Below are 112,913 nucleotides of genomic sequence, written 5' to 3' on the forward strand. Positions count from 1 at the left end.
CGGCGGACTCCTCGGACTCAACGCCGCCGGGGCGGACGGTGATGACCGGGGTGCCGGTGCCGACCTTCGCCTTGACGACGAACGCGCCACCGAAGATGGACTGCACGCCGGTGCCGTCCTCCTCGATGTCCACGACGTCGACCAGCAGACCGCCGCCGATGCGGACGGCGAGCCGGCCGGCGACCTCCTTGCCCTCGACGGTCGCGGAGACGAGCACCGCGGACGCGTTCGGGGCGAGGGCGGCCAGGGCGTCGACCTTCGGGGTCACGAGGAAGTTCACGGCGTCGTCGGACTCGACGGCGTAGACCTTCGCCGCGCCGAAGCGGCCCAGCGACTCGCGGATCTTCGCCGCGGTGCCGGGTGCGCCGACGACCACGGCGGCCGGGGTGCCCAGCCGGCGCGCGGCCGTGAGCAGCTCGTAGCTGACCTTCTTGACCTCGCCGTCGACGTGGTCGACCAGGACCAGGACTTCAGACATTTTCTCTTCCCTCCCAATCCTTCTCAGATGAGCTTCTGGCCGACGAGGAACTCGGCGATCTTCGCGCCGCCGTCGCCACCGTCCTCGACGCGCTGACCGGCGCTGCGCGGCGGCTTCGGGGAAGCCTCCAGCACCTGGGTCCACGCACCGGACAGGCCGACCTCGGACGCGTCGATGCCCAGGTCCGCCACGGAGAGCGTGGAGACCGGCTTCTTCTTCGCGGCCATGATGCCCTTGAAGGACGGGTAACGCGGCTCGTTGATCTTCTCGGTCACGGAGACCACGGCGGGCAGCGTCGCCTCGAGGAACGCAACGCCCTCGTCGGTCTCGCGCTCGCCCTTGATCGTCGTGCCCTCGACGGTGACCTTGCGCAGCTGGGTGACCTGCGGCAGGCCGAGCAGCTCGGCGACGATGGCCGGGACAGCGCCCGCGCGGCCGTCGGTCGCCTCGTTGCCGGCGATGACCAGGTCGACGTTCTCGACCGTGCCGATCGCCTTCGCGAGGACCTTCGCCGTGGCCAGCACGTCCGAACCGTGCAGCGACTCGTCGCTGACGTGGATCGCCTTGTCGGCGCCCATGGACAGAGCCTTGCGGATCGCGTCGGTGGCGCGGCCGGGACCCATCGCGATCACGGTCACCTCACCGCCGTGGGCCTCCTGCAACAGCAGGGCCTCTTCGACGGCGCGCTCGTTGATCTCGTCGAGCACGGCATCCGCGGATTCGCGGTCAAGGGTGTGGTCGGCGTCGGTGAGCTTGCGCTCGGACCAGGTGTCAGGCACCTGCTTGACCAGGACAACAATGTTCATAGGTCCTCTTCGACCTCCTGCGGACGGGCGGCGACGCTGACGCGGAGGACTACAGAGCTGCGCCGCCGGGTGTTCACGACCCTGCCATCACCCGGATGTTACCCGCCAGTAGCACCCCTGCAAACGGCAGCAAGCACCCCGCTAGCGTGATGGTTCTCACCCGCCTCCGCCACCTTTTGAGACTTAACCCATTCGGGGGTCTAGGGTGCAACGGCATGTACCGGCGAGTAGCTGTAGTGACCGACTCCACTGCCTGTCTCCCGGCGCAGCTGACTGATCAACTCGGCATCGAAGTGGTGCAGATCCAGGTGCGCATCGGCGACCACACCGACGACGAGTCCCGCATCCCGGTCCCCGAACTGGTTTCGGCCATGCGTTCGAACGTGCCCGTCGCGACGATCCCGCCGGAGCCCGGCGCGTTCTTCTGGACCTACAACGAGCTGGCCGCCCAGGGCGTCCGCTCGATCGTGTCCGTGCACGTGTCAGGCCGCCAGTCCACGACCGTCGAGGCGGCCCGCACCGCGGCCGCCCAGGTCCGCGTGCCGGTGCACGTCGTCGACACCCACACCTGCGGGATGAGCATCGGCTACGCCGTCCAGGCCGCCGCCAAGATCGCCGAAGCCGGCGGCAACGTCGAGCGGGTGCTCGCGACCGCCCAGAACCGCTTCGGCAGATCCACCGAGCTCATCTACGTGGACACCCTCGAATACCTGCGCCGCGGCGGCCGCATCGGCGCCGCGGCCGCGCTCGTCGGGTCCGCGCTGTCGATGAAGCCGCTGCTGACCATGGCCGACGGCCAGATCACCCCGCTCGACCGGGTGATCGGCGCCGACCGCGCGCTCAACCGGATGCTGGACATCGCGATCAAGCGCGCGGGCACCGACACCGTCGACGTCGCCGTCGAGCACTTCGACGCCGAGGAGAAGGCCTCCCGGCTGCTGCGCAAGCTCCGGCGGAGCGTGCCCAACGTCCGCCAGTTCATGTTGACGCAGGTCAGCTCGGCCATCGGAGCCCACGTGGGCCCCGGTGCGCTGGGCATCACCGTTTCGCCGGTCTGACCTTCGGGAACTCGGAGTGCTCCCGGTTGCGTTGAAGTGGACGTAACGGACACCTGGAGGAACCGATGGCCTCGTTCATGGACAAGATCACCAGGTTCCTGCGCAGCCCGCAGGGGCACCGGCTCCAAGCCAAGGCACGCCAGCTGGCGAAGGATCCGCGCAAGCGTGCGCAGGCCGAACAGTTGCTGCGCAAGTTCCGCGGCAAGCGGCACTGACTGGGCTGCTGGTTCGGGCTACTGGTTCGGGCTACTGGTTCGGGCTACTGGTTGAACAACGCGTTGAGCTCGCCGTAGGAAAGCCCTTCCTCGGCACTGCCGTAAGTGCCCTTGCTCAGCAATTCCACCGCCACCTTCTGAGCCACCGCGTAAGCCGCTGACGGCAGCGCGGTGCCGACGCTGATCCGGGCCGCGCCCGCACTCGCCAGTTCGCCGACGGCGGGCGCACCCGGCCCAGCGAGCACGTTGAGCGGTGCGTCGATGCCGTTCGCCAGCTCGCGCACGGTGGCGAGATCAGTCACGCCGGGCACGAAGATCCCGCTCGCACCGGCCTCGAGATAGGTCTTGGCGCGGTCCAGCGCGAGCTGAAGGCGATCAGCCGGGTCGCCGACGCCGCGCAGGTACACGTCGATCCTCGCGTTGATGAAGAGGTCGGGTGCGGCTTCACGAGCCGCCGCAAGCCGCTCCTTCTGCTCCTGGGCATCGCGCACGGAGCTCCCGTGGCCGTCCTCGATGTTCACCCCGGACGCGCCGGCGGCGACGATGGCCCGGACGGTCTCGGCGACCTCGCCCGCGTTCTCCCCGAAACCGGACTCGATGTCCGCCGTCACGGGGACCTTCACCGCCTTCGCGATCCTCGCGACCAGCTCGACCGCCAGATCGCGCTCGAGCCGATCACCGTCCGGTGCGCCGAGACTCCACGCCACGCCCGCGCTGGTGGTGGCGACCGCCGTGGCGCCCGCTGCCTCGACGATCAGGGCGGAGGCGACGTCCCAGGCGTTGGGGAGGGTGAGCGGACCGGGCTGGTGCAGGGCGTGGAAGAGCTTCGTTCGTTCCGTGTTGGACGTCATGTTCTGAGTGATATCAGGCGGCACCGACAAGGATCCGGCGAGAATCGGACAGGAACCGATGAGTTTCGGACCTTGTTCACTGTCGGCCGAAAATGTCCGCCTCGCCGTTAGTTGCTTCCGGCTTTGCGGCGTACCTCTTCGAACGTGCGGAGGTAGCGCTGGCGGAAGTCTTCTCGCTCCACCCAGGTGGTTTGCTCCGCCGGCTGGGGTGAGGCCGGTGGGGGTAGCTCGGTGGTGGCTATGGCCTCTGGGGCCTTTTCCTGGGCGGGTTCGACTTCGGGCTCGGGTTGGGGTTGGGGTGCGGGTTCTTCGACCGGCTCGTCGACGGCCTCGGGGCTGTCGGTGCTCGGCGCTACGGTTGATTCGGGGGCTTCAAGATCCCCCACGGGGGGATCGAAGTCCCCATCCTGATCGTATCGCGCAGCACCGACAGAGTCGGGTTCGTCGACCGGCGCGCGTTCGTCGACCGGCTCGGCGATCTCGGCAACCGGCTCCGACTCAGCCAACGCGTCCACATCGGCCACCGGCTCGACCTCGACCTCAGCCTCACCAACCGGCTCCGCCAGCGAAGCCAACGCGGGCTCCAACTGCGGCAACCCCACCACGGGGTTGCGATGAATCGGCCGAGACCCGTAGTCGTCAGCCACCGCCTCCACAGCAGACTTCGCCACCCAATCACGCGAGGCCGGAGCAGCAGACTCCTCCGGCACAGCAGCGTCCTCCCGGCGGCGCAGCACCACGTACATGAGTGCCGCCCCTAACGTGAAGGACAGCACGCACAACCCGAAGACGATCCCGACGGCCCCTGCCATGCGAAGGCTCCTAGCTAAGCGACGAGGACGTCGACCTGTGGTCCGCCGTCCGAGGGTGGGCCCCACACGGGGTCCACGATCACCCGAGTGGTGATGACGCTCTCCACCCCTTGCGCGGCCAGGTAGTCCCGCACCAGCACGGCTCGTTGCATCGCGAGCACGTCACACCGGTGCGAGGCCGTCTCGCCGTTCCACGCGTGCGCGACCAGCGTCACCACGCCGCCCGCCACGTTCTTCAGCGCGGCCGCCAGGCCTCGCTGCACGTCCGCGCCTCTGCCCACCAGGTCCGACGTGCCCGGCGCGAAGGTCACGCCTTTCACGGCGTGCGTGGCGAACAGGTCCCGCACCGACTGCTGCGCCTCCCACGGCGACACCAGCACCGGCACCGGCACGACTGGCTCCACCCGCGGCGGCGGCACCGGCAGCTCGTCCACCTGAGGCGCCGGCATCGCGGGCACGGCGGGCACCGCGGGTGACGACGACAGTGCCGTCGTCAGTTCCTCGCCGTACACGGAGAACCCGACCGCCGTCACCGACGCGGGCACCATCAGCGCCCCGATGACCAGCGGCACCCAGCGCTTCACGACGCCGCCACCTGTTCCGGGATCATGGGCGGCGACACGCGGTCGGCGGCCACGGTCAGCGCGGCACGTGCGGCCGAGAGCTGGGAGTGCACGATTCGGCGCAGCTCGCGCAGTTCGTCCATCTCGTGCGCCACCTCGTTCAGCCGGCGGTTCGCCTCGCGGCACGCCACCTTCACCACGAACTCGGAGCGGGCCCGCGCCAGCGCTTCCTGCTCCTGCAGGTGCTGGGCGGCCTCGTTGCGGCGCCTGGTCATGGTCAGTTCGAAGAACTGCTGGGCCTTCTCGCGCTTGCGTTCCGAGTCGGCCTCCAGGGAGTTGCACTGGAGAGCGGTCTCACGCAGCAGCCGGTCGGCGTCGGTCTGCGCCTGGGCGACGGCCTCGGTGCACTCGCGCTCCACCTCGTCGGCGCGCTGGCGGTGCTGGGCTTCGAGGTCGGCGCAACGGCGCTCCATCTCGACCTCGCGCCGCTCCATCGCCGCGGCGCTCGTGGCGCACTGCTGGCGGGTCGCGTAGAGCTCGGCCTCCGCCTCGGAGCGCATGGCGGCCGACTCGCGTTCGGCGTCGGCGCGCAGCGCGGCGAGTTCCACGTCGGTGCGCGCTCGGAGGTCGGCGCACTCGCGTTCGGCCTGCGCGTGCATCTCCGCAGCCTCGTCTTCGGCGAGGCGGAGCATCCGGTGCATCCGTTCGGTGGCGCCCGCGTGCGAGCCGGAGGTGGATTCGAGGCGTTCGATCCTGGTGCGCGCCTCCTTCAGATCCTGGCGCGTCATTTCCAGGAGCTTGCGCAAATCCGCCGCCTGCGCCAGAGCCTCGGCCCGGTCGAGGCTCGTGAAGCGGAGCTGCTCCTCGAGATTCTCGATGTGCTCGATGACCTGACGTCGATGAAAACCTCGGTACACAACGTCGAAACCGGCGTGCAGCGGAACTAGTTCCTGCTCTTTTGCACCCATGGTCACCTACTCACTCAACCGGGCTGAAGATTGTGCGAGCTTACCCACGGCCGGACGCCCCAACCAGCGTCGACAGTGGACAGACCGGGCCCCTGTAACACGTGGAATATCGTCCATTTCCTGCGCAAACGACGACTAGCTAGATCAACACCCAAGAACACGCAGTCACCCGATTGTGTCAAGTAGGACGCCTTTCCGAGGGGATCACTCCGCGCGTTCGCCGTGTACGGAATGCAACCACCCAGGCTTAGATCACACGAATTGCCATCGATCGGTCGTGGCTACTTCGATCACCCTTGGTTAACCTTCTCGTTCGTGTCCTCACGAGTAGCCGTCGTCACCGACTCGACCGCGTCACTTCCCGCCCGTCTGGCGGAACGGTTCAACATCATCACGGTCCCGATGCAGTTGAAGATCGGGTCGGAACTGATCGACGAGGCCTACGTGCCGACGGATCGGCTGCTCCAGGCCATGGAGGCGGAGATCCCGATCACGACCCAGCCGCCGGCGCCGGACGCGTTCTTCTGGGCCTACCAGGACGCGTGGGCCAAGGGCGCGGAGACGATCGTGTCCGTGCACGTGTCGCCGAAGCTCTCGCCGGCCACGGACGCGGCGAAAGCGGCCGCGGCCAAGTCGCGCGTGCCGGTGTTCATCGTCGACTCGCACTCGTCGGGCATGACGCTCGGGTTCGCGGCACTCGCGGCCGCGCGGATCGTGCAGACCGGCGGCAACGTCCAGCACGCCCGCAACATCGCCGAGGAACGCGGCCGCAACGCCCAGGTGCTGATCTACGTCGACACCCTGCACTACCTGCGCCGCGCGGGCAGAGTCAGCGCGACGGCGAAGCTGTTCGGCGACGCGCTCTCGGTCAAGCCGCTGCTCACCGTGGTCAACGGCGAGGTCGAGCCGTTCGACAAGGTCCTGGGCCGCGACCGGGCGCTGTCGAAGCTCGCGGACAAGGCCGTGGCCATCGCCTACGGACGCAACGTGGACCTCGCGGTCGAGCACTTCGCCGCCGAGAAGGAAGGCCACGAGCTGCTCCAGATGCTGCAGAAGCGGATCCCACACGCGCGCGACGTGGTGCTGACGCAGGTCAGTGCGGCGATCGGCGCGAACGTGGGTCCCGGTGCGCTGGCCGTGACGATCTCGCCGTTCTGATCAGAGCTGTCCGACCTCTTCCGCGAGGAGCAGGCCGGGATCGAACCCCAGGGACGCGAAGTGGCCGGCCAGCTCCAGTGAGAGCACGCCCTGCAGCCGCGTCCAGAACGCCAGGGCGCGGTGCACGGTGACCGGTGACGCGAGCCGAGCGCTCGCCCACTGGCGGTTCGAGACCAGCATGGCGCCGAACGGGGTCTTCGGCTTGCTCGCCGTGCGGTCGGCGCAGACCTCCAGCAGCACCGTGAAGATCTCGTTCGAGATCGCGGTGATCTCGTCCGGCGCGTGGTAGCCGGGCACCGGGGTGCCGTAGATGAGCAGAAACCGGTGCGGATCGCTCAAGGCCCACGTTCTGATGACCCCGGCGAGCGCCACCACGGTGGTGCCGGCCTCGTGCGCGGCCCGCACGGTGTCGGCGAGGCTGCGGTAGGCGTCCCGGATCAGCGCGGTGATCAGCTCGTCGCGGCCGGCGAAGTACCGGTACAGGGCCGGCCCGCTCATGCCCATCTCCTTGGCGATGGCGTTGAGCGACAACGCAGTCACACCGGCCGCGGCGATCTGCTCCCAGGCGTGCCGTTTGACCTCCGCGCGCACCTGCGCCCGGTAGCGCTCCCGCGGGCTCTCGACTCTCTCCACCGTTAGACCCTCTCACGTTCGTTATTGACACGCAGTCGCGTCGCACCTTAGCTTCTACCTGCCACCAGAGTTAGAGCCTCTAACCATCGCGATAAATGCTAACGAATGGGAGAACGCCATGACCGCCGCGCGCACCTCGGCCCGCACCTCGGCCCGCACCGCCGCCCGCACCTCGGCCCGCACCTCGGCCCGCACCGCCGCCCGCACCTCCGCCCACCCGAGGACGGCCACACTGGTCGCGGCCTGGGCGGCGCCCGTCATGGTCGCCGGTCAGTTCGGCCTGCTCTCCGGAATCCCGATCGCCGTCGTGCTCGTCGCGAGCCTGCGCGACAGCCGTTCCCGGGCGCTGCGCTGGTGGACAGGAGCCCTCGCGCTGGCCTACGCCACCCCGCTGACGCTCTGGCTCACCGGGCCGAGCGAGGCACCCAGCCTGTCCAAGTACATGAGCCCCGCGGTGACCGCGCTACTCGCGGCGACCGGTGTCGCAGTCGCCATCGCGCACCAGGTAGTTCGCAGGCGCACTACTGACAAGTAACCTGGCGCCCGTGACCCTCCCCCTGACCGGCGAACGCACGGTGCCCGGCATCGCCGAGGAGAACTACTGGTTCCGCCGGCACGAGGCGGCGTATCTGCATCTCATCGGCCACTGTTCGGACGCCGTCGTGCTGGAGGCGGGCTGCGGCGAGGGCTACGGCGCCCAGCTGATCCGCACGGTCGCGCGGCGGGTGGTCGCGCTGGACTACGACGAGCTGACCTCTCAGCACGTCGCCCGCGCCTATCCGCAGCTGAACGTGCTGCGCGGGAACCTCGCGACGCTGCCGTTGCGCGACGGCGCCGTCGACGTCGTGGCGAACCTGCAGGTCATCGAGCATCTGTGGGACCAGGAGGGTTTCCTCGCGGAGTGCCTGCGGGTGCTGCGGCCCGGCGGGAGGCTCATCGTCACGACGCCGAACAGGCTGACCTTCTCGCCCGGCCAGGACACGCCGCTGAACCCGTTCCACACCAGGGAACTCGCGCCGTCCGAACTGGACGAGATGCTGCGCGAGGCCGGTTTCCGGGTTGACGAACTGACGGGGCTCCGGCACGGCAAGAGGCTTGACACCCTCCTCGATGGACAGATCATCAACGCACAGGTCGAGGTCGCGCTGTCCGGCGCACCGTGGCCGGCGGAGCTGAAGGAGGCGGTCGAGTCGGTGACGGTGGAGGACTTCGACATCACCTCCGAGGACATGGACACGTGCCTCGATCTCGTGGCCGTGGCGGTGCGCGCGTGACCCAGCGATCCACCACAAGAGCTTCCGAGGGCACGTTCTGCCTGGTCCTGCACAGCCACCTGCCCTGGCTCGCGCACCACGGCACGTGGCCGGTCGGCGAGGAGTGGCTCTACCAGGCGTGGGCGCACTCGTACCTGCCCATCGTGGACATGCTGCAGCGCTTCGCCGACGAGGGGCGTTCCGACGTCCTCACGCTGGGCATCACGCCGATCCTGGCCGCGCAGCTCGACGACCCGTACTGCTTACGCGGCGCGCACGACTGGCTCGGCAACTGGCACCTGCGGTCGCACTACGCCGGCGAGCGGCTGCGTGAGCTGTCCGCCTACGAGCACCGCGCCTCGGCACGGGCGCTGGATCAGTTCGAAACCCATTGGCGGCACGGGTTCTCGCCGCTGCTGAGGTCCCTTGTGGACGCCCGGACGATCGAGCTGCTCGGCGGGCCGGCGACGCATCCCTTTCAGCCGTTGCTGGATCCACGTGTGCGCGCCTTCGCGTTGCGGACCGGTTTGGACGACACCGCGCTGCGGATCGGCCGGGCCCCGGAAGGGATCTGGGCGCCGGAATGCGGTTACTCGCCCGGCATGGAGGCGGGTTACGCGGCGGCGGGCGTGCGGCGGTTCATGGTCGACGGGCCCGCGCTGCACGGCGACACGTCCGCGGCGCACCCCGTCGGTTCCTCGGACGTGCTGGCGTTCGGCCGCGATCTCGAGGTCTCGTACCGCGTGTGGTCACCCAAGGTCGGCTATCCGGGCGATGCGGCGTACCGGGATTTTCACACCTACGATCACCCGACGGGCCTGAAGCCGTCGCGGGTGACCGGCAAGAACGTTGCGCCGGAGGACAAACGGCCGTACGACCCGCTGCTCGCGCACGAGGCCATCGACAGGCACGTGGCCGACTTCGTCGAGACCGTCGTGCGCCGGTTGCGCGCGATCGACGGCGGGCTGGTTGTCGCGGCCTACGACACCGAGCTGTACGGGCACTGGTGGCACGAAGGTCCGTTGTGGCTGGAGAAGGTGTTGCGCGCGCTGCCGGAGGCGGGCGTGCGGGTGACGACGTTGCAGGGCGCGGTCGAGGCGGGTCACGTCGGTGCGCCGGTCGAGCTGCCGGCGTCGTCGTGGGGCAGCGGCAAGGACTGGCGGGTCTGGGACGGCGCGCAGGTGTCCGACATCGTCTCGTTGAACGGGTCGGTGCAGAAGGAACTCCTGGAGCTGGATTTCTCTTCCGACGTGCGGAATCCGGTGCTGGATCAGGCGGTGCGCGAGGCGTTGCTGGCGTTGTCGAGCGACTGGGCCTTCATGGTCACCAAGGACTCGGCCGCCGACTACGCGCGCTACCGCGCGAAGATTCACAGCGATCGTTTCAGCGAGCTCGCGGCGTTGGTGCGCGGCGGGCGCGGGCAGGCTCGGGCGGCGGAACTCCGTGCGGCGGACGGCCCCTTCGGGCATCTGGACGCGCGAGGAATGAGGTAACGGGATGCGCGTGCTGATGTTGTCGTGGGAGTACCCGCCGGTGGTCGTCGGCGGGCTGGGCAGGCACGTCCACGCGCTCGCGACACAGCTGGCCGCGCAGGGGCACGACGTCGTCGTGCTGTGCCGTCAGCCGTCTGGCACCGACGCGATCACGCACCCGACGGTCGATGTGGTGAGCGAGGGCGTGCGGCTGATCCGGGTGGCCGAGGATCCCGCGCACCTGGTGTTCGAGAAGGACCTCGTGGCGTGGACGCTGGCGATGGGCCACGCGATGACGCGCGCGGGTCTGGCGTTGGGCTCGTGGAGGCCCGACGTCGTGCACGCGCACGACTGGCTGGTCACGCATCCGGCCGTGGCTCTTGCCGAGGCTTTCGGTGTGCCGCTGGTGGCGACGATCCACGCGACCGAGGCCGGGCGGCACTCCGGCTGGCTGTCGCACCCGCTGAACCAGCAGGTCCACTCGGTGGAGTGGTGGCTCGCGAACAAGGCCGACTCCCTGATCACCTGCTCGTCGGCGATGCGGCGCGAGGTGGCCCACCTGTTCGAGGTGGACACCGCCGATGTCTCCGTGCTGCACAACGGCATCGAGCCGGGCGGCTGGAAGGTGCGCGCGGCGGACGTCGGCGCTGCTCGTCGTGCCTATTCACCGCTCGGCGATCCGCTGCTGCTCTTCTTCGGCCGCATCGAGTGGGAGAAGGGCATCCAGGACCTGATCGCCGCACTCCCCCGCATCCGCCGCTTCCACCGGGGCACGCGGGTCGTCGTGGCCGGCGGCGGCTCGCAGACCGAGTGGCTGCGTGAGCAGGCGCGCAAGCACCGCGTGCTGCGCGCCGTGGAGTTCGTCGGCCACCTCTCCGACAGGTCGCTGGCGGCGTTGCTCACCGCGGCCAACGCCGTCGTGCTGCCCTCCCGCTACGAACCGTTCGGCATCGTGGCGCTGGAAGCCGCGGCCGCCGGCACGCCACTGGTGGCCTCGACCGCCGGCGGGCTGGGCGAGGTAGTGCTGGACGGCGTGACGGGCCTGTCGTTCGCCCCCGGCGATGTGGACGGACTCACACGCGCCGTGCGTGCCGTGCTGTCCGATCCCACCGCCGCCGCCACCCGTGCGCGCGCAGCCAAGGAACGGCTGGTCACCGACTTCAACTGGGCCACGATCGCCGCCGACACGGCCTCGGTCTACGCCTCAGCCGTGGTGCGCGAACCGCGCGTGCTGGGCCGTCCCAAGATCGCTACGGGCAATCTGTTCACCTGAGTCCGCTACATTCGCCGGCCAGGTGAACTTCAGATGGCCGGGGACTGAATGAAATACCAACGCTTCGTGGCGCTCGGGGACAGCTGCGCCGAGGGTCTGGACGACCTGCTGCCCGACGGCAGGTACCGGGGCTGGGCGGACCGCGTCGCGTCCGTGCTGGACGCGCCGGGCTTCCGCTACGCCAACCTGGCCGTGCGCGGTCGTCGCCTGGACCAGATGCTGGTGGAGCAGGTGCCGTCCGCCTCGGCCCTGGAACCCGACCTCGTCGCCGTGTTCTGCGGCAGCAACGACGTCATGTCCGGCGCTTCCGGCACGGAGATCGCCCGTCGCGTGGACGCTGCTGTGCGCGCCGTGACGTCCTTCGCCCCTGTGGTCGCCGTCTTCACGTTGAGCGACATCTCGCACCGCATGCCGTTCGGCTGGCGGCTGAGTCCACGGATCGAAGCCCTCAACTCCGCCGTGCGCACCGCGGCTTCTCGTTACGGCGCGGTACTGGTCGACGTGGCGGCCGACGAGGCCGTGCACGACTCGCGGTACTTCGGGCCGGACCGCCTGCACCTGTCCTCGCTGGGGCATCGGCGGCTGGCCGGCCACCTGCTGTCGGCGCTGGACCTGGACCACGACCCGGCGTGGCTCGCACCGCTGCCCGGTGTGGCGGCCCCGGCCTCGGTTCTGGACCACTGGCGGTGGCTGCGGGAGCAGGTGCTGCCCGTCGCCTACACGCGTACGCGGAACAAGTTGATCGGCCGGCAGCCGGGGGACGGGTTCACGCCTAAGCGTCCGCAGCTCGCGCCGCTGACCTGGCAGCAGCACGCCGCTCGCTGACGGTCTTCGCGTACGGGTGCGGGTTGTCCTTGATGTTCAACGGGAACCGGCCCGATCCGAACAGCTCCAGTTCGAGCGGCTCGGGTTCGCTCAGCGGCACGCACGCGACCCGGCCGTGGTTCGCGAGCCAGGCGCTCACCACAGCTTCGTCGTCGCCGAACGTGAGGCGCGAGCCCTTCAGCCGCAGCTGGAGGCCGAGGTGGCAGCCGAGGGTGAGCCGGGCTCCCGCGGCACCTCGGCCAGGTCGGCCGAGGTGTACAGCCGGTCGTACGCGATCACCCGTGGTTCTCCATCGACCTCTCCAGGGCCTCCTTGGCCTTGCGCGCCATGTCCGCGATGTCCGCCCGCCGCTGCGCATCAGCCTCGTAATCGGCCCGCCGATCCCGCACCACCCGAGCCGGCGCCCCGACCGCGATCCCGTAGTCCGGCACGTCCCCCCGCACCACGGCATGCGCACCCAGCACGCACCCGCGCCCGACGCGAGTGCCGCGCAGCACCGTCACCTTGGCGCCGAGCCAGCAGTCCGGCCCGATCCGCACCGGCGACTTCACGATCCCCTGGTCCTTGATCGGCAGGGTGATGTCCTCGGTCTTGTGGTCGAAGTCGCAGATGTACACCCAGTCCGCGACGAGCGAGGAGGCGCCGATCTCGATGTCGAGGTAGCAGTTGACCGTGTTGTCCTTGCCGAACACGACCTTGTCGCCGATGCGCAGCGACCCCTCGTGGCACCGCAGGGCGTTGCCGTCGCCGATGTGCACCCAGCGCCCGATCTCCATGCGGCCGTAGCCGGGGCGGGCCATGACGTCGACTCGCTTGCCCAAGAACACCATGCCGCGCAGCACCACGTGCGGGTTGAGCAGGCGGAACTTCAGCAGCCGCCAGTACCGGACGAGGTACCAGGGGGTGTACGCGCGGTGGCGCAGGACCCAGCGCAGCGAGGCGAGCGTGAGGAAGCGCGCCTGCTGCGGGTCCCGGCGCGACCTGGCCCAGCGAGTCCACACCGGAGCGCCCCACATCGAAGTCATGGACGGAGACTCTAACTTCGCGGCTCCGAGGGCCGGAAAACGGTTCTAAGGTGTCATGACCACGGCGAACGGAGGCGCGGCATGTGGGCTGTCGTAGGCGTCTGGGAGCTCAGCGCGGAAATGCACGACGAGTGGCGCGCGCAGGTGCCGTTGATGGCATCGAGCAAGGTCGGGACGCCGGGGTTCGTGCACGGCACGTGGACGCAGGACGGTCACGCGACCCAGGTGTTCGACAACGAGGACGACGCGCGTCGCTATCACGCGAAGATGCGCGACGAGGGCTGGCTCGAACGGCCGGGCCTGCGCAACGTCGTGTGGGACGTGGCCGAGGTGGGCGCCGAGTCTCAGGCAGGCTAGGGGCATGGCGATTCCTCTCATCATCGACACCGACCCCGGCGTCGACGACGCGTTCGCGATCGCGCTCGCGGCGCGCAGCCCCGAGGTCAAGCTGGTCGGCCTCACCACGGTCTTCGGCAACGTCGGACTCGAGCACACCACCCGCAACGCACAGCGCCTGCTCGCGCATCTCGGGCGGACCGATGTGCCCGTGGTGAAGGGTGCGGAGGGACCGGGCGGGGCGTCGGACGTGCACGGCGAAGACGGGCTCGGCGGGCAGGCGCACACGTTGCCGGAGAGCGACAAGGGCCTGCACGGGGAGGACGTCACGAAGTTCTTCGCCGACAACCTCACGCCGGACACCGTGGTCGCGGCCATCGGCCCGCTGACCAACATCGCGGCGGCACTCGACGGAGGCATCACGTTCCCGCGGCTGATCGTCATGGGCGGCGGTCTCGGTATCGGCAACATGACGCTGCGCGCCGAGTTCAACTTCTGGGCCGACCCGGAGGCGGCGCAGGTGGTGATCCGCAAGGGCAACCCGATCATCGTGCCGCTCAACCTCACCCAGCGGTGCATCGCCGACACCGAGTTCCTGGCCAACGTCGACCCGGTGCTGAGCAACCTCACCGGCACCTACCGGGAGTACCTCGCCAGGCACTCCGAGCAGAACTTCTCCGAACGTGAAGAAGGCATCCTCGTCCACGACGCGGTGGCCGTCGCCGAGGCGATCGTCCCCGGCACGCTCAAGACCAGGACCCACCTGCTCGACATCGACGACGAGGGTGCGCTCGTCGAGGGGAAGTACCAGGTAGAGGTCGCGGAGGACACCGATTGGCCCGCACTTATGTCCTTCATGGCGCAGCGTTTGTCCGGTTGACGACAATTTCGCTTCACCCTATGGGGTTGGGCGGGCACGGTAAGTAGGGTCCGCGACCATGCAGCGAAGAGTCCTGACAACAGCTGCGGTGGCGGTGGCCATGACATTCGGAGTGGTCCCTGCCTCCGCTCAGCCCCAGATCCAAGTCGTGCCGGACCCCGCGGCACACGTGAATCCCTTCATCGGCACGACCAATCTCGGGAACACCTTCCCCGGAGCGGTCGTGCCGTTCGGCATGTTCTCCTTCAGCCCGGAAGCCAGTCGCGGCAACACCCTGCGCGCCGCGGCTCCCGGTGGGTACCGCTACGACGCGACGAAAATCCGGGGCTTCAGCCTCACCCACATGTCCGGGACAGGATGTGCGGGCGGCTCCGGTGACATCCCGATCTTCCCGCACGTCGGCACCGTCACCACGTCACCGACCACGGACGCCACCGACGCGCTCTACGCGAGCGAGTTCGCGCACGCCGACGAGGTGGCCAAGCCCGGCCGCTACGACGTGACGCTCAAGTCGGGCGCCAAGGCCGAGCTGTCCGCGACCGAACGCACCGGCGCGGCCCGCTTCAGCTTCCCCGCCGACAAGCCGGCCACGGTGCTGATCAACACCTCCAAGTCGCAGGTCGGCTCCAGCGACGCGCAGACCGTGGTCGACAAGGACAAGCGGACGATCACCGGCAGCGTCACGTCCGGCAACTTCTGCGGCTACATCAACCAGGTCGGCCGCCGCAGCTACTACACGCTGCACTTCGTGGCGGAGTTCGACCAGGATTTCACAGAAGTTGGCACGTACCAGGACAACGTTGTCACCCCCGGTAGCACGCAATCCAAGGGCGGCACGACGTACGGCACGAACGGCTGGCCGGTCCTCGGCAAGGGGTCCGGTGCCTACCTCGGGTTCGCGCCCGGCTCGCAGGTCGGTGTCAAGGTCGGCATCTCCTACGTCAGCCTGGACAACGCCAAGCAGAACCTGAAGGCCGAGAACAAGGGCCAGTCCATCGAAGACATGCGGGACAACGCGTACATCGCGTGGCAGAAGCAGCTCAAGCGCATCGAGGTCGGCGGCGGCTCCGATGACGAGCGCACCAAGTTCTACACCGCGCTGTACCACTCCCTGTTGCACCCCAACCTGTTCAGCGACGTCAACGGCGAGTACGCCGGGTTCGACGGCAAGGTCAAGAAGATCAACAAGAGCAGGCAGAAGGCCCAGTACGGCACGTTCTCCGGCTGGGACATCTACCGCTCGCAGCTGCAGCTGCTCACCATGCTGGAACCGCAGGTCGGCTCGGACATCGCGCAGTCGCTGCTCAACCAGGCCGAGCAGAACAACGGCGTGTGGGACCGCTGGACGCACAACAACGGCGGCACGCACGTCATGAACGGCGACCCGGCGCCCATTTCGCTCGCGGCGATCTCGGCATTCGGCGGCGACAAGTACGACATCAAGGCGTCGCTGAAGTCGTTGGTGAAGGCCGCGACCGTGCCGACCAAGCTCGACCTGAGCAAGGACGGCTGGGCCGTGATGTCGGTCGGGCAGCGGCCGTCGCTCGACAAGTACCTGCAGAGCAAGTACATGCCTGCCGTGTCGAACGCATGGGGTGGCGCGGCGGAGACCCTGGAGATCTCCGCGGCGGACTTCGCGATCAGCCAGCTCGCCGAGCGCACCGGTGACAAAAAGACCGCCAAGACGTTCGCCGAGCGCGCGCAGTGGTGGCAGAACAACTTCGACCCGGTGGCGCACAGCTCGGGTGGCTACATCCGCAACCGCAACGCGGACGGCACGTGGGTCAAGGACTTCACGCCGGACACCGGCAACGGGTTCGTCGAGGGCAGCAGCGCCCAGTACACGTGGATGGTCACGCACAACGTCGGCGGGCTCGTGGAGTCCTTGGGCGGCAATGAACGCGCGAACAAGCGGCTCGACGACTTCTTCCACAACGCCGACGGCAGCTGGGCTCTCACCGGTCAGGGCGGCGCCAAGTCCGAACTGGACAACGAGCCGTCGGTGAACGTGCCGTGGCTCTACAACTACACCGGCCAGCCCGCCAAGGCGCAGGAGACGCTGCGGGAGACGATCAACACGCTGTGGAAGAACGCCCCCGGCGGCATCCCCGGCAACGACGACCTCGGCGCGATGTCGTCGTGGTTCGTGTTCACCTCCATGGGCATCTACCCGCAGGTGCCGTCGCGCGCCGAGCTGGTGGTGAGCAGCCCGCTGTTCACGTCGGTGAAGATCAACCGCGGCGGCGGCAAGGACATCACGATCAACGCCCCGGCCGCGAACACGGCGACGAAGTACGTGCAGTCGCTGAAGGTCAACGGTCGCAGCACCTCGAAGACCTGGCTGCCGGAGTCGTTCGTCGAGCGCGGCGGCAGGCTGGACTTCGTGCTCGGCAAGGCGCCTTCCTCGTGGGGCACCGGCGCGGCGGACGCCCCGCCGTCGTTCCGCGACGGAGAACAGCCGATCAAGCACGACCAGCCGTACTACCTCACCGTCGAGCCACGCCAGCTCGTGGTCGAGCCGGGCAAGTCGGTCACGGCGAAGGTCAACGCGGTCAAGCTCTACGACGGTGACCCGAAGGCGACGTACACGATCACCGGACCGGAGGCGCTGAAGTTCACGCCCACCACCGGTGCCGTGCCGGCGGAGTTCACGGTGTCCGCGGAAGCCGGTACCGCCCAGGGCTTCTACGACTTCACCGTCACGGTGACCGTCGAGGGCGCTCCGAAGCCGGTCGTGCTGCCGCAGACGGTGAAGGTCGCTCCGGCGGGCAGCATGCTCGCCGCTGTCAACAACGTCGGTGCCTCCGCCGACGCCGACGGCGAGGGCGACTTCGACGGCGGCGGCTACAGCTACTCGCGGGAGGCGCTGGCCACGGCCGGTCTGCCGCCGGGCGGCACGGCCACCGTCGACGGCCTGACCTACACCTGGCCCAACTCGCCGGCCGGTAGGCCGGACAACGCAACGGCGGCGAAGCAAACGCTTTCCATCACAGGTACCAGGCTCGCGTTCGTCGGTTCCGCGGCCAACGGCGCCCGGACCCGCACCGCCACGGTGACCTTCACGGACGGCACCACCGCCGCTGTGGACATCGGCTTCAGCGACTGGACGCTCGGCGGTGGCGGGCAGACACCGAGCTACGGCAACGTGATCGTCGCAGCCACGCCGTACCGCAACCAGTCGGGCGGCGGCAACGAAAAGGTCGCCACGCACATCTTCGCCACGAAGACGTACGTGGCTCCGGAGGGCAAAACGCTCGCGAGCGTGGTGCTGCCAGAGGATGTCAACATGCACGTTTTTGCTGTGGCACTGGGCTAGTTCGTCGAACGTGGGTGGTTTCTGTGGCGCTAGCTACGGAAACCACCCACGACCTATGGTGTGACGTAAGCCCAAGTGCCGCCGCCTCGCATTGAGCGTGAGGCGCCATGCCCAACTGCGTGCGATCAACGAGGATCGCAGTGCATTCGTGGGACCGGCTGACGAGCGATGCCGTCGCGAGCTGGCTCGACGCACTGCCAGGCTGGCTCGTCGTGGGCACCGCCTGCTCGCCGGAAGACCTGCGATTCCTCTGCCGGCTGAGACCACCCGACATCGTTGTAGGCCAGCTGGAGCAGGTCCTCGTCCCGGACTTTCCACTCGTTACCCTCTGCCCCACCTGCGGACTCGCGTCCCTGCGGGCCTCTTTGGAGCGCGTCGCGCTGGTCCCGATCCGGCGCTGCACGTCCGGCGCGCTGACCGACCGCGAGCTGGAGGTGCTGGCCTTCGTCTGTTCCGGCCAGACCGCCGCGCAGCTCGCCCTGGCCCTGCGGCTCTCCCCGCACACCATCGTCAACTACAAGCGCCGAATCTTCGCCAAGCTCGGCGTGCAAAGTCGCGTGCAGGCGGCCGCGGTGGTCTCGCGGCTCGGTCTCATCCGGACGCAACGCTCGGTGCCGGCCGACCATGAGAACGTTCCCACGCTCACTCATCGCGAGCACGACATCCTGGAGTCGATCGCCCGGGGCGAGTCGGTGCGGCAGACCGCGCACGCGCTGGGGATCGCGGTGAAGACCGTCGAGTCCGAACAGCGGCAGTTGTTCTTCAAGCTCCGGGTGCACAACCGGGCTCAGGCACTTTCGGAGGCGCAGCGGCTCGGATTGCTAACGTAACCGCCCCACCAGCGGATTTCCCAGTGTGACCGAGTTCGAGAAGCGGCTCGTCAGGGCGGCCGAGCGCGGCGAGCCGCTGGTGTGCCCGCCCTCGGCTCCTGCGGTGCGGGCCGAGCTGATCCGGGAGCTGCTGCTCGGCCGGCACGGTGAGCTGGACCCGAGGGGCGTGCAGATCGAGGGCGCTCACATCACAGGCGCGCTCGACCTCGACCGGATAGCCGCGTCCGTAGGGCTCTACCTGTACGACTGCGTCATCGACGAACCGATCGAAGCCCGATACGCCCAGCTGCCGGCCTTGACGCTCCGCGGTGGACAGTGCGCAGGTCTGCAGGCCGACGGCATCCGCATCGACAGCGACCTCTACCTGGAGGGCGGCCTTCGGGCCCAAGGCAACGACAAGCACGGCCTGATCAGGCTGGTCGGCGGCCACATCGGCGGAGACCTGAGCCTGGAGGAGGTGGACCTCACCAACAAGACCGGCCCCGCGGTCGCCGCCGAGCGGGTCCACGTCGACGGCTCCGTGTTCATCCGCCAGAAGATCCGCATCACGGGAGCCCGGGAGAAGGGTGCGATCCATCTGGCCAGCGCCCGCATCTCCGGAGACCTCGAGATGAACGACGCCCGCATCACGAATCTCACCGGTCCCGCGGTGAACGCCGACGACATCCGCATCGAGGGCTCCGCATTCCTGACGCACGGTTTCCGAGCCGTTGGGCACTGCGGGGACTCCGCGGTCTCCTTCGACAACGCCAGCGTGACCCAGAACATCAAGCTCAGCAACGCCGAGATCACCAACAAGAGCGGCTGCGGCTTCGATCTGAACAGCGCCCGCATCGGCGGTGGGGTGTTCTTCGGCAGGCTGGTCAAGATCAGCGGTCACGGCCTGGACGGCGCTGTCGACGTGGCCGGCGCCCGCATCGGCGCGAACCTCGAGCTGGAGGCTGAGGTCATCAACGATCTGGGTCCCGCGGTGAACGCGAACAGCGTCGACGTGGGCGAAGGCCTCTTCCTGCACAACGGGACCCAGCTCACCGCAAGCGACGGCAGGACCGGCGCAATCGAGCTGACCAACGGCCACATCGCCGGAGATCTGGACTTCATCCACGCGGTGGTCACCAACTCGATCGGCTCCGCCGTCGCCGCCGACCAGGTGCACGTCGGCGGACAGCTGGTCCTGAGAGACAAGATCCGGCTGACCGGGAGCGGCGCGAACGGTGCCGTGGTTCTGCGAGGGGCACGCATCAGCCGGTTCGACGGGTGGAGCAAAGCCGAGCTGGAGGTTCGACTGGGGCGCGGCCCGCTGTTGGACCTGCGGGAAATGGTGATCGGAACCTCCGTGACGCTGCCGCCCGCCCTGATGTGCCCCGCCTACGCGTGCGCACACAGGCGCTGGGTGCGGCTGGACGAGTTCTCCTACGCGTCCCTCGGACCGGAGTGGAACTGGCAGCAGTGGCTGCACCTCATCCGCCGCCACACCCCGGCCTACCACGCTTCCGCCTACCAGCGCCTCGCCGCGGTCGAGCGGGCCGCCGGGCACGACGGCACGGTGCGCCGGATCCTCATGGCGCAGCAGACCGATCTCCGCCGCCGCAGCCCGAAGGCGCTGGGTGGCGCGCTGACCCGGTGGTTCCACTGGTTGTGGGGCGTGCTGGCCGGCTACGGCTACCGTTCCCGCCGCACCGCCGCCGCCCTGCTGCTGGTCCTCACGGTCGCCGGGGCGCTCGGCTGGCTGGCGGGTCAGGTGCCGACCCGGCCCGGCCATCTGGCCGCGGAACGCGTCGCCAGTGCCACCACGACCGCTGGAGTGCCCTGTTCCACTGTGGAACTGATCGGCCTCGGGCTGGATCGCGGGCTGCCGCTGGGCACGACCGGGATGCGGGCGAGGTGCGACCTGGACACCGCCGCACGGGCCGGACAGGCTTTCACCGCAGCAATCTGGCTGGTGCAACTCGCCGTGTGGGGGCTGGCGACGCTGGCGCTGGCCGGGTACACGAACCTCGTGCGCAAACCCGGCTGACCTGGAACGGGGGCGTAAGAGTTTTGCGTCCCCTGCATGGTTCTTCGTCCGTGCGGCGGCGAGTGATCTTGCAGAACACTGCGCTGACATGGGCAATCTCACCAGACGAGGATTTCTGGGAGGCGTCGCGGGTGCCAGCGCGGTGACGCTGGCTCCCTCCCCTGCCGCCGCGCAGGTGGCTGCGGAAGCCGCCGCAGCCACCTCGCCCCGGTTCTTCGGACGGATTTTCGGGTTGCCGCCCTTTGCCGAGAACACGCCGCGCGTGCAAGACGCGCTGCGCGCTATGGGCGCACCGGGCGGTCCGCTCGACGCCAGGGATCCGTTGCACGAAGGACCGATTCGACTGATCACCAACCCGGAGCTGAGTCCGGGCAACCTCGACAACCCCTTCAACACCGCGGGAACGACGTTCCTCGGGCAGTTCATCGATCACGACTTCACGTTCGACCTCAACTCACGGCTCGCGGTGCCCGCGGTGCCCGAGCAGAGTCCGAACACGCGGAATCCCACCCTGTCACTGGATTCCGTGTACGGCGGCGGGCCGACGGCCTCGCCGCAGCTGTACGACTCCAACGACAGAGCCAAGTTCCGCGTGGAACACGGCGGGCTGTTCGAGGACCTGCCGCGCAGAAGCGACGGCGTGGCGATCATCGGCGACCCGCGCAACGACGAGAACCTGATCATCTCCGGGTTGCACGTGGCGATGTTGTTGTTCCACAACCGGATCGTGGATCGACTAAGAGAGCAGAACACTCCTGCGGACCGGGTCTTCGCGGACGCGCAACGCACCGTTGTGTGGCACTACCAGTGGATCGTCGTGCACGAGTTCCTGCCGCAGATCATCGGCTTCGGGCTGACCCAGGACATCCTGGCGCACGGCCGGCGTTACTACCGGCCGGCGCAGGGACAGCACTTCATGCCGGTGGAGTTCCAGGGCGCGTGCTACCGGTTCGGGCACAGCCAGGTGCGGCCGTCCTACCGGGCGAACCTGAAGGGAGACGCCAACAACCAACCGTTCTTCGGCTTCATCTTCGACCCCGCGGGCGAAGGGCAGAGCGACCCGGTGGATCTGCGCGGCGGGCGGCGGGCGCGCCGGAGGTTCATCGGGTGGCAGACGTTCTTCGACTTCGGTGACGGCCAGGTGCGACCGAACAAGCGGATCGACACGAACATCTCGACGCCGCTGTTCCGGTTGCCACTGGGCGCCATCGCGGACGGTGCACCACCGATCTCGCTGCCGCAGCGCAACCTGCTGCGGCACCTCACGTGGTCGCTGCCGTCCGGGCAGGAGGTCGCCAAGGCGATGGGCATCCCGGTGCTCGACTCGCTGCCGGAGCTGCGGGAGTTCGGCTTCGACCGCTCGACCCCGCTCTGGTACTACACGCTGCGCGAGGCCGAGACGCTCGGCGACGGAATCTCGCTCGCGGGCGCGACCGCCAGGCTGGTCGGCGAGGTGTTCATCGGGCTGCTTCAACTCGACACCGAGTCGTACCTGAGGCAGCAGCCCAACTGGAAGCCCACGCTGCCGTCGCGCGCCGCCGGTCAGTTCACGATGGTCGACCTGCTCAAGTTCGCCCGCGTCGATCCCTCAAGTCGCGGCCAATAAAGTTGGGTGGTGTTCACCGTTTCCGAGCGCGACCAGCTGCGCACCGACCTGGTCAACGCAGCCGACACCGACCCGCGCGTGGTCGGGGCGGCGTTGACCGGGTCAGTGGCGGTAGGCAGGGAAGACCGCTGGTCCGACATCGACTTCGCGTTGTCGGTCGATCGCGAGATCGACGGCGTCGTCTCCGACTGGACCGCGCTGCTGTACGCGTGCGGCGCGGTCAGCCACCTCGACGTGCGCCGCGGCGCGGTCCTCTTCCGGGTCTTCCTGATGCGCTCGACGCTGCAGGTGGACATCGCGTTCTGGCCGTCGACCGAGTTCGGCGCGACCGGGCCCACGTTCCGGCTGCTCTTCGGCGAGACGAACGAGCTGCCGCAGAACAGCAAGCCCGACCGCGCCGAGCTCGTGGGCCTCGCCTGGCTGCACGGTCTGCACGCTCGCTCGTCCATCGCGCGCGGCCGGGTCTGGCAGGCGCTGTACATGATCAACAACATGCGCGACCACGTGATGTCGTTGCACTGCCTCAACGAAGGGGTCAACGCCGTGCAGGGCCGTGGGCTGGACGATCTGCCGGACACTGGCGTGTTTGCTGGCACGCTTGCGCTCTCGACGCATCCCGACGAGTTGCGCCGGGTGTTCGAGGTGCTCACCGGGCTGCTGGAGGCGGAGATTCACGACTCGGTGCTGGCACAGACGGTGCGGGAGTTGTCTCAGGGTGCAGCAGCGCAGCGGTGACGAGCACTGGCACGGCCGCGGAGCCGCGTACCGCACGACTGGGCGCACGAAGTACTCACCAGGCTGCCGGAAGCCGAGATCAGCGACTCGGCACCGGCACAGCCCGCACCGGAGCTGTCTCACGGAACAGCAGCCCAGCGGTGAGCAGCACCAGCACCGCCGCAGTGCCGTGCACCATGAGCGCGTAACCCACCGTGCCACCGTGCGTCATCACGGCGATGGCATCGCCGATCGGGATGATCGAGTCCGCCAGGACGACCCAGGCCAGCGCTCGCCGGTGCCCCATCACCAGCAGGATCAGGGCCGTCAACCCGTACGCGAGGTCGCGCACGCCCTTCACCACGTAGTAGCCGGCGGGGTCGGCGATGCCGAATCCCGCTGCCGCGCCATCGCCGTTGAGCAGGTAGCCCAGGCCGAACCAGAACCCCGCCAGCACGACGAGCCAGGCCATGATCGTGGTCAAACGCATTGCATCCTCCGAAGGAATCTAGCGCTGCTAGCGACACGAGCGACGCTAACACTAGGAGCGCTCGGATGTCTAGCGGTGCTAGATTCTGCTCGTGACCATCCAGAACCGGCGCGAACGCGAACGCGCCGAGCGCCATCAGCTGATCATCGACGCGGCGAGGGACCTGGCCGAGGCGGAAGGCTGGGACGCGGTCACCACGCGCAGGCTCGCCGAGAAGGTCGAGTACAGCCAGCCAGTGCTCTACAGCCACTTCAAGGGCAAGGACGCGATCGTGCGCGCGGTCGCGATCGAGGGGTGCGGCGAGCTGGCCAGGCAGTTGCGCAAAGCCCGGACCACGCCCGGGAAGTCACGGCTGCAGGTCGCCGCCGAGGCGTACCTGGAGTTCGCCAGGACCAGGCCTGCCCTCTACGACGCGATGTTCGTCCAGGAGGTCGACATCCCGTTCGGCACCGATGAATCACCACAGGAGCTGCGCGACGCGTTCGGTGAGCTCGTCGCGGCCGTCGAACCCGTTGCGGGGGACCGAGATCTGGAAACCCTCACCGAGGTCTTCTGGAGCACGTTGCACGGCATCGCCACGCTCACGCACGGGAAGCGGCTGCGGCCCGATCACCACCAGGCGCGGATCGACCTGGTCGTCAGGTCCTTTCAGCCCGGCACAGCACCATGACCGGCTTGGCGCCGATCCTGGTCAGCACCACCGTCGCCTCGTCCGGCCCGGCGAGTTTCAACCGCCTGCGCAGCGTGTTGGGGTCGATGTCCAGGCCGCGCACCAGGATCTCCAACCGGCCGATCCCGCGCGTCTTCAGCAGGGACTTGATCGCCTTCTCCGTGTAGTGCGCGTGTTCGAGCACGCGGAACGCCCGGATGCCGGCCGGCGGCTTGTCTCCGCTCAGGTACGCGATGCGTTCGTCGAGCTGCCACAGGCCATGCAGTGCCGCGTAGTGCCGCACCAGCCCCGCGCGCACGACCGCACCGTCCGGGTCGATGATCCACTCACCGGGTGGCGCGACCGGGCAGTCGTCCGGCGAGGCATCGGTGATCGTCCACGAAGAGGTGCCGTGGATGACCGTCGCCCGGCGGGAAACCCCTTGCGTGGCAAGGCCGCGCGTCCACAGGCAGGCTTCGCGGACAGCGCCGTCGAGCGACACCAGTTCGACCTCGTCCGCCCAGGGTGCGACCGCGAAGTCGATGCCGGGCGCGCACTTCACGGCGAGATCGGTACCCGCGTAGACCTCCGCCAGCTCGTCCAGCGGCGGCACGAAGTCCTGCGGGTGCCACTTGCGCCGGCCGGAGGAGTCGCGACGGGCCGGGTCCGCGGTGACGGCGGTGGCCTTCGACACGGGGCGCAGGGCATCCGCGCGGACCACGAGCGTGTCCGGAACGTTGTTGCGCGCCATGGCAAGGCGGACCGGGTCGAGGTCGGAACCCAGGCACCGGGCGGCAACCTCGTTCAGCGCCTGGAGATCCGCGCCGATCGAGCAGGTGACGTCGTGGACGTCACGGCCCTTGAACCGCTGCGCGCGATGACGGGCCACGGTCGAGGCGGTGGCCTGCTGGAGGGCGTCGTCGGTGAAGAGCCAGCCGTCCGCTTGGTCCAGTTTGGACAGTGCGCGACGGCGCAGGAGCACGGTTTCCACGACCGGCGCGAAGTTCTCGCCGAGGAGCCTGCGGGCGACGCCGACGTCGCGCAGGCGGGTCGCGTCGGTGAGCGGCAAGGCGTTCACCTCGGTCAAGGCGGCGATTCCGGCGTCGGAGCGCAGGAACGCCACGTCGTCCGAGGTGAACGCGTAACCCACTGCTACTCGGGCTTCCTACCGGTGATCGACACGTTGTAGAACACCTCGCGCGGCAGCACCTTCGCGAAGACGTTCTGGTCCACCCACGAGAGGTTCTGCCAGGTGCGGTAGGCGAACATCGCCCAGCCGAAGCCCAGCTTCTCGCGCGGCACCGCGGCCTCGAACGTGCGCACCGGCCAGCCGAACAGCGCGGCGGACAGCTCGTCGGTGACCGCGCGCACGGAAACGGCACCGGCGCGGCGGGCCGTCGCCTCCAGCTGGTCCGGGTCGAACGTGTGCAGGTCCACGACGGCTTCGAGCGCGGCCGCGCGGGAGGACTCGTCGAGCTCCTCCTGCGGGCGCCGCCAGTCGTTCAGCGCCGGCACCGCCTTGGTGAGGTTGGTGGTCAGCCACCACGTCGCCTGGCCGAGCTTGCGGGCGTAGAAGTTGCCGATGTTCGTCGGGTCGCCCGCGAACACGAACTTGCCGCCCGGCTTGAGCACCCGCTGCACCTCGCGCATGGCCGCCTCCACATCCGGGATGTGGTGCAGCACCGCGTGGCCGACGACGAGGTCGAACGTGTTGTCGTCGTACGGGATCCGCTCCGCGTCCGCGACCCGGCCGTCGACGTCGAGCTCGAGGTGCTTCGCGTTGCGCAGCGCGACCTCGACCATGCCGGGCGAGAGGTCGGTGACCGAGCCCTTCTTGATCACGTCGCCCTGCATGAGGTTCAGCAGGAAGAAGCCCGTGCCGCAGCCCAGTTCGAGCGCGTGCTCGTACGGGCCGACGTCACCGGCGACCGCCTTGAAGCGGTCGACGGCGTAGGTGATGCAGCGGTCGTCGTAGGAGATCGACCACTTCTCGTCGTACGTGCCCGCTTCCCAGTCGTGGTAGAGCACGTTGGCGAGCTTCGCGTCCTGCCACGCCGCCTCGATCTCCTCGGCGGAGGCGTGCGGGTTGGGTGCTGGGTCAGTTGCCACTGAACTTCGCCTTTCCGGGGCCGTTCTCGATGAACGACTCGACGCCCGCCTTCTTGTCCTCCGTCGCGAACAGGGCCGCGAAGAGGTGGCTTTCGAGCTTCAGGCCCGACTCGAGGTCGGTGTCGAGGCCACCGTCGACGGCGGCCTTGGTCGCGGCGAGCGCGAGCACCGGGCCGTTGACGAACTGCTTGGCCCAGCGCACGGCGGCGGCGTACACGTCGTCCGGTGCGACGACCTGGTCGACCATGCCGATCTCCAGCGCCTCCTGGGCGCCGACGAACCGGCCGGTGTAAAGCAGGTCCTTGGTCTTGGCGGGGCCGATCAACCTGGCGAGGCGCTGCGTGCCGCCACCGCCGGGGATCAGGCCGAGCAGGATCTCGGGCTGGCCGAGCTTCGCGTTGTCACCGGCGATGCGGCGGTCGGCGCCCAGCGCGACCTCGAAGCCACCGCCGAGCGCGTACCCGGTGATCGCGGCGACCGTGGGCTTCGGGATGGTGGACAGCGCGCCGAGCGCGTCGGACAGGCCCTTCGCCCGCAGCGTCATCTCGGCGTGGGAGATCTGCGCGAACTCCTTGACATCCGCACCGGCCGCGAAGACCTTCTCGCCGCCGTAGACGATGACCGCGTAGACGTCGGACCGCTCCGAAGCCTCCTTGGCGGCCGCCTGGAGCTCGGTCTGCACCTGCCGGTTCAGGGCGTTCATCGGCGGCCGATCCAGCCGGATCGTCCCGATCCCGTCCTCGACTTCCAGCTTCACGAACTCAGCCACGCAGTCCTCCTCGTTCTCGCGACGGCGGTGTCACGTTACCCGTCGGTAGCTTGTCAGACCTTCCGGCGGGCGAAGTAGCGCTCCCCCGACTTTTGCAGTTCGAGGTCCTGGGCGAAGGTCTTCGAGAGGTTCTCCTCGGTGAGCACGTCGTCCAGCAGGCCCTGAGCGACGATCGAGCCCTCGCGGAGCAGGAGCGCGTGCGTGAAGCCCGGCGGGATCTCCTCGACGTGGTGCGTGACGAGGATGGTGGCCGGTGCGTCCGGGTCCATGGCCAGCTCCGACAGCTTGGCCACGAGGTCCTCGCGGCCGCCGAGGTCGAGGCCCGCGGCGGGCTCGTCGAGCAGGAGCATCTCGGGGTCGGTCATCAGCGCACGGGCGATCAGCGTGCGCTTGCGCTCGCCCTCGCTCAACGTGCCGTAGAGGCGGTCGGCCAGGTGCTCGATGCCGAGGGTGTCGAGCAGCTCGCGGGCGCGGTCGGTGTCCAGCTTGCCGTAGGCCTCGCGCCAGCGGCCCAGCACCGCGTAGCCCGCGGACACGACCAGGTCGACGACCGTCTCGTCGGCCGGGACGCGGCCGTTCAGGGCGGCGCTGCACAGGCCGATGCGGGGCTTGAGCTCCTGGACGTCGGTCTTGCCCAGGCGTTCGCCCAGGAGGTGGACCTTGCCCCGGGTCGGGTGCAGCTCGGCGCTCGCCAGCCGCAGGAGGGTGGTCTTGCCCGCGCCGTTGGGGCCGAGGACCACCCAGCGCTCGTCCAGCTCCACGCTCCAGTCGATGTTGCCGACCAGCGTGTTTTTGCCCCGGCGGACCGACACGCCCGCCATGTGCACGACCAGATCTGTCACGTCGACGTCCGCCACGGCTCCATTCTTCCCAACGCCCTCCCCCCGCCCACCCATCGGGGGTGTCCAGGACGTCACGCGGGGGCCCCGCGTTCCCCTGGAGGTAACGCGGGGCCCCCGCGTTACTTTCGAAAGGTGGGCTCGCTGCGCCGGCTGGCTGAACTCTCAAGTTTTTTGTCGGTGGCGGATGCCAAGATCGGAGGTATGGCTACGCGACCCGAGTCCGAGGTGCTGGCAGGCCGTCCGTTCCCACTGGGGGCACACGCCGAGGCAGGCGGTGTCCGGTTCGCGGTGACGTCCCACGTCGCTGATGCGGTCGAGGTGTGCCTGATCGGGGACGACGGGACCGAGAAGCGGGTCGAGCTGACCGAACGAACGTTCGGCGTGTGGCACGGACTGGTGCCCGGGGTGACGCCGGGGCAGCGGTACGGGTTCCGGGTCCACGGGCCCTACGACGCGGGCCGCGGGCTGCGGTGCAACCCGGCAAAACTGCTGGTAGACCCGTACGCGCGGCAGATCAGCGGGCGGATCACGGACGTCGAGGCCGCGCTCGGGTACGTCGGCGACCCGATGCACGGGCCGCCCTCGGCGGTCGACTCGCTGGGCTCGGTCCCGCTCAGCGTGGTCAGCTCGCCGGGCGGAGCGGACACTGGCGTGAAGCCAGAAGTGCCGTTCGAAGAGGCCGTCATCTACGAGATGCACGTCAAGGGCTTCACGAAGAAGCATCCGGACATCCCGGAGAAGCTGCGCGGCACGTACCTGGGGCTGGCACATCCGGCCGCGATCGAGCACCTGACCCGGCTCGGGGTCACTTCGGTCGAGTTGCTGCCGGTGCAGGCTTTTCAGGACGAGCCGTCGCTGCTCCAGCGGAACGCGACCAACTACTGGGGGTATTCGCCGCTCGGGTACTGCGCGCCGCACGCGGCGTATGCGAGCGAGCCCGGCCGGGAGGTCCAGGAGTTCCGGACGATGGTGGCGGCGATGCACGGCGCCGGCATCGAGGTGCTGATCGACGTCGTCTACAACCACACGTGCGAGGGCGGGCCGGACGGGCCGACGATCTGCTTCCGCGGGTACGACGCTCCCGGCTACTACCTGCACGCGGGCGGCGGCAGCACGGTGGACATCACGGGGTGCGGCAACACGCTGGACGCCGGATCACCGCAGGTCGTGCGCCTGATCACGGACTCGCTGCGGTACTGGGCGGACGAGATGGGCGTGGACGGGTTCCGGTTCGACCTCGCGTCCACGATGGGACGGCCGGGTGGCGGTTTCTTCGACCGCGACTCGGCTCTGCTCACGGCCATCACCACCGATCCGGTGCTGTGCCGGTCCAAGCTGATCGCGGAGCCGTGGGACGCGACGGGCGACGGGTACCGGGTCGGCGACTTCGGGGTGCAGTGGGCCGAGTGGAACGGGCGCTACCGCGACACGGTCCGCGACTTCTGGCGCGGGCACACGTCGGTGCGCGATCTCGCGTACCGGCTCTCGGGTTCTTCCGACCTCTACGCGGACGACCTGCGCCGGCCGTGGCAGTCGATCAACTTCATCACCGCGCACGACGGGTTCACGTTGCGGGATCTGGTGTCCTACAACGACAAGCACAACGAGGAGAACGGCGAGCAGGGCCGCGACGGCACGAACGACAACCGGTCGTGGAACTGCGGGGCCGAGGGCGAGACCACCGAGCAGGACATCCTCACGCTGCGGGCCAAGCAGGCGCGCAACCTGCTCGCGACGCTGGTGCTGTCCACCGGCACGCCGATGATGGTCGCGGGCGACGAGATGTGGCGCACCCAGGGCGGCAACAACAACCCCTACTGCCTCGACAACGCCGTGTCGTGGGTCGACTGGACGGAGACGGACGCGGGCACGGCGCTGCTCGGGTTCACCCAGCGGCTCATCGATCTCCGGTCGTCCTCCCCCGCCCTGCGCCAGCCCGAGTTCTTCGAGGGCCGCACGACGCCCAGCGGCAACCCGGACCTGGTGTGGTTCCGGCCGGACGGGCTGGAGATGGCGGAGACCGACTGGTTCGACGAGGGGCGCCGCACGCTGGGGATGTTCATCGACGGCTCGAACTGCCTCTCGCGCACACGGGACGGCGAGCTCGTGTCGGACGACTCGTGGCTGTTGCTGATGCACGCCGGTGCGGACGCGATCACGGTGACGCTGCCGCACGAGCGGTACGGCCCGTCGTACGAGCCGTACCTGGACACCACGACGCTCGACGGCTCGCCCGCCGATCCCACGTCCGCTCTGCCCCGGACGAAACTGCAGGTGGAGGCACGCTCGTTGCTGCTGCTCCGCGTGCCGCGCTGAGAGGTCAGCCGGGCAGGTCGATGTACTCGTGCGGGTCGGCCGCCGCCGGGTCGATCATGAGCTTGCCGACGCTGTGGTAGCCGAGCGCGTACCGGCCGTGCCTCGGGTCCCAGCGGCTGTACTCGGCCAGCGCCTGCTGTTTGCGCGCGAACTGCCGCGGGCTGAGCGGCAGCACGAAGTCGGCGGTGCGCTCGTCCTGCGGGTAGGTGTAGCCGTAGACCCAGTAGTAGCGGAAGTCGCTGAGGCGGCCTTCCAGCCCGGCGGCGGCTTCGCGGCACGCCTTGTGCGTCAGGTTCGGCTCGTCCGGGGGCGATCCGTGGATCACGTCGCGGTACCCGTTGACCAGCTTGTGGGACGCACCGGGATACCGGGCCTCGAACTCGAGGATCGTGTCGCGGACCTCCCGCACGAACCCGGCGTAGTCGGTCCACGCGGAGTCCGGGCGGTCGCGGACGACGATCTGGTCGACGCCGAGCCCGCGTCCGGCCGCGATGAACTCGGCCGTGCGCCCGTGGACGATGTCGTCCTGCACCAGGTTGAAGTCGTGGTTCCCGCCGCCTGGGCAGTCTGTCCCCAGAGGACAGTCGGACGCGCCGTTCATGATGTCGAGCAGGCCGCCGTTCTCGCCGCGGGTGAGCAGCACGAGGATGACCCGCCGCCCGGCCTCCTTGTGCTCGCGGATCGACCCGGCCATGGCGAGCGACTCGTCGTCCTGATGCGGCGAGTAGAAGATCGCGGGCGGCGCGGCGGCTTCGGCCGTGCCCGTGGGCAGCAGGGCTGCGGCGGCACCGAGTGCGAGCGCCTTGCGGCGGCTGAGCTCCATGACGAGGTGCCTACGCAATGTGGTCGTTCGACTGCAACCTCTGGTGTAGACCACAGACCAGCCAGTGGACGCTCTAGCCACTCTCCGTGCGCGTCTGGCACCATCGGTGACGTGCCGGTCCACTTCTTCTGGTCTGACCGCACGATCGACCTCCTCCTCGTGGCGTCGTGCGGGTGTAGCTCGACGCGACGCATGCGCTGAGCCGCTGCGTCGCGTCTTGATCGCTACCCCGTACCGACGTGGCAATCAGGAGCGAGCCGGTGACTTCGACGATCTCCGAGTACGACCTGCACCCAGCGCTGGACAGTCAGCTGCTGCGTGACGTGATCCACCCGTCCCGATCTCTGTGGACGCCGCGCGAACTGCGCGACCTGACCTCTTTCGTGTCGAGCGAGCTGACCACGGGCCTGCTCTCGATCCTCGACTACTCGACCGAGCGCCGATGGTGGGCGCGGCTCGGCCTCACCGAGGGCGTGGAGCTGTGGCTCCTGTCGTGGCTGCCCGGCCAGGGCACCCAGCCGCACGACCACGGCGGCTCGGCGGGCTCGTTCACCGTCCTGACCGGCGCTCTGCAGGAGGACTACCGCTACCCCGCCGGTCCGATCCGGTCCGCGGTCCGCAACACCGGCGACGTGCTCGGCTTCGGCTCCGGGCGCGCGCACCAGGTGACGAACCCGTTCGCAACGCCGGCCGCGACCGTCCACGCCTACTCGCCACCGCTCGTGCCGACCCGCGAGTACGCGTCGCTGCTGGACATCCCGGACTCGATCCCACCGCTGCCCGCGCAGCGCCTTCCCCTGTCCGAACTGCGTCAGCTGGCCGACCAGGAGGGCCCGTGAGCAACGTCGACACCTATCTCGCCGAGGCGAGGTCCGAGCTGAAGCGGCTGACGCCGCTCGAGGTGCTCGGACTGCCGGAAGTGCTGGTCGTGGACATCCGGCCGCACCACAACCGGCTCGCCGAGGGCGAGATCGAGAACTCCGTCGTGGTCGAGCGGATCGTGCTGGAGTGGCGGCTCGACCCGACCGGCGAGTGGCGGTTGCCGGGGTTCACCGCCGAGACGCCCGTGGTCGTGGTGTGCAACGAGGGGTACTCGTCTTCTCTTGCCGCACGGGATCTCAAGCGGTTGGGGCTGGAGAACGCCACCGACCTCGTTGGGGGGTATCGGGCTTGGCGGGCTGAGGGGCTGCCGATTCGGGAGGGTGGCTCGCAGGCGGTGGTGTGATGGGCGTCGGCTCGCCCGGCGGCCCGCAGGCAGTCGTGTGACGCGGCGCCTGGGTCGCGCCAACCCGGAACCGCCGCCACGCCGGTAGCGTCTGGAGATCGTGACAGTTGTGCGCTGGGTCGTGACGGCCCTGGTGGTGGCAGGCACGATCGCCTGGACCCTCACCGACTGGTACCTCGGCCTGGCCGGTGCGCTCGCCGGGCTCCTGCTGGAGCTCACCGCCGCCCAGGCGGGTCTCGCGCTCGGCGCCGTCCTGTTCGGACTCCGGATCACGCACGTGATCATCGGGATCGGCAGCGAGCTCAAGTCGTGGACCTGGACGCACCGGCGGATCGTGCTGCGCAACGTGCCGGTGCTCGCCACCATCGGCATCACCGGGCTGAAGCCGGGGGTGCGCAGGCGGACCGTCCTCGCCGGGGCCACCGCGATCGTCTTCTGCGCGGCGATCGCGGGGGGCACGTGGCTGCTCACCGGGGCGGCGTTCGGCAAGGGCATGGCGCTGGCCGCCACGGCGTGCTTCCTGCTGCAGCTCAGGCCGGTCGAACAGCCCGGTCACACCAGCCTCGGCTGGTTCATCTTCACGCTGCCGAAGCTCACCGGCCGGCCGCTCGGCGAGCTGGAGGCGCGGCCTCGGGTACTGGCCGGCATGGACGCCTACCACCGCGGCGACATCGAGGAGGCCGAGCGGATCCACGCCGAACTGCTGCGGGACCACCCCGACCTGCTCACGGTCGTCGGGCTCAAGGTCGTGACGGCCTGTGCGCGCGAGCGGTATCTCGAAGCGCTGCAGACGGTGATCGGGTTGAACGGGCGGCAGGACCTGGGGCAGCGCGAGCTCGCGTTCATCATGGCCACCACGGCCGGGGTCGCGGTGCAGGCGGTGGAGGCCGGGCAGTTCCCCGAGGACGTCGGGCTGGAGACGGCGCGGAGCATGCTCGACAACGCCTACCTGGCCGGCTATCCGAAGCACCGGGCCAACGGGACGCTCGCCGTGATGGCGTTGATCGAGGGCGACACCGCGAAGGCTCGTCAGCTCGCGGGGTGGGCCGCGGAGAGCAGCGAGAACGCCCTGGGCCGTGCCGAGGACCTGATCACGATCGCACGGGCGTGGATGGCGGACGGGAACAACGCGAAGGCCCGCGAACTCGCGGCCGAGGCGCACGCGCTCGCGGGCTGGAATCCGCGGGTGGCGGCGACCCGCGCCCGTCTGGAGATCAGCTGAGGCCTGCCGGTAGCCCGGCCGCACCGACGTTGTGCCGCCGCCACCAGCAATCGCAGGCTAGCCAAACGATCTCGCGGAAAACGCATCTGTCGCACCATTGTGTGCATTCCCGAAAAGGCCTTGAACCCGGACCAACGGGTGACCGCGCAGCTCGCAACAGCTATTCCGCGCTGACCGGAATACTACGGACCGCACACAGGGAAAGGGCCCGTCACCGAGACCGGTGACGGGCCCTTTCCCACCCCGCGCGTGAGATCAGCTGTTTTCGACGGGCAGACTCGGCAGGCCCGGCAGTGCCGGCAGGCCACCGGGAGGTGCCGGTAGACCACACTTGCTCAGTAGCTCGGTGACGGTCTTCAGCAACGTCGTCAGAATCCCGGTGATCTTGCCGACGTCCGGCAGGCCACCGCCCGCGGCGCCCAGGATGGTGCCGCCGAGGCCCGCGATGGTCGAGATCAGGTTCAGCACGACCGGCAGGCACTGGTCGACCGGACCGGTGTACTCGGCGGCCTTCACCGGCAACGGCACCGGCGCACTCACCGGCAGCGCGGGCAGGCAGCCGGAGCTCTGCAACGCGGACACCAGGCCGAGCAGATCACCGATCAACGGTGTCACGGCGCCCACGTTCGGCAGGGGCAACAAGCTGCTGACGGCCTTGGTGAGCTTTCCGGCGAGGTCCTGGACGAGGCCGGCGCAGGCGGCTGGGAGTTCTGGCGCGGCGGGCGACGCACTGGCAGCCGGGATTGATGAGGCGGTGAACAGAGCTGCGGCGAGCGAGAGTGCGGTAATCGTTTTCTTCACGGCTACCTTCTTCCTCAATGCGCAATTCACTGGAGCCGCGCCGGAAATGCCGATTAGGAATTCTGGTGCGGTTCATTCCATGCGATGAAGCGTAAGCCCGTGCACGCACCCCTACCAGCGGAGATCGCGAATTCACCCACTCGAAAAAGCCCTCATTCGATTGAGGGAAGGCCCTGAATCGTGCACACGCCTGAACCAGGTCACGAGCAGTTATCAGGGAACAAAGAAGACGGACACATCAGGGCATCCAGCCCGCCGTTTGAAGGCGAACTGGATGCCCTGTGTTGATCTAACTGGCGAGAACGACCCTGCCAAGTTCCGCAGACGTCGCCAACAGGCCGTGCCGCGGCAGCACGCGCACGGTGTAGCCGAGCGCACCGGCGTGCGGCAGCGGCACCTCGGCCTCGTAGTTGCCGTTGCCCGCGTAGTTCATCGGCGCGGTGACGATCTCCTTCAACTCGTCGGAGTCGTTGGACACCTTGCCGAGCACGACCTGAACGTCCACTTCGGACGGCTCCAGCCCGGCCAGCTCGACCCGCGCCCGCACGATGACGGGCGAGCCCAGCACCGGCACGGATGAGCCGCCGAGCACCAGGTCGCTGTCGAGCACGCGCACCCGCGTCCACGACGCGCGCAGCCGGTGCCGGTACGCGGACAGCTCCTTCGCGCCGCGGTAGCCCTCACCGACGACGTTCTGGGCGGACGCGGCGGCCGGCGCGTAGTAGGTCTCCACGTACTCGCGGACCATGCGCGACGCCTGCACGACCGGGCCGAGCGAGGCCAGCGTGTGCCGGACCATCGACATCCAGCGGGTCGGCACGCCGTCCTCGCCGCGGTCGTAGAACAGCGGCGCGACCTGCGAGCCGAGCAGGTCGTACAGCGCGTTGGCCTCCAGGTCGTCGCGGCGGACCGGGTCGTTCACGCCGTCCGCGGTCGGGATGGCCCAGCCGTTCGAGCCGTCGTACAGCTCGTCCCACCAACCGTCGCGGATGGACAGGTTGAGGCCGCCGTTCAGCGCCGCCTTCATGCCGGACGTGCCGCACGCCTCGAGCGGGCGCATCGGGTTGTTCAGCCACACGTCGCAGCCCCAGTACAGGTACCGGGCCATGGACATGTCGTAGTCGGGCAGGAACACGATCCGGTGCCGCACGCCCGCCTCGTCGGCGTAGCGCACGATCTGCTGGATCAGCGCCTTGCCGCCGTCGTCGGCAGGGTGCGACTTGCCGGCCACCACGAGCTGCACGGGCCGTTCGGGGTGCAGCAGCAGCCCACGCAGGCGCTCCGGGTCGCGCAGCATCAGCGTGAGGCGCTTGTACGTCGGCACACGGCGGGCGAACCCGACGGTCAGCACGCCCGGATCGAACACCGAGTCGGTCCAGCCGAGCTCCAGCGCCGACGCGCCGCGCTGCAGCCACGATTCGCGCAACCGCCGGCGCACCTCGTCCACCAGGCGGCCGCGCAACGTCGACCGCAGCTCCCACAGGCCCGCGTCGGTGACCGGCTGGAACGCGCCGATGCCGAGTCCGGAGCTGGTCTGGGTGTCCGCTTCGGACGCACCGAGCAGCTTGCTCATCTCGGTCGCCGCCCAGGTCGGCCCGTGCACGCCGTTGGTGACCGAGCCGATCGGCACCTCGGTGGCGTCGAAGCCAGGCCAGAGGCCGCGGAACATGTCCCGGCTGACCTCACCGTGCAGTTTGGACACACCATTCGCGCGCTGTGCCAGCCGCAGGCCCATGTGGGCCATGTTGAACATGCCGGGGTTGTCCTCGGCGCCCAGCGCGAGGATGCGCTGCGTGTTCACGCCGGGCACGAGCTGCTCGGCGCCGAAGTAGTGCTGCACCAGGTCGACCGGGAACCTGTCGATGCCTGCGGGCACCGGCGTGTGCGTGGTGAACACGGCACCGGCGCGCGCGGCCGTGAGCGCCTGGTCGAAGTCGAGGCCGTCGTTGGTGATGTACTCGCGGATCCGCTCCAGGCCGAGGAAACCCGCGTGGCCCTCGTTGGTGTGGAACACCTCGGGCTGCGCGTGGCCGGTCAGTTCGCAGAACGTGCGAACCGCCCGGACACCACCGATTCCGGCGAGGATCTCCTGGCGGATGCGGTGGTTCTGGTCGCCGCCGTAGAGCCGGTCGGTGACGCCGCGCAGGTCCTCGTCGTTCTGCTCCACGTCCGAGTCGAGCAGCAGCAGCGGCACCCGGCCGACCTGCGCCCGCCAGATCTTCGCGCGCAGCATCCGGTCGCCCGGCATCGCGACGTGCACGAGCAACGGCAGCCCGGACGGCTCGGTCAGCAGCTCGAGCGGCAGGCCACGCGGGTCGAGCGCCGGGTAGTGCTCCTGCTGCCAGCCGTCGAGCGACAGCGACTGCCGGAAGTACCCCGAGCGGTAGAGCAGGCCGACCGCGATCAGCGGCACGCCCAGGTCGGACGCGGCCTTGAGGTGGTCACCGGCGAGGATGCCGAGACCGCCCGAATAGTTCGGCAGCGCCTCGTGCACGCCGAACTCCATCGAGAAGTACGCGACCGACGTCGGCAACGGCGTGTCGTTCGTGGCCCCGTGCTCGCGGCGCTGGGCGATCTCGTCCTGACGGCGCTGGTACCAGCGCGGCCCGTCGACGTACCGCTCCAGATCGGAGGCGAGCGCGTTCAGCCTCAGCAGGAACTGCTCGTCTCTCGCGAGCGCCTCCAGTTTTCCGGCGTCGACGACGGAGAGCAGGCGCAACGCGTCGCCACCCACCTCTGACCAGACACGTGCGTCGATCGAGGCGAAGAGATCCTGCGTGGGCGGATGCCACGTCCAGCGCAGATTGGTGGCGAGCGTGGTCAGCGCGGACAGGGGCTCCGGCAGGCTGGCGCGGACGGTGAACCGGCGAAGTGCTCGCATGCCGAGGCAACTTACCTGCCACCTGTGAAGGCCTGACAACGTTCCCGGTCACACCTGCGGCAACTTGCCGGACCGGTCAAGACGAACGGCGCCGCGACCTGCGCAAACGCGCCGACCTCAGGTGTGGGTCCGCTGCATGCTGGTGATGGCCAGCTTGCCGTCCTTCACCATGATGTCCAGCGAGAGCAAATCGCTGATCGCCAGCTTTTCCGACGGTTTGCGGAGCGCCAGGTGGAGGTCCGTGGAGAACCGCTGGTTATCCGTGCTGCTGGTGGTGATGTGGGGATCGCCGTAGATGTCCACGATGTCGTACTCACCCCAGTACCGATCGTGCTCCGCGGCGGCGGGCCGGAACTCGGGGGCCCAGTCCTGTCGTGCGCCCGCGGTGTCCTGCGGCAGCTTTTCGAAATGCTGCTTGACGAAGTCGGCCACCTGCTGGGTGGTGAAGGTCGTGGGTCGCGGGGACGACGACTGGGAGCTCGACGCAGAGGTCGGCTGGGAGGTCGGCTGGGAGGTCGGCTGGGAGGTCGGCTGGGAGGTCGGCTGGGAGGTCGGCTGGGAGATCGGCGGAACGGGGTCCGATCCGGCTGTTCGGCCGCGGTCGAGCACGTACATCGCCACCACCGTCGCCATTGCCACGACCACCGCCGCGGCAGCGACCAGGGCGGCGGTCCGGCGCCGGTTCCTGCCGGGCTCGGCCGGCACCGCGGTCGTGGGCGCGGTGAGGGCCGCCAGCTCCTCGGCCGCCTGCGCGGCGGTGGGCCGCTCAGCCGGCTCGATCGCGAGCAGCCGGGTGATCAGGGACGTCAGCGGGCCTGACCTCGTCGGTGGCACGATCTGCCCGGTCGAGATCTTGTACAGCAGGCCGAACTCGTTCTCGGAACGCCCGAACGGCGGCTCCCCCTCCGTCATCGCGTAGAGGGTGGCGCCGAGCGAGAACATGTCCGCCGCCGCGTTGGGTTCCGCGCCGCGCGCCAGCTCGGGCGCGAGGTAGGCGAGCGTGCCCGTCAGCTTCCCGGTCTTGGTGACCGAGACGTCGTCGGCCGCCCGGGAGATCCCGAAGTCGCTGATCTTGGCGCGGCCGTCGTGTCCGATGAGGACGTTCCCGGGCTTCACGTCCCGGTGCACGATCCCCGCCTCGTGCGCCGCGGCGAGCGCCGACGCGACCTGCGCGCCGATTCCCGCCGCCTCAGCGGGGGGCAGCTTGCCGCGCTCGGTGAGCACCGCCGAGAGGCTCTGCGACGGCAGGTACTCGATGACCAGGCACGGCTTGCCCTCGACGATCACGACGTCGAAGACACCGATCGCGTTCGGGTGGTGCAGCCGGGCCGCGATCCTGCCCTCCCGCAGTGCTCTCTCGCAGGCCTTCTCGACCTCCGCGGGCCGCAGGTCGGGCAGCAGCAGCTGCTTGATCGCCACCTCGCGGTGCAGCACCTCGTCGCGAGCGCGCCACACGACGCCCATGGCTCCGCTGCCAAGGCGCTCGATCAGGGCGTACCGGTCGGCGATTCGGTTCACGGAGACCGAGGCTACTTGCTGGCGGCCCTCAGCGCCCCTAGGACCAGCCGAGCCTGGACAAGTCCGCGCCGGTCAGGGGCGCTCCTCACCGGTGATCAGGAGCTTGTCGCCCTTGCCGGAGATCTCCAGCTTGTGCTCCTCGGTCGTCGTCTTGTTCGTCTCCGCCTTGGTCAGCTCCAGCGTCACCGTGACGGTGAAGTTGCCATCGCCAGAGGGCTGCACGAGCGGGCGGCCCTTGATCGCCACCTTGGTGAAGTCGCCCCAGTACGTCTTCGTCGTGTACGAGGTCGGCGCGTCGTCCGGGTTCCAGTCCTCGAGCGAGCCGTCCGGGTCGCTCGGCAACTTCGCGTAGTGCTGCGTCACGAACTGGGTGACCTGGGCCGGCGTGAACTTGCTGCCGCCACCGGCGGGCGCCGACGAGGGCGGCTGGCTCGGCTTGGTCTGCGCCGTCGGCTTCGGGCTCGGGGTGTTCTGGCTGGTCTCACCGGCGCTGGCGGGCGGCACCTGGGTCTGCTGGGTGTTCTTGGCCGAGCTGCTGGGTCCCGCGGCCTGACCGCCGCTGTCCTTCTGGCTGTTCACGATCGCGTACGCCACGCCGGCGATCAGCAGGACCGCGAGGATCGAGGCGACGACGGCCAGGGTCCGGTTCTTCTTCTGCTCGGGTTCGGGCTCCGGCAGGGGCGCAGGCGGCCTGGTGCGCGGGGCCTGCGGCGGCATCGAGGGCGGCCCGGACTGCTGCATCGTGCGCGGTCCGGCCGGCGGGTACGTGCCCGGCCCCGACCCCATGACCGCAGTGCCGTGCGGCGGCGTGCCCGAGGGTGGCAGGACCGTGGTGGGCGGCACCGGCCGGCCGCTGGCGATGGCCTTGAGCTCCTCCGCCGCCTGAGCAGCGGTGGGGCGGTGCGCCGGCTCGTTCGCGAGCAGCCTCGTCAGCAGCGGGGTGAGCGGGCCGGACCGCATCGGCGGACGGGTCTCACCGCGCGCGACCTTGTACAGCAGGCCGAGGTCGTTCGTGCTGCGCCCGAACGGCGGCTCGCCCTCGGTCATCGCGTAGATCGTCGCGCCGAGCGAGAACACGTCGGCGGCCGGGCCGGGCTCGGAGCCGCGGGCGAGCTCCGGCGCGAGGTAGGCGGGCGTACCGGCGAGCATGCCGGTCTTGGTCACCGCCACGTCGCCCAGCGCGCGGGAGATGCCGAAGTCGGTGATCTTGACGGCGCCGTCACGTCCAATGAGGACGTTTCCGGGCTTGATGTCGCGGTGGACGATCCCCGCCTCGTGCGCGGCGGCGAGCGCGTTGGCGGCGAGCGACCCGACGCGCGCGGCCTCGACCGGCGGCATCGGCCCGCGCTCGTCCAGGATCGCGGACAGGTTCTTGGACGGCAGGTACTCCATGACCAGGCACGGCTTGCCGTTGTCGACCACGACGTCGTACACGGCGATCGCGTTCGCGTGCTGCAACCGCGCGGCGATGCGGCCTTCCCGCATCGCGCGCTGGACGGCCTCGTGGGCCTCGTGCGGCTGCACGTCGTTCAGCAGCATCTGCTTGACCGCCACGTCACGGTGCAGCAGCTCGTCACGCGCGCGCCACACGATGCCCATCGCACCCGCGCCGATCTGGTCCAGCAGGACGTAACGGTCGCCAAGCTTGTTCACGCGCGGGACGGTACCCAACCCGTCCTCGAGAAGTCCCGGCTATGCCTCTAACGGTCCGCTCGCGAGGACGTGAAGTGGTCACATCGTGGCCAGAGACCCTGGACACACACAGTGCTCAAGGTGTGCGATCGACATCGGCGGGGTACGGATCTACAAGGGGTATCCCGCCGACGAGCGGCTTGATCGAGCAAGGCAGGATTGCGGGCAACACGGCGAACCACGGCGGAAGGGGCGCTGCCGATGAGTGGACGACTCGGTATCGACGACGTATCCCCGGTGGTGTCAGCTGGTAGATATCCAGCGAAAGCCGTTGCGGGAGAACACATTCCGGTTGCGGCCACGGTCTGGCGCGAGGGACACGACAAGCTCGCGGCGACGGTCTCGTGGCGCGGCCCGAACGACCGAGTCGCTCGCCAGACGCGCATGCACGAGGTCGGCATCGGCCTCGACAGGTGGGGCGCGACGATCGTTCCCGACCACGAGGGCGCGTGGACGTTCCGCATCGATGCGTGGAGTGACCCCTGGGGCACCTGGAACCACGCTGTCGAGGTGAAGATCGCGGCCGGGCAAGGCCCCGGTGATCTCGCTAACGATCTGGAGATCGGCGCGCTACTACTCGATCGGGTGGCACGCCGCCCCGATCGAAGGCAAGAGCGAGCACTTCTCACTTATGCCGCCCAGGCACTGCGGGACGAAGATCGCCCCCTCGGCGAACGCGTCGCCCCGGCCTTCGCCGACGACGTGCAGAAGATCATGTTCGAGTACCCGGTGCGCGAGCTGATCACCAAGGGCAAGACCCACAAGATCTGGTGCGACCGGAAGAAGGCCGCGTTCGGATCCTGGTACGAGTTCTTCCCGCGCAGCACCGGCGGGATCGACGAGACCGGGCAGGCGGTGCACGGCACGTTCGCCACGGCGGCCAAGGAGCTCGACCGGGTCGCGGCGATGGGCTTCGACGTCGTCTACTTCCCGCCGATCCACCCGGTCGGCCGGGTCAACCGCAAGGGCCCGAACAACACGCTCGTCGCCGGGCCGGAGGACTGCGGCTCGCCGTGGGCCATCGGCGCGGACGAGGGCGGGCACGACGCCATCGCGCCGGAGCTCGGCACGCTCGAGGACTTCGACGCGCTCGTCGCACGGGCGCACGAGCTCGGGCTCGAGGTGGCGCTGGACTTCGCGCTGCAGTGCGCGCCGGACCACCCGTGGGTGCTCAAGCACCCGGAGTGGTTCACCACGCGGCCGGACGGCACGATCGCGTACGCGGAGAACCCGCCGAAGAAGTACCAGGACATCTACCCGATCAACTTCGACCTCGACCCGCAGGGCCTCTACCACGAGGTGCTCCGGGTGATGCTGCACTGGGCGGAGCACGGGGTGCGGATCTTCCGGGTCGACAACCCGCACACCAAGCCGCCGGACTTCTGGCAGTGGCTGATCTGGAAGGTCAAGGAGGTCTACCCGGACACGCTGTTCCTGTCCGAGGCCTTCACCCGGCCGGCCCGCCTGTACGGCCTGGCCAAGCTCGGCTTCACCCAGTCCTACACGTACTTCACGTGGCGGACCGGCAAGCAGGAGCTGATCGAGTTCGGCGAGGACCTGCGCGACCACTGGGACGAGGCGCGCCCGAACCTGTTCGTGAACACGCCGGACATCCTGCACGAGTCGCTGCAGCACGGCGGGCCCGGCATGTTCGGGCTGCGGGCCGCGCTGGCCGCCACGCTCGCACCGTCGTGGGGCGTGTACGCGGGCTACGAGCTGTTCGAGCACGAAGCGGTGAAGCCTGGCAGCGAGGAGTACCTGAACTCCGAGAAGTACCAGCTGCGGCCGCGGGACTTCGCCCGCGCGCTGGCGGACGGGCGCTCGCTCGAACCGTGGCTGCGCAAGCTCAACCACATCCGCAAAGCGCACCCGGCCCTCCAGCAGATGCGCACCTTGAAGTTCCAGCACATCGACAACGACGCGTTGCTCGCGTACTCCAAGCGCGACCCGGAGACCGGGGACACCGTCGTCGTGGTCGTCAGCCTCGACCCGAACGGCGCGCAGGACGGGACGCTCTACCTCGACCTGCCGGGGCTCGGGTTCGACTGGCACGAGCGGCTGATCGCGCACGACGAGGTCACCGGCGAGACCTGGGACTGGGGTCAGGCGAACTACGTCCGCCTCGAGCCGTGGCGTGCCACCGCGCACGTCGTGAGTCTGCAGCGCCGCTTCAGCTAGGTCGTGTGTGGTTGTGGTCGAGGCCATCACCACGCACGACCCCAACACCCTCGACGAGGTGGGAAATCATGATCGAAGAGACCCGTCCCGACGCGGCGCTGGGGTTGGACGGCATCCCGCACACCGGCGAAGCCATGACCGACGACGGCATGCTGGTCGAACCTCAGGCCGAGGACTTCAAGTCCGCGAAGCAGGCGAAGCCCAACCCCAACTGGTACAAGGGCGCCGTCTTCTACGAAGTCCTGGTCCGCGCGTTCAGCGACTCGAACGGCGACGGCACGGGTGATCTTCGCGGGCTCGCGTCCAGGTTGGACTACCTGGAGTGGCTCGGCGTCGACTGCCTCTGGCTGCCGCCGTTCTACGCCTCACCCCTGCGCGACGGCGGGTACGACATCAGCGACTTCCGCGCCGTGCTGCCGGAGTTCGGCACCGTCGAGGACTTCGTGTACCTGCTGGAGGAGGCGCACCGGCGCGGGATCAGGGTGATCACCGACCTGGTGCTCAACCACACCAGCGACGCGCACCCGTGGTTCCAGCAGTCCCGACAGGACCCGACCGGCCCCTACGGCGACTACTACGTGTGGAGCGACGACGACTCGCGCTACAGCGACGCGCGGATCATCTTCGTCGACACCGAGTCGTCGAACTGGACGTACGACCCGGTGCGCGGGCAGTTCTACTGGCACCGCTTCTTCAGCCACCAGCCGGACCTCAACTTCGAGAACACCGAAGTGCAGGAAGCGATGCTCGACATCCTGCGGTTCTGGCTCGATCTCGGCATCGACGGGTTCCGCCTCGACGCCGTGCCGTACCTCTTCGAAGAGGAGGGCACGAACTGCGAGAACCTGCCGCGCACGCACGAGTTCCTGAAGAAGTGCCGCAAGGTCGTCGACGACGAGTTCCCCGGCCGGGTGCTGCTCGCGGAGGCGAACCAGTGGCCGTCGGACGTCGTCGAGTACTTCGGTGACCCGGCGGTCGGCGGCGACGAGTGCCACATGGCGTTCCACTTCCCGCTGATGCCGCGCATCTTCATGGCGGTGCGGCGCGAGTCGCGGTTCCCGATCTCGGAGATCCTGGCGCAGACGCCCGCGATCCCGGAGAACACCCAGTGGGGCATCTTCCTGCGCAACCACGACGAGCTGACGCTCGAGATGGTGACGGACGAAGAGCGCGACTACATGTACTCGGAGTACGCCAAAGACCCGCGGATGAAGGCGAACATCGGCATCCGCAGAAGGCTCGCGCCGCTGCTGGAGAACGACCGCAACCAGCACGAGCTGTTCACCGCGATGCTGCTGTCGCTGCCGGGCTCGCCAGTTCTCTACTACGGCGACGAGATCGGCATGGGCGACAACATCTGGCTGCAGGACCGCGACGCGGTGCGCACGCCGATGCAGTGGACGCCGGACCGCAACGCGGGTTTCTCGGGCTGCGACCCCGGCCGCATCTACCTGCCGGTGATCATGGACCCGGTCTACGGCTACCAGGGCCTGAACGTAGAAGCACAGCTCAACAACACGTCGTCGCTGCTCAACTGGACCCGGCACATGATCGAGGTGCGCAAGCAGCACCACGCGTTCGCCGAGGGCGACTTCTCCGAGCTGGGCGGCTCGAACCCGAGCGTGCTGGCCTTCAAGCGGCAGTGGAAACGTCCCGACGGCCGTGAGGACATCGTGCTCTGCGTGAACAACCTGTCACGCTTCCCGCAACCCGTCGAGCTGGACCTCTCCGAACACCGCGACTACACGCCGCGGGAACTGACCGGAGGTGTCAACTTCCCGGCGATCGGGGAACTCCCGTACCTGCTGACCCTTCCCGGTCACGGTTTCTACTGGTTCCAGCTGGTAGAGGCGGGCGACGACAGCGAGATGAGGTGAACAGGTTGATTGATCCGGACGAGCTCGCCGACAAGCTGGTCACCACGCTGCCCGACGTTCTTCCCACCCTGCGCTGGTTCGGCGGCAAGGACCGCCCGATCACCGCCGTTCGTCCACTGCGGACCACGCTGCTGGACGACGACGTGGTGCACGTGATCGCCGAGGTGGAACAGCCCGGCCGCACCGAGAACTACCAGCTGATCATGAGCGAGCACTCGGACGGCTACGACGCCACGGCCGACCCCGAGCGCAACGGCTTACTGCTCGAGAAGATCGCGGCCGGCGAGCGGGTCGACGGCATCACGTTCGCACACGAGCACGGCGTCGAGCTGCGCACGGCGTTGCGCGGGCGGCCGATCGGCGTCGAGCAGTCCAACACCTCGCTGATCTACGGCCAGCAGTACATCCTGAAGATCTTCCGCAAGCTCGCCCGCGGCGAGAACCGCGACCTGGTGATGCACCGGGGGCTGCGCACGGTCGGCTGCGAGCACATCGCGCTGCCGCTGGGCTCGATCTCGACCGAGCTCAACGGCGAACCGGTCACGCTCGCGATGCTGCAGGAGTTCCTGCCGGACGCGGTCGAGGGCTGGGACATGGCCAAGACCTCGGTGCGCGACCTGATGGCGGAAGCCGACCTGCACGCGTTCGAGGTGGGCGGCGACTTCGCCGGCGAGGCGCAGCGACTCGGTCACGCCGTGGCGAAGGTGCACGCCGACCTCGCCGAGGCGTTCGGGGCGCGGCTCGCGGACGACGACGCGATCACGCACGCCATCGCGGGCATGCAGCAGCGCCTGGACACCGTGCTGCAGGCGGTGCCGGAGCTGGGCCGCTACGAGGAGCCGTTGCGCGCCACGTTCGAGGAAGCGCGCAAGCACATCGGGCAGATCGCCATCCAGCACATCCACGGCGACCTGCACCTCGGTCAGGTGCTGCGGACCGTGCACGGCTGGCTGCTGATCGACTTCGAGGGCGAGCCGGCGGCGGGCGTCGAGGAGCGCAACACGCTGCGGTCGCCGTTGCGCGACGTGGCGGGGATGCTGAGGTCGTTCGACTACGCGGCACGGCAGCTGCTCATCGGCCAGCCCGACGACGACCAGCTCGCCTACCGCGCGATGGAGTGGACGAAGCGCAACCGCGCGGCGTTCTGCGACGGGTACGCCGAGGTGGCCGGCGATCCGCGGGACAACGCGCACCTGCTGCGCGCGTTCGAGCTGGACAAGGCGGTCTACGAGGTCGCTTACGAGCACGCCAACAGGCCGGAGTGGTTGACGGTTCCGCTTTCGTCGATCGCCCGGATGACTAGCGGAGGAGATTGACTTTCTCCCCGCCCACAGGACGGGGATTCCAACCGCTCTGTAGCGGACAGCCGTCACCGGCTGCGCCTCACGGCGTGGGTTTCCTGTTTCATTGCCGATCGCGGAAGGGAGGACCCTTGCCGTCTGACATCAGCTCTGCAGGCATCACCCGAGTCGCCTCGGGCTGCGGCTCGACCAGCCGCAAGGATGTTCTTCGCCGCGTTGAGATCCCGGTCATGCCGGGTGCGGCAGCTCGGACACGTCCAGTGCCGGGCGGAGAGCTTCAGCTCAGCGAACAGGTGTCCACAGGACGAGCAGGCTTTGCTGGAGGGATACCAGCGGTCGATCACGACCAGCGTGCGGCCCGCACGGGCGCACTTGTACTCCAGCTGTCGCCGGAACTCGCCCCAGCCGGCGTCCGAGATAGAGCGGGCGAGCGGGCGGTTGTGGACCATGCCCGCGACGTTGAGGTCTTCGATCGCAATCGTGTCGGCCGACCGGACCAATGCGGTGGTCGAGCGATGCAGGAAGTCCTGTCGCGCATTGCGAATCTTGCGGTGAGCACGGGCGACCTTGGCCTTCGCCTTGCGACGGTTGCTACTGCCCCGCTGGCAGCGAGCAAGCCGGCGTTGGTAGCGGGCAAGGTTGCGAGCCTTGCGGGCCAGATGCTGCGGATTGGCGACCCGGTCACCGTCGCTGGTTACCAGGAAGTCCGTCAAACCGAGGTCAACGCCGACCGCGTGCCCAGCCGGCTCGGCAGGCGTGGGCGCCTCGGTGTCCACCGCAAAGGTCACGTACCAGCGGCCGTCGGGATCTCGGGACACAACGACCATGGTCGGATCCAGCTCGGTGACATCCACGCCGAACGACCAGACGAACTGCAGTGGAGTACTGGTTTTGGCCAGCGTGAGCGTGCCATTGCGCAGGCGAAACGCCGTGCGGGTGTAGTGCGCACTCTGCCGACCAGCGCAAGACTTGAACCTCGGACGGCGAGCTCGTCCAGCGAAGAGGTTCTGGAACGCGGTGTGCTGGTGACGCAGGGTCTGCTGCAACGGCACTGCCGAGACCTCCGAGAGAAACGCGAGGTCGGCCGTGCGTTTCCACTCGGTCAGGGTGGCATCGGTCTGCCGGTACGACGTGCGTGCGCCACTGGTGAAGTAGCGGTGGTTCCGCTCGCTCAAAGTCTTGTTCCACACCAGACGCACACACCCGAACGTGCGATTCAACAAGGCAGCCTGTTCCGGGGTCGGGTAAGCCCGACATCTGCAGGCCGTTCGCACGACACACAACGTACCGGGAGAGCCACGATGGGTAACAACCCGGACCGGAGGACGCGATGAAGGCCGACCTGGACCGGATCTTGTCCGGTGCCCACCACGATCCGCACTCGGTGCTGGGGGTGCACGCGGTCGGCGACCAGGTGATCGCGCGGGCACTGCGGCCCGGCGCGTCCTCGGTGGCCGTGGTGTGGGGCGACAAGCAGGTCGAGCTGCCACGCATCGCCGACGCGTTGTTCGAGGGCGAGCTGCCAGAGGCGCCCGGTGACTACCGGCTCCTGGTGACCTACAACGGCGGCCCCGCGGTCGAGGTCGACGACCCGTACCGGTGGCTGCCGACGGTCGGCGAGCTGGACCTGCACCTGATCGGTGAGGGCAGGCACGAGCGGCTCTGGGACGTGCTGGGCGCGCGTTTCCGTTCGTACGACACGGCTTCCGGCCCGATCACCGGTGTCTCGTTCGCGGTGTGGGCGCCGAACGCCCGCGGTGTGCGGGTCACGGGTGACTTCGACGGCTGGGACGGGCGCGCGAACCCGTTGCGCTCCATGGGTTCCAGTGGCGTGTGGGAGGTCTTCCTGCCGAACGTGCCGGTCGGGTCGCGGTACAAGTTCCGCATCCTCGGCGCGGACGGCGTGTGGCACGAGAAGGCCGACCCGATGGCGTTCGCGACGGAGGTCCCGCCCCAGACGGCCTCGGTGGTGACCGAGTCGGCCTACGTGTGGCAGGACGCGGAGTGGGAGGCCCGGCGCGAGGCCACGCAGTGGGCGAACGCGCCGATGTCGATCTACGAGGTGCACCTCGGCTCGTGGAAGCCCGGTCTCAGCTACCGGGAACTGGCGGTGGAACTCGCGGACTACTGCGAGGACATGGGCTTCACGCACCTCGAACTGCTGCCCGTCGCCGAGCACCCGTTCGGTGGCTCGTGGGGCTACCAGGTCACCTCCTACTACGCGCCGACCTCGCGGTTCGGCATTCCCGACGACTTCCGGTTCTTCGTCGACACGCTGCACCAGCGCGGCATCGGCGTGCTGGTCGACTGGGTGCCCGCGCACTTCCCGAAGGACAGCTGGGCACTGGCGAAGTTCGACGGCACCGCGCTGTACGAGCACGCCGACCCGCGGCGCGGTGAGCAGCTCGACTGGGGCACGTACGTCTTCGACTTCGGCCGCAACGAGGTCCGCAACTTCCTCGTCGCGAACGCGCTGTACTGGATCGAGGAGTTCCACCTCGACGGCCTGCGCGTGGACGCCGTCGCGTCGATGCTCTACCTCGACTACTCGCGGCCGGCGGACCAGTGGCTGCCCAACGAGTTCGGCGGCAGGGAGAACCTCGACGCGGTGCGGTTCCTGCAGGAGCTGAACGCGACCGTGTACCGGCGGCACCCCGGCGTGGTGATGATCGCCGAGGAGTCGACGGCGTGGCCGGGCGTGACGCGGCCGACGCACCTGGGCGGGCTCGGGTTCGGGTTCAAGTGGAACATGGGCTGGATGCACGACACGCTGCACTACCTGTCGCGTGAGCCGGTGCACCGCGCGTTCCACCACAACGAGATGACGTTCTCGCTGGTCTACGCGTGGAGTGAGAACTTCGTGCTGCCGCTCTCGCACGACGAGGTGGTGCACGGCAAGGGCTCGCTGTGGGGCCGGATGCCGGGCGACGACTGGAACAAGGCCGCGGGTGTCCGCTCGTTGCTGGCCTTCATGTGGGCACATCCCGGCAAGCAGCTGATGTTCATGGGCGGCGAGTTCGGGCAGCGGGGCGAGTGGTCGGAGTCCCGTTCGCTCGACTGGCACCTGGTCGAGCAGGAGCCGTTGCACCAGGGCATCCAGTCGCTGACGCGCGACCTGAACTCGGTGTACCGGACGGCGGCGGCGTTGTTCTCTCACGACGTGACGCCGGAAGGGTTCCAGTGGATCGACGCGAACGACTCCGGCGGCAACGTGCTGTCGTTCCTGCGGATCGGTGAGGACGGCTCGACGCTGGCCTGCATCGCCAACTTCTCGGGCAACCCGCACCACGACTACCGCATCGGCCTGCCCTCGGCCGGGCGGTGGCGCGAGCTCGTGAACACCGATGCCGCGCACTACGGCGGGTCCGGGGTGGGCAACCTCGGCGGCGTCGCCACCGAGGAAAAGCCGTGGCACGGGCGGCCGTACTCCGCATTGCTGCAGCTACCGCCGAGTGGCGTGCTGTGGCTGGTCCCCGAGGAGCAGCCCCTGCGGTGACGTGCCCCGGTGAACCTCGCGGGTGATCCGCACGTTGCCCTTTGTATGCCCCTCAAGCCGACCGGAAGGCACAATGGGTCCATGCCGCTCCGGAGCATCGCGCTGATCGTCGCCACCGCTCTGCTCGCGGCGGGCTGCACCGCCGAGATCCCGGGGCGCCCGCGCGCGGCCAAGGTGGTGAAGAAGGAGGCGTCGAGCCCCACGATCCAGGTGCGCGGCAGCGACAACGGCCCGATCGACAAGCTGGCCGCGACCGCTCTCACCGACATCGAGGAGTTCTGGACCGACTCGTTCCCCTCGACGTTCAACAAGCCGTGGAAGCCGCTGACCGGCGGTTACTTCTCGGTGGACACGGCCGACGCCACCGCGAAGCCGCCGCCGTGCACCCAGAAGGCCGCGGACGTGGAGGGCAACGCGTTCTACTGCCCGGCCGCGGACGCCGTCGCCTGGGACCGCGCGTCCCTGCTCCCGGTGCTGCAGGACCGCTTCGGCGAGGCCGCGGTCGTCGTCGTGCTGGCGCACGAGATCGGCCACGCGGTGCAGAACCGCATGGGCATCACCCCCGAGGCCGAACGCCGTGAGCCGGACAAGTACCCGACGATCCTCACCGAGGCCCAGGCCGACTGCTTCGCCGGCGCGTTCGTGCGCAACGTGACCGACGGCAAGTCCTCCCGCCTCGACGTCGGCGCGGACGCCCTGGACAAGGCCCTGGGCGCACTGATCACGTTCCGCGACCCGGTGGGCACCTCCCCCGAGGACGAGCAGGCGCACGGCAGCGCCTTCGACCGCGTCGCCGCGTTCCAGGACGGCTTCCAGCAGGGCACGAAGTTCTGCGCCGCGATGAGCGTGCAGAACCGCACCTTCACCCAGCGCGCGTTCACCTCCGCCCGCGACCGCCAGAACGGCGGCAACCTGCCGTTCTCCGAGATGCTCGAGAACGTCACGCCCGACATCGACGGCTACTTCAAGAACCTGAGCACCACGCTCGGCAAGACCTGGCCGTCTCCGAAGGCCGAGTCCTCGCCCGCCGAGCCCACCTGCTCCGGCGACCAGGGCCCGGTGGCGTACTGCCCGTCGGACAAGTCCATCAAGATCGACACGCAGGACGAGCTACCGCTGCTGCACAAGGAACTGGGCGACTACGCGACCGGCACGTTGATCGCGAGCAGGTACGCGCTGGCCCAGCTCGCCACGGCGGGCAAGCCGATCGAGGGCGGTGACGCCTCGAAGGCGGCGCTGTGCCTGGCCGGCGCGTACACGGGCGCGGTGTTCCAACGGCCGCAGAACACGTTCGGGCTGTCGCCCGGTGACCTCGACGAGGCCGTGACCGTGTTGCTGCAGTTCGACTACGCGGCCCGTGACGCTACCGGTGGTGACGCGGTGGATCCGGGGTTCGAGCGGGTGGCGCGGTTCCGCGAGGGTGTGCTCGAGGGGCCGAAGAAGTGCGGGCTCTGACCCGCCGGGTCAGAGCCGCCGGGGATCAGCGCCGTTCGACCGGCGCCTGATCGGTCACCACCGAGATCCGCGCACCGGGGATCTTCAACGTGCCACCGATCAGATCCGTGTTCCGGACCGTGACCTCGGTGAACGTCACGAACGGCACGTTCAGCGGAGGCGGGTGCGCCGCCGTGTAGTCCACCGGGATCTTGATCCCGAGGATGTCCAGATTCCCCTTGAGCTGCACCGTGTACAGCTCGATCCGCCCTGGCGACACCGTGGAGGTGCTGCCGGGGCGAGCCGCGGTGACCAGCCGGACCCCCGGCGCCGCCTCGGCTGACTGCACGAGGTCCTTGATCTTCATCTCGTTGGCGGTGAACTTCAGGACCTTGACGACCTGCCCGCCCAGCAGGGCGTCGACGACCCCGACGAAGTTGAGGCCACCGAGGTCGAGCCGGGACGCCGTCAGCGTCCACTCCCGCCCTCCACCCGCCACCGGGGCAGGGGCCGGTGGCGGGGGCGCCGACGTCACTGGCGGCTCCGTGCTGGGCGGAAGAGTCGGCACGGACGAGGACGACGGCGGTGGAGTGGCACTCGTGGAACTGCTCGGTGGTGCTGAACTGCTCGTCGGAACCGGCTCCGAACTCGTGCTGGTCGGCGGCGGTTCAGAGCTCGACGGCGGCTGCAGGGAGAACACCGCGACCATCGCGACCGCGGCAAGTGGCTGTGCTCGATTCATGTGGGTTGGACCCTCTGGGTCTGCTCAGCCTCGAACTCGGCCTCGGGCTCGGGCTCGGGCTCCGAGCCGCGCTTGCGCTTCGGCTTCTTGGGCTCATCCGTCCACGCCACGGCGAGCGCGCCGCCGAGCAGGCTGAGGATGGTGCCCAGCAGGAAGCCGCCGAGGTTGGTCACGACGAGCGCGACCAGGGACAGCAGCACCGTGACGATGCCCGCCGCGAGCCGGAACTTCGGCTGCAACCACAGCGACACCGCGCAGATCGCCAGCAACGTGCCGATCAGCAGCGCGGACACGCCGCCGATCGTCTTGATCGAGATGACCATGTCGCCGAGCTTCACGCCGACGAACGGCGGGAACAGGATGATGAAGGCTCCTGCCGCTACGAACAGGCCGGCCCAGAAGGGCCGGCCACGTCGCCACGCGGTGAAGCCGCGCCAGATCCTCAGAAGCACTCTTGCTTCCCCTGGCGAATGGTCAGGTTCATGCCCTTGAACCTGATGGTCTGAGCCGTCGTGGCCCACGCGGTCTGCTTGAGCGAAGCGATGTTCGCCGTGTCAGCCTGCAGACCGAACGAACCGGGCAGACCCTTGAGGTTGTCGGGCCCCTTGGTCACCTTGCTCGCGTCGATGCCGATCTGGGGGTTGCCCAGGACCAGGTCACCGGAGAGGTCGGTGAGGTTGACGACCAGGTTGTCGGCCGACATGCCACCCACGCCATCAGCGGTGATGCGCATCGTCACGTCACCGACGACCGGCATGTTGGCGACGAAGACCGACTGGCAGAACTTGTCGAGCGTCGCCGTCCTGAAGCCGCTGACCGCGACGACGTGCACCTGCCCCGCACCGGAGTCCACGCCACCGAACTGGACGAATCCCTGGCCCGTCAAGCTCTCCGCGGACACCTTGAAATTCGTGCCGGACACCGCGAACGAGGCGGCCAACGCTCCCTGCGACATGCCGACGAGGAGGGCACCGGCGCCCACAGCGCCGATTCCGAGCACCCCGACGAACCGTGCCCAGCGCGTTCTTCCCATACCGCCAAACTCCTTCCACGCCGAAGGCTTGCGGGGGGACTGTGCGCTCAGATCCATAGCTGGGACAACGAAAACGAGTCCGCGCAGTCTTGAAATCACCCCAGAGGGTGAGGACTTTTCACGTTTGGCCGCAGGTCCTTGCCGCACGGCCCTGAACCACTGTTAGTAGTGTTCCGGCCCATGGGGATCGGACGAATCGCCGTCGCGGTGGCCGCGACCGTGGCCCTGACCGCGTGCGGAACGGTGATCGAGGGCTCACCGAAGGGCGAGCGGCCCGACCCCAGAAAGGTCGCCGGCCTCGACATCTCGAACGGACCGTCCGGGCCCAAGCAGGGCGTGCCGGACGCGGACCTGAACGTGGAGAACGGCGACGGCGGCGAGATGGACCGCCTGGCCATCAACACGCTGGCCGACGTCCAGGAGTTCTGGAAGGCCGAGCTGCCGCGCTCGTTCCCCGGCAAGTCCTTCGAACCGGTCAAGCGCCTCGTCTCCTACGACTCCGGGGGCAAGGGCGTCGAGGTCTGCCGCATCAACACCACCGGCGTCGCGAACGCGTTCTACTGCGCGCTCGACGACAGCATCACGTGGGACCGCGGTGAGCTGCTCCCGATGCTGCGGGACTCGTTCGGCTCGATGGCAGTCGTCACCGTCCTCGCCCACGAGATGGGCCACGCCGTCCAGTACAAGCTGGGCGCGGCCTCCAACATCGGCGCGAACACCCCGTCGATCGTGAAGGAGCAGCAGGCCGACTGCTACACCGGCGTCTTCATGCGCTGGGTCGCCGAGAACAAGTCGAAGCACTTCGAGCTCTCCACCGGCGAGGGCCTGAATCAGGTGCTCCAGACGATGTTCTTCATCCGCGACTCCGCCGGCACGTCGTTCGAGAAGCAGGGCGCCCACGGCAGCGCGTTCGACCGCGTCTCGGCCTTCCAGTTCGGCTTCACCCGCGGCGCCGCCCGCTGCGCCGAGATCAACGAGGCCGAGATCGACAAGCGCATCACCGAGCGCCCGTTCTCGGTCGACGACAAGGACCTCGGCCAGGGCCGCGGCAACGCTCCCGTGGACCAGGACAAGTACCTCAAGGCTCTGGAGGAGTCGCTGCGCGACGCTTATAAGTCGAGCGGCGCGGCCTTCCCCACGTTCGACAAGGGCGGCATCAAGTCCTGCAACGACGCCCAGACCACCTCACCGGCGTCCTACTGCCCGGCCACCAACCAGATCCAGCTGGACCTGCCGTCACTGGTCAAGATCGGCACACCGCCCAAGAAGGGCAACAAGGGCGGCATCGGAGACTTCGCGGCCTTCGCCGTCATCGCCTCCCGCTTCTCCCTCTCCATCCAGCACGCCACGGGCTTCAAGCTCGACGACGACGCCACCGGCCAGCGCACCGCCTGCCTGACCGGCGCGTGGGCGGGCCTGGCCAACCGCCCGGAACCGGCGGCGGGCCTGCGCCTGTCCCCCGGCGACCTGGACGAAGCGGTGGCAGAGCTACTGGTCGACGACAGCCTGATCGCCGCCGATGTGAACGGCACCGCCGTCCCCTCCGGCTTCGCCCGCGTGGAAGCGTTCGGCGACGGCTTCTTCCGCGGCAGCTCGTTCTGCGTGAAGAAGTATTCGATTTGATCCTCCATCGATCAGCATCGATACTTGCCGCGTGCTAACCGATGAAGCCGCGACCTACGCCACGTGGTTCTCGACGCTGTCCGACCCGACCCGCGTGCGCCTGCTGCACCACGTGGCCAGCGCGCCGGGCGAGGTGACCGTCGGCGAGCTGACCTCTCTGCTGGGCGTGAGCCAGTCCACCTGCTCGCACCACGTCCGCAAGCTGGCCGAGGTGGGCTTCGTGCTCGTGCGCCGCGAGGGCACCACCACGCTGGTCTCGGTGAACCCGGCCTGCTGCACGGGCCTCCCCCACGCGGCCGACGCCGTGATGGGCGCGCTGACCTCCGGCTCGGTCAACCCGATGCCCGGCGTCACGATGCGCCCGATGACCGCCGCCGACTGGCCGGACGTGCGCCGGATCTACGGCGAGGGCATCGCCTCGGGCAACGCGACCTTCGAGACCGAGGTGCCGTCGCGGCGCACCCTCGAGTCGAAGTGGCTGCCGGACCACCGCTGGATCGCCCTGATGGACGGCGAGATCGCCGGCTGGGCGGCCGCGACCCCGGTGTCCGCGCGCGAGTGCTACTCCGGGGTCGTCGAGACGTCGATCTACGTGGCCGCGGCCAGCCAGGGACGCGGCGTGGGCAAGACGCTGCTGCACCACCAGGTCACCGCGGCCGACGAGGACGGCCTGTGGACCCTGCAGGCCGTGATCTTCCCGGAGAACCGGGCCAGCATCGCCCTGCACCACCGGGCAGGCTTCCGCACCGTGGGCGTGCGCGAACGAATCGCGCAGCACCACGGCGCATGGCGGGACACGGTGTTGTTGGAACGCCGCCGCTCCTGATTCCGCATGCCGAAAGTCACGCGGGGGCCCCGCGTTTCCCTGAAGGAAACGAAGGGCCCCCGCGTGCGGTCAGTAGAGCGCGCTCGCCAGGTTGCGGCGGGCTGCGGCGACGCGGGGGTCGTCCGCCGGGAACAGCTCGAACAGGCCGATCAGGTGCTGGCGCACCCGATCGCGGTCGTCCCCGTAAACCCGCCGCACCGTGTCGACAAGTCGCTTGAACGCTTCCTCGACCTGCTGGAACGCCACCTGGGCATCCGCCGCGGCGAGCTGCGCGTCGATGTCGTCCAGGGCCCCGTCGGCCTTGGCGATCACCGCAGGATCGACAGCCTCGGCCCGCTCGGCGAACTTGGCCTGCGCCAGGCCTTCCTTGGCCAGCTCGTTGGCAGGCTCAACGGCGAGAATCTGCTCGTAGTACCCCTGAGCGGCCGTGTAGTCCCCACGCTCGAAGGCTTCTTCAGCGGCCACGATCAGCGGGTCCTCGATGATCTCCTGCTCGATCGGAGCGGTGGCCCGAGCCTCACCGGCCCGAATCCCCGGCAACCGCTCGCGCAGCGCGTCCAGCAACCGCGCGATCCACGCCGACAACTCCTCGTCGGCCAGCGGCCCCGCGAACGCGTCAATGGGCTGACCAGCGGCAACGGCCACGGTGGTCGGCACGGACTGCACCCCGAACGCCTGCCCGATCCGCGGCGACTGCTCCAGGTCGACCCTGGCCAGGATCCACGACCCGCCGGACGACTGGGCGAACCGGGTCAGCGAGGCCGCGAGCTGCTGCGACTCCGGGCTGTACGAGGCCCCGAGCAGCACCACGACGGGCACCTGCAGGGACTGCTCGACCACAGCCTGGAACGACGCCTCGCTGACGTCCACGATCCACGGCGCGGAGCCGTTCTCAGCGGCGGCAGCAGCGGCAGGCGCGGGGGCATTGGTCGCTTGACGGGCGGCGTCGGCTCGAGCCTTCAGGGCACCGAGGTCGACGGCGCCGGAGAGTGCGGCGGACAGTGCGGCGGTCTTGCGCGGATCAGGCCTTGTCACGTGTTCCATCCTGGCACGGCTAGTTCCCGGACCGGGTCCAGGGCCATCGGGTTGACGCGCATCGCCTCGTTGGCCGAAGCGATGCGTAGAGCGAGCGGTGTCATCAGCTCGATGAACCGCGAAGTTCCTGCGGCACCCAGCGCCTCCCACGGGGCGAGCGCGGCGAGATCGGTCGCACGCTCCACCGCCGCAAGATCACCGGGCAGGTCGGAGGCTTCCCACTCCTCCAGGGTCCAACCGCGCGCGGCCCGCATGTATGCCGGATCGAGCGAATGCTCCCGCGCGTAGACCGCAAGCGCTTGGCACGGCCCCACGCCGTGCGCGACCAACGCCGCCACGTGCCCGTCGCCGCGAGCCTCGCGCAAGATCGTGCACGCGTGCCACAGCTCGAGGTGCGGCTCGGAGGGCCACGGCAACGCGCGGTTCGCGGCCGCCAGCGGACGCCCCGCGATGGGGGCCGCCATGGCCGCGGTCCTGGCCAGCGTGGCGGCCTCCTCGATGGCAGGAGTGGCCACCTCACCCAGCATGCGGCGCAGCGCCCCGTCGGCACCTTCGAGGCGCACGCGCAAATAGGAGTCGGGTGAGGCGACCGCCCACGCGTCCGGCAGCGCGCGGTGGACCATGCGCGGGGCGAAGTTGTAGAAGACAGCCGTCACCAGCTCCGGGGACGCGGCACCCAGCGGTGCGGCGCGCATGCCGAAGTAGCCCATCCAGCCGCCCTTACAACCCAGCGCATCGGTCGCCGCGCGGGATTCGGGCGTGAAATACGTGACGTCGTGGTACGGCTCGTACCGCAACCACAGCTGTCTCGCGTCCACGCCCGACACGCTAACCCAGCGAACGCCTGTGCACGGATCCACTCACCGTGCCGGCGTAGAGCGTTCGGCCATCCGAGGAGACCAGCAGCGCCTCCACGCCGCGCTCCACCTCCGGCCCGCCGAGCACCGACCACGAACGTCCGCCGTTCACCGACCGCAGCACGCCCTTGCTCTGCCCCTGGAACGAGATCGAGCCCAGGTACAGCACGCCGTCCGGGCCGGACGTGAGCGTGGACAGCTGCTCGGCCGACACGTTCGGCACCTCCGTGAACGACGCCCCGTCGAACGACACGAACACCGAGTTCTGGCCGACGGCCACCACGTGCTTCGGATCGCGCGGGTCCACCAGCACGGAGTTCATCCGTCCCGCCACGACCTGCTTGATCGTCACCCCGGCGTCCGTCGACCGGTAGAGACCGCCGGCGTCCGCGAGCCAGATGCCGGTGGGATCGGCGGCGATGGTCTTGATGCCGCGCAGCCCGGCGTGCACCCGCGCGGTGAACGTCAGCCCGCCGTCGAGCGACACGTAGAACGCGTTGATCAGGTACGCACCCAGGTAGACGCGCGAGGGCAGCGCCGGGTCGAACACCAGAGAACGCGTGTTGCCGGGCACCACGTCGGTGGTCACCCAGGTCCGGCCGCCGTCGAGCGACCGCTCCACGTAGATCATGTCCTGCGAGCCGCGGTAGGCGTTGCGGCCGCGCAGCACCACGCCGTCACGCGCGGCGAGCGCGCCGACCCGGTTGCCGATCGCGGGCGGCGCGGTGCCGTCGAAGTCCCACTCCTGCGAGGCCACCGGCAGGTCGGTGCGGAACGACCCCTGCATGGTTCCCGCGATGATCGACCGCCCGGAAACCGCCAGCGACAGCACGTGCGCACCGGGCACACCGACCCGCTTGTAGTGCTCGTGATCGGCCGTCGCGTAGACGCCGCCGGACGCGTAGACCCACTGCCAGTCCGGCAGGTCGGCGAAGCTGCCGATCTCCGTGTAGACGTCGACCTTCTTCACGGCGTCGGTCCGCGTCCAGGAGGCACCCAGGTCCTGGCTGATGAAATGCCCGTCCAGCGTCTGCACCTGGACCCAGCCGTTGGCCGTGATGCCGCCGTACAAGATCCACGACGAGGTCCACGGCCCCGTCACCGCGCGCCACGACGCACCGCGGTCGGACGACAGGTGCACCCCGCCGCTGAACTTGCGCGCCACCACGACGTCACCCCGTGAGGTGATCTTGTCCGCCGGGACGTCGTACGCCGACCACTTCCCGGCCCGCAGCACGTGCGCCTTGCCGCCCGCGGCGACGACCACGTCCGAACCCACGACGTGGACGTCCTCGGCGGACGCGGGCGATCCGGGCAGCAGCGACCACCCGAGACCGCCGACGCCCCGGTAGACGCCCTCAGCCGTTGCCGCGTAAGACACCCCCGCCGCGCCGAACGCGACGTCCTCCACTCCGGACGGCGTCCGCAGCGCGACCGAGAAGGAATTGCCGCCATCAGCGGAGCGCAACACCGTTCCGGCATCGCCACCGGGTTCGTACCCGGCCACCAGCACGGTGTCCGGCCGCGCGGGATCGGCGGCGAGGCCGTTGCCGCGCATCTCGGGCAAGAGCTTGCCCTGCCGCCAGCTGCGGCCCCGGTCGTCGGACCGGAACACCTGCTGGCCCGCACCCGGCAGCACGTAGACGAGGTTCTGGGCGAACGCCAGATACCCGCCCGCGCCGTTCGGGCCGATGTTCGCCCAGCCGGTGGACGGCCCGGCCTGCGCCACGGGTGGTGTCACGACCACCAGCAGCGCGGCCAGCAAGCTGATCACGAATCTCACGAGATACGCCTCCGCTCAACGAGTTCAGCGGCGGCGGACCAGATCATGGCGTGTCGGCGAGGTGCTCCTCAACCCGTTGCACCTTCGTGCGCAGCTGTTCGGTGTGACCGGGACGGATGTCCGCCTTGAGCACGAGCGAGACCCGCGGAGCGCTGGCCTGCACCGCTTCCGTCGCGCGCTTGACCACGTCCATCACCTCGTCCCACTCGCCCTCGATCATGGTGAACATCGCGTTCGTCTCATTGGGCAGGCCCGACTCCCGCACGATCCGCACGGCCTCGGCCACCGCCTTGGCGACACTTCCCGACGAGTCCGATGCGGACGGAGCAACGCTGAACGCGACAAGCACACGTGCCTCCTGATGATCCGTGCGTTGTACTGACTGGTAGCTTCGGTGCCCATGACACCGCTGCCGTTCGATCCGATCGCCCGCGCGGCCGAGCTGTGGGGTGACCGGGTGGGTCAGCCCACGTCGATGGCCGCCGTCACGAGCGTCATGCGTGTCCAGCAAATCATCCAGTCCGCCGTGGACGCAGCCCTCAAGCCGCACGGACTCACGTTCGCGCGCTACGAGGCGTTGGTGCTGCTGTTCTTCTCCCGCAAAGGCGCGCTGCCGATGCGCGTGATGGGCGAACGCCTGCAGCTGCACCCCACGAGCGTGACCAACATCGTCGACCGGCTGGAGAGCGACGGCCTGGTCCGCCGCACCCCGCACCCGACCGACCGCCGCACCACGCTGGTGGAGATCACCGACGCGGGTCTGCAGCGCCGCGAGGCCGCGACCGCCGCCGTCGTCGAGGTCAACCTCGGGCTCAAGGGCCTCACCGACCGGCAGACCGAGCAGCTCACCGACCTGCTCGCCAAGGTGCGCCGGGCGAGCGGCGACTTCGAGGACTGAAATCCGGTTGAGCGCGCCGCGATGATGGTCGCGTGGCGGAACGGTCGATCATCGCGCTGGTCAGCGCACCCAGCGGGTTCTTGGGCCGCACCAAAAAGGTCCTGCCGGTCGAGGGCATGTGGTGGTACGAAGCCGAACCGGTGAACGAGGCGCTCGAATCTCTGCTGCACGTGCCGACGACCGTGCTCAGGATGGTCTCCGCGACGAGTGCCGAACCGGGGCGGGGAGGCGAGGTCACCTACCACGTCGAGGCGCTCCTCGAGCCCCACCGCAAGCACCTCCGCCACCTCCGGCCCGCGGAAGAACCTGAGGCCGACGCCCCGCGCAGACTGCCGTGGGCGCGGCTGGGCGGGCCCTCGGAGCTCGTCGCGTGGGCCGACACCAAGATCGAACGGACCAGGCGCGCGGTCCAGGTGAAGACCTGGAACCAGTCGAGCGTGCACCGGCTCCACACCACCAGCGGCACCCTGTGGCTCAAGGCCGTCGCGCCGCACCTCCAGGACGAGGCAACGGTGATCAAGATGGTGGCCGCGCACGACCCCTCACTCGTGCCGGAGGTGATCGCCTCGGCGCCGCACCGCGTGTTGCTCGGCGATGCACCCGGCAGCGACTGCTCGATGGTCAAGCCGGAGCACATCGACCTGATCGTGCCGCGCTGGGTCGCGGTGCAGCACGCACTGGCCGGTTCCGGTGCGCCCGGGATGCGGCCGTCCGCAGTGCCGATGCCGTCGTTCGGGTTGCCGGACACGGTGGTGCACGGCGAATTCAGCCCCCACAACTGGATGGCGAACGGCATGATCCTCGACTGGTCCGACGCGATGTGGGGGAACCCCGCACTGGACGTGGGCCGGCTGCTGGACTACTGCCGGCACACGATGTACGACCACGTCGCGAAGGTGTGGAGCGACGCGTGGCTCAGGCACCGCCCGGACAGCCGCCCGCTCGACGCCCTCGACGCCGCCCGCCGCGCTTCGCGTCTGCAGAGCGCGGTGAAGTCCCAGGAGGCCTTCGACGAGGCCGAGGACTACCAGCGGATCTACCAGCAGGACGGGCCGCCGAGCGCGCTCCGTTCCGTGCGCAGGCTGGTGACCACCCCGTGACGCCGCGGTCGATCATCGCCCTGGTCAGCGCCCCCAGCGGGTTCGCGGGCCGCACCGACGCGCTCCCGATGCCCTCCGGGGAGTGGAACCACGTCGAACCCGTCAACGAGGCGCTCGAAGCGCTCCTGGGCGTCCGGACGAGCGTGCTCAGGCTGATCTCCGTCGAGAACGGCGGGATGATGAGCGGCGGTCTGGTCACCTACCACGTCGAGGCGCACGGCGAACCCGACCGCACGAAGCTCCAGCCCTCGTGGGAACCCAGCGTGAACGCCAGGAACAGGCTGCCGTACGCGCGACCCGGTGGACCCGCGGAGCTGATCGCGTGGGCCGACGACCACATCGAGCGCACCGGACCGGCCGTCCAGGTCCGCACGTGGAACCTCTCGGCCATCCACCGGCTGCCCACCGCGGACGGCCCGGTGTGGCTGAAGGCCATCCCGTCGTTCTTCGCCGACGAGGGCGCGGTGATGAAGATGGTCGCCGCCCACGACCCGGCACTGGTACCCGAGATCATCGCGTCCGCACCTCAGAGGGTGCTGATGGGCGACGCACCAGGCGACAAGTGCTGGCCGACCAAGCCCGAGCACGTCGAGGAGATCGTGCCGCGCTGGGTGGCCGTGCAGCACGCGCTGGCGGGCGCGCCGCGGATCCGGCCGACCGCGGTGCCGATGCCGTCGTTCGGCCTGCCGGACACGCTCACGCACGGCGACTTCCACCCCGGCAACTGGCGCGCGGGCGGTCAGCTCATCGACTGGTCCGACGCCGTGTGGGGACACCCGGTGCTCGACGCGTGCCGGGTGCTCGAGTACAGCCCGCCCGAGATCCGCGACCACATCCGCGAGGTGTGGAGCGAAGCGTGGCTCGCACACCGCCCGGACAGCGAGCCGCTCAAAGCGCTCGAGGTCGGCCGCCGCGCGTCACACCTGCACAACGCGGTGAAGTACCAGGAGTTCCTGGACAACATCGAGAAGTCCGAACGGATCTACCACGAGGGCGACCCGCAGGACGAGCTCAGAGCTGTTCTGGAGCTGCTTCGCTGAGGCGACCGGTCCGGTTCGCCCAGCGCTCGAAGATCACCGTGCCGAACGGCGGGATGCTCGACAGCAGGCCGAGCACCAGCGTGCGGGCGTCCCACTTGAGCGGCTCCTTCGCCATCAGCGTGACGAGCACGAAGCCGACGAAGATGACGCCGTGGACCGGGCCGAAGATCTTGACGCCGATCTCGTTCTGCACCACGACGTACTTGAAGAACATCCCGAGCAGCAGGCCCGCCCAGGAGATCGCCTCGGCGAGCGCGAAGATGCGGAACCGCCCGGCCACGCTGGAGAACGTCATGGCTCCCCATCATGAACCGTGACGGGGAGCACAACGCATCGGGGTCTGTCCTATTCCTCCCATTTGAAGACGCGGCTCGCCAGGAACCCGACGACCAGTGTGAAACCGATCAGGATGGCCGCGGGCATCGCGAGCGCCTCGATCCCCTTGCCGCGCACCAGCACGTCGAGCATGCCGTCGTTCATGTGCCGCAACGGGAAGATCTTCGACACGGTCTGCAGCCACGCGGGTGCCTGGTCCACCGGGAAGAACGTGCCGGACAGGAACGCCATCGGCAGCACCACGATGTTCGCCGCGGCCGAGGCGGCTTCTTCTGTCTTGGCGAACGCGCCGACCAGCATGCCGAGCGCGAAGAACGCGATCGTTCCCAGCAGCAGCAACGGAATCGCGAGCCACCACTGCCCGGACAGTCGCAACCCGAACAGCGGCAGCGACGCGATGCCGATGAAGGTCGCCCCCTGCACCAGCGCGACCCCGGCGCTGACCAGCACCCTCGACGACAGCACGGCGGTCGCCGGGACCGGTGCGAGCCGGATGCGCCGCAGCACCTGCTTGCGCCGCCACGAAACCAGCGTCAGCGCCGACCCGAACACCGCCGAAACCGCCACACCCCAGGAAAGGATGCCGGGCGTCAGGTACTGAATCGGCTTGAGCGAGGCGTCCTCGACCTTCTCCGCGGCGAACGTGAAGGTCGGCGGCTGCCCGGTCGCGGCGAGGTTCGCCTTGTCCACGAACCCGTTGATGATGCCGAGCACGGTCGCCGACTTGACCTGGTCGCTCTGCGCGAACCGCACGTCGAGCCGCTGCCCGTTGATGATCAGCGCCGCCGGCAGGTCGCCGTCCTTGACCTTCTGGATGGCGGCGTCCGCGTCGTTGTAGGACTCCAGCTCCAGCGCACCGCTCTCGCGCAACGCGGACGCGATCGGCCCGTCGCCCACCACCGCGATCCTGGTCTTGTCGGCGCCGACGTCGCGCAGGATCAGGCCGAAGATCACCAGGAACATCAGCGGGAACAGGAAGGTGAAGAACAGCGTCACCTTGTCCCGGATGAACCCCTTGAACATCGCCAGCGAGAGCGTCTTGAACGCGGTCATGCGCGGTACTCCCGCCCGGTCAGGTTGAGGAACACGTCTTCGAGGGTGGCCGTGCGGACCTGCAGGCCGTCCAGCGCGCCGAGTTCGGCCAGCGCGGACAGCACCGGGGCCGGGCGGCGAGTGGAGATCGTCAGCGACACCTCGTCCTCGTGCGCCTCCTCGACACCTTCCATCGCGGAGGCGTCCACGACGGATAGCGCGCCCCTCTGCAAGGTGACGTGCGTTGGCGCATCCAGGCCGCGCACCAGCACCGCCGGTGGGTCCAGGGCGAGGATCTTGCCGTTGTCCATGATGGCCACGCGGTCGCAGAGGATCTCGGCCTCGTCGAGGTAGTGCGTGGTGTAGACGATGGTCTTGCCGCGCTCCTTGATCGCGCGCAGCACGTCCCAGAGGTTGCGGCGCGCCTGCGGGTCCAGCGCCGCGGTGGGTTCGTCGAGGAACACGATGTCCGGGTCGTGCACCAGCGCGCAGGCGATCGAGAGCCGTTGCCGTTGGCCGCCGGAGAGCTTGTTCTCCTGCTCGTTCGCCTTGTCCGCGAGGCCGACCAGCTCCAGCATGTCCGCGGCCGTGCCGGCGCTGACTCCGTAGAGCGCACCGAACGTCTGCAGTTGCTCCTTCGCCGTCAGCTTGTCGAAGAACGACGTCGCCTGCAGCTGGACACCGATGCGCGGCAACAGCTTCACGTTGCGCGGCCAGGGACTCTCGCCGAGCAGCGTCACCTCGCCGCTGTCGGGCTTGCGCAGCCCCTCGACGATCTCCAGCGTGGTCGTCTTGCCGGCGCCGTTGGGCCCCAGGATGCCGAAGAACTCACCTTCGGCCACGGTGAACGAGACCCCGTCCACCGCGCGCAGGTCGCCGTAGCTCTTGCGGATGTCCCGCACCACGACCGCCGACCGTTCCTCTGTCATGAGCGAACGTTAGGTCAGCGCGTCTCATCTGGCGGGCCGAAACGACGAAAGTCGGCGCGAAGTCGAGACGAACGAAAGCCGGTGATCAGCCGCCTGCCACGAGCAGCGGGCTCGCGGTGTAGACGTCGTTGAGCCCCCGCAGCGCCGAGGCGAACTGCTCGAACCTGGCACGCGGAACGGCCGCGCGCACCTCGCTGATCACCTGCCAGAGGTAGCGGTGCTCGGAGGTGTCCGTGATCGCCAGCGGCGGAGCCTCGTGCCGACCGGGGCGGACGTCGCAGGCGAACGCGAGCGCCACCGTCGCGGCCCGCAGGCACGCGGTCGCGAGCGTCACGCAGTCCTCGACGAGCGGGCGGTCGTCCTCGGCCCTGGTCACGCCACTGACCGCGAACCGCACGGCCTGCATCAGCGCGAGGTAGAGCCGGTGACCGGCCTGCGAGCGTTCGCGGGGCAGGTGGTCGGTGCCACCGCCGGGGGTCACCACGGTCATGCCGACCTGCGGGCGGCGCAGCACGTGGTCGAAGAGCGCGGTCGGCGCCCAGAGCAGCGTGCGCCAGGAGTCCTCGGTGATCGAGGTGTCCATCCTGGTCGCGTTCTCCAGCACGTCGAGGTAGGCGATCAGGATGCTGGACAGGAAGACGCCACCGCGGTCGCCGCCCACCCGCACGATGTCGAAGCGCTCGTCGTGCCCCGCCGGTTCCTCGAAGCAGAAGCCGGGTTTCCACTCGATGACGTCGCTGCTCGCGAGCACCACGCGGGCCAGCCGCTGGTGCACGAGCGACGCCGAGAGCACCGTGTCGTCCAGCCCCATCTGGACGAGCATGGACGCAGCGTGCTGCAGCGACTCACGTCGTTGCGGCACGAGGTCGGGGTGCAGCAGGCGGAACGGTTCCACGTCGCCACCTCCCCTCCGTTGTTGTACTCACAATGAACGGCAGGAAGCGGGAAGTCATCCGGATGAACCGCAGCGTTACGTCTCAGTTGGACTGGGCCCAGTCCACGAGCTGCGCCCTGGTCGAGAGGTTCAGCGCGGCCTTGACGTTGTGCACATGGGACTCCACGGTTCGGTGGGAGATCCCGAGTTTGGCCGCTACCTGGACATTCGTCATGCCCTGCGCCACCAGTTCCAGCACCATTAGCTGCCGGTCGCTGAGCATCTCGTGCCGCACGATCTCCTTGTCCAGGGCGGTTTCCACGGCGTATGTGACGTCCATCGCCCTGCCGGCGTTCAAGGCGCGGGCGAAAGCCGCGCGGGGCAAAGCTTCCCGCGCCCGGTCCAGCACGCCGTCGATCTTCCGCTGCCAGAACGGTTCCGCCGGAACGCCCCACACAGCCCGCATCTGCTCACATGCGGCCAGCAACCGCACGCCGAGCTCGTGCCGCCCGGTCAGGATCGCGACGACACCGCGGCCCTCCACCGACTCCAGCACCCCGCGGGGCACGTTCGCCGACATCCGCACGCTTTCGGCGAACCTGCTGCCCGCGGCGGTCAAATCCCCCTGCTCCAAGGCGATGCAGGCCCACGTGTGCACGGCGATGGCCACGACGTCCGTCCGCGCGTGCGCCCTCAGCACGGGAAGCGCCTCCCCGATCAGCGCAGCCGCCTCGTCGGCCGAATCGGTGGTGAGCAGCGACCAACTGAGATTCTGCTGCGACACAGCGACACTCACGTAGTTGCCGTTACGTACGCCGTGCTCGATCGATTGGCGCAACGCCCATACGGTGTTCGGCACATCGCCCGCGCAGTCGTAAGCGCTCGCTAACGTGCGGTAGAGCCGGTCCATGATCTTCTGCTGCCCGCCGGCCTCGGCGGTCTCGATCGCCTCGGTCGCGTGCTTCACCGCCTCGCAGTGCCGTTCCTCCTGCACCGCCAGCAGCGTCGCGTACTCCAGCGCGAGGACGCGGTAGCGGGCATCGGCGGACGACTGGTCCAGCACCTGCATCAGCACCGCGCCCGCCTCGGCGTAGTAGCCGCGGTCGAAGCACACTCTCAGCAGCATCGTCGCGAGCATCAACCGGCGTTCGTCGCGCGCTACCGCCAGATGGGCGAACGCGTACGCCACGTTGTCGTACTCCTGGTGCATCGCCTTGAGCTGCTCGGGCGCGAGGATCGACGACGAGACACCGGGTTCGCCCATCTCGCAGAGCCACGCGATGATCCGTTCGGCCGTCACCGCGTACTCGTCCTGCTCGCGCAGGCGTTCCTCCGCGTAGAGGCGGACCGATTCGAGCATCCGGAAGCGATCGTCGTTCTCCCGCACCACCAACGACTTCGCCTGCAACGCCGTGAGCAGGCCGATCACCGAACCGCCGTGCACGACCTGGGCGATGTCGAGCCCGAACCCTCCCGGCAGCAGCGCGAGCCGGCGGAACAGTTCCTTCTCGCCCGCGGTCAGCAGGTCGTGGCTCCACGCGATGGCGGCACGCAGGCTCTGGTGCCGCGCCTGCTCCTCGGCGTCGCTGAGCAGGTCGAGCCGGTGGTCGAGGTGGTTCACGAGCTCGCGCAGCGGCACGGTCCGCGACAGCCTCGCGGCCAGTTCCACCGCCAGAGGCACGCCGTCGAGCCGGGCGCAGATCGCGGCGATCACCTCGTGGTTCGCTTCGGCGGGATCGACCTCAGCTCGTTCGGTGAAGAGCCGGACCGCGTCGTCCTCCAAGCCGTGCAACGAATAGACGGCCTCACCAACTGCTCGCAGGGCCTCCCTGCTGGTGGCCAGGACCTGCACCCCCGGGCAGCGCGCCAGGAGCGAGTCCACGATCTCGCAGCACTTCTCGACGAGGTGCTCACAGTTGTCGACCAGCAACAGAATCCGACGACCACTCAGCTCCGCGAGCAACGTCGTCCGCAGTGCGACACCCGCATGCTGGTACACCCCAACGGCTTCGGCGACCGCCTGCACCACCTGGTCCGGCCGGCTCAGCCTGCCCAGCTCGACCGTGCGCACCTCGACCCGTCTGGCGCGTCGAGCCAGTTCGACGGCGAGCCGCGTCTTCCCGACCCCGGCCGAGCCGACGAGCGTGAGCATCCTGTGCTTGCGCAGCAAGGAAAGCAGCTCAGCCAGCTCGGTCTCCCTGCCGACGAACGCGTCGTCGTAGCCGGGCAGTTCGGCGACCACAGTGGACGTATCGGCGGTGCGCCGGCGGTAGGCACGCTGACGGCACGCGTTCGAGCAGTATCGCGCCCGCGACGGCCGGGGCGCGAACTCACGACCACAGCTCGCGCAGGTGCCCATTGCAGGAGCCTACGGCCGATTCCGCGTCTCAATTGGAAAGTGTGTGGAGGTCGACCTCGAGCGTGGTCCCCGAACGCAGTTCCGCGAGCTCGATCCGTTCCTTCGACCGCGCGAGCCAGCCGCTCCGGATCCGCTCCACCACCTGCGTCTTCCCGGTGTCCGCCGCGTCCGCCTTGATCACGATGTCCTTGCCGTTCTCCAGGTGGATCACCGCACGGCGGAACTTGGGCGCGTGGGGCACGAACTCGCCGGTTCCCGGCACCGCCGGGTACATCCCGAGCGCGCTGAACACGTACCAGGCCGACATCGTGCCGAGGTCGTCGTTGCCCGTGACGCCGGCCGGTCCGTTGACGAACAGCGTCTGCGCCGCCCGCACGACGACCGACGTCTTCTCCGGCTTGCCGATGAGGGCGTACATCCACGGCGCGTGCAGGTCCGGCTCGTTGTTCGGGTTGTACCGGAACTGGTTGTAGTAGTCGTAGGGCCCCACGACCCACTTCTCGCGCACAGTGCGCTTCGGGTCGGTGAGGAGATCCGGGTAGGCGAAGAAGTCGTCCAGCCGCGCCTCGGCCGCCGCCTTGCCGCCGAGCGCCGTGATCAGGCCGGGCACGTCGTGCTGGGCGAGCCACTGGTACTGCCAGGCAGTGCCCTCGTGGAAGCCGTCCGGTCCCTGCGGGGTGAACGGGTCGAGCCACGCGCCGTTCTGCAGCTTGGGCCGGGGGAAGCCGGTGAAGCCGCGGTCGGTGACGCTGTGGTCCCAGAGGGTGCGGTGGTTGAGGCCGCGCTTGCGCAACCGCTCGGCGTCCTGGGAGTGGCCGAGTTCCTGAGCCATGATCGCGAGCGTGGCATCGGAGAGCGCGTACTCGAGGGTCGCAGACGCGCCGTGGTGCGGGTCGGTGTCCTGGCCCTTCTTCGGGAAGCGCTTGTCGTACTGCACGAAGCCGTGCGCGAGGTAGTTCGGGTTGCCGGACCGGCCCTGGAACCGGGAGCTCTGCGGCGGCACGCCGTCGGCGTTCTGGATCAGCGCGCGGTAGGCCTGGTCCTCGAAGCCCTTGAGGTGCCCGAACCGCCACAGGTCGACGAGGAACGGCGTGACCGGGTCGCCGGTCATGCAGTTCGTCTCCTGGTTGGCGTACGCCCAGCGCGGCAGCCAGCCGCCCTGCTCGTGGATCGCGAGGATGCTCCGCGCGATGTCCTTGGAGCGCTGGGTCCGGATCAGCGCGAGCAGCTGGTTGTGCGCGCGGTAGGTGTCCCAGAGCGAGTAGTACTCGTAATAGGTCCAGTCCTGCGCGTGGTGGATCTGGTTGTCGAAGCCCCGGTAGCGGCCGTCGGCGTCGCTGCCGGTGAGCGGCTGGAGCAGCACGTGGTAGAGCGCGGTGTAGAAGACCGCGCGCTCGTCCCAGTCGTCCGTCTCGATCTCGACGCAGCCCAGCTCCGCGCGCCAGGCGTCCTGCGCCTCGTTGCGGATGTCGTCGAACGTCTTGTCGCCGGCTTCCGCCAGCAGGTTGCCGGTGGCGCCCTGCTGGTCCACTTGGGACAGTGCGGTCACCGCCGTGACGGGCCCCGGCTCGAACGTCACCCAGGCGCCGCGCAGCCCGGCACCGCCGGCGGATTCCCGTTGCCCCGCCTTGGATCCGGTCGGCGACCACGTGCCGAACTCGCGGAACGGCCGGTCGAACCTGGTGGTGAAGTGGCTGAGGTACGGGCGGCCGCCGCAGAACGCCTGCGTCTCCACGGTTCCGGTGATCGTGCGGTCGTCGATCACCCTGATGGAACTGGCCGACACCGGCTCCTTGTCGTTGGCCTGCCCGACGTTGACCAGCAGCGTGCCGCCGACCCCGCCCGGGAAGGTGTACCGCTCGACTCCCGCCCGTGTGGTCGCGGTGCACTCGACGGTGATGTCGCGGTCCAGCTTCACCTTGTAGTAGCCGGGCTTGCCGATCTCGCCGTCGTGCGTGTACTTGGAGCCGTACCGCTTGTGGTCGAAGCTGGCCGGGAGCCCGATCACCGGGAGGATCGGCACGAGACCGCCCTGCTCCCAGCACCCCGCGCCGGACAGGAAGAAGTGGCCGAAGCCGCGGATCACCGGATCGTCGTAGCGGTAGCCCGCGTAGTGCGAGCCGACCGGGCTGGAATGCGCCTTGCCGAACGGCATGGACGCTCCGGGAAACGTGTTGCCCTCGTCCTTTGTGCCGATGAACGTGTTGACCGACTCAATGGGATCCAGTGCGTCCACCTTCGTCAGCCTAGTGGCATTTGCTGTGAAAGACCGGGCCTGAGCGCCGCCGCCGCCAAGTTACGACGCTCAGACCCGGAGCTTGCGGGGACTACCTCCGTGCGCCGAGGAAGATGTTGCCCTCGGTCGAGAGGTAGTGCCGGGTGTAGTCGAACCGCCGGGCGGCACCGAAGATCAGCCAGTAGTACTTGAGCTGCTCCGACCACCAGTAGCCAGGACAGAAGTCGCCCTTCGCGCCCGTCGTCACGTCCGTGAGGATCGTGTAGCCGTGGTTCGTGCGGGAGGTCCGCTTCATCTCCTGGTAGTGCCGGTACGCGCGCTCGCGGTAGATCTCGTCGCGCGTGGCGAGCCACAGGAAGAACGCCCCGTCGGCGTACTCCGGGCGCAGCTGGTTGCCGACCGAGGTGGGCCGCAGCGAGGTGTAGTCGATGCCCTCCGGCAGCACGCCGTAGCGGTCCTGCACGGCCGTCCACGAGTCGTGGTAGGCCCGGCCACGCGCGATGTCGCCGCTCTCGGCCAGGAGCCCGCCGAGGAACGCCGCCAGCTCGCTCTGCGTCCGCGAGGCCCGCCGGCCGGTGAAGGCGTCGACCTGGGCGAACCACAGGCGCCCGCCGACGACGTCGGTCTGGTTGCGCAGGATGCCGCCCAGCAGCACGTCCCACCACCGTTTGAGGTCGCGGTCGCCGAAGAGGTGCCAGCCGTCCCACAGGTACTCGTAGTACGAGTCGGCGGGCGGGCCGACCGTGGCGATGCGGTTGCGCCAGGCGCCGGTCTCCGCGTGCACGTCCCACGGCAGCAGGTCGTAGGCCGTCCGCTTGTCGAACGTGACCTGGAGAGCCTTCTTGGCCGCGTTGTAGTACCTGCGGTCGCCGGTCCAGTTCGACAGCGAGCCGAACTCGGTGATGTACGTGCCGGTCTCGGCGAGGTTCGTCTCCGGCTGCGAGACCGCGCCCGTGCGCAGGTTGACGTAGCGGTACGGGATTCCGGTCGGCGACTTGGTGAAGGCCGGCAGCAGGCGGTTGCCGAGATCGCGGGCGAGGTCGAGCAGCGCGCGGTCGTTGCTCACGTGGTAGGCGGAGAGCAGGCCGCCGAGCATGCGGATGTTGGTCTCGAAGACCTGGAACGAGGCGTTGACGTCGAAGTTCAGGTTCGCCTTGACCCAGCGGACGCCCTCGGCGAACTCAGCGTCGAGTTCCATGAGCCACAACGTGTCCAGCGCCTCGACGACGGTGAGGCCCATCGGGTGGCCGGGTACGAAGAACTCCTCGAAGCCACCGGAGACCGGCTTGATCTGGTCGTGGCCGAACGCTTTGTCCACATAGGAGCGCCAGGCCCAGCGGGTCTCGGCGCGGACGTCCTCGGCGACGCGGCGCCAGCCACCGGGAGGCGGCGCCAGCGCGGTCGCACCGGCGGAAGGAACCTCCGCGGCCGCGGTACCCGGTGGCGGAGCGGACGGTGAAGGTTGAGCGGCAGCAACACCGGGCACGCCGGCAAGTCCGGCGGCGCCGAGGAGGCTGAGAACGCTTCGGCGTGGCAGGTCACGCATGAGCTGTACTCCCCTCTGTGCCTGGTTGCCGCGCCTTCGGCGCGGCGGCGATTTCGTCGAGGAGTCGGTCATCCAGCGGGTGACCGGGTGACCGACACGAAATCGCGCTGACAACGCTGTCTGTGACCAGATCCTTGCGGAACGCACACGGTCAGGGTCAAGGCCACCACGACCACCTGTCCTGTTCAGGACACCAAGTGAGGAAAAGAAGAGCCGCTTGACCGGTTCCGAGAGTGTTGACAAGGCGGTAAACGCGAGGTGAGATACGCCCACTATGACAACGTTGTCCCCCAGCGGCCCGGCCACCGGTCAGCGCAAGGTCCGTCGCGCGACGATGAACGACGTCGCGCGGCTGGCGGGCGTGAGCATCAAGACCGTCTCGCGCGTGGTCAACGACGAGCCCGGCGTGCACCCGTCGACCGCCGAACGCGTGCTGGCCGCCATCGACCAGCTCGGGTTCCGGCGCAACCTCTCCGCCCGCAACCTCCGCCGAGGCTCGTCCACCGGCACCATCGGGCTCGTGCTGGAGGACGTCGGCAACCCGTTCTACTCCGGCGTGACCCGCGCTGTCGAGGAGATCGCCCGGTTGCGCGGCAGACAGGTGATCTCGGGGTCGTCGGACGAGGACCCCGGCCGCGAGCGCGAGCTTGCGCTGGAGTTCTGCTCCCGCCGCGTCGACGGGCTGCTGATCGTGCCCGCCGGCCTGCAGCACAGCTACCTGGTGCCGGAGATGCGCGCGGGCACGCCCGTGGTGTTCCTGGACCGGCCCGCGGGCGACGTCGTGGCGGACACCGTGCTGGTCGACAACATCGGCGGCACCATCGAGGCCGTCACGCACCTGGCCGCGCACGGGCACCGCCGCATCGCGTTCCTCGGGGACGCGCCGGACATCTTCACCGCGAACGAGCGCCTGCGCGGCTACCGCGAGGGCTGCGTGCGGGCGGGCATCGGCTACCACGAGGACCTCGTGGCGATGGGGCCGCACGACGAGAGCAGCGTGGCCACCACGCTGCAACGGCTGCGGACCGCGCGTGAGCCCGCGACGGCGATCGTGGCCGGCAACAACCGCATCACCGTGCACATCCTGCGATCGCTCGCGGGCAGCTCGGACCGCCCCGCCCTGGTCGGTTTCGACGACTTCGAGCTCGCCGACCTGCTGTCGCCGCCGGTGACCGTGATCGCGCACGACGCGAGCGCGCTCGGCAAGGCGGCCACAGATTTGTTGTTCGCCCGACTTGACGGCGACAACTCACCACCGCGCCGCGTCGTGCTGCCGGTGCGCTTGGTGCCACGAGGATCCGGGGAGGTCCACGCGTGAGTTCTGGTGTTCTCCACCAGCCTGTCAACTTGCCCGCCAACCAGCCGAAGCAGTTCTACCGGGGTGGCGAGGCGATCGCCGCGCTGCGCGGTAGCACCTCCGGGGACTTCGGCCCGGAGGACTGGGTCGCTTCGACGACCACGCTGTACGGGCGCGACGACGCCGGGTTGACAACGTTGCCAAGCGGCGTGCTGCTGCGCGACGCCGTCGCGGCGGACCCGACCGGCTGGCTCGGTGCCGACCACGTGGCCAAGTTCGGCGGGGACACGGCGTTGCTGGTGAAGCTGCTCGACGCGGGCCAGCGCCTGCCGGTGCACTGCCACCCGTCCAACGCCTTCGCGTCCGCGCACCTGAACTGCCGCCACGGCAAGACGGAGGCGTGGATCGTGGTCGGCACGACCGGCACGGACCCGACCGTCTACATCGGATTCCGCGAGGACGTCCCCGCCGAGGTCGTCGCCGACTGGGTCGCCACGCAGAACACCGCGGCGATGCTGGACGCGCTGAACCCGGTCGGCGTCCGGCCCGGCGACACGGTCTTCGTGCCCGCCGGCGTGCCGCACGCGATCGGTGAGGGCGTCTTCATCGTCGAGTTGCAGCAGCCGACCGACTTCTCGGTGACGCTGGAGTGGCAGGGATTCCTCGCCAACGGCGACATCGGCCACCTCGGCCTCGGCTACGACGTCGCGCTGGACTGCGTCGACCGGCACGGCTGGGGTACGCAGCTCGACCGGCTGGTGCGCCAGACGTCCGAGAAGTGGGCGCCGTCGGTCGACCTGCTCGGCCGTGACGCCGACCCGTTCTTCCAGGCCGACCGCCTGCACGTGGAGGGCTCCTTCGCACTGGAGCCGTCGTTCGCCGTGGTGGTCGTGCTGGAGGGTGCCGGCCAGCTCGGCGAGATCGAGGTCCACCAGGGCAGCACCGTCGTCGTGCCGCACGCGGCCGGCGAGCTCGGGCTGACCGGTGACCTGGTGGCGATTCGCTGCCGACCGCCTGTTTTGTCCACAGTGGAGGATGTGTCGCCATGAGCGAGCCGCTCTTCGAGGCTCGTGACCTCGTCAAGCACTACGGCACCGTGGAAGCGCTCCGCGGTGCGGCGTTCAGCGCCTACGCCGGCGAAGTCGTGTCGCTGATCGGCGACAACGGCGCGGGCAAGTCCACCCTGGTGAAGTGCCTGTCCGGGGTGGAGCAGCCGACCAGCGGCACGATGCTGTTCGACGGCAAGCCGATCTCGCTCGGCTCGCCCAACGACGCCCGCGGCCTGGGCATCGAGACGGTGTTCCAGGACCTCGCGGTCGCGCCGGACCTCGACCCGGCCGCGAACATGTACCTGGGCCGGGAGATCCTCAAGCCCGGCGTGCTCGGCTGGCTGGGCGTGCTGGACAAGAAGGCGATGCGCCGCAACGCGGCCGAGCACTTCACCCGGTTCGGCGCGACGCTGCAGAGCATCGACGTGCCGATCTCGGCGCTGTCCGGTGGTCAGCGCCAGTCCGTGGCCGTCGCGCGTTCCGTGGCGTGGGCGTCGAAGCTCGTCTTCATGGACGAGCCGACGGCCGCACTCGGTGTGGTGCAACGGGAACGCGTGCTGGACGTGATCAAGCGCGTGCGCGACGAGGGCATCGCCGTGGTGCTGATCTCGCACAACATGCCGGAGGTGCTGTCCGTCTCCGACCGCGTCGAGGTGCTGCGCCTCGGTCGCCGGGTAGCCCGTTTCAAGGCCGCGGACACCACCGTGGAAGAGCTCGTCGGTGCGATGACCGGCGCACTGTCGCATGAGGACGCCGCGTGATGACCGATACCAAGACAACGTTGTCAAACGATCTCTCCACTGAGCAGCGCACCCCGTTGCTCAAGCGGCTGACCGGCGCGAACACGCTCTGGATCGGCCTGGTGCTGCTGGTACTGGTCGCCACGTTCGGCGCGATCCGCCCGGACGCGATCTTCCAGGTGACCACGCTGCAGTTCCTGCTCGCGGAAACCGCCGTGCTGCTGGTCCTCTCGGTCGGCATGACGTTCGTGATCATCACGTCCGGCATCGACCTGTCCGTCGGCTCGGTGCTGGTGTTCGCGTCGGTGACGTCCGCGATGGCCATGAACGGCGTGTCCGGCGGTGACGCGACGAACGCGGGCTGGGGCGTGATCGCCTACGGCCTGCTGGTCGCCCTGGTGAGCGGCGCGGCGTGGGGACTGTTGAACGGCCTGCTGATCTCGCGTGCGAAGATCCCGCCGCTGATCGTGACCCTCGGTTCGTTCGGCGCGGCGCAGGGCGCGGCCCTGTTGCTGAACAACGGTTCCAACGTGTCCGGCATCCCGGACAAGCTGAACACCACCTTCGGCTCCGGCACGTGGTTCGGCATCCCGAACATCGTGATCGTGGCCGCGATCGTCACCGCCCTCGGCGCGTTGCTCCTCACGACCACGCGCTTCGGCCGCTACACCTACGCGGTCGGTTCCAACGAGGAGGCGGCCCGGCGTGTCGGCATCTCGGTGCGCGGCCACCTGACGAAGGTGTACCTGCTCGCCGGGACCCTCGCGGGTCTCGCGGGTTTCATGGGCAACGCGTTCTTCCGGGTCGCGGTCGTCACCGGCCACGAGACGGACAACCTGAACGCGATCGCCGCGGTCGTGCTCGGTGGTACGAGCATCTTCGGCGGCATGGGTTCGGTGCTGGGCACGGTCTTCGGCGTGTTCATCCCGGCGGTGTTGGAGAAGGGCCTCGTGATCATCGGGGTCAAGGAGTTCTGGCAGCCGATCGCCGTCGCGATCGTGCTGGTGGCTGCCGTGTGGCTGGACCAGACACGGCGGCGGGCGCGCAACCAACGTTAGGAAGGTGCTGGACCAATGAAGATCCGCTCCGCAGTGGCTCTCTCGGCCGTGTTCCTGCTTGCCGCATGCGGCGGGGGCGGTCAGATCGGCGATTCGGGTTCTGGCAACTCCGCCACGAACAAGAAGCTGGTGCTGATCCCCGGCATCTCGGCGGAACCGTTCTACATCTCGATGCAGTGCGGCTTCCAGGATGCGGCCAAGGCCGCGGGCTACGAGTTCGACACCCAGGCCCCCGCCAAGTTCGACGCCGCCCAGCAAACGCCGATCGTCACCGGCATCCTGGCCTCCAAGCCCGCGGCGGTGCTCATCGCGCCGACCGACGACAAGGCCATGGCGGGCCCGATGAAGCAGCTCAAGGACGCCGGCATCAAGGTCGTCGAGGTCGACACCAAGCTCCAGGACACCTCGATCGCCTCGTCCTCCATCTCGTCGAACAACGAGCAGGGCGGCAAGCTCGCCGCTGAGACGATCAACAAGCTCACGGCCGGCAAGACCGGCTCGGTGCTGGTGCTGAACACCAAGGCCGGCACGTCCACGACGGACGCCCGCGCCAAGGGGTTCGAGGACGAGATCAAGAAGTACTCGAACCTCAAGTACATCGGCCAGCAGTACACCGACAACGAGCCCGCCACCGCGGCCTCGAAGGTGACGGCGACCCTGGCCGCCAACCCGGACCTGATCGGCGTGTTCGCCACCAACCTCAACACCGGTGAGGGCGCGGCGACCGGCCTGCGCAACGCCGGCAAGACCGGTGCGGTGAACCTGGTCGGCTTCGACGCCTCGCCCAAGCAGGTCACGGACCTGCAGGCGGGCACCGTGCAGGCGCTGATCGCGCAGGACCCGGCCACGATCGGCAAGCAGGGCGTCGAGCAGGCCCTCGCGGCGATCGACGGCAAGGAGAACAAGCGCAACATCGAGACCGACCTCGTCGCCATCACCAAGGACGACGCGTCGGCCAACTCGAAGTACTTCTACAAGGAGAAGTGCTGATCTCCGGGTGAACCACGTCAGGGCCGTCCTCCGGGGCGGCCCTGATCGTTTTCCAGGGTCCTTCCACGAACGCGCCGGGTCTCGTCGCGCTTCCTTCGAAGACTCTCGAACCTGCTGAGGATCGCCGTGCCCTGCGCCTGCACAGTGACCGCGTCCGCGGCATCGGTGGGAGCGAAGATGTCGACCTCGTCGTCCCTCGTGACCGGCCCGCCCTGGTTGCGGTGGCGGTAAGCCCTCCTGCCGTCCGTGAACTGCCGCAGCTGCCCGGAGGCCCACACGTCCGGTCGCGCTCCCATGCAACACAACAGGATCCCGTGCGCCTCCAGCTGCTTGCGCAACTCCGTGAAGCAGTCCAGCACGTCCTCATCCGCGGACTCGAGCGATGCGAACTCTCCCGGTTCCAGCACCTCGATCGAGAACGGGTGCGAGACCACCTTGAGACTGAACTCCAGGCGTTCCTCTCCCGCTGCACCGATCATGCGAACCAGCTCTTCGCACTTCACCGCCACCCTCCCCGCCTAGCGACACCAGCGAGAATGACACACGTCATAGCTGATTGGCCGGGTTGGCTTAAGACCAGAGTCGTACGTGGCCATCACCCTTCAGCCGTTGTCCCGCCGCACCGAAAGCGATGAGCTGGCAGGACAACCGAAGGGGGAACCACCGATGCGCCGAAAGCAGTTAGCGGCCGCACTGGCCGTCGCCACGGCAACATCACTGCTCATCGCTCCGCACGCCCAAGCGCAAGGCAGCTTCGCCACCCAGGAGATCAAGTGGCAGAGATGCTTCGACCCGGTACCGCCGGGCTTCCCGCCCGGCGCGGAACGCCTGGAGTGCGGCCAGTTCACCGCACCGATGGACTGGAACAACCCGAACAACGGCAAGACCATCACCATCGCGGTCAGCCGCACCACGCCGAAGTCCGGCACGGCGAAGACCACCGTCTTCACCAACCCAGGCGGACCGGGTGGTGAGGGTCGCACCATGCCGCTGATCTTCCTGGACCGGCCGAAGCTCAGCGAGAACGCCGAGATCATCGGCATCGACGTGCGTGGCACGGGGGCCAGCAGCAACGTCACGTGCGGTCTGTTCGACACGCTCGGCTCCACGGACCCGCGCGACCGCTCCAAGGCCAACCTCGACCTGCTCTACAGCGGCATGGAGCTGCAGGCCAAGTTCTGCCAGAACAAGTCCGGCGAGCTCGGCCGCTACATCACCACCGACCAGACCGTGAAGGACCTCGACCTGCTGCGCCAGGTCCTCAAGCGCAAGAAGGTCGACTGGGTCGGCTACTCCGGCGGCAGCTGGATGGGCGCCTACTACGCCACGTACTTCCCGAAGACGCTCGACAAGATCGTGCTCGACTCGAACACCCAGTTCACCGCGCCTTGGCAGGCCGTCTTCGGCGACTTCGGACTCGGCTTCGAGCGGCGATTTCGCGTCGACTTCGCACCGTGGGTCGCCAAGTACGACCACCTCTACCACCTCGGCAAGACCGGGGAGGAAGTGCGGCAGACCTACGAACGGACGCGCGCGAAGCTCGCGGAGCAACCCGTCACCCTGCCTGAAGGCACCTACTACCCGGTCACGCTGGACCTCGTGCTCATCCGGGCGCAGTACAGCAAATACGCCTTCGAGCCGGCTGCACAGAAGCTCGCCCAGCTGGCGGGGGCGGTGCCCGCGCAGATGACGGTGCAGGCGAGCTACCCGGACGCGAGCAACGCCACGCTGTACTCGATCGTCTGCAACGACACGCAGTTCCAGGGTGGGCGCAGGTTCCTGGAGCGCGACGCGGTGCAGGACGGCGCCAAGTGGCCGCTGATGGGCTACTACCAGATCATGGGTCCCTGCGCGTACTGGGACCGGCCCGCCGTGAACCTCAAGCATCCCAACGGAATCGGCGTCGCGCCGACGTTGATGGTGCAGTCCGAGCGCGATGCGCCGACGCCGATCGAGGGCGCGCGGAAGGCGCACGCCGGGTTCGCCGGCTCGAAGATGCTGACCGTGAAGGACGAGGGTGACCACGGCATCTACGGGTTCGACAACGGTTGCGTCAACGACATCGTCGAGCGCTACCTCGTCGACCGCGTCACGCCGGCCAAGGACCTGACTTGTCCCGGTGCGCCGCTGCCGGAACCCGGTCAGCAGAAGGCCGGACCACTCGAGCAGGCGAGGAAGCTCGCGGTCCAGCTCGGCTGGTAACAGTCCACACAGGACGTGCGGTGACACCTGCCGGGTGTCACCGCACCTCCAGCACCGCCTGGGACAACGTGGTGTACCAGGGGCTTTCGGTGAACCGCGGCCCGGTCTCCTCGCCCACGTAGAGGTCGATGTGCCGGTCCCCGCCCAGACCCGGCGTGAACTCGTCGGTGATCTCCCACAAGGAGGACATCAGCTTCTGACAGACAGCAGCGTCGACGAGCGTCTGCCCACACGAGATGAGCTTGACCTGCGCACCCTGCTGGAGCCCGTCGGCGGCCGCCGACACGAACGGCCTCAGCGGCTTGCCGGACGAGTCACGCGGCGCGGAGTCGAGCCAGTAACCCTTGTCGTGCGACCAGTTGAGGTACCGGCCGGCGGAAGTGCGGCCGGTGCCCTCGTCCCGCACGGCGGTGGCGAACGACCGCGGGAACGTGCCGAGCAGGTCGTCGCCGTTCTCGCAGTCGATGACCTGGCAGCCCCGCACCGGCACGGACTGTCCACTGTGGAACTGCTCGACCGCGGTGTAGTAGACGGTGACCTGCCAGCCGTCGTCCACCGGGGCGGCACCGGAACCGGCCGAGCATCCGGCCAGCACCAGCACCGCCCACCACCACCGCACGTGACCTCCTGTCAGCCCGCCATCATGGTGCCGACGGACACGAACGTGAAGCCCGCGTTCTTCAGCCCCGAGACGGTCTGCTGCAGGTACTCGGTTCCGAGGTACGGGTGGTAGAAGAAGCTCGCGACGCCGTCGTCGACCACCTTGAGCTGGTTCGCCGTCTTGACCAGGTCGGCCGGCAGGCGTGCGGGGTGGTTGTTGAACGGCTCCGGCTCGATGTTGCCGACCGCTTCCGGCGCCACGACGGAGCCGTAGATGTCGCGGACCAGGTACGGGAAGTACTGGCCGTAGATCTTGTCGTACTGCGGCGCACCCGTACCGCAGGCGCCGCCGGGGCAGTACCCGCCGAAGTACAGGCCGCGGTCGTAGCGCTTGCCGAAGTTCTGCTGGATCACCTGGTAGTCCACGGCCGACGCGGCGTAGTGCGGCGGCTCGAAGATGGTCGGCCTGGTGAAGCCGGCCAGCGCGAACTGCGTGCTCGCCGAGTTGATCCGGCCCTGCGCCCACGACGCCGAGTCGCCGGGCACCGGACCGTCGTAGATCACGCTGTCGTTCGCGTCCACGTGGGCCGTGTAGAACTCGAAGTCGTTGCCGCTGCGGCCGTCGTACGGGTTGACCGCCGTCCCGAACTGGTGCGTGTAGCCGTGCATCAGGATCGTGCCGCCGCGTTGTGTCATGTACCGCAACGCGTTGAGGACCAACGGCCGCTGCGCGAGGTTCGCCGCCTCCGGTACGCCGTTGTTGTCGGCGCCGAGCGGGTTCTCGTAGCGCGGGTAGACCGCGATGCTGAACGGCACGCGCTGGGCGTACAGGTAGTCGGCGATCGCGCGCAGCTCCGCCGGGTCGGCGTCGGGGCCGACGTCCTCGATGCGCACCAGCGCGCGCTTGCGATCGAGCGCCGCCGGGTTGGAGATGCGCGTGATCAGGTCCGCGGCGGCCAGGTAGCGGTCACCGTGGCCGACGTAGCTGAACGGGATCTCGCCGATGTAGGTGAGGTTCCTGGCCTTGGTGGCCCAGTTGATCGGGCCGGCCGCGGAGCCTGTCGCGATGGCCGGCGCCGACGCGATGGCCGGGTTGCTGATCGAGGTGATCATCAGACCGGACGGCGTGGCGAGCGGGTCGCGGCCGAGGTCGGTGTTCTCGTACCGGACCGTGGTCGCGGCGCCGAAGTCGTACTGGACCCAGTTCCAGCCGTAGGTCGTGGCGAAGCTGGGTGCGCGTGCGCTGAGCTGCCAGATGTTGTGCGCCATCCACAGCACCGGCCTGCTGCCCGCGAGCACGTCGTCCAGGAACGCCACCGGGATCGGTTCGTCGTAGGTCGAGCCGATGTAGATCACGCCGGTGTAGCCCGACATCTCACCGGCCACATAGGACCCGACCGGGTGCATGACGTACGGACTGCCGTGCGAGGTCAGATTGCCGGCCTGCACCGCGTACGCCTCGCCGAGCCACGCCCACGGACCGGTGTTGTCGTAGAGGATCAACGTCTTCTGCGACGCCTTCGAACCCGGTGCGCCGCCGCCGTTCGTGCCAGCCGCCTGGACCGCCTGGGCCGAACCCAGGCCGAGCAAGCCGAGCACCGTCGAGATCACGCCGGGCTGCGACGTGCGCTTGGGGATGCGCGGGCTCGTCGCGGCGGGCTGGGTCTGCGGCGTCGGCGGTGCGGGCAGCAGGTTGCCGACGATCTCGCCGACGTTCAGGTCGAGCGTGATCGGCGCGGCCGGAGCCGGCGCGGGAACCATCGAGACCGCGAGGGCGAGCCCCACCGCCACCTGGAGAAGTCGGCCTTTCATGCCACATCCGCCTCTCCGGGCACGCGCACGGTCGCGCTGCCCGAGTAGGGAGCAAACTCAACGGGTCGCTGCTGCTGAAGGCCGAGCAGCCAGGCCAACGCCTGTTCGGTGCGCACGGAGGCAAGACCGTCGCCGAACGGGTTGCCGTCGGCGGTCATCGCCTCGCGCGCGGCGGGGTGGTCTAGCAACCGGAGGGTCAGCGACGTGATGCGCTCGCGGTCGGTGCCGACGAGCACGGCACAGCCCGCCTTCACGGCCTCCATCCGCTCGGTCACGTCCCGCAGCACCAGTGCCGGCACGCCGAACGACGGCGCCTCCTCCTGGATGCCGCCGGAGTCGGACAGCACCAGCGTGCACTGCGCGAGCAACCGCGCGAGCTGCGCGTACGGCAGCGGGTCGGTGATCGTCACGCGGCCGGCGCCACCCAGCACGGCCAGCACCTGGTGCCGCACCGCCGGGTTGGGGTGTGCCGGGAGCACCACCTCGACGTCAGGCCTGGCCGCGACGATGTCGGCCACCGCGTGCAGCACGCGGTCGAGCGGCTCGCCCCACGACTCGCGGCGGTGCGTGGTGACCAGCAGGAGCCGGGACTGTCCATCGTGGACCCGCTTCTCGATCTCCTGCAGCCGGGCGTCGCCGTAGGGCGCACGCCGGGCCGCCACGTCGAGCACGGCGTCCACGACGGTGTTGCCGATGGTCAGCACGTTGTTGCCCCGCAACGATTCCGCGGCGAGGTGCGCGGTGGAGTCCGCGGTCGGCGCGAGGTGCAGCGAGGCGAGCTGGCCGACCATCTTGCGGTTCCCCTCCTCGGGGAACGGCGAGGTCAGGTCGTACGAGCGCAGGCCGGCCTCCAGGTGCACGACCGGGATCTGCCGCCAGAACGCCGCGAGCGCGCCGGCGAGGGTCGTCGTCGTGTCGCCCTGGACGAGCACCGCGCCGGGAGTCCGTTCGGCGAGGAGCCGGTCGAGCTTCTCGATCAGCTGACTGGTGAGCTCCGCCTGCCCGCCCGTGACGCGGTTCAGCTCGAGCCGGACGTCCGCCGCGAAGCCGAACGAGCCGAGGGCCTGGTCGACCATCTCCGGGTGCTGCCCGGAGTTCACCAGCACGGGCCGGATGCGCCCACCCGCGAACATCGCGGCGGCGACCGGGGCCATCTTCACCGCTTCCGGGCGAGTTCCCGCGACGAGAAATACCTCGGGGATCTCTCCCCGGCCGAACTGCCGTGGTCCGGGTACCAGAGCACTTGGTCCCATCTTTTTACCTCTTGGGCTCTTCCAGGCACGTGCGGCGAACGTGCGCGTCACTCGGCTCGATCAATGCTGACAATCAATTGGTAACCGCCGCCCGCGGGTACCGCCATATCGGTGATCAGCTTCACGAACTGCGTGTAACGGGGGTCCATTCGTCCCCGATATGGCCGGTTGACGTTGTACTCCGCCAGCCCCTACTCTCGCCTCGCACAGCAGCTCCTGGGCCTGCCGTCTGGTATCTCGCACCAGCCCGGCGCTTCGTTACCAGGAGCGGCAATGACCGAACAGAAGATGCGGACCGCTCGGCTTGTGCGGGCGGCTGCTTATGCAGACAGGTTTGTGTCATGAGTGACACGACGCAATTCGCTACGTTCTCGCTCGTCTTGCTCGTGTTTTGGCCCAGCTACAACCTGGTGCTCACACTGTTCGTCTGGTGGCGTCCGAAACCAGGCGGGCCGGAAGTGTCTTCGCGGCATCCGCTGCACTACTGGATCATCATTCCCGCGTTGAACGAAGAACGCGTTGTGGCGAACACCGTTCGTGCCGCGCTCGCGCTGGACGGCGCGCGCACACCGGTCCAGGTCGTCGTCGTGGACGACGGATCTGACGACCGTACCCCGCACGTGCTCGCCGAAATTGATGACCATCGTCTACATGTGCTGCGCCGGAACCCGCCCGAAGCACGCCAGGGCAAGGGCGCGGCGCTCAACCACGCGTACCGGTACGTCCGCGATCTCGCCGAGGAGGCCGGCACCGTGCACCGCACGGTCATCGGGGTGATCGACGGCGACGGCCGCGGCGAGCCCGGCATGCTGAGCGAGATCACGGCGTACTTCGCGCACCGCGACGTCGGTGCCGTGCAGTGCCGGGTCCGCGTCCACAACCGGACCACCCTGCTGGCGTTCCTGCAGGACCTGGAGTTCAGCTGCGTCGTGGACGCCTCGCAGAGCCTGCGCGACGTCGTCGGCACGGTGGGGCTCGGCGGCAACGGCCAGTTCGTCCGGCTCTCCACGCTCGTCGGGCTCGGTGCGGCGCCGTGGTCGGAGTGCCTGGTCGAGGACCTGGAACTGGGCCTGCGCGTGCACCTCTCGGGTCAGCGCGTCCGGTACGCCACGCACGCGACGATCACCCAGCAGGGCCTGATCGACGTGTACCGCCTGATGCGCCAGCGCACCCGGTGGGGCCAGGGCAACCTGCAGTGCCTCGGGTACGTGCCGAAGCTGGTCCGGGCCAATCACGTGGGTTCCGTGGCACTGCTGGAGTTCCTGCAGTACCTGCTGACGCCGTGGCTGGTCGCGCCGATGACGTTGCTCATCACCGCGTTGGTGTGCATCAACTTCTACGCACAGCTCAGCGGCAACGCCGTCAGCGGCATCACCGCCAACGGCCCCAACGCCTTGCCGGCGTTGACGATCTGGTCGGTGGCGCTGGTTCTGCCCGGGCTGCTCTGGGGCTTCGTGCACCGGCTCAAACACGACGACGAGCCGCTGTGGCGATGCCTCGCGGTCGGCCTCGCGTATCCGGGGTTCCTGATCCTGGGCTCGATCTCCACCTTGCGCGCGCTGTACCGGCACTTCGCCGGGCGCAACCAGTGGGCGAAGACGGAACGCTTGGCGGAGAAGGAACCTGCCTCGAAACGGATGCCGAAGATGGCCTAGAAGGTGCCGGGGTGGGTGCGTCTGCGCCGGGCCGCGTAGACGCCGGCCTCGGTGCGGCGGTCGAAGCCGAGCTTGTGCAGCAACGACGACACGTAGTTCTTCACGGTCTTCTCGGCCAGGAACAACCGGTTCGCGATCTGCCGGTTCGTCATACCTTCGGCGATCAGCTCGAGGATGCGGCGTTCCTGCGGGCTCAGCGCGGCATAACGGGGATCTTCCTCCGGCCCGCCGCGCAGCCGTTGCAACACGGTCGCGGTGACGCCGGCGTGCAGCAACGAGCCACCGGAGGCGAGCGTGCGGACCGCGGCCACGAGATCGTTGCCAGAGACCTCTTTCAGCATGTACCCGGACGCGCCGGCCATGATCGCGCCGAACAGCGCCTCATCGTCCGAATAGGACGTGAGCATCAGGCACGCGGGCGGCGGCTGCACCAGCGAGCGGATCTCCCGGCACACCGTGACGCCGTCGCCGTCGGGCAACCGGACGTCGATGATCGCCACGTCCGGTCTGAGTCGCGGCGCCTGGGAGATCGCGGCCGACGCGCTGTCGGCCTGCCCCACGACGTTGATGTCGTCGGCCTGCGCCAGCACCTGGGCCAGCCCGCGCCGCACGATCTCGTGGTCGTCCACCAACAGCACCGCTATCGCCATGTCGCCTCCTGCAGCACCAACGGGACGAACCAGGTGATGCCCACACCCGCACCGGGAATCGAGTCCACCGCACAGTCGCCGTGGTGGCGCCGCGCTCGCGCCGCCATGTTCGCGAGTCCACCGGCGTGGTGGGGTGCTCCGCCTGAATCGTCAGCCAACGGCAAGCCTCGGCCGTCGTCCTTCACCACGAGTTCCAGACGCGTCATCGTGCGGTTCACGCTCACGGCAACGGATACGTGCTGCGCTCTCGCGTGGCGCACTATGTTTGTCAGCGCTTCTCTGAGCGTGGCGAGCAGATCTGGGCGTAGTTGTTCCGGCACCACCGTGTCCAGCGGCCCCTCTAACGACACGTCGGGCTCGAAGCCCAGCAGGCGCGCCGACTCGTGCACCGCGTTGAGCAGCTGACCGCGCAGGCTCGTGCCCCCGGACGGTGGTTCCTGCAGGGAGAAGATGGTTCTGCGGATCTCGCGGATCGTGTGGTCGACCTCCTCGACGAACTCACTGATCCGTTCGGAGAGCTGGGGCCTGGTGCTCATCCCGGTCAGCCCCTGCAGCCCGAGCCCGAGTCCGAAGAGCCGCTGGATGACCAGGTCGTGCAGGTCGCGCGCGATGCGGTCGCGGTCCTCCAGCACGGCCAGGCGTTCGGTGTCGCCCTGGGCGCGGGTGAACTCGAGCACGAGCGCGGCCTGCGCGGCGAAGGCCTCGATCAGCTCCGGGCCGTCGAACGAGGGCTCGCCCTCCGGCCTGGCCAAGATCAGGACGCCGATCGTGCGGTCCCCCACGGTCAGCGGCACCACCGCGCACGGTCCCGGCACCGTGGGCACGCTGCCCGCGTCGTGGCACTCGGCCTGCCCGGACTCGTAGACCCGGTAGCTCACGGTGCCTTCCCTCGGCACCCGCATGCCTTCGGCGTCGTAGGTGCCGCCGTCGGTCACCTCGATCACCAGGTCACCGTTGTGGTCGGGCAGCACGACGGCGGAGAAGTTCGCATTCGCCGTTCGTCGGACCGTTCGCGCGACCAGGTAAAGCGCGTCACGGCCGTTCGTGCCGGTCAACAGGTCGGTGGTCACCTCGGCGGCGGCGCGCAGCCACGCTTCACGCTTGCGCGTCTGCTCGTAGCGGTCGAGGTGCCCGATGGCCGATCCCGCGGCCGTGGCCAGCGCGGTGAGGACGTCGCGGTCCTGGTCGGTGAACTCGGCTTTGCCCGTGAGGTAGAGGTTGCCGTACGTCTTGTCGTCGACGATGACGGGCGCGCCCAGGAAGTCGGCTACGCCGATCGAGCGCGGGTCACCAGATGTGATGTGGACCTGACCGTCGTCCTCGGCGGTGAACTCCAGCAGCTCGCGGTGCCCGTTGATCACGGCCAGGGCGCCGTAGGGGGCGTCGACCAGCTCGCACGCGGACTCGACCACGTGGTGCAGCAGTTCGGGAAGGGTGTCGTATTCGGCCAACGACAGCACTACGTCCAGCACGCGCTGCTCGGTGCTCACAGTGCCGCCCACGGCTTCACCCCTTAGAGGGACCGTTCGAACGACTGAGCGTAACTCCCCTGAGTAGTCAAGGGGGAGACCATCACCGCAAACGGTGAGAACCGGAACTACTCTAAGTAGGTGTCGGCCATCAGTGGAGACCGACGCTGAACCCCTCGTCGATCACCCCGCGGTAGATCTGCGGCGCGAACATCCGCAGCCCGTGGTCGATCGGCCCGATGAACGACGCCGAGTCGCCGAGCGGCAGCCGGTAGCCGTTCTGCACGCGGTGGAACTCCCACAGCGGCTCCATCGTGGGGTGCGCCGACCGGCACCGCGCCGGGTCGAGCGGGTGCAGGTCCACCCGCACGAGCGTGCGCTTCACGAGCGCGTCGGCAAGCTGAACTGCGCGTTCCTGGGTGCGGGAGATCGAGATCGCGCCGAGCTCCTGCCAGCCGACGGCCCACGGCGCGCCCTGCGGGTCGTCCAGGCGGATGCCGTGCTGCTCGATGACGAGCTTGCGCGGGCGGGAGACGGTCTTGAACTTCACCAGGGCCATCACGCCGATGAAGGTGAAGGCGATGCCGATGATGCCCGCGATGCTCCCGCCGACCGGCTCGCCGTCGATGAACGCCGTGACGGCGCCGATCAGGGCGAGGATGCCGAGAGCGCCGGCGACGGAGCCGCCGATCAGGACTTTGCGGGTGTCGCTCTTGCCGAGGTCGATGACAACAGGTGGAGGCGGTCCCCAAGCGGTCATGGCCGCAGGTTACCGCTGATCAACTGCTCGGCCGCGGCGAACGGGTCCAGCTCACCCGCCACCACCCGCTTGGCGAGCTGGTCCACCGGGCCGAATCGCGTTCGCACACGTTCGACCGCGATCGCCTCGATCTCGGCGCCCGCCCTGCGCAGGCGGCGTTCGGTCAGCTCGCCGTGCTCGGCCATCCAGGACTGGTGGGAGGCGATGGCCTCGACCACGAGATCGAGGCCTTCCATCCGGGCGGCGACGGTCTTCACGACCGGCACGCGCCACTGCGGGCCCTCGCGGTCGCGCCGCCCCAGCGAGATCATGTACTTGAGGTCGCGCGCGGTCTGGTCCGCGCCGTCGCGGTCGGCCTTGTTGACCACGAACACGTCCGCGATCTCCAGGATGCCCGCCTTCGCGGCCTGGATGCCGTCGCCCATGCCCGGCGCGAGCAGCACGATCGTCGTGTCGGCGAGCGCCACGATCTCGATCTCCGACTGACCGACGCCGACCGTCTCCACCAGGATCACGTCGAACCCGGCGGCGTCGAGCACGCGCAACGCCTGCGGGGTGGCCCAGGACAGCCCGCCGAGGTGGCCGCGGGTGGCCATGGAGCGGATGAAGACGCCGGGGTCGGTCGCGTGGTCGCCCATCCGCACCCGGTCGCCGAGCAGTGCACCGCCGGAGAACGGGCTGGACGGGTCGACGGCGATCACCGCGACCCGCTTGCCCTGCTCGCGGTAGGCGCGGACCAGGGCGTTCGTCGAGGTCGACTTGCCGACACCGGGAGCGCCGGTCAAGCCCACGACCTGGGCGTTCCCCGTGAACGGCGCGAGCGCCGCGGCGACCTCGGGCAACGCCGAGCTGCCCTGCTCGACCAGGGAGATCAGCCTGGCGACCGCGCGCGGTTCGCCGTCACGCGCGCGGTCGACCAGTCCTGCTACATCAACGGCCTTCGCCACAAACGCAGACCCTAGGCCTTCTTGGGCACGCGAATGATCAGAGCATCGCCCTGGCCACCGCCACCGCACAGCGCCGCCGCGCCCACGCCGCCACCGCGGCGCTGGAGCTCGAGGGCCAGGTGCAGCGCGATGCGTGCGCCGGACATGCCGATCGGGTGACCCAGAGCGATCGCCCCGCCGTTGACGTTGACCTTGTCCTCGGAGATTCCGAGCTGCTTGGTCGACACGATGCCGACCGCCGCGAACGCCTCGTTGATCTCGACCAGGTCGAGGTCGGCGGGCTCGATGCCCTCCTTGGCGCACGCGGCCTTGATGGCGTTGGACGGCTGCTCGTGCAGCGAGGCGTCGGGGCCGGCGACCACGCCGTGCGCGCCGATCTCCGCGATCCACTCGAGGCCGAGCTCCTCGGCCTTGGCCTTGCTCATCACCACGACGGCGGCCGCGCCGTCGGAGATCTGCGACGCCGAGCCCGCGGTGATGGTGCCGTCCGAGGCGAACGCCGGGCGCAGCTTGCCGAGCGAGTCGGCGGTGGTGTCGGCACGCACGCCCTCGTCCGTGCTGAACAGGATCGGGTCGCCCTTGCGCTGCGGGATCGCGACCGGCGCGATCTCGGCCTCGAAGACACCGTTCTCGGCGGCCTTGGCGGCGAGCTGGTGCGAACGCGCGGAGAACGCGTCCTGCTCCTCGCGCGTGACGCCGTAGCGGCCGTTGTACTTCTCGGTCGAGGTGCCCATCGCGACCTGGTCGAACGCGCAGAACAGGCCGTCGTGCGCCATGTGGTCCTGCATCTGGACATCGCCGTACTTGAACCCGCTGCGCGACTTGGGCATCAGGTGCGGCGCCTGGGTCATCGACTCCTGGCCACCGGCCACGACGATGTCGAACTCGCCGGCGCGGATGAGCTGGTCGGCGAGCGCGATGGCGTCGACGCCGGACAGGCAGACCTTGTTGATGGTCAGCGCGGGCACGCTCATCGGGATGCCGGCGGCGACCGCGGCCTGGCGCGCCGGGATCTGGCCGGCGCCCGCGGTGAGCACCTGACCCATGATCACGTACTGCACCTGCTCCGGAGCCACGCCCGCGCGTTCCAGTGCCGCCTTGATCGCGACGCCACCGAGCTGCGCGCCCGAGAAGTCCTTGAGCGATCCCAGCAGTCGGCCCATCGGGGTACGAGCCCCGGCGACGATCACGGAACCGGACACAACTGCCTCCATTGGAAGAGCGAACGGTCGTTAACTAGGCACCATACCTGGGGCTACTGGGCGGTAATCGTGTGAGACCCCGCACAGAGGCACCTGCACCGATCAGGTAGTTACCCTTCCCCGCTATGAACGCAGAACTCGCTCGATTCGTGACCGCGATCGACCATGTGGGCATCGCGGTGCCCGACCTCGACGTGGCGATCGCGTTCTACCGCGACAACTTCGGGCTCGAGGTCGCCCACGAGGAGGTCAACGAGGAGCAGGGCGTGCGCGAGGCGATGCTGCACGCGCCCGGCGACCACGACGGCACCGCGATCCAGCTCCTGGCGCCGCTGTCCGAGGACTCGACGATCGCCAAGTTCATCGGCCGCTCCGGCCCCGGCCTGCAGCAGCTCGCCTACCGGGTGTCCGATGTGGACCACGCGGCCGGCGTGCTGCGCGAGAAGGGCCTGCGGCTGCTCTACGCCGAGGCGCGGCGCGGCACGTCGAACAGCCGGGTCAACTTCGTGCACCCCAAGGACGCCGGTGGCGTCCTCATCGAGCTGGTCGAGCCTGCTGCGTCAGCGCACTAGCGACGAAGCTCAGTTCTCGATCGATCGGATCCTCCTCGTCGCTGTGCCGTGCCACCGAATGCCGGTAGCTCACGGCCAGCGCGAGGAGCGCCGCGGCGGCCTCGACGTCCTTGATCGCCACCGCCGCGCCGCCCGCGGCGATGATGACCTGCTTGATCTGCGTCGCAACGTTGTCGTAGCGCGCCTGCATGGCATCGCGGACAGCCGAATGCGTATCCGCTTCACGCCACAACAGGTGCGACAGCAGCGGTGAGGCGTTCAAGCGCGCGTCTAGTGCCGCGACGAGTCTCCTCAGCGACTCGGCGATGTCCCCCACCACGACGATCCTGCGGTGGTCGACCGTGCTGTCCGGCAACCGCGCGACGAGCGCGGCCAGCAGGTCTCTCTTGCGGTTGAAGTAGTAGTGCACCAGGCCTTTCGGCACGCCTGCGCGTTCGGCGATGCGCGAGGTCGGGGTGGCGTCGAAGCCGGAGTCGGCGAACAGCTCCTCGGCCGCGGCCAGGATGCGCTCCTTGGCCGAATCCTCCACGCGTTCCTCCATGAGTCCCAGACACGGGGATGTGGGCCCAAGAACAACTCCTGGGCCCACGGGCTGTCGATCGATCAGTGCGGCTGGGCCGCAGCGGAGTGCGCGGCGTTCGCGGCGGGCATTGCCAGCGCCCCCGCGGCCACGGTGAGCACGCCACCGACCCAGGAGACCCACGAGGCCGCCATCATGTCGGTGTAGCTCATCGCCCACGGCGAGATGAACAGCAGTGCTCCGAGCACCATCTGCACGTACTCCCCGTAGATCATCGCGGGCATGGCGAGGTCGACGAGTCCGTCGATCGCGATGAGCGCGCCGAGCACGATCATCGTCCACATGGCCGCGTTCGAGGTGTCCACGACGAGCGGAGACAGCAACACCAGAACGCCGATCGCAACCTCGGCCCAGTCCTGCCACCTGCTCCACGCCTTGGTCATTACCTCCACCTCCTCCTTCTCGGACACCTCCCATGCTCCGCTTGGTTGGCCGCCCGGTCAAGAAATCTGAGTGGAATCCCTCACAGGCGTGATTCTGGATCGTTTACTCATGAGTAACCTCCGGCAACCTGCGACTATCCCTCACTGGGAAGGAATGCCGCCGTGCAGAAGATCCTTGATGCGATCCTGGCCGACGAGCTGGACGCCATCGGCTCGTTGGACGTGCCCGAGAGCTATCGAGGCGTGACCGTGCACGCGGACGAGGCCGACATGTTCTCGGGCCTCGAGACGAGGGACAAAGACCCTCGCAAGTCGCTGCACGTCGACGAGGTCGCCACGCCTGAGCTCGGTCCTGGCGAGGCGCTGGTCGCCGTCATGGCCTCGGCCATCAACTACAACACCGTCTGGACCTCGATCTTCGAGCCGGTGTCGACGTTCGGCTTCCTGAAGAAGCTGGGCGGCCGCCACAACCTGCCGTACCACGTGGTGGGTTCGGACCTGGCCGGCGTCGTGGTGCGCACCGGTCCCGGCGTCACCGCGTGGAAGCCGGGCGACCGGGTCGTGGCGCACTGTCTGGACGTGCCACTGGAGGCGCCGGACGGGCACAACGACACGATGCTCGACCCGCAGCAGCGGATCTGGGGCTTCGAGACGAACTTCGGTGGTCTCGCGGACCTCGCGCTGGTGAAGTCGAACCAGCTGATGCCGATGCCCAAGCACCTCACGTGGGAGGAAGCGGCGTCGCCCGGCCTCGTGAACTCCACCGCGTACCGGCAGCTGGTGTCGACCAACGGCGCCAACATGAAGCAGGGCGACACGGTCCTGATCTGGGGCGCGTCCGGCGGTCTCGGTTCCTACGCCACGCAGTTCGCGCTCAACGGTGGCGCGACGCCGATCTGCGTCGTCTCCTCGCCGGAGAAGGCGGAGATCGTCCGGTCGATGGGCGCCGAGCTGATCATCGACAGGTCCGCCGAGGGCTACAAGTTCTGGAAGGACGAGCACGAGCAGGACCCGCGCGAGTGGAAGCGGTTCGGCGCTCGCATCCGTGAGCTGACGGGCGGCGAGGACCCGGACATCGTCTTCGAGCACCCCGGCCGTGAGACGTTCGGCGCCTCGGTGTTCGTGGCGCGCAAGGGCGGCAAGATCGTGACGTGCGCCTCGACCTCCGGGTACATGCACCAGTACGACAACCGCTACCTGTGGATGAACCTGAAGAGCATCATCTCCTCGCACTTCGCGAACTACCGCGAGGCGTGGGAGGCGAACCGCTTGGTGGCCAAGGGGAAGATCCACCCGACAGTGTCCAAGGTGTACTCAATGGACGAAACGGGCCAGGCAGCGCACGACGTGCACCGCAACGCGCACCAGGGCAAGGTCGGCGTGCTGTGCCTTGCCCCTTCGGAAGGTCTTGGTGTGCTGGATCACGAACTGCGCGCACAACACCTCACGGCAATCAACCGATTCCGGGGTGTGTGACCTTCCGGGGTTACTCGAACGGGTAGCGTGAAGGGCATGGGCCCCCTCGCCGACGACCGTGACCTCGTCCCTCTGGGATCCGGCTTCGACATCGTCAAGCGCGGTTACGACCGCGCTCAGGTCGAGGACCATCTCGAACGCCTCGATTCGGACCTGCGGCTGCTCGCCGCGGACCGCGATGCCGCCGTGTCCCAGACGTCCGATCTGGCCCGCCAGCTGGAGGCCGCGCGCTCGGACATGACCGAGCTGCGCAGCCAGGTCGAACGCCTGTCACTGCCGCCGACGACGCTGGAGGGGCTCTCCGAGCGCCTCCAGCGCATGCTGCGCCTGGCGCAGGACGAGGCGAACGAGATCAAGGCCCGTGCCGAAGCAGAGGGCGGGCACATCCGCACGAAGGCGGAAGCCGACGCGGGTGTGCTCCGCCAGCGCTACGAGAAGCTGATCGTCGAACTGGACGAGCGCCGCGCAGCCATGGAGGCCGAGCACAAGGGCGTCCTGGCAACCGCACGCGCGGAGGCCGAGAAGATCGTCTCCGAGGCGGAGTCCGCCGCCCGCAAGATCGCCGACGACTCCGAGGCCCGCCGCGTGACGGTCGAGGAGGACTTCGAGATCGCGATGGCCGCCCGCCGCAGCGAGGCGATGGCCACCCTGGCCACCCAGGAGGCCACCTCGAAGTCCGAGGCCGACCGCCGCCTGCGCGAAGCGGCCGAGGAAGCAGCCCGAGTCCGCGCCGCCATCGCCACCGAACAGACGACGTCCAAAGCCGAAGCCGAGCGCCGAGTGCGCGAAGCCACCGAAGAGGCCAACCGCCGCCGCCACGACTCGGTGACCGAAGCCACCGCCCGCATCCAGGAAGCCACCGACGAGTCGAACCGCCGAGTCCGCGAGGCCACCGAGGAAGCGAACCGCCGCACCACCGCCGCCACCCAGCGCGTCGACCAGCTGCGCAACCTCCGCAACCGCCTCTCGCACCAGCTGCACGGGGTGCGCACGGCTCTGCAGGACGTGGTGCCGCTGCTCGACCCGGTGGAGGAGGAGGCGGCTTCCGCCGCTGTGGGGTCGGTGGACGGTGTTGCGCCTGGTGGGCAGCAGGTTCCGGCTCAGCCTGCTCCGGCTCCGGGTGGCGCGGGTGCTCCGGGTGCTGCGGCTCAGGCTCAGGCCGCTCCGGCTCAGCCCACGCAGGCTGCGGCTCCTCAGGCCGTTCCGACCCCGCCGCCGACTGCTCAGCCCACGCCTAGCAAGCCGGCCAACGCGCCGCAGGTGGACGGGCCGACGGCCAAGATCGCCCGTCCGCAGCCGGCCAAGAAGTCCTGACGGCGCAAGCCCCTCACCGCGCACGACACCCTTCGCACGCGCCGCCTGCAAGCGCGCCGCCGCAAAGGGGCCGCCCTCGTGGTGCACGCCGCCCGCACGGCATGCGCCGCCCCCGCTGCGCTCGTGGTGTGCGCCGCCCTCACGGCACGCGCCGCCCCCGCTGCGCTCGTGGTGCGCGCCGCCCCCACGGCACGCGCCGCCCCACCGCGCCCCCGCCGGCCTCGTGTGGTGCGCGCCGCCCCACCGCACCCCCACCCTCGCGGTGCGCGCCAAGCTGACGCAGAGGTCCCCCGCCCAGGGGGACCCCTGATTTCAATTATCCCAGCCGACACCGACAATTCTGCGTTGTCGCTGATCAGCGCCGGATCTCGTAGACAGCCGGCATCGGCATCGTCCGGTGGACTTCCCAATCCACCTGCCGCCCAGCCGAGATCAGCGCCCGCGACAGGAACGTTCCGTGCGACCCCACCACCACAGTCGCGTCCAGGTACAGCGCCGCCACGCGCGCCAACGCCTCCCCCGCCCGCACGGTCAGCTCGTCGAGACTCTCCCCATCCCCGTGCGAAGCCGCCGGGTTGGCCCAGCTGTAGGAGCACGGCGTCTCCCAATCCGCGCTGGGCACCAGACCCGAATCCCACTCCCGCAGCTCATGCCACGTCGCCACCTCCAGCCCGAGAGCCGAAGCGGTAGGCCTCACGGTCTGCACCGCACGCAACTGCGGGCTCGACAACACGGCCGCCGGAGCGAGAGCGGTCAGGCGCGCGACCAACGACTCCGCTTCCGCCAGGCCGTCCTCGCTCAACGGACGCTCGTCGTAGTCCGGCTCTCCGAAGCGTGGCCAGACGGACTGCGCGTGGCGCACCAATACGATTCGAGTCACATACTCATCATGGGGGAAATGATGTTCGTGAGGTCGTTGGGTGACGGGGCGGAGCTACGGCCGTTGGAGCCCTTCCAAGCGCCGGAGTTCTTTGCCCACATCGAGCGCGGCCGGGAGTTCATCGGCCGGCACATCGCGTTCGCCGACGCTGCGAAAGATCTCGAGCACGCGCGGAAGTTGTTGCAGAGCTACGCCGACAAGGCCGCCAGCGACACCGGGCGGATCTACGGGATCTGGCTCGACGACAAGCTGGTCGGCGGGGTGCTGTTCCGGGTGATGGACATCCCGCAGGGGCGCGCCGAGGTCGGGTGCTGGCTCGAGCCGGCCGCGGTCGGCAAGGGGCTGGTGACGCGGGCGGCGACGGTGCTGATCGACTGGGCGATTCGCGACCGCGGCGTGCATCGGGTTGAGTGGCTGGTGTCGACGGAGAACGCGACCAGCATCGCGGTGGCGCGGCGGCTCGGGATGACGAAGGACGGCGTGCTGCGCTCGCACTACCCGCACCGCGGGGTCAGGCAGAACCTCGAGGTGTGGTCGGTGCTGGCGCCGGAATGGGAGGCCTGATGGACGACCTCGTGCTGTTGCACGCGTTTCCGCTCGACGCGCGGATGTGGGACGTTCCGGGCGCGATCACGCCGGACCTCCGCGGCCACGGCGAGCCGGACCTCGACGTGCTCGCGCTCCAGGTCGTGGAGGAGCTCGACGCGCGCGGTCTCGACAGCGTGCTGCTCGGTGGTTGTTCGATGGGCGGCTACGTCGCGATGGCGGTGCTCAGGCGAGCGCCGGAGCGGGTGAAGGGCCTCGTGTTCGCCGACACCAAGCACACCGCGGATGCGCCGGAAGCCGCGGAGAACCGGCATGCCATGGCAGAGCGGGTCGAACGCGAAGGCGTCGGCTGGATTCCGGACGCGATGCTGCCGAACCTGCTCGGACCGAACGCGTCGGACGAGGCGAAGAACCTCGTGCGCACCATGATCCTGGCGCAACGGCCGGAGGACGTCGCGTGGTGGCAGCGGGCGATGGCCGCCCGCCTCGATTCGACGGACGTGCTGGAGAAAGCTTACGTGCCTTCGCTGGTGCTGGTCGGCGACCAGGACAAGATCACGCCACCCGACGTGGCCGCGAAGCTCGCGGTGACGTTGCGGCACAGCACGAGTGAGCGCGTCGAAGGGGCCGGGCACCTCATGCCGGTCGAGCAGCCGGAGGAGTTCCGCGCACGGCTGGAGCGGTGGCGCACCCAGGTAGGGATCTGAAGCTCACCAGCGTCGCGCGGTCGGACCTCGTCGGCCGCGCGACTCCCAGCACGCCTGGTGCCAGTGACGCCGTTCCTCCACCGAGCCGGTGTCCTCCGCGGGCCACGCCACCACGTGCGGCGTGCCGGGGCGGATCTCGTGGTCACAGCCGGGGCAGCGGTAGGTCTTCTGCGCCTGCGCGCCCGAGATGGCGCGGACCAGCCACTCGCCGTCCGGACCCGACTCGGCACGCGCCCAGCCGACGCCGCCACCGAGGGGCCGGGCGTCTTCGGGTTTGGGAGTGTTACGACGTGGCACGAGAACACGGTAACCGCTCGTAGAATCGTCCCGTGCCGACCTACGAGTTCCGTTGCCGAAGCTGTGACGACACCTTCGAGCTGCAGCGTCCGATGAGCGAGTCGTCCGCGCCCGCGAGCTGCCCGGAAGGCCACGCCGACACGGTGAAGCTGCTGTCCATGGCCGGTATCGGTGGCACGCAGCAACAGTCGCAGGGCGGCGGAGGCGGCGGGTGCTGCGGCGGGGGTTGCTGCGGTTAGGCCGTCTCGCGGTCGATCAGCACCTCGGCGACCTTGCGACCCTGGTCGCACACGGTGCCGAACTTGCCGGACGAGTCGATGATGATGATTCCGAGCCCACCGCCGTCGTAGGGCACGACGAGCACGCACGACGGTTCGACGTCGGGCTCGTCCGAGCGGTCCAGGTAGGTCACCTTGCGGCCCTTGACGTCCCAGTCACCGGTGGTGCGCTCGATGGTGATCTGCCTGCCCTCGCGGAACCGCAGGGAGACACCGACCTCGAAGTTGTCGATCTTCGTGGTCCAGCGGCACGACTGGTCGAACGTGGAGTCGTAGTTGATCTGCGTGGGCGGCGTTTCGGCCTTGCCGCCGGGGTAGGGCAGGTCCGTCCACTTGAGCTTCGCGCACACGCCCTGCACTTCGCCGTCGATCGGCGCGTTCTGGGGGTCGGGCTCCTGGGACGCGCTCGGGTCGGTGGAGGGCTGCTGGCCGAACGGCGACTCGGCGTCGAGCGGCGCCTGCGCGACCGGGGTGCCGCCGACAGTCGTCTGGGCGCAGCCGGACGCGAGCAGGAGGACAGCCAACAGGAGCACCAGTCGACGCATGTCACCACCATGCCAGACCCGGCATGGTGCCCCTGTTAGCGGCACACCTCCTGTACCGGTCACGTGTAGTCGCGGAAGCCCTTGCCCGTCTTGCGGCCGAGGCGACCCGCCGTGACCAGGTGCTCCAGCAACGGCGCCGGCGCGAAGCCGGGCTCGCGGAACTCCAGGTAGAGCGTCCGCTGGATCGCCAGCGACACGTCCAGGCCCACGACGTCCAGCAGCGAGAACGGTCCCATCGGCAAGCCGCAGCCGACCTTCATGGCGTTGTCGATGTCGTCGGCCTCGGCGTAGTGGGCCTCGAGCATCTTCACCGCGTCGTTGAGGTACGGGAACAGCAACGCGTTGACGATGAAGCCCGCCACGTCGCCGCAGTGCACCGGGTGCTTGCCGAGGTCGAGACAGATCTTGCGGGCCGTGGCGACCACGTCGGCGCCCGTCGAGATCGTCTCGACGATCTCGACCAGCTTCATGATCTGCGCGGGGTTGAAGAAGTGCAGGCCGACGACGTCCGCGGGCCGGCTCGTGGCCGCCGCGACCTCGATGACCGGCAGCGAGGACGTGGTCGTCGCGAGCACCGCGCCGGGCTTGCACACCTCGTCGAGCGCCGCGAAGACCTCCTTCTTGATGCCGATCTCCTCGGCGACGGCCTCGACGACCAGGTCGCAGTCCGCCAGCTCCACGAACTCCACTGCGGGCAGGATGCGGGCGAGCGTGGCGTCGCGGTCGGCCTCGGCGAGCTTGCCCTTCGACACCGCGCGGTCGAGCGACTTGCGCACCGCGCCGATCGCCTTCTCGGCCTTCTCCAGGCTGCGAGCCCGCAGCACGACGTCGTAACCGCGCTTCGCGAACACCTCGGCGATGCCCGTCGCCATCGTGCCGGTGCCGATGACACCGACCCGCTGGACGTCACGCGCCGGCACCGCACCGTCCACATCGGACTGCGGCGTCTGCGTGTCCGCGACGACCACCGGCGAGTCCGGCCCGTCGTAGCTGTAGAAGCCGCGCCCGGTCTTCCGCCCCAGCAGGTTCGCGGTGATCATCTGCTTCAGCAGCGGCGCCGGCGCGTGCAGCCTGTTGCGCGACTGGTGGTACATCGTGTCGAGGATCTCGTACGCGGTGTCCAGACCGATGAGGTCCAGCAGCGCCAACGGACCCATCGGGTAGCCGCAGCCGTACCGCATGGCGGCGTCGAGGTCCTCGCGCGTCGCGTACTTGGACTCGAGCATCTTCACCGCGTGGTTGAGGTACGGGAACAACAACGCGTTCGCGATGAAGCCCGCCCTGTCCCCGATCACGACCGGCGACTTGCCGAGGCGCTCGGTGAACGCGACCACGTCGGTGATCACGTCCGGCTCCGTGACGACCGTGCGCACGACCTCGACCAGCTTCAGCACCTGCGTCGGGTTGAAGAAGTGCAGGCCGACGACCTTGCCGGGCCTCTTCGTGTGCACGCCGATCTCGGTGATCGACAGCGACGAGGTGTTCGACGCGATGATCGCCTCGGGCTTGAGGATCTCGTCCAGCGCGCAGAAGATCCGCGCCTTCAACTCGACGCTCTCCGGCACCGCCTCGATCACCAGATCGCAGTCGGCGAGGTCGTTGAGGTCCAGACTCGTCGTGATCCGGCCGTGGAGCGCCGTGTTCTCGTCCGACGAGAGCTTGTCGCGCCGGACCGCCCGGCTGGTGGAGTGCTCCAGGTGCCCGAGGCCGCGTTCGATGCCGGTCGCGTCGACTTCCACCACCTTCACCGCGAGCCCGGTGCGCGCGAGTACCTCCACGATGCCCGCGCCCATGGTTCCGAAGCCGACGACTCCGACGGTGTTGATTTCGCGCGCCACTGCAGACCTCCCGCGGTTAAGCGTGGGCTACCAAGGAGTAACTTGCGGGCGACTATGCCACTCCCAGCGCAAACAGAGGCCGTGAGCTTCGCCATCAGGATCGAAACAGTTATCGGTCTAGCAAACGCCTAGACCCCGTATCCGTGCTGGTTGAACACGTATGGGGCAGTGCGGGGCAGAGCCGTCCGGGTTGCGGTCAGGTGCCTGCGGATCGGCGCCTGGCTTCCTCTCCGCGGGTCTGGGCGGCGGTGCTCCGGTTCTAACTCTCCGCACGGCTTGGGCCGTACAAAGCCGACGAAGTGTCTCGACGGCCTGGGCCGCAGCGCCGACTCCGTTCCCACACGGCCTGGGCCGAAGCGCCGACTCAGGTCTCCACCGCCCTGGGCCGCAGCACCTACTCGTTCTCCACGGCCCGGCAGCAGTACCCACTCCGTTCTCCGCGGTCTGGGCGGCATCGCCCTGCCCTGCGATGTCCACGCTGGGCCGGATGAACGGCGCTTAGTCGTCGAACCCCCTCTCCGCCAGCTCCTCGATGCGCCGGACGGCCTCGCGCGCGTCTTTCCCCGTCGCCAGCACGGTGATCGACTTGCCGCCCGGAGCGCTCAGTCCCATCAACGCCAGCACGCTCGCGGCGTTCGCCTCCTCGTCGCCGTAGCGGACCACCACGTTGGCGTCGAGCTCGGCGACCGTCCGCGCCAGCAACGCCGCAGGGCGGGCGTGCAGGCCGACCTCGTTGGTCAGCAACACTTCCGCGGACACCGCATCCGGCACGAGGTGCAGCGCGGGGCGGCTCTGGACGGTTGCCGGGGTTTCGCCGGACGCGCCCTCGGCGGCGGCTGCGACGTCGGCCAGCGACGCGCCTCCTTGTGCGGCAACGGAAGCGGCCACGGCGCCTTCGACCAGCGGCGCGTCCACCACGGTGTACCGGGCCGGGTCGTCGGCGGACTCCACGGCCATCTCGGCGGTCATCTTGGCGCTGCCCAGGTCGTAGAGGACGACCACGCCCCCGCCGGAGTCCGCATCTGCGAGCGCCTCGACCACGGCGCCGTAGTCCGTGCCGAGCCCGCCCTCGTCCGTGCCGCCGACGGGCACCACGGCGACGTCGGGGGCCATTTGCGAGGCCAGTTCGGCGACGCCGCTCGCGAGCATCTCGCTGTGCGAGACGACGACCAGCCCGACTCGGCTGGTGTCCGGCGACGGCGCTGTCATGCCGGCACCGCCCCTCCGCCAAGGCAGGCAGCCTCACCAACCCGCACGGCAACCCCGCCGACACGGCCGCGCACCACACCGGCCCGCACCACACCGGCCTGCGAGCGCACCCCCACGGCCGTCATGCCTTGGCCGCCGCATCCGCAAAGGCGCGCAACAACAGAGCAGTCGAGCGCGCACCAGGATCGAGGTGGCCGGCGCTGCGCTCGCCGAGGTACGAGGCCCGCCCCTTGCGCGCCACCATCGGCACGGTCGACTCGGCCCCCTCCGCAGCCGCATCGGCCGCCGCCGACAACACCGCCGCCACCGAGCCATCAACGGCGTCGGAACCAGCGGCAGAGACAGCAGCCGCCACGGCCGGAGTCAGGGCGTCCACCATCGTCTTGTCGCCCACCACGGCCTTGCCGCGCGCCACCACGCCGTCGAGCGCGGCTCGCAGGGCCTTGGCCACGGCCTCGCTGTCCAGCTCGGCGGCATCACCCACCGCGGCCGACGCGCGCAGGAAAGCCGTGCCGTACAACGGGCCTGCCGCGCCGCCCACGGTGGAGATCAGCGTGGTCGCCACGAGTTTCAGGGCCTTGCCGGGCGTTGTGGGCTCCTCGGCGTCCAACCGGGACAGCAGGGCGGTGAAGCCGCGCCTCAGGTTCTCGCCGTGGTCCGCGTCGCCGATCGCCTGGTCCAGGCGCACCAGCTCGTCGCGGTGCTCCTGCACGACGAGTGTGGCGGCGCGCAGGGCGGCCACGACGTCTGCTGCCGTGCACCCCACCTCAGACTCCCCACCGCAGTGCGGGGGTGTGCACCGGTGCGTCCCACAGCTCGGCCATCTCGTCGTCCAGCCTGAGCAGTGTGAGACTCATGCCCTGCATCTCCATGCTCGTGATGTACGGGCCTACGAGCCTGCGTTCCACTGTGATCCCCCGATCAGCCAACAGGTTCTCCGCGATGCCGTGCGCCAAGTAAAGCTCGATCAGCGGAGTTCCGCCCATCCCGTTGGTGAACAGCAGCACCCGGTCACCGGCGGCGAAGGGCAGGTCCGACACGATCGGGTCGAGCAGTGCCGCGACCATCTCGGCTGCGGTACCGACCGGCACCCGCTGGCGGCCCGGCTCGCCGTGGATGCCTACGCCGAGTTCCATCTCGTCGTCGGCCAGTTCAAAGCTCGGCGAACCCACGTGCGGCACCGTGCACGCGGTCAGCGCCAGGCCCATCGACCGCACCGAGCCGATCACCCGCTGCGCGAGCGCCTCACAGGAGGCGAGGTCGTCTCCGCGCTCGGCCGCCGCGCCCACGATCTTCTCCAGCAGCACCGTGCCGCCGACGCCGCGCCGGCCCGCCGTGTAGAGCGAGTCCTTCACCGCCACGTCGTCGTCGATCACGACGCTGCGCACCTCGGACTCGGCCAGCTCGGCGGCGGTCTCGAAGTTCAGGACGTCGCCGGTGTAGTTCTTCACGATCAGCAACGCGCCCGCGCCGCCGTCCGTCCGCGACACCGCGTCGAGCACCTGGTCCGGCGTCGGCGAGGTGAACACGGCGCCGGGACAGGCCGCGTCGAGCATGCCGCGCCCGACGAACCCTCCGTGCAACGGTTCGTGGCCGGATCCGCCGCCCGAGATGAGCGCGACCTTGCCCTGCACCGGGGCGTCCGCGCGCACCACCACGGCCGGGTCGTAGTGCACGGACAGCAAATCGGGATGAGCGGCCTGCATGCCCCGCAGCGCGTCCTGCACCACGGTCTCCGGATCATTGATGATCTTCTTCATCTCTCACCCTCCCGATCGGTGGTGGCCGTGTTCCTTCTTACTCCGGGGGTCTGACACTCGGAACGGGCCAAATACCCCAGTACCGTTAGCCTGCCCTAATAACCGCAGGTCAACATCACGTTCCGTAGTGGAGGAACAACCTCGTGTCGAAGAGAGCAGCGCTGCTCGTCGCAGTCGCCCTGACCCTGACCGCTTGCGGCCCGAGCACGCCGGACAAGCCCTCCGTCGCCCAGGGTGGCGCGGACTTCGGCAAGGCCACCGAACTGAGCAACGGATTCGGCACGACCTCCAAGCCCGGCGAGTTCCCTCGCACCATCAAGCACGCGATGGGCGAGACCAAGCTCGAGAAGAAGCCCGAACGGGTGATCGTGCTCGACACCGGCGAGCTCGACAACGTCGTCGCCCTCGGCATCAAGCCGGTCGGCATCGCCTACACCGACGGCTCCCCGACCATGCCCTCCTACATCGGGGACAAGGGCGGCACGCCGGAGAACGTCGGCACGATCAACAACCTCAACCTCGAGGCCATCACCAAGCTCAATCCTGACCTGATCCTCGGCTCGGAGCTCCGCGCGAAGGACCTCTACCCGAAGCTCGCGGCCATCGCCCCCACCGTCTTCTCGGTGCGCCCCGGCTACGTGTGGAAGGAGAACTTCATCCTCAACGCCGCCGCGCTCGACCGTCAGGCCGACGCCGCGAAGATGCTCGAGGACTACACGAACAAGGCCATCCAGGCCGGCACCGCCATCGAGAAGAAGCTCGGCGTGCGCCCGACCGTCACGGCCCTGCGCTTCATGCCCGGCAAGATTCGTCTGTACGCCAAGAAGTCCTTCATCGGCACGATCCTGATCGACGCCAAGATCCCGCAGCCGACCCCGTCCCAGGTCGACGAACTGGCCGCCGAGGTGAGCGCGGAGCAGATCAGCAAGGCCGACGCCGACTTCGTCATCTACTCGACCTACGGCGACCCGGCCAAGACCGCGCAGCCCGACGTCCTCGGCGGTCCGCTGTGGAAGGGCCTCAACGCCGTGAAGGCGGGCAAGGCCAAGCCGGTCGCCGACGAGACCTACTTCCTCGGCCTCGGCGTGCTGGCCGCGAACGTGGTCCTGGACGACCTGCAGAAGCAGCTCGGCGCCTAACAACCAGCGAGCTCGCGCGGGTGCTCTTACCGTCCGAAGAGCATCCGCGCGAGACGCAGCATCTGCTTGCCCGCCATGGAAGAGCGGTCGAACGTCGCCATGTTGATCAGCGAGGCGAACTTCTGCTTCGTCACGGCCTTGGCGTAGGCGAACTCGCGCAGCCCGTCCTCGCCGTGGATGCGCCCGAACCCGGAGTCGCCGACGCCACCGAACGGCAGCCCGGGAATCGCCGCGTAGGTCAGCACGGAGTTGACCGACACCATGCCCACCCGCAGCTCGGCCGCCAGCTCCTCACCGCGCGCCTTCGAGAAGACGGCGGCACCCAGTCCGTACTTGGACTGGTTCGCCAGCCGCACACCCTCCAGCGCGTTGGGCACCCGGTTGATCACCACGGTCGGCCCGAAGGTCTCCTCGGTGACCGCCAGCGAGTCCTCCGGCACGTCGGTCAGCACTACCGGCTCGACGTAGGGCGGCCGGATCGAGTCGGGCCCGCCGACCAGCGCCTTGCCACCGCGGTCCAGCGCGTCCTGCACGTGCTCGCGGATGATCTCCACCTGCGCCGGCATGGTGATCGGCCCGAGGTTCGCGTTCGGCTCGCCACCAGGCTTGAGCTTGCGGGCCCGCTTCACCACGATCTCGATGAACTCGTCGGCCACTTCCTCGGCCACGTAGATGCGCTCCACGCCCGCGCACGTCTGGCCGGCGTTCGACACCGCGCCCCAGATCGCCGCTTCCGCCGCGGCGGTCAGGTCGGCGTCGGAGTCGACGATCAGCGCGTCCTTGCCGCCGCACTCGACGAGCACCGGCGTCAACGAGGAGGCGCAGGCAGCCATGACCTTCTTGCCCGTCCGCGTCGAACCCGTGAACGCGATCTTGTCCACGCCCGACGCGCACAGCGCCGCACCCGTCTCGCCGAAGCCCGTGACGACCTGGAACACCGGGTACTCCGGCACCGCCTCGGTGAACGTCGAAGCGAGGAACGTGCCGACGCCCGGCGTGAACTCGGACGGCTTGAACACGACGGCGTTGCCGGCGGACAGCGCGTACGAGATCGAGCCCATCGGCGTGTGCGCGGGGTAGTTCCACGGCCCGATCACGCCGATCACGCCCAGCGGCCGGTACTCCAGCGTCGCGCTGTGGTTGATCATCAGCATGCCCGAGGGGACCCGGCGCTTGCCCAGCACGCGTCCGGCGTGCCGCGACGCCCAGTGCAGGTGGTCCATCACCAGCGCGATCTCGACGCGGGAGTCGTCGGCGGGCTTGCCGGTCTCCGCGCTGATCAACGCGATGAACTCGTCGGCACGCTGCGACAGCACCCTGCGCCACGCGTCCAGCTTGGTCTTGCGCCCCTCGAAACCGAGGCCCGCCCACCACGCGGCGGCTTCACGAGCCGAGGACACCGCGTCCTCGACCTCGGCGGCCGTGTGGATCGGGTGCTGCGCGACGACCTCACCGGTGCGCGGGTCCAGTGAGGCGAACCGCCGCTGCTCGCCATCGGCCGACAGCGCGCTGTCCGGAGCGGTCTGCGTCATTGGGCCCTCCTGATACTAGCCAGTAACCTTGACCCTAACGCGTACTTGAAGAACTTTCAGCCCCCGCCTGGCCCCGTCACGGCTTGGGCAGGCTGGGCAGCACGGCCTTGGCGAAGGCCTGAGCAGCCTGGCAGCGGTCGAGCTCCTTCTCCTTCGAGGCCCCGACGTTGAACTCCGCGATCTCACCCGCGTCGCTGGAGTCCTTGGTGCGGACGATGACCAGCTCGCACGTCGGGAACGGGCCGTCCTTGAGCACCTGGTAGCCCTTGAGACCGCCACCGAGGTCGACCTCTACCGACTTGCTGTCGAACTTGCCGTCCTTCGGGATGCGCGCCGTCTTGAACTCCAGCTGCATCTGCCCGCTCTGCCCGGACCACGAGCACTGGTGCAGCCCGAACGGCAGCGACCGCGGCGAGGCACCGAGCACGGGTGCGAGCGTCGCCTTGTCCACGATGGTGCACGGGTCGACCTCGACCGGCGACCCCTTCGGCGGGGTGTACTTCTGCGGGTTGCCCTTGAGCTTGCGGACCGCGCCCTCGAGCACCTTACGTCCGGGCTCGCACATCTCGGTGGCCGCGTTGGTGGAACTGGTGCTCACCTGGACCCGCACGGCCTGTGCCGGGTTCTCCTGCGTCACGACCGTGCGGGAGCACGACGTGGTGCCGAGCTTCTGCTCACCGCTCTTGAGCCCGGCGAGCTGCTGGGTCGCGTTCTTCAGGTCGCTGGACGTGAGCGTGTAGCCGATGTCCAGCGCGATGTTGAGCGTCTTGCCCGCCTTGTCCTTCATGTAGTTCGAGCAGCGCGTGTAGTTGCTGCTCGTGTACTGCGCCGGCGTGCCGACCGTCTGCAGCAGTTCCTTCTCGATCAACGCGCACGGGTTGATCAACCGCAGCCGCTCGGCCGCGAACGCCGGGTCGACCGGCTTGTTCGGCTGCGCGGACGGCTTGGCCGACGGGTCGGCCGAGCTCGTCTCCGCACCGGCCTGCACGGTGCGGCGCGGCGAGTTGGTCTTGGCCAGACCCGGACCGGTGGCACAGCCGGTCATCAGCAGCGCGGCAGCGGCAAGCAGCGCAGTGGCACGAAAGCGGGGCACGACGTGCACGGTAGCGACCTTTGCGGGCGTTCGTGGGCAGTACCCCGGGTTGCCGCGGTGGTCGATGTCACTCACCGCAACGGGAACGATTCAGAAGATCAACGCGCTGTACCAGGTGAAGACCCCGAGAGAAGGAGAGACGTGGTTAACCGAATTCGCCGCGCATTCAACTGGCTCGACGCGTGGACGATCGAGGCCTTCAACCCTGTTTACCCAGGTCGTCCGCAGTCGTAGCCGTTTTCGCGAACTGAGGCCGCAGCGTCGCCCATGCGGCGAACACCGCCGACAGCACCACCATGGCGATGCCGGCCCACAGGTTGATGTTGACCCCTTCGGCCTTCGTGAGGTCCTCGGCCGTCGTGAAGCCGAGCCCGATCACGACCAGTACGACGCCGTACACGCCGAAGAGGAACGCGATGATCAATCGCAGGTCGAACAACCTCATGGCAGCCTCCCTCAGCCGAAGATGAAGTAGAGAACGGTCGTCAGCGCCAGCACTCCGCCACCGAGCAGGGCGGGCGAGCGGTACCAGCCCGCGTCCTCGCCGGTGGTGGAGTGCGACCTGTCTTCCTTGGGCGTCAGGCTGTAGACCAGCCCGACCAGTTCGCTGTCCGGCTTCGGCCGCGTGACCAGGCTGACCGCGACGCTCACGACGACGTCCACCGCGAACGCGAGTCCCGCACCCAGGAAGCTGGCGCCCTGACCGGGCAGCTCCAGCCACTCGATGCCGAACGACGGCTCCGAGATCGCGTAGACGAACATCGCGGTGAACGTGCCCGCGAGCAGACCGACCCAGCCCGCGGTCGGCGTCATCCGCTTCCAGAACATGCCGACGATGAACGTCGCGAACAACGGCGCGTTGAAGAACGAGAACAGCGCCTGGATGTAGTCCATGATGTTCGACCCGCCGAGCGAGGCCGCGATGAAGGCCGTGCCGATCGCGAGCACACACGCACCAACGGTCGCGAGACGGCCGATGCGCAGGTAGTACTCGTCCGGCTTGTCCTTCTTGATGTAGTCCTGCCACAGGTCGTACGTGAAGACCGTGTTGAACGAGCTGACGTTCGCCGCCACACCGGCCATGAAGCTCGCCAGCAGGCCCGTGATCGCGATGCCGAGGATGCCGTTGGGCAGCAGGTCGCGCATCAACAACGGCAGCACGTTGTTGTAGGCCACGCCGCTGCTCGTGTCGCCGGCCTTGAGCTGCGCCATCTCCGGCACGATCACGGCCGCGATGATGCCGGGAATGATGATGATCGCCGGAATCAGCGCCTTCGGGTACGCACCGATGATCGGCGTCCGCTTGGCCGCCGACATCGACTTCGCACTCATCGCGCGCTGCACCTCGGCGAAGTTCGTCGTCCAGTAACCGAACGACAGCACGAAACCGAGACCGAACACCAGCCCGACGACACTCCACACCGGACTGTTGATGCCGGTGAGCTCCGTCGCGGGCCAGGCCGACAGCTGCTCCTGGTCGGTGACCTTCGCGACCAGCCCCTGCCAGCCGCCGACCTTGATCAGGCCGATGATCGTGAGCGGCGCCAGCGCGGCCACGATGACGAAGAACTGCAGCACCTCGTTGTAGATGGCGGCACTGAGACCACCCAGCGTCGTGTACGCGAGCACCACCAGCGCCGCGACGCAGATGGACACCGGCAACGGCCACCCGAGCAGCGCGTCGATGATCACCGCGAGCGCGAACAGGTTGATGCCCGCGATCAGGATCTGCGCGACGGCGAAGCTGATGGCGTTGACCAGGTGAGCCGGCTTGCCGAACCGGCGGCGCATGAACTCGGGAACGCTGCGCACTTTCGAGCCGTAGTAGAACGGCATCATCACCAGACCGAGGAACACCATCGCCGGGATGGCGCCGATCCAGTAGTAGTGCACGGTCGCCATGCCGTACTGCGCGCCGTTGGCCGTCATGCCCATCAGCTCAAGGGCACCGAGGTTCGCGCTGATGAACGCGAGCCCGGTGACCCAGGCCGGGAGTGATCGCCCGGACAGCAGGAAGTCGAGGCTGGTTGAGACGGATCGTCGTGCCATCACGCCGATGCCCAGTACCACCACGAAATAGATGACGAGCAACGCGTAGTCGATCGGTCCCGCATCAAGCCGCAGGTCCGCCTCGGCCAACACCGACACCGCCCACCTCCCAGACTTCCAACAAAGTCGAACAGCAACGACCAGGAGAGGACACTACTCCAGGTGCGCGAGTTCTTACCCCATGTGCTTGATCACGAAACCACGACCTGAGGTGGGGCGCTCATCAGAAATGGGGTGCGGCGGACTCCCGCACCGGCCGACACTGACCCCGTGATCGAACTGCCGGACGACCTCCGCACCAAGGTCGAGACCCACCTCGCCGAGGGCGACGTTGGTCTCGCCCGGTACTGGCTTCGTGAACGCTACCTGCAGACGGTCAGCTCGGAAGAGATCGACGCGACGCTGCTCGCGGTGGCCGAACGCGCTGGGCTTCCGATCAACTGCACGATGTGCGGCGTACCAGGAGCCACGTTCCGGCCGGACCACTTCCTGAACCCGGCGTGCGAGCGTTGCGCGTCGCTGCGGGCGAGGTGGTCGTGCCCGGAGTGCGACGGCCAGATCGAGGGCGGTGCCGCCGACGCGGGCAGCATCTGCCCGTCCTGCGAAGCCAAGCCGCTCTGGGAGGCGCTGCCGCAGGCCATCCGCGACGAGATCGGGGAGATGGTCGACAACGACCGCGGTATCCCGTCGATCTACCGGCTGATGGAGCTGGACGACCACGAGCGACCCAACTCCGAGTACATGCGGATGGTCTCCTACCGCATGCGCCTGCGGCGCCGTTGATCAGAACAGGCGGAACTCGTCCGGCTCGATCCCGCGCAACGCGTCGTAGTCCAGCACCACACACCGGATGCCGCGGTCCTCGGCCAGCGTCCGGGCCTGCGGCTTGATCTGCTGCGCCGCGAACACACCCTGCACCGGCGCCAGCAGCGGATCCCGGTTCAGCAGCTCCAGGTACCGGGTGAGCTGCTCGACGCCGTCGATCTCGCCACGCCGCTTGATCTCCACGGCGACCGAGACACCGGCACCGTCGCGGCACATCAGGTCGACCGGGCCGATCGGGGTCGGGAACTCGCGACGCACCAGCGTGTAGCCGTCGCCGAGCGTCGTGACGTGCTGGGCGAGCAGCTTCTGCAGGTCGGCCTCGACACCGTCCTTCTGCAGGCCAGGCTCGGGGCCGAGCTCGTGCTTGGAGTCGTGCAGCACCTCTTCGAGGGTGATGATCAGCTTCTCCCCCGCCTTGTTCTGCACCGTCCAGATGTCCGGGTCCTCGATGAGCCAGCAGGGCGGGCTCATCCAGTTCAACGGCTTGTACGCGCGGTCGTCGGAGTGGATCGACACCGAACCGTCGGCCTTGATCAGCAGCAGTCGCTGAGCCATCGGCAGATGGGCGGTGAGTCGTCCGACGTAGTCGACCTGGCAGCGAGCGATGACGAGACGCACCGCGACAGGCTACGGGGTGCGTCCAGAAACCTGACGTTAGGTACGGTCCGTGGCGTGGAAAGCCTCGGCACCCGTCAGGTGTACGCAAACCAGTGGATGACCGTCAGGGAAGACCCGATCCGCCGCGCGGACGGCACGACGGGCATCTACGGCGTTGTCGACAAGCCCGACTACGCGCTGGTCATCCCGCTCGACGGCGAGCGCATCCGCCTCGTCGAGCAGTTCCGCTACCCGCTCGGCCTGCGCCGCTGGGAGTTCCCCCAGGGCACCGCGCCGAACCGCGCCGACTCCGACCCGCTCGAGCTCGCCGGCCACGAGCTGCGCGAGGAGACGGGCCTGCGCGCCGGCAAGATGATCTATCTGGGTCTGCTCGACGTCGCGCCCGGCCTGACGTCGCAGCGCGGCAGCGTGTTCCTCGCGACGGAGCTCACCGAGGGCTTCCACGAGCGGGAACTCGAGGAGCAGGACATGCGCTCGGCGTGGTTCGCCCGCGCCGACTTCGAGACGATGATCGCGAAGGGCGAGATCACCGACGCCCAGTCGATCGCCGCCTACACGCTCCTCTTGCTGCACGAACACTCTCAGCCCTGAAAAGCCGCCCGATAAGCGTGGGGTGAGGTCCCGGCGATCCGCTTGAACCTGTCGCGGAACGCCGTGGCCGAACCGAACCCGACGTGGCTCGCGATCAGCTCCACCGGCTGGTTCGTCGTCTCGAGCAGGTGCTGCGCCTGGCGGACCCGCGCCCGGTGCAGCCACTGCAGCGGCGTCGTCGCGGTCTGCTCGCGGAACCGCCGGTTCAACGTCCGCGTGCTCATGCCGGCGTGGTCCGCGATGTCCGCCAGGGTCAGGTCACGGCCGGCGTTCTCCTCCATCCACCGCAGCACCGGTTCGAGCTCCGCGCCCTGCGGCGCCGCCGGTGGCGTCACGATGAACTGCGCCTGCCCGCCCTCGCGCTCCAACGGCATCACGGCCAGCCGAGCCGCGTCGGCCGCCACCGCGGACCCGTGGTCGCGCCGGATCATGTGCAGGCACAGGTCCATTCCCGCCGCGGCACCGGCGGACGTCAGGAACTGGCCGTTGTCGACGTAGAGCACGTCCGGGTCGACCACCAGGGCCGGGAACCGCGCCGACAGCTCATCGGCCGCCAGCCAGTGCGTGGTCACCCGCAGCCCGTCCAGCAACCCGGTCGCCGCGAACACGAACGCCCCCGTGCAGACCGACGCGATCCGGGCACCCCTGTCCGCGGCCTGCCGCAACGCCTCGATCACCTGCCGGGGCACGACTAGGTCCGGGTCGTGCCCGGCGAGCACGATCGTATCCACTTCGGACAGCACATCCAGGCCGTGCGGCACTTTCAGCGTGAAAAACTCCGTCTCGACGGTCCTCTTCGGACCGCAGACCCGGACCCGGTAGCGCCCGGTCCAGTTGAACGCGTCGACGGGCATCGCGAAGTCGAACGGAACGACCCGGTCCATCACCAGTACCGCCACCTCGTGCATGCCTCCACGGTAGCTGGCGAGAATCCGTTGGAACATGGCATTCCAGCCAGTTCTCGACAACCCCCGCCACGCCTACCGTCTTGATCAACGACAGGAGGAGGGGCGGATGCTCGCTCAGGTGGTGTTGTTCGACGGCTTCGATCCGCTGGACGCGATCGGGCCGTACGAAACGTTGACGGCAGGCGGAATTCAGGCCGAACTGGTGACCGCCGAAGGCCCGCGCGAGGTGCTCGCCGGCCTCGGCATGCTGTCGCTCAGCGCGACCGCGAAGCTGGATCCGGCACGCGCGGACATCGTGGTGATCCCCGGCGCCGCAGCCTACGCGGAAGACGAGGTCATCGCACTGTTCGGCAAGGCGCTGCCCACCCTCGCCGAGCCGTTGGGCCAGGCACTCGCGAAGGAAAGCCTGACGGTGGCGACCGTGTGCGGCGGCTCCCTGCTCCTGGCCGCCGCCGGCCTGATCAGCGGACGGACGGCCACGACCAACCACATCGGGCTGCCCGCGCTCGCCCGGTTCGGGGTGAACGCGATCCCCGCCCGCCTGGTCGAGGACGGCGACCTCCTCACGGCCGCGGGCGTGACCTCCGGCGTGGATCTCGCCCTGTACCTGGTCGAACGCAACCAGGGTGCACGGAAGGCGCACGAGGTCGAGGTCCTCTTCGCCCACGAACGCCGCGGCACCGTCTGGAGCGCCGCATGAGCAAGCTGTTCCTCTCGCTGCACGTCCTCGCCGCGATCCTCGCCATCGGCCCGGTCACCGTCGCCGCCAGCATGTTCCCGAAGGCCGTCACCACCAACGGCAACCCCGAACTCCTGCACAGGATCTGCCGCGTCTACGCGCTGATCGGCATCTCGGTGCCGGTGTTCGGGTTCGCCACGGCCGGCGTGATGGGCGTGACCGGCCACCCCTGGGTGATCGTGTCGATCGCGCTCACCACCGCCGCCGCGTTCGTGCTGGCCCTCAAAATCCTTCCGGGCCAGGAGAAGGCCATCAAGACCAGGGACATCAAGGGACTGGCCATGTACACCGGGATCTTCAACCTGCTGTGGGCCGTGGTCACCGTGCTGATGATCATCAGGCCCGGCTCGACAACCGGTGCCTAGCGCTGCCCGACCGGCCGAACCACGATCTCGTTCACATCGATGTACGAAGGCTGCGAGACCGCGTACGCGATGGCGTCGGCGATCGCGGACGCGGGCAGCGCGTCCTTGCGATAGGTGTCCATGAACGCCGCCGCCGACGGGTCCGTGATGCTGTCCGTGAGCTCGCTTTCCGTGACACCGGGCGAGATCACGCTGACCCGGAGGTCGGTGCGCTCCTGCCGCAGCCCCTCGGACAGCGCCCACACCGCGTACTTCGTCGCGCAGTACACGGCGGCGGTGGGCGCGACGCTGTGCGCGGCGATCGAGGCGACGTTCACGATGTGGCCGCCGGTGCGGAACAGCGGCAGCACCGCCGCGATCCCGTTCAGCACACCGCGGATGTTCACGTCCACCATGCGATCCCACTCGTCGACGAGCAGCGAGTCCATGGGAGACAACGGCATCACACCCGCGTTGTTCACCAGCACGTCCACCCGCCCGTACCGCGCGACCGCCGCGTCGACGAACGACTGGAAGTCGGACCGCGAGGTCACGTCCAACGCCTGGTACGAGCCGCCGATCTCCTCGGTCAGCGCCGCCAGCCGATCCACCCGGCGCGCGCCGAGAAACACCTCATGTCCGGCAGCGGCCAGCGCACGGGCCGTCGCCTCACCGATACCGCTCGAAGCTCCAGTGATCAACACAACTTTGCTCATGGCGACAACGATCGCCGTCGAAACCGCCTCCAACCAGGACACCTTCTGCCTAGGTGCGCCACACCCAGGCAGAGCGCGGCGCCCGCAACTAACCTCGACACCGTGCTCGGAGAGTTCCTGAAAGCCCACCGCGCCCGCGTCAACCCCGAGGACGCGGGCCTGCCGAGTCACACCCAGCGCAAGGTCAAGGGGCTCAGGCGAGAAGAGGTCGCCGTCCTGGCCGGCGTGAGCGCCGACTACTACGCCCGTCTCGAACAGGGCCGGGAGACCAACCCGTCAGCGCAGGTGCTCGATGCGCTCAGCCGTGCGCTCAAACTCGACACGGACGCCAGAGCCCACCTGCACCGGCTCGCCGGAGTCGTCGCAGACGAAGGCCACGCGCCGGACGTCGTCAGCCCGGCGCTGCGACAGCTCATCAGCGGGATGCACGACATGCCGGCGTTCGTGATGAACTCGGTGCTCGACATCCTCGCCATGAACGCGCTGGCCGAGGCCCTGTACGACCCGTTCACCCCCGCCGACAACGCGGCCAGGATGACGTTCCTCGACCCCGCCGCCGTCAGCTTCTACCCGCGCTGGCAGTGGGTCGCCCAGAGCACCGTCGCCCACCTGAGGGGAGTCGCCGACCCGAAGTCGCCGCGCCTCAAGCAGATCGTCGAGGCGCTGAGCGAAAGCGCCCTCTTCACCGAGCTCTGGGAGCAGCACGAGGTGAGGGGAAAAACCCAGGACGCCAAGGACTTCGTGCACCCGGCGGTCGGTCCGCTCACGTTCGTCTACCACTCGTTCGACGTCCGCGAGGCGCCCGGCCAGCAGCTGGTGATCTACCGGGCCGAGCCGGGCAGCCCGACCGCGGACGCGTTGAGGCTCCTCGCGACTAGTCGGGCCACACGGGCGGCCGCTTCTCCAGGAACGACGCCCGTCCCTCTTTGGCTGACGGGGACTGCGAAGTCTCGGCCATGACGGCCAGCGCGATGTCGTAGGCGTCGGCCTCGGGACGGTCCAGCTGCGCGTAGATCGTCCGCTTGCCCACGGCCTTGGACGCCCGGCTCCCCCGCGTGGCCCGCGCCAGCAGTTCGTCGACCTCGGCGTCCAACTCCGCAGCGGGCACGGCACGGTTGATCAGACCCCACTCGACGGCCGTCGCGGCATCCACGACGTCCCCGGTGAGCACCATCTCCATCAACCTCTTGCGCCCGACGGAACGCGCGACGGGAACGGCGGGCGTGTGGCAGAACCACCCGGCTTTCCCGCCGGGCAAAGAAAAACCGGCGTCCAGCGAAGCCACGGCAAGATCGCAAGAAGCCACCAACTGGCACCCGGCGGCCGTCG

Annotated in this window: 109 protein-coding genes (2 of these 109 cut by a window edge); 49 read left to right on the plus strand and 60 right to left on the minus strand. The window is 68.9% G+C overall.

The genetic code is table 11. From position 1 onward, the window contains the following. On the minus strand, nucleotides 1-478 hold the 5' portion of the coding sequence (locus ACIA8G_RS14555) for an electron transfer flavoprotein subunit alpha/FixB family protein (RefSeq protein ID WP_396418920.1). 476 nt of this gene lie to the left of the window's left edge; only the first 478 of its 954 coding nucleotides appear in the window; its start codon is at nucleotides 476-478; its stop codon lies off the left edge, out of view. 23 nt (nucleotides 479-501) lie between these two features. Beyond that, the gene (locus ACIA8G_RS14560) at nucleotides 502-1,284 is read right to left on the minus strand and encodes an electron transfer flavoprotein subunit beta/FixA family protein (RefSeq protein WP_396418921.1); all 783 of its coding nucleotides are present in this window, start codon (nucleotides 1,282-1,284) and stop codon (nucleotides 502-504) included. 215 nt (nucleotides 1,285-1,499) lie between these two features. Here ACIA8G_RS14560 and ACIA8G_RS14565 point away from each other — a divergent pair, with 215 nt between their 5' ends. Together ACIA8G_RS14565 and ACIA8G_RS14570 are read left to right on the plus strand one after the other, a co-directional pair. Next, a complete protein-coding gene (locus ACIA8G_RS14565) occupies nucleotides 1,500-2,342 on the plus strand; it encodes a DegV family protein (protein ID WP_396418922.1) in 843 nt (280 codons plus the stop codon). A 65-nt stretch (nucleotides 2,343-2,407) separates the two neighbouring features. Further along, nucleotides 2,408-2,557, plus strand: a complete 150-nt coding sequence (locus ACIA8G_RS14570; RefSeq protein WP_396418923.1) for a hypothetical protein — start codon at nucleotides 2,408-2,410, stop codon at nucleotides 2,555-2,557. A gap of 44 nt (nucleotides 2,558-2,601) precedes the next feature. Here the strand turns inward: ACIA8G_RS14570 and ACIA8G_RS14575 are convergent, their stop codons facing one another. From ACIA8G_RS14575 to ACIA8G_RS14590, 4 genes are all read right to left on the minus strand, one after another. Then, a complete protein-coding gene (locus ACIA8G_RS14575; protein ID WP_396418924.1) occupies nucleotides 2,602-3,408 on the minus strand; it encodes an isocitrate lyase/phosphoenolpyruvate mutase family protein in 807 nt (268 codons plus the stop codon). 107 nt (nucleotides 3,409-3,515) lie between these two features. Beyond that, entirely contained in the window at nucleotides 3,516-4,220 is a 705-nt protein-coding gene (locus tag ACIA8G_RS14580; RefSeq protein WP_396418925.1) for a hypothetical protein, read from the minus strand. A 14-nt stretch (nucleotides 4,221-4,234) separates the two neighbouring features. Further along, nucleotides 4,235-4,804 (minus strand): hypothetical protein, encoded by a 570-nt coding sequence (locus ACIA8G_RS14585; RefSeq protein ID WP_396418926.1) that lies wholly within the window; start codon nucleotides 4,802-4,804, stop codon nucleotides 4,235-4,237. Then, a complete protein-coding gene (locus tag ACIA8G_RS14590) occupies nucleotides 4,801-5,751 on the minus strand; it encodes a hypothetical protein (RefSeq protein WP_396418927.1) in 951 nt (316 codons plus the stop codon). Before ACIA8G_RS14590 ends, ACIA8G_RS14585 begins: the two co-directional genes overlap by 4 nt. A 315-nt stretch (nucleotides 5,752-6,066) precedes the next feature. On the opposite strand from ACIA8G_RS14590, the gene ACIA8G_RS14595 reads away from it, so the two are divergent. Further along, nucleotides 6,067-6,909, plus strand: coding sequence for a DegV family protein (locus ACIA8G_RS14595; RefSeq protein WP_396418928.1), 843 nt, complete (start codon nucleotides 6,067-6,069; stop codon nucleotides 6,907-6,909). On the opposite strand, the gene ACIA8G_RS14600 is transcribed toward ACIA8G_RS14595, so the two are convergent. Beyond that, entirely contained in the window at nucleotides 6,910-7,542 is a 633-nt protein-coding gene (locus ACIA8G_RS14600) for a TetR/AcrR family transcriptional regulator (RefSeq protein ID WP_396418929.1), read from the minus strand. It lies immediately after the preceding gene. Nucleotides 7,543-7,660: 118 nt separating this feature from the next. On the opposite strand from ACIA8G_RS14600, the gene ACIA8G_RS14605 reads away from it, so the two are divergent. From ACIA8G_RS14605 to ACIA8G_RS14625, 5 genes are read left to right on the plus strand one after another with little or no spacing between them, the layout of a single operon-like run. Beyond that, complete coding sequence (locus ACIA8G_RS14605; protein ID WP_396418930.1) at nucleotides 7,661-8,077, plus strand: hypothetical protein; 417 nt, start codon at nucleotides 7,661-7,663, stop codon at nucleotides 8,075-8,077. Between the two features lie 10 nt (nucleotides 8,078-8,087). Beyond that, a complete protein-coding gene (locus tag ACIA8G_RS14610; RefSeq protein ID WP_396418931.1) occupies nucleotides 8,088-8,816 on the plus strand; it encodes a class I SAM-dependent methyltransferase in 729 nt (242 codons plus the stop codon). Continuing rightward, the gene (locus ACIA8G_RS14615) at nucleotides 8,813-10,288 is read left to right on the plus strand and encodes a 1,4-alpha-glucan branching protein domain-containing protein (protein WP_396418932.1); all 1,476 of its coding nucleotides are present in this window, start codon (nucleotides 8,813-8,815) and stop codon (nucleotides 10,286-10,288) included. The genes ACIA8G_RS14610 and ACIA8G_RS14615 overlap by 4 nt, the downstream gene beginning before the upstream one ends. 4 nt (nucleotides 10,289-10,292) lie before the next feature. Then, on the plus strand, nucleotides 10,293-11,540 hold the full coding sequence (locus ACIA8G_RS14620; protein WP_396418933.1) for a glycosyltransferase family 4 protein: 1,248 nt from the start codon (nucleotides 10,293-10,295) through the stop codon (nucleotides 11,538-11,540). Between the two features lie 48 nt (nucleotides 11,541-11,588). Then, nucleotides 11,589-12,365, plus strand: coding sequence for an SGNH/GDSL hydrolase family protein (locus ACIA8G_RS14625; RefSeq protein ID WP_396418934.1), 777 nt, complete (start codon nucleotides 11,589-11,591; stop codon nucleotides 12,363-12,365). Here the strand turns inward: ACIA8G_RS14625 and ACIA8G_RS14630 are convergent. Then, nucleotides 12,313-12,552, minus strand: a complete 240-nt coding sequence (locus ACIA8G_RS14630; RefSeq protein ID WP_396419663.1) for a GIY-YIG nuclease family protein — start codon at nucleotides 12,550-12,552, stop codon at nucleotides 12,313-12,315. The two genes, ACIA8G_RS14625 and ACIA8G_RS14630, sit on opposite strands and share 53 nt — an antisense overlap. 88 nt (nucleotides 12,553-12,640) lie before the next feature. Next, nucleotides 12,641-13,390: an acyltransferase gene (locus tag ACIA8G_RS14635; protein WP_396418935.1), complete on the minus strand. Its 750-nt coding sequence runs from the start codon at nucleotides 13,388-13,390 to the stop codon at nucleotides 12,641-12,643. Between the two features lie 81 nt (nucleotides 13,391-13,471). Here ACIA8G_RS14635 and ACIA8G_RS14640 point away from each other — a divergent pair, with 81 nt between their 5' ends. The 7 genes from ACIA8G_RS14640 (at nucleotide 13,472) to ACIA8G_RS14670 (ending at nucleotide 23,110) form a co-directional block, all read left to right on the plus strand. Then, complete coding sequence (locus ACIA8G_RS14640) at nucleotides 13,472-13,747, plus strand: hypothetical protein (RefSeq protein ID WP_396418936.1); 276 nt, start codon at nucleotides 13,472-13,474, stop codon at nucleotides 13,745-13,747. Nucleotides 13,748-13,751: 4 nt separating this feature from the next. Next, nucleotides 13,752-14,606: a nucleoside hydrolase gene (locus ACIA8G_RS14645; protein ID WP_396418937.1), complete on the plus strand. Its 855-nt coding sequence runs from the start codon at nucleotides 13,752-13,754 to the stop codon at nucleotides 14,604-14,606. A 58-nt stretch (nucleotides 14,607-14,664) separates the two neighbouring features. After that, nucleotides 14,665-17,922, plus strand: a complete 3,258-nt coding sequence (locus ACIA8G_RS14650) for a GH92 family glycosyl hydrolase (RefSeq protein ID WP_396418938.1) — start codon at nucleotides 14,665-14,667, stop codon at nucleotides 17,920-17,922. Between the two features lie 140 nt (nucleotides 17,923-18,062). Continuing rightward, nucleotides 18,063-18,752, plus strand: a complete 690-nt coding sequence (locus ACIA8G_RS14655) for a response regulator transcription factor (RefSeq protein WP_396418939.1) — start codon at nucleotides 18,063-18,065, stop codon at nucleotides 18,750-18,752. A 25-nt stretch (nucleotides 18,753-18,777) separates the two neighbouring features. Then, entirely contained in the window at nucleotides 18,778-20,769 is a 1,992-nt protein-coding gene (locus ACIA8G_RS14660) for a hypothetical protein (RefSeq protein WP_396418940.1), read from the plus strand. Nucleotides 20,770-20,857: 88 nt separating this feature from the next. Further along, nucleotides 20,858-22,375, plus strand: a complete 1,518-nt coding sequence (locus tag ACIA8G_RS14665) for a heme peroxidase family protein (protein ID WP_396418941.1) — start codon at nucleotides 20,858-20,860, stop codon at nucleotides 22,373-22,375. 9 nt (nucleotides 22,376-22,384) lie between these two features. Next, a complete protein-coding gene (locus ACIA8G_RS14670) occupies nucleotides 22,385-23,110 on the plus strand; it encodes a nucleotidyltransferase domain-containing protein (RefSeq protein ID WP_396418942.1) in 726 nt (241 codons plus the stop codon). 79 nt (nucleotides 23,111-23,189) lie between these two features. Here ACIA8G_RS14670 and ACIA8G_RS14675 read toward each other — a convergent pair whose 3' ends face one another. Then, nucleotides 23,190-23,579, minus strand: a complete 390-nt coding sequence (locus ACIA8G_RS14675) for a DUF4267 domain-containing protein (RefSeq protein WP_396418943.1) — start codon at nucleotides 23,577-23,579, stop codon at nucleotides 23,190-23,192. A 91-nt stretch (nucleotides 23,580-23,670) separates the two neighbouring features. Between ACIA8G_RS14675 and ACIA8G_RS14680 the strand changes: the two genes are divergently transcribed. After that, the gene (locus tag ACIA8G_RS14680; RefSeq protein ID WP_396418944.1) at nucleotides 23,671-24,249 is read left to right on the plus strand and encodes a TetR/AcrR family transcriptional regulator; all 579 of its coding nucleotides are present in this window, start codon (nucleotides 23,671-23,673) and stop codon (nucleotides 24,247-24,249) included. Here ACIA8G_RS14680 and ACIA8G_RS14685 read toward each other — a convergent pair. Genes ACIA8G_RS14685 through ACIA8G_RS14700 form a run of 4 tightly spaced genes read right to left on the minus strand, consistent with a single transcriptional unit; the run spans nucleotide 24,218 to nucleotide 28,002 of the window. Continuing rightward, a complete protein-coding gene (locus ACIA8G_RS14685; protein ID WP_396418945.1) occupies nucleotides 24,218-25,378 on the minus strand; it encodes a class I SAM-dependent methyltransferase in 1,161 nt (386 codons plus the stop codon). The two genes, ACIA8G_RS14680 and ACIA8G_RS14685, sit on opposite strands and share 32 nt — an antisense overlap. Before the next feature lie 2 nt (nucleotides 25,379-25,380). Next, nucleotides 25,381-26,337, minus strand: a complete 957-nt coding sequence (locus ACIA8G_RS14690; protein ID WP_396418946.1) for a class I SAM-dependent methyltransferase — start codon at nucleotides 26,335-26,337, stop codon at nucleotides 25,381-25,383. Then, entirely contained in the window at nucleotides 26,327-27,106 is a 780-nt protein-coding gene (locus ACIA8G_RS14695) for an enoyl-CoA hydratase/isomerase family protein (RefSeq protein ID WP_396418947.1), read from the minus strand. The genes ACIA8G_RS14690 and ACIA8G_RS14695 overlap by 11 nt, the downstream gene beginning before the upstream one ends. A gap of 53 nt (nucleotides 27,107-27,159) precedes the next feature. Next, entirely contained in the window at nucleotides 27,160-28,002 is an 843-nt protein-coding gene (locus tag ACIA8G_RS14700; RefSeq protein WP_396418948.1) for an ABC transporter ATP-binding protein, read from the minus strand. Nucleotides 28,003-28,149: 147 nt separating this feature from the next. On the opposite strand from ACIA8G_RS14700, the gene glgX reads away from it, so the two are divergent. Then, nucleotides 28,150-30,264 (plus strand): glycogen debranching protein GlgX, encoded by a 2,115-nt coding sequence (gene glgX, locus ACIA8G_RS14705; protein WP_396418949.1) that lies wholly within the window; start codon nucleotides 28,150-28,152, stop codon nucleotides 30,262-30,264. A gap of 4 nt (nucleotides 30,265-30,268) precedes the next feature. Here the strand turns inward: glgX and ACIA8G_RS14710 are convergent, their stop codons facing one another. Beyond that, on the minus strand, nucleotides 30,269-31,087 hold the full coding sequence (locus tag ACIA8G_RS14710) for a PIG-L deacetylase family protein (protein ID WP_396418950.1): 819 nt from the start codon (nucleotides 31,085-31,087) through the stop codon (nucleotides 30,269-30,271). A 260-nt stretch (nucleotides 31,088-31,347) separates the two neighbouring features. Here ACIA8G_RS14710 and ACIA8G_RS14715 point away from each other — a divergent pair, with 260 nt between their 5' ends. The 3 genes from ACIA8G_RS14715 (at nucleotide 31,348) to ACIA8G_RS14725 (ending at nucleotide 33,534) form a co-directional block, all read left to right on the plus strand. Then, the gene (locus ACIA8G_RS14715; RefSeq protein ID WP_396418951.1) at nucleotides 31,348-31,926 is read left to right on the plus strand and encodes a cysteine dioxygenase; all 579 of its coding nucleotides are present in this window, start codon (nucleotides 31,348-31,350) and stop codon (nucleotides 31,924-31,926) included. Further along, the gene (locus ACIA8G_RS14720; RefSeq protein ID WP_396418952.1) at nucleotides 31,923-32,312 is read left to right on the plus strand and encodes a rhodanese-like domain-containing protein; all 390 of its coding nucleotides are present in this window, start codon (nucleotides 31,923-31,925) and stop codon (nucleotides 32,310-32,312) included. The genes ACIA8G_RS14715 and ACIA8G_RS14720 overlap by 4 nt, the downstream gene beginning before the upstream one ends. A gap of 100 nt (nucleotides 32,313-32,412) precedes the next feature. Next, nucleotides 32,413-33,534 carry a hypothetical protein gene (locus tag ACIA8G_RS14725; RefSeq protein ID WP_396418953.1) on the plus strand — a complete coding sequence of 374 codons (1,122 nt, stop codon included), beginning with the start codon at nucleotides 32,413-32,415 and terminating at the stop codon, nucleotides 33,532-33,534. A 255-nt stretch (nucleotides 33,535-33,789) separates the two neighbouring features. Here the strand turns inward: ACIA8G_RS14725 and ACIA8G_RS14730 are convergent, their stop codons facing one another. From ACIA8G_RS14730 to ACIA8G_RS14745, 4 genes are all read right to left on the minus strand, one after another. Further along, nucleotides 33,790-34,335, minus strand: coding sequence for a hypothetical protein (locus tag ACIA8G_RS14730; RefSeq protein ID WP_396418954.1), 546 nt, complete (start codon nucleotides 34,333-34,335; stop codon nucleotides 33,790-33,792). A 289-nt stretch (nucleotides 34,336-34,624) separates the two neighbouring features. Next, the gene (glgP, locus tag ACIA8G_RS14735) at nucleotides 34,625-37,216 is read right to left on the minus strand and encodes an alpha-glucan family phosphorylase (protein ID WP_396418955.1); all 2,592 of its coding nucleotides are present in this window, start codon (nucleotides 37,214-37,216) and stop codon (nucleotides 34,625-34,627) included. Nucleotides 37,217-37,333: 117 nt separating this feature from the next. Then, nucleotides 37,334-38,734, minus strand: coding sequence for a protein kinase (locus ACIA8G_RS14740; protein ID WP_396418956.1), 1,401 nt, complete (start codon nucleotides 38,732-38,734; stop codon nucleotides 37,334-37,336). 72 nt (nucleotides 38,735-38,806) lie between these two features. Continuing rightward, nucleotides 38,807-40,387, minus strand: a complete 1,581-nt coding sequence (locus ACIA8G_RS14745; protein WP_396418957.1) for a protein kinase — start codon at nucleotides 40,385-40,387, stop codon at nucleotides 38,807-38,809. A 240-nt stretch (nucleotides 40,388-40,627) separates the two neighbouring features. Between ACIA8G_RS14745 and ACIA8G_RS14750 the strand changes: the two genes are divergently transcribed. From ACIA8G_RS14750 to ACIA8G_RS14760, 3 genes are all read left to right on the plus strand, one after another. Next, nucleotides 40,628-42,604 carry a maltotransferase domain-containing protein gene (locus tag ACIA8G_RS14750; RefSeq protein ID WP_396418958.1) on the plus strand — a complete coding sequence of 659 codons (1,977 nt, stop codon included), beginning with the start codon at nucleotides 40,628-40,630 and terminating at the stop codon, nucleotides 42,602-42,604. A gap of 68 nt (nucleotides 42,605-42,672) precedes the next feature. Continuing rightward, entirely contained in the window at nucleotides 42,673-44,481 is a 1,809-nt protein-coding gene (gene treS, locus ACIA8G_RS14755; RefSeq protein WP_396418959.1) for a maltose alpha-D-glucosyltransferase, read from the plus strand. A 5-nt stretch (nucleotides 44,482-44,486) separates the two neighbouring features. Beyond that, nucleotides 44,487-45,797 (plus strand): aminoglycoside phosphotransferase, encoded by a 1,311-nt coding sequence (locus ACIA8G_RS14760; RefSeq protein ID WP_396419664.1) that lies wholly within the window; start codon nucleotides 44,487-44,489, stop codon nucleotides 45,795-45,797. A 53-nt stretch (nucleotides 45,798-45,850) separates the two neighbouring features. Here the strand turns inward: ACIA8G_RS14760 and ACIA8G_RS14765 are convergent, their stop codons facing one another. Then, nucleotides 45,851-47,056 (minus strand): RNA-guided endonuclease InsQ/TnpB family protein, encoded by a 1,206-nt coding sequence (locus ACIA8G_RS14765; RefSeq protein ID WP_396418960.1) that lies wholly within the window; start codon nucleotides 47,054-47,056, stop codon nucleotides 45,851-45,853. Nucleotides 47,057-47,112: 56 nt separating this feature from the next. On the opposite strand from ACIA8G_RS14765, the gene glgB reads away from it, so the two are divergent. Together glgB and ACIA8G_RS14775 are read left to right on the plus strand one after the other, a co-directional pair. After that, a complete protein-coding gene (gene glgB, locus ACIA8G_RS14770) occupies nucleotides 47,113-49,278 on the plus strand; it encodes a 1,4-alpha-glucan branching protein GlgB (protein ID WP_396418961.1) in 2,166 nt (721 codons plus the stop codon). Between the two features lie 81 nt (nucleotides 49,279-49,359). Further along, nucleotides 49,360-50,733, plus strand: coding sequence for a neutral zinc metallopeptidase (locus ACIA8G_RS14775; protein ID WP_396418962.1), 1,374 nt, complete (start codon nucleotides 49,360-49,362; stop codon nucleotides 50,731-50,733). Nucleotides 50,734-50,758: 25 nt separating this feature from the next. Here the strand turns inward: ACIA8G_RS14775 and ACIA8G_RS14780 are convergent, their stop codons facing one another. The 3 genes from ACIA8G_RS14780 to ACIA8G_RS14790 all read right to left on the minus strand — a co-directional run bounded on the left by ACIA8G_RS14780 (nucleotide 50,759) and on the right by ACIA8G_RS14790 (nucleotide 52,487). After that, nucleotides 50,759-51,247: a hypothetical protein gene (locus tag ACIA8G_RS14780; RefSeq protein WP_396418963.1), complete on the minus strand. Its 489-nt coding sequence runs from the start codon at nucleotides 51,245-51,247 to the stop codon at nucleotides 50,759-50,761. 203 nt (nucleotides 51,248-51,450) lie between these two features. Next, the gene (locus ACIA8G_RS14785; RefSeq protein ID WP_396418964.1) at nucleotides 51,451-51,906 is read right to left on the minus strand and encodes a DUF6114 domain-containing protein; all 456 of its coding nucleotides are present in this window, start codon (nucleotides 51,904-51,906) and stop codon (nucleotides 51,451-51,453) included. Further along, nucleotides 51,897-52,487 carry a DUF6230 family protein gene (locus tag ACIA8G_RS14790; protein ID WP_396418965.1) on the minus strand — a complete coding sequence of 197 codons (591 nt, stop codon included), beginning with the start codon at nucleotides 52,485-52,487 and terminating at the stop codon, nucleotides 51,897-51,899. Before ACIA8G_RS14790 ends, ACIA8G_RS14785 begins: the two co-directional genes overlap by 10 nt. A 180-nt stretch (nucleotides 52,488-52,667) precedes the next feature. Between ACIA8G_RS14790 and ACIA8G_RS14795 the strand changes: the two genes are divergently transcribed. Next, nucleotides 52,668-54,110, plus strand: coding sequence for a neutral zinc metallopeptidase (locus tag ACIA8G_RS14795; RefSeq protein ID WP_396418966.1), 1,443 nt, complete (start codon nucleotides 52,668-52,670; stop codon nucleotides 54,108-54,110). 31 nt (nucleotides 54,111-54,141) lie between these two features. Continuing rightward, entirely contained in the window at nucleotides 54,142-54,936 is a 795-nt protein-coding gene (locus tag ACIA8G_RS14800) for a helix-turn-helix domain-containing GNAT family N-acetyltransferase (protein ID WP_396418967.1), read from the plus strand. Between the two features lie 69 nt (nucleotides 54,937-55,005). Here ACIA8G_RS14800 and ACIA8G_RS14805 read toward each other — a convergent pair whose 3' ends face one another. The 4 genes from ACIA8G_RS14805 to ACIA8G_RS14820 are packed head-to-tail and all read right to left on the minus strand — an operon-like array spanning nucleotide 55,006 to nucleotide 58,960. Then, entirely contained in the window at nucleotides 55,006-55,971 is a 966-nt protein-coding gene (locus ACIA8G_RS14805; protein ID WP_396418968.1) for a tetratricopeptide repeat protein, read from the minus strand. Continuing rightward, a complete protein-coding gene (locus ACIA8G_RS14810) occupies nucleotides 55,968-56,789 on the minus strand; it encodes a hypothetical protein (protein WP_396418969.1) in 822 nt (273 codons plus the stop codon). The genes ACIA8G_RS14805 and ACIA8G_RS14810 overlap by 4 nt, the downstream gene beginning before the upstream one ends. A 10-nt stretch (nucleotides 56,790-56,799) precedes the next feature. After that, entirely contained in the window at nucleotides 56,800-58,602 is a 1,803-nt protein-coding gene (locus ACIA8G_RS14815) for a WD40/YVTN/BNR-like repeat-containing protein (RefSeq protein ID WP_396418970.1), read from the minus strand. 52 nt (nucleotides 58,603-58,654) lie between these two features. Then, nucleotides 58,655-58,960, minus strand: coding sequence for an MTH1187 family thiamine-binding protein (locus ACIA8G_RS14820; RefSeq protein WP_396418971.1), 306 nt, complete (start codon nucleotides 58,958-58,960; stop codon nucleotides 58,655-58,657). 51 nt (nucleotides 58,961-59,011) lie between these two features. Here ACIA8G_RS14820 and ACIA8G_RS14825 point away from each other — a divergent pair, with 51 nt between their 5' ends. Genes ACIA8G_RS14825 through ACIA8G_RS14835 form a run of 3 tightly spaced genes read left to right on the plus strand, consistent with a single transcriptional unit; the run spans nucleotide 59,012 to nucleotide 61,649 of the window. After that, nucleotides 59,012-59,509, plus strand: coding sequence for a MarR family winged helix-turn-helix transcriptional regulator (locus ACIA8G_RS14825; protein ID WP_396418972.1), 498 nt, complete (start codon nucleotides 59,012-59,014; stop codon nucleotides 59,507-59,509). A 32-nt stretch (nucleotides 59,510-59,541) separates the two neighbouring features. Continuing rightward, on the plus strand, nucleotides 59,542-60,609 hold the full coding sequence (locus ACIA8G_RS14830) for a phosphotransferase (protein WP_396418973.1): 1,068 nt from the start codon (nucleotides 59,542-59,544) through the stop codon (nucleotides 60,607-60,609). Next, nucleotides 60,606-61,649, plus strand: a complete 1,044-nt coding sequence (locus ACIA8G_RS14835; protein WP_396418974.1) for a phosphotransferase family protein — start codon at nucleotides 60,606-60,608, stop codon at nucleotides 61,647-61,649. Before ACIA8G_RS14830 ends, ACIA8G_RS14835 begins: the two co-directional genes overlap by 4 nt. Here the strand turns inward: ACIA8G_RS14835 and ACIA8G_RS14840 are convergent. The 7 genes from ACIA8G_RS14840 to ACIA8G_RS14870 all read right to left on the minus strand — a co-directional run bounded on the left by ACIA8G_RS14840 (nucleotide 61,621) and on the right by ACIA8G_RS14870 (nucleotide 70,961). Next, a complete protein-coding gene (locus tag ACIA8G_RS14840) occupies nucleotides 61,621-61,944 on the minus strand; it encodes a DUF3817 domain-containing protein (protein WP_396418975.1) in 324 nt (107 codons plus the stop codon). The two genes, ACIA8G_RS14835 and ACIA8G_RS14840, sit on opposite strands and share 29 nt — an antisense overlap. Before the next feature lie 50 nt (nucleotides 61,945-61,994). Next, entirely contained in the window at nucleotides 61,995-63,038 is a 1,044-nt protein-coding gene (locus ACIA8G_RS14845; protein ID WP_396418976.1) for an ABC transporter permease, read from the minus strand. Next, entirely contained in the window at nucleotides 63,035-63,946 is a 912-nt protein-coding gene (locus ACIA8G_RS14850; RefSeq protein WP_396418977.1) for an ABC transporter ATP-binding protein, read from the minus strand. The genes ACIA8G_RS14845 and ACIA8G_RS14850 overlap by 4 nt, the downstream gene beginning before the upstream one ends. Before the next feature lie 85 nt (nucleotides 63,947-64,031). Continuing rightward, on the minus strand, nucleotides 64,032-64,841 hold the full coding sequence (locus tag ACIA8G_RS14855; protein ID WP_396418978.1) for a hypothetical protein: 810 nt from the start codon (nucleotides 64,839-64,841) through the stop codon (nucleotides 64,032-64,034). A gap of 82 nt (nucleotides 64,842-64,923) precedes the next feature. Then, nucleotides 64,924-67,179 (minus strand): LuxR C-terminal-related transcriptional regulator, encoded by a 2,256-nt coding sequence (locus ACIA8G_RS14860; RefSeq protein ID WP_396418979.1) that lies wholly within the window; start codon nucleotides 67,177-67,179, stop codon nucleotides 64,924-64,926. 28 nt (nucleotides 67,180-67,207) lie between these two features. Further along, complete coding sequence (locus ACIA8G_RS14865) at nucleotides 67,208-69,415, minus strand: GH92 family glycosyl hydrolase (protein ID WP_396418980.1); 2,208 nt, start codon at nucleotides 69,413-69,415, stop codon at nucleotides 67,208-67,210. A 91-nt stretch (nucleotides 69,416-69,506) separates the two neighbouring features. Further along, the gene (locus ACIA8G_RS14870) at nucleotides 69,507-70,961 is read right to left on the minus strand and encodes a glycoside hydrolase family 47 protein (protein WP_396418981.1); all 1,455 of its coding nucleotides are present in this window, start codon (nucleotides 70,959-70,961) and stop codon (nucleotides 69,507-69,509) included. Between the two features lie 334 nt (nucleotides 70,962-71,295). Here ACIA8G_RS14870 and ACIA8G_RS14875 point away from each other — a divergent pair, with 334 nt between their 5' ends. From ACIA8G_RS14875 to ACIA8G_RS14895, 5 genes are read left to right on the plus strand one after another with little or no spacing between them, the layout of a single operon-like run. Next, on the plus strand, nucleotides 71,296-72,279 hold the full coding sequence (locus ACIA8G_RS14875; protein WP_396419665.1) for a LacI family DNA-binding transcriptional regulator: 984 nt from the start codon (nucleotides 71,296-71,298) through the stop codon (nucleotides 72,277-72,279). Between the two features lie 29 nt (nucleotides 72,280-72,308). Then, the gene (locus ACIA8G_RS14880) at nucleotides 72,309-73,307 is read left to right on the plus strand and encodes a class I mannose-6-phosphate isomerase (RefSeq protein WP_396418982.1); all 999 of its coding nucleotides are present in this window, start codon (nucleotides 72,309-72,311) and stop codon (nucleotides 73,305-73,307) included. Further along, entirely contained in the window at nucleotides 73,304-74,068 is a 765-nt protein-coding gene (locus tag ACIA8G_RS14885) for an ATP-binding cassette domain-containing protein (RefSeq protein ID WP_396418983.1), read from the plus strand. The genes ACIA8G_RS14880 and ACIA8G_RS14885 overlap by 4 nt, the downstream gene beginning before the upstream one ends. Then, nucleotides 74,068-75,105 carry an ABC transporter permease gene (locus ACIA8G_RS14890; protein ID WP_396418984.1) on the plus strand — a complete coding sequence of 346 codons (1,038 nt, stop codon included), beginning with the start codon at nucleotides 74,068-74,070 and terminating at the stop codon, nucleotides 75,103-75,105. Before ACIA8G_RS14885 ends, ACIA8G_RS14890 begins: the two co-directional genes overlap by 1 nt. A 15-nt stretch (nucleotides 75,106-75,120) precedes the next feature. Then, nucleotides 75,121-76,095 carry an ABC transporter substrate-binding protein gene (locus tag ACIA8G_RS14895; protein ID WP_396418985.1) on the plus strand — a complete coding sequence of 325 codons (975 nt, stop codon included), beginning with the start codon at nucleotides 75,121-75,123 and terminating at the stop codon, nucleotides 76,093-76,095. A gap of 17 nt (nucleotides 76,096-76,112) precedes the next feature. On the opposite strand, the gene ACIA8G_RS14900 is transcribed toward ACIA8G_RS14895, so the two are convergent. Further along, a complete protein-coding gene (locus ACIA8G_RS14900) occupies nucleotides 76,113-76,574 on the minus strand; it encodes a hypothetical protein (RefSeq protein ID WP_396418986.1) in 462 nt (153 codons plus the stop codon). A gap of 187 nt (nucleotides 76,575-76,761) precedes the next feature. On the opposite strand from ACIA8G_RS14900, the gene ACIA8G_RS14905 reads away from it, so the two are divergent. Further along, complete coding sequence (locus ACIA8G_RS14905) at nucleotides 76,762-78,297, plus strand: alpha/beta hydrolase (RefSeq protein WP_396418987.1); 1,536 nt, start codon at nucleotides 76,762-76,764, stop codon at nucleotides 78,295-78,297. A gap of 37 nt (nucleotides 78,298-78,334) precedes the next feature. Here ACIA8G_RS14905 and ACIA8G_RS14910 read toward each other — a convergent pair whose 3' ends face one another. The 3 genes from ACIA8G_RS14910 to wecB are packed head-to-tail and all read right to left on the minus strand — an operon-like array spanning nucleotide 78,335 to nucleotide 81,962. Beyond that, nucleotides 78,335-78,916: a hypothetical protein gene (locus ACIA8G_RS14910; protein ID WP_396418988.1), complete on the minus strand. Its 582-nt coding sequence runs from the start codon at nucleotides 78,914-78,916 to the stop codon at nucleotides 78,335-78,337. Between the two features lie 11 nt (nucleotides 78,917-78,927). Then, nucleotides 78,928-80,709, minus strand: a complete 1,782-nt coding sequence (locus tag ACIA8G_RS14915; RefSeq protein WP_396418989.1) for a DUF2334 domain-containing protein — start codon at nucleotides 80,707-80,709, stop codon at nucleotides 78,928-78,930. Next, nucleotides 80,706-81,962: a non-hydrolyzing UDP-N-acetylglucosamine 2-epimerase gene (gene wecB / locus ACIA8G_RS14920; protein ID WP_396418990.1), complete on the minus strand. Its 1,257-nt coding sequence runs from the start codon at nucleotides 81,960-81,962 to the stop codon at nucleotides 80,706-80,708. The genes ACIA8G_RS14915 and wecB overlap by 4 nt, the downstream gene beginning before the upstream one ends. Before the next feature lie 341 nt (nucleotides 81,963-82,303). On the opposite strand from wecB, the gene ACIA8G_RS14925 reads away from it, so the two are divergent. Continuing rightward, the gene (locus tag ACIA8G_RS14925) at nucleotides 82,304-83,617 is read left to right on the plus strand and encodes a glycosyltransferase family 2 protein (protein WP_396418991.1); all 1,314 of its coding nucleotides are present in this window, start codon (nucleotides 82,304-82,306) and stop codon (nucleotides 83,615-83,617) included. Here ACIA8G_RS14925 and ACIA8G_RS14930 read toward each other — a convergent pair. From ACIA8G_RS14930 to ACIA8G_RS14950, 5 genes are all read right to left on the minus strand, one after another. Next, the gene (locus ACIA8G_RS14930) at nucleotides 83,614-84,267 is read right to left on the minus strand and encodes a response regulator (RefSeq protein ID WP_396418992.1); all 654 of its coding nucleotides are present in this window, start codon (nucleotides 84,265-84,267) and stop codon (nucleotides 83,614-83,616) included. The two genes, ACIA8G_RS14925 and ACIA8G_RS14930, sit on opposite strands and share 4 nt — an antisense overlap. Further along, nucleotides 84,258-85,769 carry a GAF domain-containing protein gene (locus tag ACIA8G_RS14935; RefSeq protein ID WP_396418993.1) on the minus strand — a complete coding sequence of 504 codons (1,512 nt, stop codon included), beginning with the start codon at nucleotides 85,767-85,769 and terminating at the stop codon, nucleotides 84,258-84,260. The genes ACIA8G_RS14930 and ACIA8G_RS14935 overlap by 10 nt, the downstream gene beginning before the upstream one ends. A 118-nt stretch (nucleotides 85,770-85,887) precedes the next feature. Beyond that, nucleotides 85,888-86,496 carry a hypothetical protein gene (locus tag ACIA8G_RS14940; protein ID WP_396418994.1) on the minus strand — a complete coding sequence of 203 codons (609 nt, stop codon included), beginning with the start codon at nucleotides 86,494-86,496 and terminating at the stop codon, nucleotides 85,888-85,890. Further along, on the minus strand, nucleotides 86,493-87,443 hold the full coding sequence (gene meaB / locus ACIA8G_RS14945) for a methylmalonyl Co-A mutase-associated GTPase MeaB (RefSeq protein ID WP_396418995.1): 951 nt from the start codon (nucleotides 87,441-87,443) through the stop codon (nucleotides 86,493-86,495). The genes ACIA8G_RS14940 and meaB overlap by 4 nt, the downstream gene beginning before the upstream one ends. 11 nt (nucleotides 87,444-87,454) lie before the next feature. Beyond that, nucleotides 87,455-88,645, minus strand: coding sequence for an acetyl-CoA C-acetyltransferase (locus ACIA8G_RS14950; protein ID WP_396418996.1), 1,191 nt, complete (start codon nucleotides 88,643-88,645; stop codon nucleotides 87,455-87,457). A gap of 125 nt (nucleotides 88,646-88,770) precedes the next feature. Here ACIA8G_RS14950 and mce point away from each other — a divergent pair, with 125 nt between their 5' ends. After that, on the plus strand, nucleotides 88,771-89,217 hold the full coding sequence (mce, locus tag ACIA8G_RS14955) for a methylmalonyl-CoA epimerase (protein WP_396418997.1): 447 nt from the start codon (nucleotides 88,771-88,773) through the stop codon (nucleotides 89,215-89,217). Here mce and ACIA8G_RS14960 read toward each other — a convergent pair. Next, complete coding sequence (locus tag ACIA8G_RS14960) at nucleotides 89,180-89,746, minus strand: TetR/AcrR family transcriptional regulator (RefSeq protein WP_396418998.1); 567 nt, start codon at nucleotides 89,744-89,746, stop codon at nucleotides 89,180-89,182. The genes mce and ACIA8G_RS14960 overlap by 38 nt on opposite strands. 74 nt (nucleotides 89,747-89,820) lie before the next feature. Beyond that, entirely contained in the window at nucleotides 89,821-90,180 is a 360-nt protein-coding gene (locus tag ACIA8G_RS14965; protein ID WP_396418999.1) for an SPW repeat protein, read from the minus strand. 162 nt (nucleotides 90,181-90,342) lie between these two features. Between ACIA8G_RS14965 and ccrA the strand changes: the two genes are divergently transcribed. Then, nucleotides 90,343-91,656, plus strand: a complete 1,314-nt coding sequence (ccrA, locus tag ACIA8G_RS14970; RefSeq protein WP_396419000.1) for a crotonyl-CoA carboxylase/reductase — start codon at nucleotides 90,343-90,345, stop codon at nucleotides 91,654-91,656. Nucleotides 91,657-91,692: 36 nt separating this feature from the next. After that, nucleotides 91,693-92,970 carry a chromosome segregation protein gene (locus tag ACIA8G_RS14975; RefSeq protein ID WP_396419001.1) on the plus strand — a complete coding sequence of 426 codons (1,278 nt, stop codon included), beginning with the start codon at nucleotides 91,693-91,695 and terminating at the stop codon, nucleotides 92,968-92,970. Between the two features lie 355 nt (nucleotides 92,971-93,325). On the opposite strand, the gene ACIA8G_RS14980 is transcribed toward ACIA8G_RS14975, so the two are convergent. Then, nucleotides 93,326-93,850 (minus strand): histidine phosphatase family protein, encoded by a 525-nt coding sequence (locus tag ACIA8G_RS14980; RefSeq protein WP_396419002.1) that lies wholly within the window; start codon nucleotides 93,848-93,850, stop codon nucleotides 93,326-93,328. Nucleotides 93,851-93,868: 18 nt separating this feature from the next. Here ACIA8G_RS14980 and ACIA8G_RS14985 point away from each other — a divergent pair, with 18 nt between their 5' ends. Continuing rightward, nucleotides 93,869-94,414 carry a GNAT family N-acetyltransferase gene (locus ACIA8G_RS14985; protein ID WP_396419003.1) on the plus strand — a complete coding sequence of 182 codons (546 nt, stop codon included), beginning with the start codon at nucleotides 93,869-93,871 and terminating at the stop codon, nucleotides 94,412-94,414. Continuing rightward, entirely contained in the window at nucleotides 94,414-95,103 is a 690-nt protein-coding gene (locus tag ACIA8G_RS14990) for an alpha/beta fold hydrolase (protein ID WP_396419004.1), read from the plus strand. The genes ACIA8G_RS14985 and ACIA8G_RS14990 overlap by 1 nt, the downstream gene beginning before the upstream one ends. A gap of 3 nt (nucleotides 95,104-95,106) precedes the next feature. On the opposite strand, the gene ACIA8G_RS14995 is transcribed toward ACIA8G_RS14990, so the two are convergent. Beyond that, nucleotides 95,107-95,400, minus strand: coding sequence for a hypothetical protein (locus ACIA8G_RS14995; RefSeq protein ID WP_396419005.1), 294 nt, complete (start codon nucleotides 95,398-95,400; stop codon nucleotides 95,107-95,109). Nucleotides 95,401-95,432: 32 nt separating this feature from the next. On the opposite strand from ACIA8G_RS14995, the gene ACIA8G_RS15000 reads away from it, so the two are divergent. Next, complete coding sequence (locus ACIA8G_RS15000; protein ID WP_396419006.1) at nucleotides 95,433-95,639, plus strand: zinc ribbon domain-containing protein; 207 nt, start codon at nucleotides 95,433-95,435, stop codon at nucleotides 95,637-95,639. On the opposite strand, the gene ACIA8G_RS15005 is transcribed toward ACIA8G_RS15000, so the two are convergent. The 5 genes from ACIA8G_RS15005 to dhaK all read right to left on the minus strand — a co-directional run bounded on the left by ACIA8G_RS15005 (nucleotide 95,636) and on the right by dhaK (nucleotide 101,030). Next, nucleotides 95,636-96,223 (minus strand): DUF3558 family protein, encoded by a 588-nt coding sequence (locus ACIA8G_RS15005; RefSeq protein ID WP_396419007.1) that lies wholly within the window; start codon nucleotides 96,221-96,223, stop codon nucleotides 95,636-95,638. The genes ACIA8G_RS15000 and ACIA8G_RS15005 overlap by 4 nt on opposite strands. A 59-nt stretch (nucleotides 96,224-96,282) precedes the next feature. Continuing rightward, complete coding sequence (locus ACIA8G_RS15010) at nucleotides 96,283-98,061, minus strand: 3-hydroxyacyl-CoA dehydrogenase family protein (protein ID WP_396419008.1); 1,779 nt, start codon at nucleotides 98,059-98,061, stop codon at nucleotides 96,283-96,285. 498 nt (nucleotides 98,062-98,559) lie between these two features. Then, nucleotides 98,560-99,270 (minus strand): dihydroxyacetone kinase phosphoryl donor subunit DhaM, encoded by a 711-nt coding sequence (dhaM, locus tag ACIA8G_RS15015; protein WP_396419009.1) that lies wholly within the window; start codon nucleotides 99,268-99,270, stop codon nucleotides 98,560-98,562. Nucleotides 99,271-99,391: 121 nt separating this feature from the next. Then, nucleotides 99,392-100,036 (minus strand): dihydroxyacetone kinase subunit DhaL, encoded by a 645-nt coding sequence (gene dhaL, locus ACIA8G_RS15020; protein WP_396419010.1) that lies wholly within the window; start codon nucleotides 100,034-100,036, stop codon nucleotides 99,392-99,394. 1 nt (nucleotide 100,037) lies between these two features. Then, nucleotides 100,038-101,030: a dihydroxyacetone kinase subunit DhaK gene (gene dhaK, locus ACIA8G_RS15025; protein ID WP_396419011.1), complete on the minus strand. Its 993-nt coding sequence runs from the start codon at nucleotides 101,028-101,030 to the stop codon at nucleotides 100,038-100,040. A 143-nt stretch (nucleotides 101,031-101,173) separates the two neighbouring features. Here dhaK and ACIA8G_RS15030 point away from each other — a divergent pair, with 143 nt between their 5' ends. Next, entirely contained in the window at nucleotides 101,174-102,169 is a 996-nt protein-coding gene (locus tag ACIA8G_RS15030; protein WP_396419012.1) for an ABC transporter substrate-binding protein, read from the plus strand. Between the two features lie 26 nt (nucleotides 102,170-102,195). On the opposite strand, the gene ACIA8G_RS15035 is transcribed toward ACIA8G_RS15030, so the two are convergent. The 4 genes from ACIA8G_RS15035 to ACIA8G_RS15050 form a co-directional block, all read right to left on the minus strand. After that, nucleotides 102,196-103,701 (minus strand): aldehyde dehydrogenase family protein, encoded by a 1,506-nt coding sequence (locus ACIA8G_RS15035; RefSeq protein ID WP_396419013.1) that lies wholly within the window; start codon nucleotides 103,699-103,701, stop codon nucleotides 102,196-102,198. Between the two features lie 76 nt (nucleotides 103,702-103,777). Further along, complete coding sequence (locus ACIA8G_RS15040; RefSeq protein ID WP_396419014.1) at nucleotides 103,778-104,794, minus strand: hypothetical protein; 1,017 nt, start codon at nucleotides 104,792-104,794, stop codon at nucleotides 103,778-103,780. 199 nt (nucleotides 104,795-104,993) lie between these two features. Further along, nucleotides 104,994-105,239 carry a hypothetical protein gene (locus ACIA8G_RS15045; protein WP_396419015.1) on the minus strand — a complete coding sequence of 82 codons (246 nt, stop codon included), beginning with the start codon at nucleotides 105,237-105,239 and terminating at the stop codon, nucleotides 104,994-104,996. An 11-nt stretch (nucleotides 105,240-105,250) separates the two neighbouring features. Further along, nucleotides 105,251-106,942, minus strand: a complete 1,692-nt coding sequence (locus ACIA8G_RS15050; RefSeq protein WP_396419016.1) for a sodium:solute symporter family protein — start codon at nucleotides 106,940-106,942, stop codon at nucleotides 105,251-105,253. 171 nt (nucleotides 106,943-107,113) lie between these two features. Here ACIA8G_RS15050 and ACIA8G_RS15055 point away from each other — a divergent pair, with 171 nt between their 5' ends. After that, entirely contained in the window at nucleotides 107,114-107,626 is a 513-nt protein-coding gene (locus ACIA8G_RS15055; RefSeq protein WP_396419017.1) for a hypothetical protein, read from the plus strand. Here ACIA8G_RS15055 and nucS read toward each other — a convergent pair whose 3' ends face one another. Next, nucleotides 107,627-108,286 carry an endonuclease NucS gene (gene nucS, locus ACIA8G_RS15060; protein ID WP_396419018.1) on the minus strand — a complete coding sequence of 220 codons (660 nt, stop codon included), beginning with the start codon at nucleotides 108,284-108,286 and terminating at the stop codon, nucleotides 107,627-107,629. 54 nt (nucleotides 108,287-108,340) lie between these two features. Here nucS and ACIA8G_RS15065 point away from each other — a divergent pair, with 54 nt between their 5' ends. Further along, complete coding sequence (locus tag ACIA8G_RS15065) at nucleotides 108,341-108,877, plus strand: NUDIX domain-containing protein (RefSeq protein ID WP_396419019.1); 537 nt, start codon at nucleotides 108,341-108,343, stop codon at nucleotides 108,875-108,877. Here the strand turns inward: ACIA8G_RS15065 and ACIA8G_RS15070 are convergent. Continuing rightward, nucleotides 108,868-109,785: a GlxA family transcriptional regulator gene (locus ACIA8G_RS15070; protein WP_396419020.1), complete on the minus strand. Its 918-nt coding sequence runs from the start codon at nucleotides 109,783-109,785 to the stop codon at nucleotides 108,868-108,870. The genes ACIA8G_RS15065 and ACIA8G_RS15070 overlap by 10 nt on opposite strands. 106 nt (nucleotides 109,786-109,891) lie before the next feature. Between ACIA8G_RS15070 and ACIA8G_RS15075 the strand changes: the two genes are divergently transcribed. Then, a complete protein-coding gene (locus ACIA8G_RS15075; protein ID WP_396419021.1) occupies nucleotides 109,892-110,485 on the plus strand; it encodes a DJ-1/PfpI family protein in 594 nt (197 codons plus the stop codon). Beyond that, nucleotides 110,482-110,889 (plus strand): hypothetical protein, encoded by a 408-nt coding sequence (locus ACIA8G_RS15080; RefSeq protein ID WP_396419022.1) that lies wholly within the window; start codon nucleotides 110,482-110,484, stop codon nucleotides 110,887-110,889. Before ACIA8G_RS15075 ends, ACIA8G_RS15080 begins: the two co-directional genes overlap by 4 nt. Here the strand turns inward: ACIA8G_RS15080 and ACIA8G_RS15085 are convergent. Then, nucleotides 110,886-111,584 (minus strand): SDR family oxidoreductase, encoded by a 699-nt coding sequence (locus ACIA8G_RS15085; RefSeq protein ID WP_396419023.1) that lies wholly within the window; start codon nucleotides 111,582-111,584, stop codon nucleotides 110,886-110,888. The two genes, ACIA8G_RS15080 and ACIA8G_RS15085, sit on opposite strands and share 4 nt — an antisense overlap. A 102-nt stretch (nucleotides 111,585-111,686) precedes the next feature. Between ACIA8G_RS15085 and ACIA8G_RS15090 the strand changes: the two genes are divergently transcribed. Next, a complete protein-coding gene (locus ACIA8G_RS15090; protein ID WP_396419024.1) occupies nucleotides 111,687-112,544 on the plus strand; it encodes a helix-turn-helix transcriptional regulator in 858 nt (285 codons plus the stop codon). On the opposite strand, the gene ACIA8G_RS15095 is transcribed toward ACIA8G_RS15090, so the two are convergent. Further along, nucleotides 112,459-112,913 carry the 3' portion of an enoyl-CoA hydratase-related protein gene (locus tag ACIA8G_RS15095; RefSeq protein ID WP_396419025.1) on the minus strand. It continues 304 nt past the right edge of the window, so 455 of the gene's 759 nt are visible here — the last part of the coding sequence; the start codon falls outside the window, past its right edge — the gene reads right to left on this strand; it ends in the stop codon at nucleotides 112,459-112,461. The genes ACIA8G_RS15090 and ACIA8G_RS15095 overlap by 86 nt on opposite strands.

Origin of the sequence: Lentzea sp. NPDC051213 (genome assembly GCF_044455585.1) — a bacterium.
In the GTDB taxonomy this organism is placed as follows: Bacteria; Actinomycetota; Actinomycetes; order Mycobacteriales; family Pseudonocardiaceae; genus Lentzea.

What these genes read in the sequence shown, in the direction of transcription:
- wecB (WP_396418990.1), bottom strand. Translation starts at nt 81,962, where the DNA reads ATGGGACCAAGTGCTCTGGTACCCGGACCACGGCAGTTCGGCCGGGGA.
- ACIA8G_RS14605 (WP_396418930.1), top strand. Translation starts at nt 7,661, where the DNA reads ATGACCGCCGCGCGCACCTCGGCCCGCACCTCGGCCCGCACCGCCGCC.
- ACIA8G_RS14625 (WP_396418934.1), top strand. Translation starts at nt 11,589, where the DNA reads ATGAAATACCAACGCTTCGTGGCGCTCGGGGACAGCTGCGCCGAGGGT.
- ACIA8G_RS14640 (WP_396418936.1), top strand. Translation starts at nt 13,472, where the DNA reads ATGTGGGCTGTCGTAGGCGTCTGGGAGCTCAGCGCGGAAATGCACGAC.
- ACIA8G_RS14915 (WP_396418989.1), bottom strand. Translation starts at nt 80,709, where the DNA reads ATGAAAGGCCGACTTCTCCAGGTGGCGGTGGGGCTCGCCCTCGCGGTC.
- ACIA8G_RS15035 (WP_396419013.1), bottom strand. Translation starts at nt 103,701, where the DNA reads ATGACGCAGACCGCTCCGGACAGCGCGCTGTCGGCCGATGGCGAGCAG.
- ACIA8G_RS15085 (WP_396419023.1), bottom strand. Translation starts at nt 111,584, where the DNA reads ATGAGCAAAGTTGTGTTGATCACTGGAGCTTCGAGCGGTATCGGTGAG.
- ACIA8G_RS14870 (WP_396418981.1), bottom strand. Translation starts at nt 70,961, where the DNA reads ATGCGTGACCTGCCACGCCGAAGCGTTCTCAGCCTCCTCGGCGCCGCC.
- ACIA8G_RS14565 (WP_396418922.1), top strand. Translation starts at nt 1,500, where the DNA reads ATGTACCGGCGAGTAGCTGTAGTGACCGACTCCACTGCCTGTCTCCCG.
- ACIA8G_RS14975 (WP_396419001.1), top strand. Translation starts at nt 91,693, where the DNA reads ATGGGCCCCCTCGCCGACGACCGTGACCTCGTCCCTCTGGGATCCGGC.
- ACIA8G_RS14645 (WP_396418937.1), top strand. Translation starts at nt 13,752, where the DNA reads ATGGCGATTCCTCTCATCATCGACACCGACCCCGGCGTCGACGACGCG.
- ACIA8G_RS14570 (WP_396418923.1), top strand. Translation starts at nt 2,408, where the DNA reads ATGGCCTCGTTCATGGACAAGATCACCAGGTTCCTGCGCAGCCCGCAG.
- ACIA8G_RS15005 (WP_396419007.1), bottom strand. Translation starts at nt 96,223, where the DNA reads ATGCGTCGACTGGTGCTCCTGTTGGCTGTCCTCCTGCTCGCGTCCGGC.
- ACIA8G_RS14665 (WP_396418941.1), top strand. Translation starts at nt 20,858, where the DNA reads ATGGGCAATCTCACCAGACGAGGATTTCTGGGAGGCGTCGCGGGTGCC.
- glgP (WP_396418955.1), bottom strand. Translation starts at nt 37,216, where the DNA reads ATGCGAGCACTTCGCCGGTTCACCGTCCGCGCCAGCCTGCCGGAGCCC.
- ACIA8G_RS15070 (WP_396419020.1), bottom strand. Translation starts at nt 109,785, where the DNA reads ATGCACGAGGTGGCGGTACTGGTGATGGACCGGGTCGTTCCGTTCGAC.
- ACIA8G_RS14840 (WP_396418975.1), bottom strand. Translation starts at nt 61,944, where the DNA reads ATGACGTTCTCCAGCGTGGCCGGGCGGTTCCGCATCTTCGCGCTCGCC.
- ACIA8G_RS15075 (WP_396419021.1), top strand. Translation starts at nt 109,892, where the DNA reads ATGCTCGCTCAGGTGGTGTTGTTCGACGGCTTCGATCCGCTGGACGCG.
- ACIA8G_RS14825 (WP_396418972.1), top strand. Translation starts at nt 59,012, where the DNA reads ATGACACCGCTGCCGTTCGATCCGATCGCCCGCGCGGCCGAGCTGTGG.
- ACIA8G_RS14560 (WP_396418921.1), bottom strand. Translation starts at nt 1,284, where the DNA reads ATGAACATTGTTGTCCTGGTCAAGCAGGTGCCTGACACCTGGTCCGAG.
- ACIA8G_RS14710 (WP_396418950.1), bottom strand. Translation starts at nt 31,087, where the DNA reads ATGGAGCTCAGCCGCCGCAAGGCGCTCGCACTCGGTGCCGCCGCAGCC.
- ACIA8G_RS15080 (WP_396419022.1), top strand. Translation starts at nt 110,482, where the DNA reads ATGAGCAAGCTGTTCCTCTCGCTGCACGTCCTCGCCGCGATCCTCGCC.
- ACIA8G_RS14905 (WP_396418987.1), top strand. Translation starts at nt 76,762, where the DNA reads ATGCGCCGAAAGCAGTTAGCGGCCGCACTGGCCGTCGCCACGGCAACA.
- ACIA8G_RS14635 (WP_396418935.1), bottom strand. Translation starts at nt 13,390, where the DNA reads ATGACTTCGATGTGGGGCGCTCCGGTGTGGACTCGCTGGGCCAGGTCG.
- ACIA8G_RS14650 (WP_396418938.1), top strand. Translation starts at nt 14,665, where the DNA reads ATGCAGCGAAGAGTCCTGACAACAGCTGCGGTGGCGGTGGCCATGACA.
- ACIA8G_RS14790 (WP_396418965.1), bottom strand. Translation starts at nt 52,487, where the DNA reads ATGGGAAGAACGCGCTGGGCACGGTTCGTCGGGGTGCTCGGAATCGGC.
- ACIA8G_RS14590 (WP_396418927.1), bottom strand. Translation starts at nt 5,751, where the DNA reads ATGGGTGCAAAAGAGCAGGAACTAGTTCCGCTGCACGCCGGTTTCGAC.
- ACIA8G_RS14875 (WP_396419665.1), top strand. Translation starts at nt 71,296, where the DNA reads ATGAACGACGTCGCGCGGCTGGCGGGCGTGAGCATCAAGACCGTCTCG.
- ACIA8G_RS14925 (WP_396418991.1), top strand. Translation starts at nt 82,304, where the DNA reads ATGAGTGACACGACGCAATTCGCTACGTTCTCGCTCGTCTTGCTCGTG.
- treS (WP_396418959.1), top strand. Translation starts at nt 42,673, where the DNA reads ATGATCGAAGAGACCCGTCCCGACGCGGCGCTGGGGTTGGACGGCATC.
- ACIA8G_RS14965 (WP_396418999.1), bottom strand. Translation starts at nt 90,180, where the DNA reads ATGACCAAGGCGTGGAGCAGGTGGCAGGACTGGGCCGAGGTTGCGATC.
- ACIA8G_RS14845 (WP_396418976.1), bottom strand. Translation starts at nt 63,038, where the DNA reads ATGACCGCGTTCAAGACGCTCTCGCTGGCGATGTTCAAGGGGTTCATC.
- ACIA8G_RS15045 (WP_396419015.1), bottom strand. Translation starts at nt 105,239, where the DNA reads ATGAGGTTGTTCGACCTGCGATTGATCATCGCGTTCCTCTTCGGCGTG.
- ACIA8G_RS14580 (WP_396418925.1), bottom strand. Translation starts at nt 4,220, where the DNA reads ATGGCAGGGGCCGTCGGGATCGTCTTCGGGTTGTGCGTGCTGTCCTTC.
- ACIA8G_RS14675 (WP_396418943.1), bottom strand. Translation starts at nt 23,579, where the DNA reads ATGCGTTTGACCACGATCATGGCCTGGCTCGTCGTGCTGGCGGGGTTC.
- ACIA8G_RS14885 (WP_396418983.1), top strand. Translation starts at nt 73,304, where the DNA reads ATGAGCGAGCCGCTCTTCGAGGCTCGTGACCTCGTCAAGCACTACGGC.
- ACIA8G_RS14940 (WP_396418994.1), bottom strand. Translation starts at nt 86,496, where the DNA reads ATGACCGCTTGGGGACCGCCTCCACCTGTTGTCATCGACCTCGGCAAG.
- ACIA8G_RS14895 (WP_396418985.1), top strand. Translation starts at nt 75,121, where the DNA reads ATGAAGATCCGCTCCGCAGTGGCTCTCTCGGCCGTGTTCCTGCTTGCC.
- dhaK (WP_396419011.1), bottom strand. Translation starts at nt 101,030, where the DNA reads ATGAAGAAGATCATCAATGATCCGGAGACCGTGGTGCAGGACGCGCTG.
- ACIA8G_RS14850 (WP_396418977.1), bottom strand. Translation starts at nt 63,946, where the DNA reads ATGACAGAGGAACGGTCGGCGGTCGTGGTGCGGGACATCCGCAAGAGC.
- ACIA8G_RS14930 (WP_396418992.1), bottom strand. Translation starts at nt 84,267, where the DNA reads ATGGCGATAGCGGTGCTGTTGGTGGACGACCACGAGATCGTGCGGCGC.
- ACIA8G_RS14575 (WP_396418924.1), bottom strand. Translation starts at nt 3,408, where the DNA reads ATGACGTCCAACACGGAACGAACGAAGCTCTTCCACGCCCTGCACCAG.
- ACIA8G_RS14890 (WP_396418984.1), top strand. Translation starts at nt 74,068, where the DNA reads ATGACCGATACCAAGACAACGTTGTCAAACGATCTCTCCACTGAGCAG.
- ACIA8G_RS14775 (WP_396418962.1), top strand. Translation starts at nt 49,360, where the DNA reads ATGCCGCTCCGGAGCATCGCGCTGATCGTCGCCACCGCTCTGCTCGCG.
- ACIA8G_RS14985 (WP_396419003.1), top strand. Translation starts at nt 93,869, where the DNA reads ATGATGTTCGTGAGGTCGTTGGGTGACGGGGCGGAGCTACGGCCGTTG.
- ACIA8G_RS14795 (WP_396418966.1), top strand. Translation starts at nt 52,668, where the DNA reads ATGGGGATCGGACGAATCGCCGTCGCGGTGGCCGCGACCGTGGCCCTG.
- ACIA8G_RS14900 (WP_396418986.1), bottom strand. Translation starts at nt 76,574, where the DNA reads ATGATCGGTGCAGCGGGAGAGGAACGCCTGGAGTTCAGTCTCAAGGTG.
- glgX (WP_396418949.1), top strand. Translation starts at nt 28,150, where the DNA reads ATGGCTACGCGACCCGAGTCCGAGGTGCTGGCAGGCCGTCCGTTCCCA.
- ACIA8G_RS14990 (WP_396419004.1), top strand. Translation starts at nt 94,414, where the DNA reads ATGGACGACCTCGTGCTGTTGCACGCGTTTCCGCTCGACGCGCGGATG.
- ACIA8G_RS14700 (WP_396418948.1), bottom strand. Translation starts at nt 28,002, where the DNA reads ATGGGTGGGCGGGGGGAGGGCGTTGGGAAGAATGGAGCCGTGGCGGAC.
- ACIA8G_RS14750 (WP_396418958.1), top strand. Translation starts at nt 40,628, where the DNA reads ATGAGTGGACGACTCGGTATCGACGACGTATCCCCGGTGGTGTCAGCT.
- dhaM (WP_396419009.1), bottom strand. Translation starts at nt 99,270, where the DNA reads ATGACAGCGCCGTCGCCGGACACCAGCCGAGTCGGGCTGGTCGTCGTC.
- glgB (WP_396418961.1), top strand. Translation starts at nt 47,113, where the DNA reads ATGAAGGCCGACCTGGACCGGATCTTGTCCGGTGCCCACCACGATCCG.
- ACIA8G_RS14860 (WP_396418979.1), bottom strand. Translation starts at nt 67,179, where the DNA reads ATGGGCACCTGCGCGAGCTGTGGTCGTGAGTTCGCGCCCCGGCCGTCG.
- mce (WP_396418997.1), top strand. Translation starts at nt 88,771, where the DNA reads ATGAACGCAGAACTCGCTCGATTCGTGACCGCGATCGACCATGTGGGC.
- ACIA8G_RS14620 (WP_396418933.1), top strand. Translation starts at nt 10,293, where the DNA reads ATGCGCGTGCTGATGTTGTCGTGGGAGTACCCGCCGGTGGTCGTCGGC.